This is a genomic window from Marinifilum fragile (genome assembly GCF_963677365.1).
Classification (GTDB): domain Bacteria; phylum Bacteroidota; class Bacteroidia; order Bacteroidales; family Marinifilaceae; genus Marinifilum; species Marinifilum fragile.
Genome location: NZ_OY781962.1, coordinates 1,557,131 through 1,672,473, shown reverse-complemented (window position 1 = coordinate 1,672,473; position 115,343 = coordinate 1,557,131). Strand labels below are relative to the sequence as shown.

Sequence of the window (115,343 nt, the reverse complement as noted above, 5' to 3'; positions counted from 1 at the left end):
TTCTCAGTAATACCATAATTTAAACCCATTCTGATATTCGAAGTAGCATAAATTCCAAAAACATCCTCTAGTCCGTTTTCAATAAGACCAAAACGGTGTTGGATATGTAATTCGAATTCACCAGCAAATGGTGTGGCTACCGTTTGAGTTTCTGCAAGTAAACCAGATTCAAATGTTCCTGTTACTGGTTCATTTGCAAATTCATCGGTTTGCGCATTTACATTTAGTGAGTTTCCTAAAATCAGTAAAATAACAAACAGTCCAGTTATAGATTTGAATATGCTAATGTTTTTAGCTTTTTTGTTAATATATTCTGTACGCATAGTCTGTAGTTTTTAGTCGTTGTTAGCACCTCTGGTTATCCATTCAAGAATCAGCTGTTTTTCATTTGCTGATGCTCTTGTACTATGAGATCCTTCTAACAATTTAGTATATATTTCACTATCAGAAGGGTTTTCAGTATTAATATAACCACCATTTACAAGAGAATTATAAGCATTAGATGCTCTCAAATCTGGATTTACAGCTCCATCATGACATTGAGTACAATTGGATGTAAAAATTGGAACAATGTCATTGCTAAAGGAAACTTCCTGATCCGGTGGAATAACAACTTCGTCAAACTCAACAGTGTCGTACTCACAAGAGACAAAGCAGAGCAGTGTCGCTAAAATCGTTAAAAGATTTACAAATTTGCTCTTTTGCATAGTATTAAGATTTTTAGATTATAAACTTTTTTCAGTTAATTAGGGCTTTTCACTCTCTGCTAAAGGTAAAGATTTGCAAAGTGTGCAGCTATTCTCAGGTGGCGAGATATCTTTCAGGAGAAAAAGGAATTTATCTAATACAAATCGACATTTGTCAATAAAAAACTAGGCTTATAACTGTTATTTTTCTATCTTTAGAAGACATCATATCAACTAGAATTGTTTAATTAGATGTTTGATTTAGAAAAATAAAGTATGTACCCCTTAACCCTCTAACCCTATTATGGCAAAATTTACGAAAACTGACAATTGTAAGAATTGTATTGATTGCAACAAAAAAATTCCCCTATTTCAGCTTCTTTCTAAAGCTGAACTTACAGAGCTTAATACGAGTAGATATGAAGTGAAGTTTAAAGCTGGAGAAACTATTTTTAAGCAGGGAACGTCTGCAACTCATTTGTTAATTCTAACATCTGGATTGGCAAAGTTTTATGTGGAAGGTGTTCAAGAAAAACAATTAATTATTAGGATTATTAAACCTTGGGAAATTGTTGGACAAGCATCATTGTATTTTGACAATAGGCACCATTACTCTATTGCCGCTTTGGATGATTGTACAGCTTGTTTTATTGAAATAGGATCATTTAAGAAAATGATTAGGCAAAATCCAAGTTTTGCTGAGGACTTTATAACTCAATGTACTCAAAAAGGTGTTTTTTCTTATGAAAAAATGGTTAGCCTATCACAAAAACAAATGCATGGCAGAATTGCTGATGGAATTTTATACCTTTCGAAGAAAATATATGAAAGCAATAAGTTTTCACTGCATTTATCACGACAGGATATTGCTGATTTAACTGGAATGTCGAAAGATAGTGCGATTCGAATACTAAAGGAGTTTCATCATGAAGGAATCATAGAATTGGATGGTAAGAACCTGAATGTTTTAAATGTAGAACAACTAGAAAGAATAAGTGAAACAGGATGAAAAAACGAGAGCTTTTGCTCTCGTTTTTTATGCTTTTAGATCTAAAAGATTTTTTTCAATGACAGACTGATTTAAGTCCCTTCCAATAATTACAATTTTTGATTCGCGCTTTTCGTCTTGATTCCAGACTTTCCCAACTGTTGCTTGAATTTGAGTATGAACAGACTGTAGGATAATTCTGTTGTCTACACCTGCTAAATTCAAAATTCCTTTTACACGATAAATTGTGTCATGATTGAATTGAAGAAAAGCATCGAGCCACATGCCTATTTTCATTTGATCTAATGGCTCTTCACATCTAAACAACATGTTTTGTACTCCATGCCTATTTTCATTTGAATTATCTTTCATATTGGTTTCTAAACCCAAGATGTGTTGATAAATCTTTTCTGGTTTGTAGGAGAATTGATCAAGAAGCTGCTGGTTTCCTGATATAGAAAATTCACTTTGAATGATTTTGGCATGCTGATTTTTCTCTTTGATCAGCTTTAAAACTGACTCTATTTCTTGTTCATCAACTAAGTCTAATTTGTTAAGAAGAATGATATCAGCAACAGCGATCTGCTTGGAAAGTACATTTTCTTTTTTCAAATCCGAACTTGCATTTTTTGCATCCACAAGACAAATTACACTGTCGAGTTCGAATTGATTTTTGATAATTGGATCACTTACAAAAGAAGCCAAAATACTTCCAGGATCCGCAATTCCTGTAGTTTCAATCAGCAAATGATTGAAATTATGTTTGGATTGAACCAATTTTTGAAGCACAACAAAAAGTTCCTGGTTTAAATTGCAGCAGATGCAACCGTTGCTTAGCTCAAAAATATCTTCGGATTGAATATTTTCCACGAGAGATGAATCAATATTTTCTTCTCCAAATTCATTTTCAATAATCGCAAACTTTTTATCTGGGTATTCGGCAATTAAATTATTGAGTAAACTTGTTTTACCAGCTCCTAAAAAGCCTGTGATAACGGTTACGGGTATCTTACTCATACTTCTTAAAACTTTTCCCAATGTACAATCTTGTTTAATGATTTACGCTTTTTGGTAGGAATCTTATCATCGCTAGGATAACCTAATGACAAGATTGCAATGGGTTCAATGTGTTCTGGCAATTGAAAGAACTCTCTACATTTTTCCACATAGAAATTACAAATCCAACATGTTCCCAATCCCAACTCGGTAGCTTGTAAAGTCATGTGATCGATAGCAATTGCTGCATCAATATCAGTATGATCTTTATCGTCTTCCTTTCTTTTCCATGCAGTGTTATGATCTCCACAAACTATAATATATACAGGAGCTTCTTTAAACCAATCTCTGTGATAGATTTCAGAAAATTTTGCATGATTATTAGGTTCACGTACCACTATAAAATGCCAAGGTTGATTATTGACAGCTGAAGGAGCAAGCTGACCTGCTTCAAGTATTTTAATCAATTTTTCTTTCTCTACTTCTTTTTGTTGGTATGAGCGAACCGAGTAACGGTTTTCTATAATTGTTCTTAAATCCATGTAATAGTAGGTTTGATTCGAATACAAAATTGAGAATTATTTAAAAAGAAGAAAAGAGAACTTTAAATAATCTATTCTACGTGCCAAGAAATACTCGAATTAACAAGCATTTTAGTAACTTTGCCACTCATTTTTATAGAGAGCTTGGAATGACCAAAGATTTGAAGAAAAATATCATGTACCAGTATTTAATGTTGTTGGTAATTGCCGCAACAGCTGGGCATCAGGGGTGGAGAACTCTGTTTAATAATTTGGCAGTTGATGAAGTTGGAATTAATGGATTTCAAGTTGGTATCATTCAATCGGTAAGGGAAATCCCCGGTTTTTTGGCTTTATTGGTGGTTTACCTTCTTTTGGTAATTAAAGAACATAAACTTTCTGCAATATCAGTTTTATTTGTTGGTGTAGGAGTTGCTTGTACGGGCTTTTTCCCAAGTTTCTGGGGCTTGGTTTTTACTACGCTAATTATGTCGGTAGGATTTCACTATTTTGAGACTACCAACAAATCTTTAACCCTACAATATTTCTCTCTTGAGGATTCTCCTATGGTGTTTGCCAAACAAAAGAGTTGGACAGCAGTGGCAAATGTTAGTATGGGAGCATTCATTTTTGGTATTGCACATGTGATGTCACTTCAAGCGAGTTTTATTTTAATAGGAGCCGTTGTTTTTGCGCTAGGAATTTGGGCCTTTTTTTGGAAACCTGCAGATAAGAATATTGTTCCTCAGAATAAAGGAATGGTATTGCGCAAAAGATATTGGCTGTTTTATGTACTAAATTTTTTAAGCGGTGCGAGAAGGCAGATTTTTGTAGTTTTTGCAGTGTTTATGCTTGTTGAAAAATACAGCTATTCAGTGCAGGATATAGCAGTTTTATTTGTTGTAAATAATATCATTACCTATTTTATTTCGCCCTTTATTGCAAAGGGAATAAATAAATTTGGCGAACGAAAAATGTTATCAGCTGAGTATGTTAGCTTGATATTTGTTTTCCTGGGATATGCATTTATCGATAATGCATGGATTGTTGCCGGGTTATATATCATCGATCATATATTCTTTGGTTTTTCAATGGGAATAAACACTTACTTCCAGAAAACCGGAGATCAAAAAGATATTGCACCATCAATGGCTGTTGGTTTTACCATTAATCACATTTCAGCTGTTGTCATTCCTGTTTTGGGAGGCATGCTTTGGATGATAGATCCACATATTCCATTTCTGGCAGGAGCAGTGTTAAGTGTAATCTCTTTAGGATTTGTTCAATTAATAAAAGTAAAAAAAACAGTATAAATGCAGACGAATAAAGAAATATATCAATCACTTATTGAATCGTATAATAAAGGTATTCAGGAGAAGAATCCTAGTTTAATCAGAGAATTCTTGGCTGATAATTCAGTAGAAAATTTAAAAGACGATGCAGCTTACTATTTGGAAATACTACAATTACGTGCAGGTGCATTTTCTTTGTTTGGAGAGTTGAGTGAGGCTGGGGAGGAATATCGAAAAGGCTATTCGTCATGTTCTAAAACCGGAAAATGGATTTATGGATTGAATTGGGCTTTGCAATTTATGGCTGAGTTTTCTTTTAAAAGAGGCGATGAAAAGATTGTAAATGCCATGAGTGAAGGAGTAAAGGTTCTTGACCAGGCTTTTCAGGATTTACCAGAAGACAAATATCAGGAGTTTTATCATTTGTGTTTGACAAATGTTAAGGCATTTATGCTGCTAACATCAGGAAAGAGGGAAGAGGCATTGGCTATGTTCAATGACTGCAAGTTTACACCAGTTCCAATTCCGGAATATAATGATAAGGAATCTCTACAAATGCTATTTGCCAACTTTACAAAGGGGTTTGCTGTAGCTATAGAACTTAAAAACCTTGATTTGTTGATGAATCTCATGAAAGTAATTTCTATAGATGATCAGGTTCTATATAGTCAAGGAAATTTATTCCGTGTTTTCTACGAAACTTTGGTGTGTGCTTTCGATATGAGGGCTGAATTTATTACAGAGTTCAATGCAATGTTTAAAATTAAGGATGCTCTTAATACATTGACTCCAGAATTTTCAAAATTTTTAGGATTAATTGGCGAACAAGATTTCGATAAACTTGATGAATTCTTCCAAGGATTCGATAAAAAATAGATATGAGTTTACCTTGTTATTGTGGCAAATCAAATTCCTATGAAGAGTGCTGTGGTGCTATTCATTCAGGAAAAAAGAAAGCGGAAACTGCCGAGGAGCTGATGCGAAGTCGTTATTCTGCATTTGTAATTGCTGATATCGATTATATTTTAAACACTTATGCATCGAAAACTCGTCCTGTTAATCAGGCAAAAGAGATTTTAGACTGGGCTAAATCTGTAGAATGGCAACGATTAGAAGTGGTAAATACCAATAAGGGCAATTCAACAGATGATAATGGCCATGTTGAGTTTAAAGCTTATTATAAGGAAGATGGTATCGACCAGTGCTTACACGAAAATTCATTCTTCGAAAAGGAGAATGAGCAATGGGTATATGTTTCAGGGGAGTATCCAAAAGAAATAAAACCAAAGCTGCCTAATCGAAATGATCCATGCTATTGTGGTAGCGGTAAGAAATTTAAGAAATGCTGTTTTGGCAAAATTTAGGGGAATAATTAATTATTCCCCATATTTTTAAGAACTGAAAATGTTTTATCGATATCAGAATCGTGTACAACTAAGGTAAATTCATTGGTTGTAGAAACTACCTCTTCGATGTTAATCCCTGCCCATGCAATATTTTTAAGAATAAAATAATAGAATCCCAATTGCTGAGAATTGGTAGCAGGAAGCTTTAATGTTACCGAAGAGAGCTTTTCACTTTTGGCAACAAGCTCTTCGCCAACAAATGCATCTTCAACCTTTTGTTGTAAGGATCCGGAAACTACTAGGTTCGATTCAAAAACACCTTGTACCATGGTGTAGAAAAATTCCTGATTTGGACCAATGGAACGCAAGAGCTCGGTGTGTTTTTCAATTAAAGTATTTGAGTTTTTATAAGTGAAATCAACCAAATTAGAGCGTACAATAATATCACCCACATTGGTAATTACATCTTTTAATCCTGGATTGATTTTAACCTCGAGGTTTGGTGCCAATCTGTTTAAAGCCATAATTATTGCACCAATTTTTACAGGTTTTTTTACGGTATCTTCAACTTGATTCTGTATTTTGCGTGCTAAAGAAGAAACGTTAATTAATCCTTCGACCAATGCCTCTGCCAAAAAAGGCTGAGTACTCACGATTTTCTCTACAACTTGTGGAATTGTTATCATGTTTCTTGATATTTGTTGAATTTCATTACAAATATGTTGAAATTATCACAAAATGTAGAATTTTTGAATAAATTTTCTAAAAATTTTATTGATTTATTTACTGCATCTATATTTGCACCCGTAAACCACAACCCTACATTAACCAAGTAGGATTTTAATCAAGGAGAATAATGCTGGTAATCTTCTGATTGAAGATTATGATTTTAGATATACGATTTCAGAAGTTTATCGGGATTATTTTTAATGCTCTTTTAACTGTATAAAAGAATAAAAAGTAAAAATGAGAATGAATTGGCAAGGATCAATTGTAGCGATTGTAACACCTTTTAACGAAGATGGAAGTGTTGATTACAGGGCTTTAGATGATTTGATTGAATTTCATATCGAAAATCAATCGGATGGAATCGTAGTTTGTGGAACCACAGGTGAAGCAGCAACATTATCTAAAGAAGAATATTCTGAGGTTATCAAATTCGTTATTGATAAGGTGAATAAACGCATCCCTGTTATAGCAGGGACCGGATCTAATTCTACAATTGCAGCTGTAGATAATTCTCGTATGGCTGAATCTTTGGGTGTTGATGCTGTATTGGTAGTTTCTCCATATTACAACAAGCCTACCAGAAAAGGTCTTAAAGACTATTTTACTCAGGTTGCAAGTGCAGTTTCAATTCCTGTAATCATGTATAATGTTCCGGGAAGAACAGCTTCTAATATACCAGCTGATTTAGTAGTTGAGCTAGCGAATGAGGTTGAGAATATTGCAGGCATAAAAGAAGCATCAGGAAATTTGGAACAAATGGCATGTATTTTACGCGATAAACCCATTGGATTTATGGTGTTTTCAGGAGATGATGCTCTTGCTTTCCCGGCAGTATGTTTGGGTGCAGATGGTGTGATTTCGGTTGTTGCAAATTTATTTCCAAAAGAGTTTCATGACTTAATACAAGCCGCATTGACAGGTGATTTAATCACTGCACGTGAATTGCATTTTAAATATCTAAATATCATTCAACTTTGTTTTATTGAGTCCAATCCAATTCCTGTAAAAACAGGATTAAGCTTGATGGGAAAAGTAAAGGAAGAGTTTCGTTCACCAATGTGTAGAATGGAAGATGAAAATAAAACCAAGATGATGGTTGAGCTGCAAAAACTTTTGGTACAAACAAACACTTATATGACGGAAATAGAAGAATTGTAAGTAATTCATTGATTATATTTCTCCCCCCCTGAAATATACTTAAGAAACCATCTCGTTTGAGGTGGTTTCGATGTTTTCGTACCTTTCTATGATTGCTGCACCTACACTATCTCCCCAAACATTTACTGTAGTTCGGAATCGATCCAATAACCAGTCGATTGTTAGAATGAGTCCAATTCCCTCAATAGGAAGATGAACAGCTTTTAAAACAATCACCATAGTCACTAATCCAGCTTCGGGAATACCCGCAGCACCAATGGCTGCAAGAGTAGCGGTTAAAAAAATGATTATTTGTTGTGCAAAGCTTAAATCAAATCCATACAATTGAGCGATAAATATTGCAGCAACAGCCTCGTAAATGGCAGTTCCATCCATATTTATGGTCGCACCCAAAGGAAGAACAAAATTACTTGTCTTTTTAGATATTTTATTTTGCTGTTGCACGCCTTGTAGTGTAAGTGGGAGGGTGGCAGTGCTTGATGCTGTTGAAAAGGCATTCAGTAATGCTGCAGCGACTCCTTTTGCAAAACTGATAGGATTTCTTTTTCCAATAAATTTAAGGATCAAACACAAAACAAGTAATGCATGGATGGATAATCCTAAAAGTACAGTAAGGCTGAATTTACCAAGCGATATTAATTCAGGTAGAAAGCCTTCATAACCTCCTGCTTTGCCAATACGTGCAGTAATTAATCCAAAAATTCCAAGAGGAGCAATATACATTACCCAATTTACCAATTGCATGATTCCATCGTTTAAAACGGAAAGAAATTGAATGGTTTTCTTCGCCTTTTTGCCAAGAGAAGATAAAGCCGCTCCAAAAAACAAAGAAAAGACGATTAGAGGCAATATGTCCATTTTTGCCATGGCAAGAAATAAGTTGTAGGCTATTAAACCTTGTTGTTCTTGTTCTGAATTTCCAACAATTAGCTGTTTTAAAGTTTCAGATATTGTGGTGCTTTCCGAGATGTACCGATGCGAATCATCAGGCAATTGAATGTTTAATCCATTCCCAGGTTGAATCAAATTGACTAAAATAATTCCCAAACATACAGATATTGCTGTTGTGGAGAGATAATAAATTAGAGTTTTACTGCCGATTTTGCCTAAACTACGAAGGTTATCCAATTTTGAAATACCAACCAACATAGATAAAATCACCATAGGAACGACTAGCATCATTAGAATATTCAAGAAGATTTCACCAAATATTGAGAATTTTAAAGCCATTTCTGGAAATATTCCTCCAACCAGAAAACCCATTAGAATGGCAATCATAATGCTGATCAAAAGAGTATTAGCACTATCTGAATGTGAGGTACTATTTTTATTTTTTAAAAACATTAGATTTAAATGAAACCAAATGAATAATATTTAGTACAATAGGTTTATAGGAAAAAGAAGCCTAGCTTATTTCTAAGCAAAAAATTAACTTGATTGAAGCATTATTTATAACATAAACTATTGAAATAAGAATGTCAATAAATTTTGATTAAAAAATATGTAAACTGTATTGTTTCAATATATTATGCTATTACTTAAGATTACCATATTCAATGAATAAAGATTTACTCTTTGCACTAATACAAAACCCCAATCTAATTCCAGGAATTTACAATTATTGTGATGGATGGTGTGAGCGTTGTAAGTTTAATGCCAATTGTCTTAATTTTAAGATGATGGAGGAAGGTGTGCCTGATCTAAAATCAACGGAACATGATACCGAAGCAGAAGCTTCATTCGCTATGGAGAATTTGGATGAGATGTTTCAATTGAGTATGGAGTTACTGAATCAGGCTGCAAAAGATTTGGGTATGGAGTTGCCCCAGCAATCTGAGAATTTTGATGCGGAAGAGGAGGAAGAAAAGGATGAGTTGATTTTTAAAGGTCAATTGATGCTTCAAGCGGATAAATATTCAGAATTAGTGGATGCTTGGTTCTCAGATTTCGAGTCACTTTTATACGTGGGGTCTCACTCTTTAAAAGAGATTTTTGATTTTAAGGAAGAAGAGGAGATGAATGATGTGGAATTGCTAGTTTTCGACAAATCAGAAATTATTCGTTGGTTTCAGTTTATAATTCCAAGTAAATTATTCAGAGCACTCCGGAGTAAAGCGAATACCGAAGAAACTGGCAACGATTTTTATGCTCACGATAGTATTGCTTCAGCAAAAGTAGCTCTGATTTCAATAGACAATTCAATTGATGCATGGACAAGTTATATGCATCAATTTCCAGGTGCAGAGGATCGAATGCTACCAATACTGCTGCTTCTTTCCGGATTAAGAACTTTAGTTGAGGAGGTTTTTCCAGAAGCAAGAGACTTTGTTCGTCCTGGGTTCGATATTTAAGGAGTGATGGATTAAAAAGAACTGATCTTTTGCTGCTGAAACACTTTAAGGGATTAAATACAAACCTTTCGTTTTTATACTAAAACCTTTAGTGATTTGTCGAAAGCCTTTCATAATTTTTTCAAAGCTTCTAATAAATTTATAAAACGTTTGATGATTTTACCAAAGCCTTTTGTTTTTATACCAAAACCTTTAATGATTTATGCACTAAATCTATCAACCTAATCAACGTATTTTTTTGGAAATAATAATAATGTGTGGTTTATATTCCTTTGAGGTTTAATTTTAGAATCTTATACCAAATTGCCAACCAAACCAAAATTGATTTTTTAAAGTACTAACTGCTTTGTCCAAATAATAGTTTCCAAAATAAGGAGAGTTTTTACTTGATAGACTGTTGTTTGCGACCTTCTTTTGTTCTTTATCCGGACTGCAAAAGTTGTAGGATGGTCCTGTTGTGATAACCATTTGATTCGATATCTTAAAATTAAAGCCAAGTTGAGCACGGTAGATGTCTCCAGCAAACACATCATAGTCAGAATCCATATTGAAAAGGGCAGAGCCTGACAAGTCTAGATTTACTGAAAATTTTCGATCCGGATTAGTGGTATAGCCAATTCCATAGGCAGCATTTAAATATTTGCCAGCACCAACTTTCAAAAAACTATATAGATTTTTACCTCCTGTTTTATAAGTGGTATTGATGTAGAATGTTTCATCGGTTGAGAACTCCCATTTTCGGTATCCATTTCTAATGATATTGACCAAACCAATTGGGAATCCATTTTCAATAGTGTCGGCATGGTTGATTAATCCAACCTGAATTCCTCTTAGCTTATAAGTTCGATTGTAAAGGCCAGATAATTGCAGTCCGTTGGTTGTACCTTTTACGTAATTGATGGCACCAGAGACCTGAATCCCATCAACTGAGTTGGCCTGATTGTAAGCGCCAGCTACCTGTAGGTTGATTCGCTCTCCACCATGTAGGTTAATTCCTCCACTTACCTGACCATTCCAGCCTTTTAAAGATAGGCTGTCGGCTGATTTTACAGCAGCAGTATTTACGGCTCCACTAATTTGTAATCCTTTTATATCGCCTTTCACACGATTAATAGCTCCTGCCACTTGAACACCATTTATGCTTCCTAAGTTAGTGTTTATGGCACCTGCTACCTGCACACCATTTACATCTTCACCTACAACATTTACAGCACCACCAATTTGTATTCCATTCATTTCTTGACGAATGATGTTGGCTACTGCACCAATCTCTACACCATCGATATTGGCAGAATAACCAGCAATGATATTCAATGAGAATTTGTTAGTGACCAATCCGTTTGTTAGCCGGTTCGTTCCCCATGAGGGAATAAAGGAAACCTGAGCAAATCTAACCTCCTGTACATTTAGGTTGTTGGATACATAGAGCGATTTCTCAGGGATCATCAGACTAACCATGCCCAAATCTTTCAGTTCCTTTTCAGTATAGGCCCAGTTGATTGCTTTGTGTCTTGGACGTAAACTTTGTGAAAATGTTGGGTGCTCCTTGAAAATACTTTCGGCTTCCCATGGGTGAAGGACAACATTTAATTTATTTGATTGATCAGCACTAATATAGGCAATGGTATCCTGGTATCCCTTGCAGCTAAAATTGATCCCTAAAGACTGATCTCCTTCCAAGCGCAGAATGTATTTTCCATCAGGATTTGTGATGAAAGATGCTTGTCTGTTGACTTCATACACAATTGCATTCTCTAAAGGGTTGCCATTAGAATCGGTAATAATACCAGATAATATCCACATGGTATTGCTCAGTCCATCCTTGTTTTTTGCCTGAAGAATGACATGTGATCCAATCACCTTGTAGGTATATCTGCCTTGGAACAGCTCATCAAGAATTTCTTCCAGGCTAGCACGTTTGCCTTCAATCGATACCATTTTAGTTGGATCCAAAAGCATGGCATCATAAGAGAAGTTGAAGCCGCCTAATTTTTCCAGAATAAACATGGTTGATTCTGTACTCTGGTTCTTTACTTCAACCAGGATCTCTTTCTCTAAAAAGTTCTGAGCCTGTATCTTCAAATTCAGGAAAATACAGGCGATTAATATAGTGATATATGATATTCTATTCATTGGTTTGTTGGCTAAATATTGTGAATACGCTGTCTTCTTTTGTGTAAGATAGATTGTAGGTGTCTGATATCACCTTGATTACCTCCTCAGCATCATTATCTATGAAGGATGATGTGTAATACATTTTATTGATTTCAGGAATATCTGATATAATTTCAATATCATAGCAGTCTTCCAATACTTTAAAAACTTCCTTTAATGGTTTGTTTCTGAAGGATAGTCTTTTGTCTACCCAGAAGAAGGCTGAAGAGTTGCTGGATACACTTATAATGGTATCCTTCTCATTTGAAATAAGTCCTCCTTCATCCTTCACCAGAATCAAATGAAGTGTATCTGTTTTTGCGTTGTTCGGGCGGAAGAGTTCCACCTTGCCTGAGTTGACATCAACAGCAATGTCGCCATTATTCTTTCGTTTCACTTGGAAACTTGTTCCCAGTACTTTTACACCACCAATTCCTGCATTAACAATGAATGGGCGTAGGGTATCTCTTTTGACCTTGAAGAAAGCTTCTCCTTCAAGATTTACAATTCTTTGATTATCAATCGTAGTTTCATAAGTGATTTTTGAAGATCTATTCAAATAGAGCTTTGATCCATCTGGTAGTAATTCCTGAAGTGTCTCACTTGTTTTGTTAGCAAGTAAGAATTTTTCATTTTGAACAGATTCATTAGTATACCAGTTGAAAATTCCAATTAGAGCAAGAATTGATGCTGCTATGGAAGTATAAATTATGATCTTAAACCTTGAATGTTTTTGAATAGAAAGAGAGAGGCCTGCGTCGTGCACATCCATTCGTTTGGATAGGATAGACCAAGCCAGTTTTGTATTGACAGGTATTGGGCGCGGTTTTAGTTTTCCACTTTCCAGCCAAACTGTTTCCAGTTGGTCAAGATGTTTGTGGTTTTCTTCCTTTTCATCGAGCCAATCTATAATAAGCTTTTGTTCCTTCTTGTTGGTTTCACCCAAAAGAAACTTAGTTAATAGGGTATCATTTATATGTTGGTCGTCACTTTTCATGTACAATTAATTTCTGTTGGTGTATATAGCATAAGTATAAATGGTATCATTTGTTTCTCACAAGTAAGACAATTGGCAAGGGATTTAACCCTATTCACCATTGAAAAAATGATTGAAAAACAATACGATTAATGGGAGATATTCTGCAAGCTCTTCCCGAAGAAACTTTAGGGCTTTTCCCATTTGATTTTCTACCGTCTTAACTGATATTCCAAGATGTTCTGCTATTTCTCTGTATTTTAATTGTTCATATCTGCTCAATATAAAGATCTTTTTTCTCTGTTCGGGAAGTAGGTCGATGCTGGCTCTGATCTTCAGTTCCAGTTCGGAAGCATTTAAAGGATCTCTATCAATTTGTTCATCATACTCTATCTCTTCCTGATTGTACTCTTTATACTTTTCCCGAATGTTGATGTGCTTAATAAGGTTGAGGCTTGCATTTCGAACAGCACGATAAAGATATGATTCCATGGAACTTTCGATGACAATATCCTTTCTTTTGATCCACAATTTGAAGAATACTTCCTGCACGATTTCCTCCGATGCGTCCTGTTCCTTAAGGAAGTTATAGGCATAGGCACACAAACGACTGTAGTGGTCGTTGAACAGGCTTTCGAAATCTTCTCTGCTAATGCAATCCGTATGTATGGTTTGCTCTGTGGTCAATGTTAAGCTAGTTAGTAGAAGCAAAGGTATATGATTTTTTAAGTTTGATAAAGTTAATATTTTTAAATGCAGAATCCACACAGGAAGAAGTGTACTATCATCCTTGTGTGGTTCAGGTCTTGTTTATGATTGAGCTTGTTATTTCATAGTATTCTAGAAATATAAAATGTAATACAAACTTGGCAATAGGGACAATTGCTCACCATTTTCTATTTCCCGGGTAGCCTTATTATATCGCTCCAAAATCTTCGCCTGATTATTGGTTGCATTTTTCAAGTCCAATTTGAATTCATGACGGGTTTTCTTTCGGTTTATTTTATAGTTAAAGGTTAGATTCAAGATGAAAAGATCATCTCCCTGCTTTGAGAATTCACTGTTTTCCTTGTATATGGTTTCTCCAGCTTCTCGACTCTTAGTCAAATCAACAGGAGTATAATATTGACCACCACGATAAGTTGCTTTCGCATTCCAGCCAATTCTGTTTAGCCCTTTCTTTCCTACCTTGTATTCCTTTCCAATTAAAAGGTTGGCTGTATAATTTCCGTTGTATCTCGAATTTCGTTCAATGCCATCCAATGCTGTAAATTTTGATTGGTACAACGATCCGGTAAACAGATAATAGAAATTGTTGAAGAAAAATCGTTCCAGCGAAAGTTCAACACCATAGTTTTTACCAGTTCCTTTGTTCACAAAGTCATAATCAGCCAGGCCTTCTTTTATATCTAGAAGTACGATTTTACTTTTAGGATCATTCTCAACAGCCAAATTGTATAAATCCTGATAGTAAGCTTCTACCTTAAAATGTAAGTTGCGATTCAATTGGTTGTTATATCCAATGACATAGTGTTTGGCTTTACTCATTTTCAAATCTTTGTTGGGCTTATATGGAATATTGTTTTCATTATTCTGTTGAATGAAATAAGTAGAGAGACTTTCTAACTTGCTGTGAACACCGAATCCGAATGATATAGATTGGTTGGAAAGAAATTTGTACTTTAAGCCTGCGCGAGGTTCAATGCTGTAATCATCATTCAGAGCAAAATAACTGGCATGTACACCGGTTACCAGGCTCAATTGGGATGTGATTCGATATTTCCAATTTACAAAGGATTGAATGAAATGAGAATTTCCGTCTGAATCAACATCAGTAATAAATGAACCTGAATTTTTAAAATCATTCTTGCTATTGATATCAAAACCCATACGAGTGAACTGTAATCCTACTTTCAAGCTGTTTTTGGCATTTAACTTCGTATTGAACGTAGAATTAAATTTTAGATAATCATGTTGATATTTTTCCTGTAAAGCGGAGAACATCATATTGTCATCACCTAATATTTCAGATTGATACTTACTGTTTGTTGCTGACCATGCAAGTGTATTTTTAAGGTAAGATTTCTTGCCTAGTGACAATAGATTTGTAACTCCAACTATATTTAAATTGGATTCGATTTTATTTTTACCCAACGTAATAGTCTCTTCATCATTTTCTTCTTTATTGATCATGTTACTTTTTCCAAACAAGCCAAAGAAGGTAAATTTACCAGCTTTTTTTGTGGGCAATACCAACTTAAATGAACCATCTTGGTATTTAGGAATACCATCAAAATCAATAACGCCAGCATTGTTCAAAAGCTCAAGAGAAGAGTAACGATAATTGGCTAAATAAGAACCGGAATAACCTTTTTTTAATGGCCCTTCAAGAGTGAAATCAATGCCCATAGTGCTAAACCCAAATGTCTGTTCGTGCTTGGCATTATTTCCCGATCGTAAATTGATATCGAAGATACCGGAGTAGGCATTGCCATATTCTGCAGTAAATGCCCCAGTAAAGAAATCAGAATTGCGAAGTAAATTGCTATTCAATGCATTTACAGCTCCTCCAGTTGAGCCTTCATCAGCGAAGTGATTAGGATTGGGAATTTCTACTCCTTCCAATCTCCATTGAATTCCCTTGGGAGAGTTCCCTCTTACGATAATTTCATTGGAACCTTCCCCATCTGAAGAGACCCCTGCATAGGCTGAGACCATTCTTGCTGGGTCGTTTAGCGCTCCGGAATATCTGCTTGTTTCCTCCACAGTAAAAGCTTGTCCACTCACGCTTGCCATTTTATTCAGTGTTTCATGTTTGGCTGTTTTGGGATAAACTTTAACCTCTTGTATGTTTGTTACCGATTCCACCAACTCAATTTCCAAAATTATTTGTTTGGCTGAACCAACTTCTATATTGGATATAGTCTTGGCCTCGTATCCCATACAACTAATGAAAAGAGAAACTCTGCCAATTTTCACCTTCTCTAAAATAAAATTACCATCAATATCACTGGCTGTTCCCTTAAATGGCTCTGAGTTTAAGATAACAATATTAGCACCTATAAGAGCTTGCTTGGTTTCGTGGTCAATCACTTTTCCTCTAATTGTCTGGTAATATTGAGTGTTAATACTTAATGCATTAGTTGGAATATTTCCCAGCAATAATAGTAGGTATATAACAATGCAATGTTTTGTTTTCATGAATCATTAATCAAGTGAATATTATAAAGATCATGAGGAAGACAATTGAAATAGGAAATACCCCCACTTTAGGAATAATTTTTTGACCCGAAAATGAAAATGTATATATTCGCATTGGATTGAGCATTGAAACATGGTGATATTCCATGCTATGGAAGACTTCGAATATCGCCAGAGCTCATCACAGATCTCCTCTGTGTACCATAGCTTCATTATAAATTCTATGATTTATGAAGCTATTGTTGTACAAAAAAATCAAATATATAGTAATGCTTATCTACAAGGCCTTACTTTCGAAATTTGTAATTCGCTCTCACTTTCTTTGAGGTCAAGTTTTTTTGTCTGTATTTGAACTAACTGTTTATAAACTTGATTATTATCTTATGAATTTAAAAACGAAATCGATCTTACTCTTATTATTGGGGACCATTTTTTGGGGAATGACCTTTGTTTTTATCAAGGATGCAATCTCATTGATGAGTGTATCTGGTTTTCTGGGCTATCGTTTTTTACTGGCCGGAATAGTGCTTGGCCTTATTTTTATAAAACGCTTAAAGACGATAGATTGGAATACCATAAAATACGGAGCTATCATGTCGTTGCCTCTCTTGTTTAGTTTTCTCGCTCAAACAATAGGATTGCAATATACGAGTGCATCCAAAGGTGGATTCATCACTGGCTTGTCGGTGGTTTTTGTACCTCTTATTTTGTCTGTAATGCAAAGAAAATTACCAGCGATGAATATTTTTATTGCTGTTGTTTTGGCTACATCAGGTCTTGCTTTGCTCACATTGGGTAGTAGTTTAAGTCTTAATATTGGTGATAGCTGGGTGTTTCTGTCGGCCATTCTATTTGCTATCTATATCATTATGGTCGGAAATATTAGTAAAAAGTGTGATGGAATATTGCTGTCGGTTACTCAGTTTTTTATTGTAGGAGTATTGTGTACAGCTTATGCTGGAATTAAAGGTGATTTGTATATCCCAACGCAATATAAATTGTGGCAGGCAATATTGTTTACGGCCTTGTTTGCTACCGCCTATATGTATACAGCTCAGAATTACTATCAAAAGTACATTTCGGAAATTACAACCTCTATTATTTTTTCATTTGAGCCTTTGTTTGCTGCCATAACAGCCTTTTTCTATCTGAATGAACAACTTACTGAACAAACCATAATTGGAGGATTGCTCATTTTCATTGGAATTCTTTTTGCAGAATTAAAATGGAGTGATGTAAAAGTCTTTATTTATAGGAAATAGGATAAACAAAAAAGTCGGGAACCACCCCGACTTTTCTATATTCACTTTATAACCCTATAACTCTATGAAAAAACCACTTTTCTGTTTTGTTATAGTACAAATTTAAGTTCAAAAATGGTTAAGCACTGCCAAAAAGTGTTAAAGAAGTTTAAAACTTTAATTATCTTGCTTTTTTAGATTCAATCAGAATAAAAATAGATGCTATGAAACTTTTTAAATATGGACTATTTATTGCCATGGGGATGTTATTATCATGCCGATTTAACCCAAGCAATGAAAACAAAATAAAAATGGGATACAATGCTGAATTAGCAACTAAATTAAAGGCTGACCAGTATGGTATGTGTAAGTATGTTATGGCATTTTTAAAGCGAGGGCCAGTTCGTAATCAGGATTCTATTACGGCTGTTAATCTACAAAAAGCTCATCTGGAAAATATAGAAAGACTGGCTGAAAAAGGTAAATTGGTTTTGGCAGGTCCATTTTTTGATGATGGGGAGATCAGAGGGATTTATATTTTCGATGTTGAAACCATTGAGGAAGCTCAAACTTTAACGCAAACAGATCCTGCAATAAAAGCAGGTAGGTTGGTAATGGAATTACATCCTTGGTATGGTTCTGCGGCTCTAAAGCAAATAAATGAGCTTCACAAGACCCTACAAAAGCAAAATGTAAGTGAACAATAGAACTCAGGTTAATAATTTGTATAAGGAATAGTTTATTACATTTGCTACATAAAAAAAAATAAAGTTGGATATTTCTCTGGTTACTGAATACTCATTGTGGTGGATATTGCCGATATTTTTGCTTTCGACAGCAATTGTATATCGCTTGTATTTTTATAAACAAAGCTTAATAAAAGAAATAACTATCCGGAAAATTGCAATACTTGCCAGTTTACGTTTTTTAGTTGTTTTTTTCTTGTTGTTCTTATTAATAGGTCCAAGAATCAGGTATCAAAAGAGAATTGAAAATAAACCGGTTTTAATTATCGCGCATGACAATTCATTGTCCATAAAAATGGGACAGGACTCATCTTATTATTTGAATCAATATCCTTCTGATTTTAATGAATTGATCGCTTCCTTACAAGATGATTATGATATTAGGTCTTTAAGTTTTGGTAAAAAAGTGTCGGCTTTATCGAAACTGGATTTTAATGCACCTTTAACTGATTTTTCTTCCTTGTTTCAGTTTGTAAAAGACAACTTTGGAAATTTGGAAAATGTTCAGATGCTGTTAGCCAGCGATGGATTGTACAATTCTGGTGCGAATCCTCGTTACTTAAGTTCAGATATGGGGATGCCAATTCACACTATTCAATTGGGGGATACAGCAGAAATTAAAGATGTATCGATTTACTTTTTAAAATCGAATAGAATTGGTTTTACAAATACCAAATTGCCAGTAAAGGTTGGAATTAAGGCTCTAAATTTTAGAGACAAAAAACTACTTGTTGAGGTAAGAAATAAGGCTAAGATCTTATTACAAGATGAAATAAATATAGCAGGCGATAACTTTTACCTGGAAAAAGATTATTTGTTAGATGCTAAACAAAAAGGATTGCAAAGGTATAATGTAAAAGTTAGTTCTGCTTTTGATGAATATACTTTAAAAAATAATACAGCTGATTTTGTTGTGGATATTTTGGATTCAAAAAGAAAAATTGTTGTTGCTTTCGATCAATACCATCCAGATATTGCAGCTATCAAATCAGCAATTTTGGAGAACTCTAATTTGCATTGTGAATTGGTTAATCTAAATCAGAAGCAAATAAACTTTGAAGAAACCAATTTGATAATATTGTACCAAATACCATCCAAGAATAAGAATTATCAAGATTTATTCAAACAAATTGAATTGGTTAAGACTCCAGCATTAATTTTTGTGGGAGCAAATTCAGATTTGAATGTATTGAATTCTTTAAACCTGGGAGTTCGTTTAAATAATGAAAATGAATATTATCAGGATGCTGTTTATTTGGAGAATCAGAATTTCTCCTTATTTAATTTACAATCGAGAGAGAAGAATATATTTGAGAAGTTACCTCCGGTTTTAACTCCTTTTGGTGATATTAATTTGAACAATGAATCTCAAATATTAGCTTATCAGAAAATAAAAGGAGTAAATACGAAATATCCATTAATTGCATTGGTATCTGTACAAGATCGCAAAGTGGGGTGGATATTTGGAGAAGGAATATGGCGTTGGAAATTGAGTGAATTTCAATTGTTTGACTCGAATATATATTTTAATGATTTCGTCAATAGAATTATCCAATATTTGGCCTTAAAAGAGAGGAAAGATCAGTTAATTATTAGACATGATAAAGATTTTTCAGAAGGAAGTCAAGTGGAAATTCAAGCGGAATTGTATAATAAGAGTTATCAATTGATAAACAATGTAGATCTTCAATTTGTATTAACTAATGAAAATGGCAATACATATAATTATCAGTTTTCTAGAAATGAGAATGATTATGGATTAACCATTAATAATTTGAAAAATGGAATATACAACTATAAAGTTCAAACAGCTGGATTAATTGAGAATTTGGAGCGTTCAGGTGAATTTATAGTTCGCTTAAATAATGTTGAATCGAAACATCTGCAAGCGGATCCAATGGTACTAAAACAAATAGCAGAGAGTACTGATGGAATCTACTTTAATAGTTTTGATTCAAACAAGATTAAAACTCATTTTCAGAATAATTTATATAAAAAATCAACAATTTCTTATGAAACGAACTATGGTAATGCTGTAAGTTTAATATATTTATTAAGTTTTATTATCATATTAATGATTTTGGAATGGTTTTTGAGAAAATATTGGCTGGGAAATTAATCCTGACCACATGAAATTTTGCACTAATGACAAAACAGATATCTTTTGCAAAACCTAAATTTCGAAAATTCCTTTTATTAGGTGTTTTACCAATTCTTTTTGCAGGTTGTCAAACCATGGCTTTGTATAATTTTGAGGGCTTAAAAGCTCCCCAGGTAATTATTCCTCCTGATGTTAAAACCATTGGATTTGTAGATCGAAACTTGAGTTTTGATTCGGATACATTGTCCGATTATTATAAGTTAAATTTAATAACTTATAAAGATACAGCTAGCTATGATGAAATTCGTGCTTTAAATTGTCACTTGGGCTTTAGTGAAAATATATCCGAATATTTTTCATTGGATAGTGTATCATATATTCGCTTGCCAGAGCAACACATTTCAGGGGAGAGAAAATACGATCCAGTTTCATGGGAACAAATTGATAGCATTTGTAATGAGACCGGTTCTGATATTCTTGTATGTTTGGAAGATTTACAAATTTTCAATGAATTTGAGACCATTCTTGGAGAGGAATCTTGGGGGATTACTGATGTGAAGTATTTTGTGGTTTGGAGAATTTACGATCCGCTACTTAAGAAATACCATGATACCAGAATAATTGCGGATAGTCTTTACACTGAGGTAAGTGCGTACTCTTACGATAGGTTGATGAAGGAAAAAATGCCATCTCGTCAGAAAATAAATGCAGATGTTTCCTATGAAATAGGAAGAAATTATGCAGATTTAATTTCTCCCCAATGGGTTTCCTTTACAAGGAAATACTTTATTGCCGGGCATCAGGATTTTTCGCTTGCTAGTTACTATTTGAATAATGATAGCATTGACCAAGCAATGGAAGTTTGGAAAAAACATGTAGAATCAGACGATAAAAAATTGGCAGGTAGAGCGAGTTACAATTTGGCTTTGGCCTACGAATTAAAGGAAGAATTTCAAGAGGCAAGTCATTGGGCGAGAAGAGCAATTAAAAAGTATCAAGAGCTAGAAAAAGAACCTAAGGAATTTAAGTTTATAAAAGAGTATTATAAAGAATTAATCAGTAGAATGCAAAATGATTATTTATTAGACAAGTTCTTTGGAAAAGAGAAAACAGAATAAAAAAGATCCCCTGAAAGTGTATAATTTCAGGGGTTTTTTAATTTTGTTTGGCAAATAAAAAATTGAGAAATGAATGCAACAACAATTTTATACATCATACTTATCATTTTGAGTTTTGATTTTATTCTTGAACGTATATTGGATATTCTGAATCTAAGAAATTGGTCGCCAATACTTCCTAAAGTGTTAGAAGGTATCTATGAGAAAGAGAATTATCTAAAGTCTCAGGAATATCAGAAAGAGAAATACAAGCTTAGTTTTATCTCATCTGTAATAAGTTTTTTAACAAGTTTTCTAATGATTGCTCTGGGCGGATTTGCTTGGGTAGATCAGTTGGTAAGAGAATATACCACCAATCCCATTTGGTTGGCTCTACTATTTTTTGGAGTCATTATGCTGGCATCGAGTATCATCAGTTTGCCATTCTCGTATTATTCAACCTTTGTGATAGAAGAGAAGTATGGATTTAACAGAATGACACTAAAAACTTTTATACTAGATTTGATCAAAGGAGGATTACTGGGCATGCTAATTGGTGGAGGATTGTTAGCCTTATTAATTTGGATATACCTCCAGACTACCGATAACTTCTGGTGGATGGCTTGGGCTGTTTTAGCCGCATTCATGATATTCATGACCATGTTCTATTCCTCATTAATTGTTCCATTGTTTAACAAACAGACTCCATTGAAAGAAGGTGTGTTGAAAGATGAGATTCAAAAGTTTGCCGACAAGACAGGTTTTAAACTTGATAATGTATATGTGATGGATGGTTCAAAAAGATCGTCGAAGGGAAATGCATACTTCAGTGGATTGGGAGCCAAGAAACGAATTGTTCTGTTTGATACACTGATCAGTGAATTATCAACTAAAGAAATTGTTGCGGTTTTGGCTCATGAAATTGGTCATTACAAGAAAAAGCATACCCGAAGCGGGATCATTTTGTCATTGCTGCAAACTGGATTGATGTTTTATATTTTTTCTTTATTTATTGGCAATGAAAACTTATCGGCTGCTCTCGGATCTGGACAGCATGGTTTCCATTTAGGATTGATTGCTTTTGGAATACTCTACTCTCCAATTTCAAGCATATTAGGATTAGGTATGAATTTATTATCAAGAGCTAATGAATATCAGGCAGATGAATATGCAAAACAAAACTACGATGGACAATCGCTGGGGGATGCTTTAATAAAACTATCGGTAAGTACATTAAGTAATCTTACACCACATAAGGCGTATGTGTTTTTCTATTATTCGCATCCAACATTATTACAAAGGTTGAAAGCAATTAATTTTACCAGAAACAAAGACTAATTTAAAAAAAGGAATGCAAGCAGAAATTATTACCATTGGAGATGAAATATTGATTGGGCAGATTGTGGACACAAATTCTGCCTGGATGGCTAAGGAGCTAAACAAATATGGAATAAGTGTATCAAAAATCACAAGTATATCGGATGAGGCGAATGATATTGTAACAACAGTTGAAGCAGCCTTGAAAAGATCTCCTCTTGTATTAATGACGGGTGGTTTAGGTCCTACAAATGATGATATCACGAAGAAGACTTTGAGTGATTATTTTGGAATGAAGCTTATTCAGGATGATAATTTATATCAGAAAGTTCAGGATAGATTGGCAAAGTATGGTATACCAATGAATCGATTCAATCGGGAACAGGCTCTTATTCCTGAAGGAGCCAGAATCATTCCTAACAATTTTGGCTCTGCGCCTTGTATGTGGTTCGAGAGAAGCAATCGGGTTTTGATATCTATGCCTGGTGTTCCGTTCGAAATGAAAGGAATCATGCAGAACGGTTTAATTTCAGCAATTATCGAACATTTTGAAACTCCTGCAATTGTGCATAAAACCATTATGACTGAAGGAATAGGAGAGTCGGTTCTGGCTGATATGTTGAGTGATTGGGAGGAAAAACTGCCAAGACAAATGAAGTTGGCTTACTTGCCTTCACCAGGAAAAGTAAGGTTGCGATTAAGTATTACTGGAGAGGATAAACCTACACTTGAAAGGATTGTTGACAAGGAAGTTGAAAAATTGAAAAAGATACTTCCTAATAATATTTTTGCCTACGATGATATAGATATTGAGCAATGTATAGCCAAACTTTTACTATCGAAAGGGAAAACACTGGGAACTGCAGAAAGTTGTACTGGTGGTTATATTGCTCACTTGATTACTTCACAAGCGGGAAGTTCTGCTTATTTTAAAGGAAGCGTTGTTTCTTACTCCAATGAAATCAAAGAAAATGTATTGGGAGTAAATTCTAAAGATTTAGAGGAGTTTGGAGCTGTAAGTCAAGAGGTGGTAGAACAAATGGCTGTGGGAGCAAGGAAGGTACTAAATACTGATTATGCAGTAGCAACTTCTGGTATTGCAGGTCCTGACGGGGGAACCGATGAAAAACCTGTTGGTACGGTTTGGATTGCACTCGCTGGAGATTTTGGTGTGCGATCAGAAAAACTCGACTTATATAAAGTAAGGGAAAGAAATATAAAGGTCTCAGCTTTTAAAGTCTTGAACTTACTTCGAAAAGAATTGGAAAAATAGAATGAGATGGGATAATCTGAAAGGCTTGCTTTATGGCAAGCCTTTTTTTGTAATTACATGTACAGTCTATTTAAAATATGAGATCAGATTTTAATCAGATAGATAATATTATATAAAGTATTTATTGGTTTTTATTTCATAATTTCCTAAATTTCAATAGCTAATCTTAATTTATGCTTTAATCAACAAATTTAAATAAAACTACAAGTATCTAGATGTTTGCATATGTAGATTAAAGTATATACATTTGAACCGAAATCAATAAACAATCAATAAATAAACATGCGAAACATTATTTACCTATTGACTTTTGTTCTGACATTTGCAAATATCTCTAAGGTATTTTCTCAGGAAGCAGAACTAAAATTAAGTTTGAAAGATGCTTTGCTAAAAGCAGCTCAAAATAACAGGCAAATCAACAAAGCAAAAGAACAGGGGAAGGCTGCAAAAGCAGAATTTCGTCAAACCAATTCGGTTTTTCTTCCCAATTTAAATTTGTCTCATACTGCCATAACTACAAATGATCCTTTGGCAGCTTTTGGTTTTAAACTGAAGCAGGAAATTACTACACAAGCCGATTTTAATCCAGTCTTGCTAAATGATCCGGATCGAATTGAGAACTACAATACCAAAATTGAAGTTCAACAACCCATTCTTAATTTTGATGGTTTGTACGAACGAAAAGCAGCAAATGCTAAGATGGAAGCGGTAGATTTTACAACCGAGCGAACCATTAAATTTACCAAGTTTGAGGTAAAGAAGGCCTACTACCAACTAGAATTGGCACAGGAAGCTGTTAATGTAATTGAAAAATCATTGGAAACGGCGAAATCTGCTCTACAACTTACCCAAGACAATTTGGAGCAAGGATATGTAAAAGAGGCTGATTTGCTATCTGCCAAAGTTCGAGTATTGGAATTGAATAATCAACTGGCTGATGCTAAGAACAATCAAAAGCAGGCCGGTGAATTTTTGGCATATATTCTAGGTTTGGACATTCAAACTGTAATAGTGACTACCGAGAAATTAGATCACAAGCCTTCTCTTTTACAAGCTATAAATAAGGATCAGGATGAAGGAATGCGTTCCGATATTATGGCTTATAAGAAAAGCCTGGAGGCACGTGAGAATATGTTAAAATCTGAAAAAATGAGGTTCTTACCTCGTTTGAATGCTTTTGGAACTTATGAATGGAATGATTCTCAACTTCTTGGTACATCGGCTAATAATTACATGATAGGTGCAAGTTTATCCTGGGATATTTTCAGTGGTTATAAAAATGTTGGAAAAGTACAGAAAGCCAAAGCAGAATTGAAGATTGCTAAACTGGATCTTGCGGACTATCAATCCAAATCGAGTATGGAAATACAAGGTGCTAAAAGAAACCTGAAAGTTGCCTTCGACAGAATTGAAATGAGTAAAATGGCCAAGAATCAGGCAGAAGAGGCTTTTAGAATCAGAACCAACAGGTACAAGCAAGGTTTGGAAAAAACAATTGATGTATTACAGTCGGAGTCGATGGCGATGATGAAAAATCTGGATTATATCAACTCATTGTATCAATATCATGTAGCAGTTTTCCAACTGGAATTATTGCTTGAAAAGGAATTACAATAAACAAAACAAATCTCAAAAAATAATAAATATGAACTCTAAGACAATATTATTGATCGTAATAACTGCCACACTTACTTGGGGATTCCAATCGTGCGGTAGTGAATCAACTGGAAAGGAAAATCACAAAGCTGATGTTACGGTAAGCGTACAAACCGTTAAAATGCTAAACCAACCTGAACTATTGAACTTTTCAGGTAAGATCGAGGCAGAAACTCATTCAAATCTTAGTACCCGAATTATGGGTCAAATTGAAAGAATATATGTGGAGCCAGGTCAAAAAGTAAGCAAAGGCCAGTTGTTGGTTCAGATTAAAGATCAGGATATTCAAGCCAAAAAAGCACAGGTTAAAGCCAATATGATTAAAGCGGAAGCTGCCTTTGAAAATGCAGAGAAGGATTACAAGAGATTTACGGTTCTGTTCGAACAAAAAAGTGCTTCGCAAAAAGAAATGGATGATGTGACGACACATTATAATATGGCTAAAGCCGAATTGGAAGCAGTGAAACAAATGGAAGCTGAAGTAAATGAAATGCTGCGCTACTCGGCAATAAAAGCACCTTACCATGGTATTATAGCCAGAAAATATATGAATGTGGGAGATTTGGCTTCTCCGGGTATGCCATTGGTGGCCATTGAAAAACCAGGAGAGTATAAGGTGATGGCTAGAATTCCGGAAACAGAGATTTCTAAGATTCAAAAGAATGATGCGGTAAAGGTGAAAATTACAGCCTTGAACGAAATTGTGAATGGCAAAATCACGGAAGTAAATCCTTCTGCCTTATATACCGGGAACCAATTCGAAGCTAAGATTGTTTTGGAACCCACCAAAGAGCAAAAGGCAAAACTATATAGTGGCATGTATGCACAGGTGAGCATTGAAAAAGGAGGGATGCCAGGTATTTTTATTCCAAATGATGTGTTGGTAAGAAAAGGACAACTAATAGGTGTTTATACGGTTAGTCAAATGGGAACAGCCATGTTACGCTGGGTAAGAGTTGGCAAAACCAAAGATAATATGACAGAGGTATTATCAGGATTAAGCGATGGAGAACAGTATATCGTTTCTTACCAAGGTAAAATTTGGGATGGTGCAAAATTAAGCATCAAGTAGTACGATCGTGAAAAGAAAATTTGAGTTCAAAAATCAAATGTCTTAAAAGATGAAAACAGGATTTGCAGGCGGTATCGCCAACTTATTTATAAATTCAAAATTGACTCCTCTGTTAATGGTTGCATTCATGATTATTGGAATGTACAGTGCTTATTTAACACCTAGAGAGGAAGAGCCACAAATAGATGTTCCCATAGCTGATATCTTTTTAATGTATCCGGGAGCAAGCCCATCGGAAATTGAATCTCGCGTAATGCAGCCACTTGAGAAAGTAGTTGCGAATATTCCGGGTGTGGAGTATGTTTATTCGACATCTATGCCGGGACAGGCAATGTTAATCGTTCAGTTTTATGTAGGGGAAGATGTTGAAAGATCTCTTGTTAAAATGTACAACGAGATTATGAAACACATGGATCAGATGCCGAAAGGAACGTCCATGCCTTTGATTAAAACACGTGCAATTGATGATGTACCTGTTTTGGGACTGACTTTCTGGAGTGAAACTTATGATGATTTTCAACTAAAGAGAATCGCACAGGAGGTAAACAATGAAATAGAAAAGGTTAACGAAGTATCGGAAACCAAAGTAATTGGTGGACGTTCACGTCAGGTTCGAGTAGTGTTGAATCGTGAACAAATGGCTGGTTACAATATTGATGCATTAAGTATCTCTCAGCAGATTCAGATATCCAATCAGCAAATTGGTTCAGGAGCCTTCAACAGTAACGATCAGGAATACCTTGTTGAAACGGGTAAGTTTCTGGAGAATGCCGACGATGTATCCAATCTGGTAGTAGGCGTTTACAAAGGGAGTCCAATTTACCTAAAGCAGGTTGCACAAGTGATTGATGGACCTGAAATTGCATCGCAATATGTGAATTTTGGATATGGTAAAATCAATGATGCCAAAGTACAGTTTAAGGGTGAATACCCTGCGGTTACTATATCGGTAGCGAAACGTCGTGGTGCTGATGCCATGCACGTATCTGAACAAATTCTAACTAAGATAGAATCACTTCGTAAAGATTTGATCCCCTCAGATGTGCATGTTGATGTCACCAGGAATTATGGCGAAACCGCTTCAGATAAGGTAGCTGAATTGCTTCTACATCTTCTTGGAGCCATTGTAGCTGTAACATTTGTGGTGATGCTAGCTATGGGGTGGCGTGGAGGATTAGTTGTATTCCTTTCGGTACCAATTACTTTTGCATTAACCATGTTCAGTTACTATTTTCTGGATTACACATTAAATCGAATTACATTATTTGCATTGGTATTTGTAACAGGGATTGTGGTTGATGATTCAATTATTATTGCTGAGAATATGCACAGGCATTTTAAGATGAGGAGATTACCGCTGATTCAGGCTGCTCTGCGCTCAATCGATGAGGTTGGAAATCCGACCATTTTGGCAACTTTTACGGTAATTGCCGCTGTTTTGCCAATGGTTTTCGTTTCCGGATTAATGGGACCTTATATGAGTCCAATGCCAATTGGAGCTTCCATTGCCATGATTTTCTCATTATTGGTGGCACTGACTATTACCCCTTACTTGGCATACAGATTACTTCATCATGAGGACAAGAAAGGAAAAGAAGAAAAAGTATTTAAGCTTGAAGATACGCGAATCTACAAGCTATATGCAGCCACTATTCGACCAATGTTGGAATCAGGATTAAAGCGTTGGGGATTTATTGGAATTGTGAGTGTATTACTACTGGCTTCAACAACACTGATTTATTTCAAAATGGTTGCCGTAAAAATGTTACCATTCGATAATAAGAATGAATTTCAGGTGGTGATTGATATGCCTGAAGGGACAACATTAGAACGTACAGCAGTGGTGGCAAAGGAGTTGGCAGCTTACATTGCTCAGCAGGATAATGTGGTGGATTATCAGTCTTATATTGGGACTGCTGCACCAATTAACTTTAATGGTTTGGTTCGTCATTACGATTTGCGAAGAGGATCAAATGTTGCAGATATCCAAGTGAACCTTACACACAAAGGTGAAAGGGATTTGCAAAGTCATGATATTGCCAAGGCAATGAGACCAGGCTTACAGGAAATAGGCAAGAAATTTAATGCAAATGTAAAAGTCGTTGAAGTTCCTCCAGGACCACCTGTAATGTCAACCTTGGTGGCTGAAATTTACGGACCAGATACTGAAGGTCAGATCGATGTGGCTAAGCAGTTGAAAGCAATTTTTGGAAAAACCCAGGATGTGGTTGATGTAGACTGGTTGGTTGAAGATGATCAGACAGAATTTCAGTTTAATGTAGATAAAGAAAAAGCTATGTTGGCAGGGGTTTCAACTCAGCAGGTGGTTCATACTTTGAACATGGGATTGAGTGGACAAGAGATTTCTCAATTGTATCAGGAACATGAACATGAGCAGGTTGGAATTGATCTGAGACTTCAGGAAGAGGATCGAAGCAGCTTAACGGATCTGAAGAAAATAAATATTCTGACTCAATCAGGAAATCTGATTCCTTTGGGTGATATTGTTGATATTCAGAAAAAAATAAAGGAGAAGAGCATCTATAGGAAAAATCAGAAAAGAGTGGTGTATGTAACAGCTGATGTTGCTGGAAAATTGGAAAGCCCAGTTTATGGTATCATGGAAATCTCCGATCATTTAAGTGATGTGAAGGTACCGGAAGGATATGAACTATTGGAAGAGTATACACAACAGCCATTTTTCGAAGACAATTACAGCTTGAAGTGGGATGGAGAATGGCAAATTACCTACGAAGTTTTCCGTGATTTGGGTGCTGCATTTGCGGTTGTGTTATTGGTGATTTATATGTTGATTATTGGATGGTTCCAGAATTTTAAAGTTCCGTTTGTGATGATGGTTTCAATACCACTTTCCCTTGTAGGGATTTTAATTGGTCATTGGTTAATGGGTGCATTCTTTACTGCAACTTCAATGATTGGAATGATTGCCCTGGCAGGAATCATGGTTCGTAACGCCATTCTGTTGATTGATTTTATCAACTTGAGACTGGCCGAAGGAGTACCATTGAAAGAAGCTGTGATTGAGGCTGGTGCAGTTCGAACAACACCAATTTTATTAACCGCAGGAACCGTGGTTATTGGAGCGGTAGTTATCTTGTTTGATCCTATCTTCCAAGGACTTGCGATTTCATTAATGGGAGGTTCGATTGCTTCTACATTTCTTACTTTGGTAATTGTTCCATTGATTTATTATATGACTGAGAAGAAGAAGTATCCTGAAGTAAAAGAAGAATTAGAAGTTTCAAATGAATAATCACATAATACGGAAAATATGAAACGATCATGAATTTTAGCATTCTAAATTACAGACATTAGAATGATTAAATTCATCGAGAGTTCCATCTAGCCAATAAATAAAATTTAAACAGATGAAAGTTGTTATCATTTTTTGTGTGAAAGCATTTTATGAAGAGTTAAAACTGATTTATAATAAAGCAGCTATTGATGCTTATAGTGAGTTTGATGTGAAAGGTTATACTAATAAACGTAATGAGCAATGTGAGGCTCCAAACTGGTTTGCCTCCAGTAAAGACTATTACGATTCTATCGCTACTTTTTCTTTTTTAGATCAGGGAAAAGGTGATGAATTGATGAAGCAAATCGAAGAATTCAATGAAGGAATTGATTGTTGTAGTCCAATTCATGCATACATGTTAGATGTTGAAAAATTTATATAATAAGTAAAACAATGAGAGAGAGAATTATAAGAGCAATTGCCGGGACCTTGATATTGGTTAGTATATTGCTGGCAGTCTATGTAAACATTTACTGGTTATTATTAACAGCCTTTGTAGGTTTAAATCTCTTACAATCTTCAATCACAAAATGGTGTTTGATGGACGATATTCTTAGAAAAGTTTTTAAAGTGGATAGTTAATCCGTAGTTTGAGTTTTTATTGATTGGAATCCCGAATCTATTTATAGTTTCGGGATTTTTTAAATATTCAAATGTAGATTTATTTGCACGGGTTACACTTTGGTGAAAAATACTAAAGGTAAGATTGATTTTACTGAAATTGCTCTGGTTTGATAGTGGAATTGAAACACAAATCAAAAACTTAGTATACTAAGTCTCCAACCAGAAGCATACTAAGTTTCCGACAAGAAGCATACTAAGTCTTCAACCAGAAGTATACTCAAATTTTAAATCGTCTATCACCTTTTTATATAAAAGTGATGTTGTAGGCCTAAAAGTAGTAGGATTCATATAGATTATATGTTTTATTAAACATTCATAATAGATTCTTTTTGTCAGATTATCAGAAACTAATGATGTGTTTTGGGCCTTTTTAATGTACTGAGAATTTAATGAAATATTATGCATGAATGATTGAGCATAAATTTTAAGCTCTAATTGGACAATTATGGGAATGTAGCCATCAAGAAAAATTAGTCTGATTGATAAAGATGATAAGCTAATATCATGCATTTGTAATTGTAGAAGTTGATGGTTAAATTTAGTAGGTTAATAGAACTCTGCCTAAATGAAATATATATTCCTATTAATATTAATTGTTTTTTTACTTGGATGTCAAAAGGAGGATGCAGCTGGCTTTCTAAATGAGGATGAGCAAAAATGGCTTTTAGAAAATGGTGATTCAATTAGGGTTGTTCAAGATCCTTTGTTTGCGCCACTTGATTTTCTAAACTCTAAAAATGAGGTGGTTGGTATTTCGAATGATTATTTAAATTTAATTGAAAAAAAATTGAATATTAAATTCATTCGAACGCATAGAAATAACCTGGAAGAAAACTTAAATTTAATTAAAGATAAAAAAGTTGAAATTGCTACTTCTATAGCAAAAACTCCTCAACGTAGCGAATATTTACTTTTTACAGAACCCTATTATCAATCGCCTGCAGTAATTATTAGCAGTAAAAATAAAAAGTTGTCTATAAGTGACCTACAGGGAAAAAAAGTTAGTGTAAGTAATTTATTTGCTGTACATGAATATGTGGTAAAAAATTATCCTGAATTAGATTTAGATTTAGTACCAGATGATTTAACAGGACTTAAAAAATTAGTTTTCAATGAAACAGATGCAATGATTGTGGATTTAGCATCGGCTTCATTTCATCTAGAGAATTTGGGTATTGTGAAGCTTCATGTGGCAGGTGATGTCGATTTTACCTATAGAATTGCGATGGGAGTACGGGACGATATGTCAATTTTAAGGGATATTCTAAATAAAACAATTCGTTCAATTAATAGAAGTGAAAAAAACAAAATACGTAAAGACTGGGTTTTTCTTTCAACTCGTGAATTTTGGGAACGAAAGAACTTCTGGTATTGGTCTAGTAGTATCATTCTGGTTTTGTTAATCGTATTTTCAGTTATTTTGGTTTTTAACCGAAGATTGCAAAATTTGGTAAAGAGACGTACTTCAGAACTAAATACAGAACTTCAACAAAGGCTTATTGCGGAAAACTCTTTACGAGAAAGTGAAGAAAAATATAGGATTGTTGCAGAGCAGAGAGGGCAGATTGTATATGATTATAATATATTAAATGATTCTGTTCTTTGGTCTGGGGATTTGAAGAATACTTTAGGAGTTAGTCCAAAGGAGTATGAATCAATTACCATAAAGGATTGGGAGAAATTTGTTCATCCAGATGATGTGATTCAGGCCACGGAATTGCTAGAAAAATCAATTGCCAATGGAGAAAACTATGATGTAATATATAGATATCAAAGAAAAGATGGTTCATATGTTCCTATAAATGACAAGGGTACCTTCCTTAAAGATAAAGACAATAAGGCCTATCGAATGCTCGGAATAATGAGTGACATATCAATGCAAATTGAAAGAGAAGAGCAGCTAAAAGAGGCAACATTAATTGCTAAAAATGCAGATCGTTTAAAAACGCAGTTTCTTGCTAATATGTCACATGAAATAAGAACACCTATGAATAGTATAGTTGGTTTTTCTTCACTATTAGCTACACCAAATTTATCTAAAGATAAGCAGCTTAAATATTGTAATTTTATTCAGAAAAGTTCCGACTATTTGCAAAAGATAATTGATGATATTATCGATATTTCCATGATTGAGAGCGAACAAATTAAATTGTACATTGAAGAGGTTAGTATTAAAAATATAATAGATAACGTAAAGGATACTTTTGCAAATCATGATAAAATAAAAAATTATAGCATTGAGCTGAAGGTACAAATTGATTTGGCTGAAATGCATGATCGTTTATATACCGATGAGGTAAGATTAAAGCAAATACTGATTAATTTAGTGGGAAATGCATGTAAATTTACTAGTAAGGGAATAGTATTAATTCATTGCTCGAAAAGGGATAGTGCTTCTTTATTGTTTAAGATTAAAGATACTGGTGTGGGAATTCCTGAAGATCAATTTGAGAATATATTCGATCGATTTTTGCAAGTTAAAAATCAAGGAATGGAGAACAATAGTGGAACAGGTCTTGGTTTATCTATTTCGAAAGGCCTGGTTGAACTGTTGGGAGGAGAAATTTGGTGTGAATCTACAATTGGGGTTGGTACAACTTTTTATTTTACTTTACCAATAAGAGTTTAAGATACAAAAAATTTGAATAAAAAATAAGCTAATATATAATAGAGCAATAGATATTTGAATGGTGCTTTTTTTACGCATAAATAAGGCCTTCAGTTATAATTATTGTAGAAATACAATTCCGCAATAAGAGGTTGTATTAATACATAAGTAAAGATATGATTAAGTGTCTTAATGCGTTAAAAAATTTAAACTCTGAAAACTATTAAATATTACCTAGAAACTATATTTTGTAGTGTAATTCATAAGACTCCTTTTTTTGACAAAACCTGATGTTTAATTTAATAATACACGTAGAATTAGATAAATGTTAAATTGTGTTAAAGAATTGTTAATGTTGAAATATATTTTAAGTACATGTTGATGAGCATGTTTAAGAAATGATAGTAGTAATTTAATTTTAACAATTCGGTTTTTATAGAAAATTATGATGCTAAACATAGTTTTTAAGTCTGATATACAGTCTTTTGCGGCTTAAAAATTTTGCATCAAAACCTTTGTATTTTTCACGGAACTCTTATTTTTGCCATCCAAACAATAGATATTCTATATGATTCGAAAGATAAGATACCTGTTTGCTCTTACCTCAAAGAAACGATTCCATCGCTACCTGAAAAAAAAAGGTGTTATAATGGGAAAGAATATTCACTTTAAAAATAGGAAGACAATTGATCTTGACTTAACAAGACCATGGTTAATCGAAATTGGCGACAATGTATATTTTAATAAGAATTTTACACTTTTAACTCATGATGCTGTCTCAAGATTGTATAAAATTAAATACAATGATTTCTTGCCTCTTCATTCTACTGGGAAAGTTAAAATAGGGAATAATGTTGCGTTTGCAAGAGAGGTAACAGTTCTAAAGGGAGTGACTATTGGTGATAATGTATTTATAGGTCATGGCTCATTAGTGTCTAAGGATATCCCTTCAAATTGTATTGCTGTAGGCAGACCGGCGAAAGCCGTTTGTACAATCGATGAATACTACGAGAAATCTAAGAAAAAATATGCCGAAGAAGTAAAGGATAATTACCTTCGAATAAAGAATGAGCTTAGACGCGAACCTACCATTGAAGACTTTAAAGATGAGTATTCGCTGTTTGTAAATGGTAATAAAATAGATGATTTTTTGGATTCATTGGATGAGAAAGCTCAAAAGAAAATGAGAAAACAGATGGGAGATTCATATGAAAATTATAAAAAGAATCACCAGTCAATGTTTGATGGATTTGATCATATGGTTGCTAATTTTTAGAGCTTACTACCAAGAATACTTTTTATCGAAAGCAACGAAAGAAAAAGATAATTAATAAAAAGAGCCATTGATATTTCAATGGCTCTTCTTGAATTAAATAACAGAAATAAAATCTTTAGGCAAGATATATTTTCAATTGTTTACTTTTTCTTATCGTAAACATACCAGTAAGCTGTTCCAACAAATAGTGCTCCACCCACGATATTTCCCAAAGTGGCCGGGATTAGATTTTTTATTACAAAATCCATCCAAGTAATATCAGCACCATGAAAAATAGCCACAGGAATAAAAAACATATTGGCAACACAGTGTTCAAAACCCATTGCAACAAAAGCCATAACCGGGAACCAAATCCCTAAAATTTTACTCGCAATATCTTTTGATGCGTAGGCCAACCACATTGCCAATGCAACCATCCAGTTACAAGCTATTCCTTTTAGGAAAGTTTTGTAAAATGGATTTGATGTTTTTGCAATGGCAATATTAATGGCGGAATCCACCGATGGAGAATGCATAATTGCCTGAGTTAGATAAACCAGAAAGTAGGCGACAATGATAGATCCAATAAAATTACCGAAATAAACAATGGCCCAATTCTTTAATGGTACCTTAACAGACATTCTCTTCGAGAGTACCGAAGGAATAAAATAAGCTGTATTTCCAGTAAATAATTCAGCTCCAGCAACAGCACAAAGAATTAGTCCTAATGGGAAAACAGCTCCGAAAAAGAATTTCTGTAATCCCGGGTTGCTTGCTGCTAAGCCTGGCATCGCACCACCAACAACCAAGGCTAATAAGCTACCCATAGCAATATATCCTCCTGCTAAAATGGCCAATACAAAGGTTTTCTTGGCAGGCATTACTTTCTTTGCCTCAGCTGTGTGGTTAACTTCTTCAACGGTTTCTTTTGGAGAATAAAATCCTGTTGAAACCTGCGGCGTTACTACAGCTGTAGCAGATTTTGGTTTTACCACCTCAATGACTTCTGTTGTTTCTTGAAATGACATATTTTTATATTTAGTAGTTCAGCTTATAGTAAAGTGTTTATCAAATTTTTTACTTCTTCTTGATGTTTTTTCCTTACTATCTACTCAGTACTAGGTTCTATTTACTAATTAATAATTACTTCTTTAAAATACTGGCTAAGAATATCTTTTGCAGTTTTTAACTGCTCAGCTGTATTTTCAGGAACCCCTTCAAGTTTATATTCCCACTTTAGGTGTTCGTATTTGTGAACCCCAAGTTTGTGATAGGGCTGAATTTCTAGTTTTTCAATATTTCCATATTCCTGAAAATGCTTACCCATTTCATGTAAATATTCTGGTTGATCAGAATATCCTGGAACCAAAACGTAACGCATCCAAGTACGAATATTTTCATCACGCAGATGTTTGGCAAATTTTAGGGTAGTATCGTTTCGCTTACCTGTAAGCTTTACATGCCAGTCTGGATTAATATGTTTAATATCAAGTAAAACCAAATCGGTACTAGAGATTAATTCTTTCACATCATCGTTAAGAACATTACCATTGGTATCGATACATGTATTAAAATCTTCCTCTTTTAGCTGTTTGAATAACTTTTTCAATTCAGCAGCTTGCCATAATGGTTCTCCTCCTGAGATGGTTACACCACCCAACTTGCCAAAGAATGGACGTTGGTTGCGTGCTTTTCTCATGATCTCCTCAAGTGGAGTAGGAGTCCCTCCTTTAAAAGTTATTGTGTCTGGGTTGGCGCAATACAGGCATTTAAATGCGCACCCTTGAAGGAATACAACAAGACGAATACCCGGACCATCGTAAGTGCCAAGGGATTCGAATGAATGAACGTTTAACATAGTTGAGTGCTAGTTGTTTAGTTAATGAATCCATCTATTTTGACTTAGATTCATATCTTAAATAAAAAACGAGTCCGGAAAGCACAAAGTACTCCCGGATCTCGGTATATAAGTAGAAAAACGTTCTTACATTTTTTCGAAGAAGCTACGAGAGATTACCTCAAGCTGCTGCTCGCGAGTCAAACGTACAAAGTTTACAGCATATCCTGATACACGGATAGTTAGCTGTGGATACTCTTCTGGACGCTCCATTGCATCTTCCAACATCTCACGGTTCAATACATTCACGTTCAAATGGTGAGCTCCTTTGATGAAATAAGCATCCATCATAGTTACCAAGTTATCCTGACGGATATCAGCAGTTGCACCTAACGATTTAGGAACGATTGAGAAAGTATTTGAGATACCATCCAATGAATCTTCGTAGTTGATTTTTGCTACAGAATTCAAAGAAGCAATTGCACCGTTAGTATCACGTCCGTGCATTGGGTTTGCACCTGGCGCAAATGGTACACCAGCAGCTCTACCATCAGGAGTAGCACCTGTTTTCAAACCATAAACTACGTTAGAAGTAATGGTTAGAATAGACATGGTTGGCTCTGCATTCTTGTATGTGTGAAGTTCTTTCAATAATCCGTTAAAGATCTTAGGAATCTCAACAGCGAAACAGTCTACACGGTCATCATCGTTACCGTAGTATGGGAAATCACCTTCAATTTTAAAGTCACAAGTTAATCCTTCTTCATTACGAACTGCAGTTACTTTTGCGTTCTTAATAGCAGAAAGAGAGTCAGCTACGATTGAAAGACCAGCAATACCATAAGCAAGGTTGATTGCAGGATTTGTATCTACCAATGACATTTGTGCCTTTTCGTAGTAGTACTTATCGTGCATGTAGTGAATGATATTCATAGAATCGTTGTAAACACGAGCCATTTCTCTCATTGCGATAGTGTAGTTAGCCATCACTTCTTCGTAATCTAACTCATCACTCTTCAATGCAGGAATACCATTGATCAACTGAGTACCTGTTTTTTCGCAACGCCCACCGTTCAAGGCAAGCAATAAGGTTTTAGCCAAGTTACAACGAGCACCGAAGAATTGGATTTGCTTACCAATTTCCTGATATGATACACAACAAGCAATACCATAGTCGTCAGACTTACGAGTATCACACATCAACTGGTCATTCTCGTATTGGATTGATGAAGTATCGATAGAAACCTGAGCACAGAATTTCTTGAATCCTTCTGGTAATTGATCAGACCAAAGAACTGTCATGTTTGGCTCTGGTGATGGACCTAATGTGTAAAGTGTATTCAAGAAACGGAAAGAAGTTTTGGTAACTTTTGATCTTCCGTCCAAAGTTCTACCACCAATTGATTCAGTTACCCACGTTGGGTCACCTGCGAAAATCTCATCGTAAGCATTCATACGTAGGTGACGAACCATACGCAATTTCATTACGAATTGGTCGATCATTTCCTGAGCAAATTCTTCAGTAATTGTTCCTTCTTCAAGATCTCTTTGGATGTAGATATCAAGGAAAGTAGAAACGTTACCTAGTGACATTGCAGCACCATCTTGCTCTTTTACAGCAGCAAGGTATCCCATGTAAACCCATTGGATAGCTTCCTGTGCAGTTTCAGCAGGACGACCTAATTCCAAGTCATACTTAGCACCTAATTCTTTGATTTGTCCTAAAGCTTTGATTTGCTCAGCAACTTCTTCACGCAAACGGATAGTTTGGTCGGTCATTGGACCATTTAAGCCTTCCAAATCTTCTTTTTTTGCTTCGATCAAACGATCGATACCATATAGAGCTACACGACGGTAGTCACCAATGATACGACCACGAGCATAGTTATCTGGTAAACCAGTAAGGAATCCTAATGAACGGAACTTACGGATTTCAGCTGTATAAGCATCAAAAACTCCATCGTTGTGAGTTTTTGCGTAGTTACGGAAAATATCTTTAACACGATCTGAAACTTCAAGACCTTGTTCTGTACAAGCTTTTTCAACCACGGCGATACCACCATATGGTTTCATTGCTCTGCGAAGCAATTCATCTGCCTGTAGTCCTACGATAACCTCTAAAGATTTGTCAATATATCCAGCACCGTGAGAAGCGATAGTTGAAACAGTTTCAGTATCGATAGAGCGAACACCATTGTTTGCACGTTCTTCTTTTACAGCATCAAGACATATTTGCCACAATTGCTTAGTACGTTCTGTAGCTCCTGTTAAGAATGATGCATCCCCAGTGTATGAGGTTAAATTGTTACTAACGAAATCTCTAACGTTAATTGTCTTTTGCCATTCGCCGGCTTTAAATTGCGTTTTTACCATTGCAGTTAATAGTTTTCTTTGATTGAATTTCTTCAATCATGATTAATTCAAATCCTTAATGTTGAATTTGAACTCGAAATGGTTGTGTTTAAAATTATATTTTGTGTTTGATTATCAAAATTGACAATCTAGCCATAGAAAATAAACAAGATAAACATGTCCGTTTTCCTTTCAGAGCGCAAAGGAACAGACTATTTTTTTGTTGCGCAATACCAAGATGTAATGATGTTGCTAATGCAAAGCTTTTCAGAAGGCCAAAGTTTCTGGTATTCTTGGAGTTTTGCAATGTAGAGATTACAATGTGAAAATAGTCAATTTAGAATCAATCTAGTTGAAAAGAGTTCTGTTTTTATAATAATTGGATAATTCTGCGAAAAACATTATTTAACACTTATGTGTTAAGTAGAAGTGTTGTTGAAAAATGAACAGGCTATACTAAAAAAACTCTTAGAGAAATTGGAATTGATATTAGAAGAGAACTGTATAAAATAAACAGCCTCGTTTGTAGAAAAACGAGGCTGTGGCAAATAGGCTTAATTTTTTAAGTTGATTTTATTCAAATGTAATCCATCAGATTGAACTCCTCGGGCATATTTTACACCCGCTTTTCCAAATATCATGGTGTAACCTACAGAATGATCCTGTGGGATTCCAATCAGATCTCGTAGCGAAGGATCAATTTCTTCAATAACCCAAGTAATCATTCCATTCCAAAGCGTAGCAACATTATTCGCATTGGCTGCAAATTCAAAATAAGTTAAGGTAATTATTGAATCTATTTTTGGAGATGCATCTTTAGCTGGAGCAGTTGCAATGAGCATGTGAGGAGCATTTCTAAAAATGATATCAACGCCAGCTTTTTCCCATAGTTTTTGGAATGAAGCAAGCATGGCATATTTTTTAGGAAGATTCCCTTCGACAGATGCTTTTTTGATGGCCTTATAAACTGCATCTCGGAAAATCAGGATGTCTTCCTTATTGTCTATTAATGAAAATAATACGGCATTGTCATTGTGTCCAGTTGGCGCATGAGATGCTGTTTCTATCAATTCCTGTATCAATTCCTGATCCAAATTTTCATCTTTAAATTTGCGAACTGATCTTCTGGTTCTAATGTGATTATTCATGGCCTGAGCTGATGGCATTTCAGCTTTATAAGAAACCGAATCTTCAGGCTTTTTTCCTAATATAGAAATTGCAGCAGTTGGGCAAATGGCCAAACAATGCTGACATTTCATACAGTTCTTTTCTTTTTCTTTAGCAATGGAAGCCTTGGGAGTAAGGTTGATAATTCCTACCGGACAATCCTCTTTACATAGGCCACATTCAATACACTTGTCTTCTGCAACTTTAAAGTCGATCATTTCTTTTGATTTTCAATTCTTGTATCTTCCAAATGGAAATTCGCGACAAAAATAGAATACTTATTTTATATGGAAACAATCTTTTTATAATTAAAATGCTGATCGAATTGCATAAAAAAAACCTGCCCAAATGGACAGGTTTAATATTTTAATGTTGCAAAATTTTAGAAAGCAACAGATACTCCTAGCTGGAATACTGAGTTTTGAACTTTTGCATCATCTTCATCAATAATATTCGATAATCCTAAATTGTATCTCAAACCTACTGCAACTTTTTCAGTTATATCATACTCAAAACCAAGTGCTAGCCCGAAATCTAACCCTTTCATTTGATCATCTGCATCGCCACTAATAGTTGCATCACCCGAGTCAACTTCAGCTTCAGAACTTAAATGAAAGCCAATTTGTGGTCCCGCAACAGCATGGAATTTGTCAGCTAATTCAGCACGAAGTAACAATGGAATGTTCAGATAATTTGATTTCCATGTGATATCACCACCATCTCCATCTATCTTGAATCCTTGGCGAGAGTATACCATTTCTGGTTGGAATGCAAGTTTTTCATCAATAGCAAATCTTGCGAAAGCACCTATGAAGATATCTGTTTTCACATCAGTATCTTCAATATCGTCTCCTTTAAAATTTGCAAAGTTTAATCCACCTTTTAAACCGAATTGTACATCTTGCGCAAACAAACTTGTACCAGCAAATAGTACAACAACTAGTAGTAAAAATTTTTTCATGTGATTTGATATTTTAAATTAACATAGCTAACATACGAAATAAACTTGTTTTGGATTATAATGTACAATATAAATATCCAATTAGTTGATGAATAAATGATAATTCTTTGTCAAGATAAATATTCTTAATGTTAATTTGTGAGATGTAATTAATCCTTAGATTGTAGTAAAATTATCAATTGCTATTTCCGATATCGACTTCTTTTTACCTCATGTTTTCTTGAAGAATTTAAACTGGTTTCATTTTCCTCTGTTGTTTCAGGATCATCGCTAAGGTAAATGGCTTCTTCACCTGTTGCGGTAATTTCGAGAACCTGTCCATACTTTTCAGGAAGGCCTAATTCTTTGGCCTCCTTCCATTCTCCATGACCGTATACGGCAATCTCTTCATCTTTTTCCAAAATTCCCTCTTTGCACCTAAGGGTTTTGTTAAAGCCAAACAAACCAGTAGTATCAATTCCTTTGCTGCTTAAGAAAGATTCCATATTCTCGGTAGGATCATTCAAAAAGCCTGATTTGTACTTGGCATCCTCAACAATGTAAGATTTCAATAGACTATCGTTAATGTAAGCATATTTGCTGCCATCTTTAATCAAGTATTTGCTGTGTCTTTCTTCATCAACAAGAGTATCCCATGTTGAGCTTTTTCCTGTTGATCTTTCTTGTTCAATCAGCACATGATAATGGGAGCACTTTCGTCCTGAAAGAGGAGCAATTAAAGGAGAATCAACAAATTCTACTTTTCCTACTATTTTAGCTGTTTCTCCACTTCTGAAACTAGAAAGCCTCTTAAGTTCAGAAGTCTTTAGTTTACGCTTGATAATTGCTTTTTTGCTAAAATAAAATACTAACCCAAACACAATGGCAGTTATTACTACAAAGGCGATGATGATGATTTCTCCTTGCATTCTAGTTTGTTTATTTTTAATGTTTACTTAACTATACAACACTTTACAATTCCTTTTTCCTCGGATGCCAAATAAAGATTTTCTTTGCTATCAACAATCATTGGTATGTAAGTACAACCCTTTACCAACTCTTCAATACCCTCAATTTGTTTTGCACCTTTATTGCTGTATACTTTTATTCTAGTGGGGTCTTTTTCAACCGTAACAATGGCACCACTCGAAAGGGTAGCAACACTAACAGGGTTACAGCATCCGTGAAAATCCAGCACTTCTTTCCCGCGCTTACCAAATGCCATTAAACTGTTTCCATTGTAATCGAAACCTTGAACTCTGAATGCTCCTAGATTGGCAACAATAATCTCCTTTTTTTGGTTTACAGAGAAGTCAAGAATACCACAGCAGGCACGCATATCGTCTATTTCCTTTAAAAATTCGCCTGATGTTCTATCATGAATCTGAATCTTTTTTAGTTTGCAATCTGATACGATCAGGTGTTGATCTACAACACGACTGCCCGATGCAATATGAACACCAGATAACTTGTACTTGTTAATTGCTTCACCTTCTTTTGAGAAAATTTGACATTCTACGCCAACAGGCAATTCTTTAGATACCATTCTACCACGAATCTTCTTCTTTACAAGTTTCATTTCGCTCGAGAATACATAGATATTGTCTTCGATATCCACAGAAATAGCTGTAGGTTTCCCTGAAATGGTAGGTTTAAAACGTTTTGTAACTTTTCCAACTTCATCTAAAATAATGATGGTTCCATCTTTTTTAAGCGCACATAGTTCGTTATTCTTAAAGCTTGCCAGGTAAATTACATCTAGAACACGTTTTCCTTTGTATTCTTTATCTACCTGATACGAAACCGGATCCACTCCATCCATGATCTTGTCCAGACCTATTTCGAGTCTACGCATGTTTTCAACTTTGCTGATTACCTTGGCTACATAAGGTTGTTTCTTTAAATCAGGATGCAAATCTTTCACCAATTCGTATAGTTGCTCATAGGATCTGAAAATGGTTGCTCTTTCAAATAAGTAGCTTGAGTAAAGTGCATTGGGATTCTTCTGCATAAAATCTTTCTCGTATTGCTTAATTGCAGCATTAAGCTCCTTTTTATGTTTGGCATATTTTGCCTGTAATGCCTTCTTATCCTCATCACTTGCATTGGGATTGTACTTAGGAAAGCTCTGTTTTATTCTTTCGTATTTTAAGCGAATTTGTTTTTTGCCTTCTTTGCAGCGTTCGTAATCGTCGTGAATAACAGAACCGGTAATTTTGGCATTTTCAAAATCATTAACCGATCCATTAAAATTCATTTTCACATTCTCAAGCATTATCTGTTTCTTTAGAACCACCTCTTCGCCATTACATTTTAGTTTCAATCGCAATGTTCCCATAATTAGTTTTGGATAGTACCCCTTAAATTGAAAATTTCCATTTACAATTTCACTGGTGTCTGTTTGATAGCCTTTTTCTGCAAATGTTAACAATACAATCTCTCCTTTACTTATGCCACTTATATGACCATTGAGGATAAAAGGATTATTGTTTTCGATGGATTTTCCAGCTATAAATAAAGCCATCAGTACTGATAAAATTAGTAGGGTATTTTTCATGTTTTGGGTGTTTTGGTTTGTGATTTGATTATGAGACTATGTATTATTCTAGTAGGTGTTTGGTCTCATGTAATTATAATTTTAAAATAAGAGTTTCAATATTTTTATTACTAGGTCTTGGTGCATTTTGATTTACTACATTACCCGATTTATCTATTAATAGAAAATGAGGTATTCCTTTGATGTTGTATCTTTTACTGAGTGTAAAGTAATCCTCATCGGTGAGCAGTACATTTATTCCATTGATATCTTTATTTGCAATTGCAGTTTCCCATTGGGCTTTATTGGATCTACAACCCAAATAAACAAACTGAACCGGTTTGCCATTTAGTTTCTTTTTCAATTTTTGGGAAGGTTTCATTTCCATCATACAAGGAGCACACCACGGTGCCCAAAAATCAACATATAATACCTGGCCTTTATTCACTTCAATAATAGAATCAAGTACTGTATTTTCAGTCGGTTTGGATTTTATGGTGTTATTGTTTTTAAGTGTAAGTTTATTGTATTCTTCGGTTAAGTGATTGGCGATGTACGAATCTTGAACTAAATCTTTAACGGCGGAGTATGCTATTAATGAGTTTTGTGGTGTTTTCTTGAAATTTTGTATGGCAAATAAATACAAAAGCATATCTCTCGTTATCCCAGATGAGCTCTTGTTTATGTAGTTTGCTTGCTCGGGAAAGTAGGAGTTAGGGACATTTGCATATTCTTTGTTATCACGAATGTCAAGAAATATTTCTCTTAGCTCTTTATTTTGGAATTGATATAGATTCAGTAATTCTTGAATGAAATCAGATTGATGTAAAACAAAGAAATTGCGATTGTTCATATTGTAGTTTTCCAGAAAGGAGAAATAATTATTTGGCAATTTAATGTCTTCTGTTTTAACATTATTCATCATAGGATTTGACCACCAATAGCGCATTAAATTATCTAAGTTTCTGAATTTGTTTTCTGTATTAAGTATGTCGTAATACAATGGTCCTGCACCAAATTCTTTTCCAAATTTATCAATTATACTTTTAGAATTACTTTCTATTGTAGATATGAAATTCTTAAACTCCTCAGGTGATTTTGTCTTTGTTGCTTCATCAATAGATTGTCTAAGTGATCTTGTGTATAAAGAGTCACTTGCCCATTCTTGAAATTTTCGGATATTGTTATAGTCTTCTTTTGTTGTACCACTTATTTGGATATAATCCCCTTTTGTTACCGCTTTTCTTGATTTGTCATTCCAAATATTAGCATCGATAGTGAAATGTAAACTATCACCTGGACTAATTACGAATGGAAACGATTTATTATAAATTCCCCAACAAAGTGAGGGACTTATAAGCTTGGCTTCATATTTAAATTTACCAGTTAAATCTATTTTAATCTGTTTGAAGGGAGCTGATTGAGCAAAAATATCAGGATGTAAAACTTCGATCCATGTTTTATTTTTGTGTTGAGATAAATTGATTATTTCTCCGGTGATAATTGCTTTGTTTGCTTGTAAAGGTTTTGATTCATTGCAAGAAGGTAAGTTAAGAATTGCTGCTATAAAGAAAATGTAAAGAAGGTAATGTCTCATAAATTAAATCTGAATTAAGGTGATATTTTTCTTTTTACTGCTATGACCATGGTGCTGAATTCCCATTCCTCGTTATAGAGTATGGTTGAGAGAGAAAATGGTCTGCAATTCTATCATTTATTTCGCATCAAGTTGTTAAATGTACATAACATTTAATCTTTAAGCAAGAAATCATAAAAATTAAAACGAAACTTTTAGTAATATCAATTCATTCAAAATAATATTAACAAAATTAATGTTAAAATATTTGCTAGTTTGTTACAATAATTATAACTTCATTATCGTTTTAAAAAAGAATATGTTGGATAGAGGGAAGGGTAAATTAATTAATTAATTTATCAAGCTGCAGTAAATTAAATTTGGGAATCAATAAAATCTAATCGTAAAGTTTGAATATACAGGCCGATAAATTGTATAAAACGACAGGGGAATAAAAATGCAAATTGATTTGCAATTTTAATTAGGGCTTGTGATTTTGTTTGAGGATAATTTTGAGTGTAAAATATGTTTGCAATTTGGTTTAAGAGGTATGAGTGTATTATATAGGGGATATATGTTCTTGTTAGAAGTTATTTTCATAATTAAAAATGGGTGTAAAATTTCTTCTAGGAAGTGTATGTGTAGGCTGAAATACACATAACAAATAGTGAACCAATGGGAATGGAAACCCAAAGGTCCACTAATGTCGAAAAACAAATGTGCTCTGTTGATTGTTTTTAAAAAACCTATGGTAAATGTCAGTAAACCAAAAAATGCAATGCATAGAAACACAACAAAGCCATTTGCTTTGTAAATCTAATAAATAAAGTTAAATCGTCGAAGAATCAAACAATAGAAAACTTACAGATTAATTTAAAATATATGACCTGTACAAGATATCTGCTAGCAATTGTGAATACCATTGACATTTATCTTGTTCTTCAATTTCGTAAAATAATCTGTTTTAAAATATAATTCATAGATAAAAACATTACCCTTAACTGATTATAAGAGAAATGAATTTACAATTGATACGATACAGCATGTCGGAAAGCTCTACATTGGGCATGTTGTTTATTGATGGGCATTTTTCCTGTTATACACTCGAAGATGCAATGAGAGAAGAGAAAATACCAGGGGAGACATGTATACCGGCAGGGATTTATGGGATTACCCTCAGAACAGAAGGTGGACAAAATCATCGGTACAGTCAGAAGTTTCCCAATATGCACAGGGGAATGCTGCACTTGTTGAATGTGCCTAATTTCAAATATGTCTATATTCATTTTGGCAATACAAAGGAAGATACTGAAGGATGTATATTGGTGGGAGATGGTGCCAATAACAACCAAATAGAGGAAGGGTTTGTTAGTAGTAGTGTAAAGGCATATCAGGGAATCTATAAGATTATTTTAGATGCAATTGAGGATGGAGAAGGAGTTTGGATTGAGATTGTTGATGGTATTCCTGCTCAGAAAAATCAACCCCAATTGACTAATGCAGTTGTGGCTGCCAATAGGCTTAATTTGCGAAAGTCGCCAAGTGGAGAAGTGGAAGGAGTTCTAAACCAAAAAACACGAACCAAAGTTCTTGAATCGCATGATGGCTGGAGCAAGGTATTGATAGAAGGTTGGGTGGATGAGGAATATTTGGAAGAGGCGTAGAGTATCTTTATAGTAATAAAGTAGAATAGTTTATTACCTTAAAATAAAATAACCCAGTGAATGTTTTTCGATTTGACTGGGTTATTTTATACTTGTTCCATTATTGATTGAAATCCTAAAAAAAATACTGCAAAGCTACTTTCACTGATTCAGCAATTGGAGTTGTTGGTCTTCCTAAAATAGAAGAAAGTGTGCGTGAATCATCGAATAAAGCACCCTTAGAAGCACTCACATCCCAACTTGCCAATCCTATAGCTAATCCCTCTGGAAGACCAATATTTTTAAGAATATTGGCATATTCTTCTTCCTGCAAATTGTTGTAAGGGATATTTTTCCCTGTTTGTTTCGATATGATAGCAGCCAAATCGGTTAAGGTGTAAAAATCATCACCAGCTAATTCATAAACTTTACCCTTATGTGATTCATCTGCAATTACAATTGCAGCAGCTTCGGCATAATCAGCTCTTGCCGCGGATGAAATTTTTCCTTCCTCAGCGCTTCCTAAAAATGCGCCTCCGCCAATTGCTCCAGGAACCGATGCAGTATAGTTTTCACTGTACCAACCATTTCTTAGGATGGCAAATTCAAGACCTGAATTTGCTAGAATTTGTTCTGTTTCTAGGTGCTCAGCAGCAAGATTTAAATGCGAAGTGTCGGCATGAAGAACACTTGTATAGACGATCCATTTTACCCCAGCCTCTTTAGCTGCATTAATTACATTTTTGTGTTGTGCACTTCTTTGCCCAAATTCCGTACCCGAAATCAATAATAGGCGATCAATACCATTAAGTGCCTTCGAAAGATGATCTGGTTTACTGTAATCAAATTCACGGATTTCTACTCCTAAATTTGCAGCCTTTTCAGTATCTCTTACCAAGGCTACAATATTTTCATTTGAAACTCTGCTTTTAAGTTGTTCAACAACTTGACTACCTAGTTGACCAGTAGCCCCTGTAACTGCTATTTTCATATCCTATACTTTAATTGATATTTGTTTGTTAATCTTATACTGCAAATGTATAGGAGCAAGAAGGCATGTGAAAGGTAAAAAAGTTCACTTGAATGGTAAAATCAGAATTTACTGTTTTAATGTTGTTTTTTGATATTCAGAAGGAAGCATGTTTACTCTTGATTTAAAGTACTTGGTAAAGTTGGTAGGATCTTCGAAACCAATTTTGTATGCTATTTCTTTTATGGAAAGGGCAGTATAGCCCAATAAACGTTTAATTTCCAGTACCAATCTATCTTCTATAAATTGCTTGGTATTAGTGCTTACATATAATTTAATGGCAGCATTTAGTTGCTTTGGAGTAACTTTTAGTTCATCGCAAATGTCACTTACTCGCAGTTTATAGGATACTTTTTCTTCAACAATTTTTTTGAACTTTATATATATGGCAAAAGAGTCATTACATATAATATCTACTCTTTCGCGCTTGTTTCTTTCGATTTGAATTAAGAAATTTTTAAGAAGATTGCGTTGATATTCAGCTGTGTCAAATTGTAAATCTTTGCTTTGCTCTGCAATCATTTCATCTAAGAGCGCATATACTTCCTTATTGGCAAAATTGCTGATGGGTTTTAATGAATGGGTAAAAATGGTGTAGTCGTAAAGATACTGATAATCGGCTCCTCCTTTGATGATGAAATCAGGAGTAAACACCACAGCAAATCCTTCGGTTTGTTCGTTGGCAGAGAAACGCTGGACTTGTCCCATTGCAATTGGAATCACTGTGTTTTCGGAATAAGCAATCTCCTCAAAATCTACTTCATGTGCCCCCCTTCCTTTGGTAAAGACTAATATCTGATAGAAGTTTAGTCGATGTGCTTTGTGATTATTCTTTTGGGAATGTTCTAATATTCTTTGCAAAGGAATTATTTCTAAGCCCAATTTGGTACTTCTATTGTTGAAATTATATCTGGGTATATTGGCTTCACTCATTAGGATTCCTGTTTTGATTTGAATCCTAAAAATAACAAAAGAGTCAATTTAACGGACTCTTTTGTTATTGGATTTTTCTAATCTTGCTTTTTCCCCTTTTCCATAACCAGACCCATTTTACTCATTACATGATCATAGCCATTCTTTGAGTGCGGCAAGGTGCATTCGCTACAGTTTTTAATGCCATTATCGGTATAGGTAAAGTTTCCACCACATTTGTCACCCAACATGTACAATGGGCAAAAGCAGAATAAGCAGTTAAAATCTGCTTCGTTTTTAACTTTATGGCATGGGAAATATTCACATTTTGTATTCTGAACGAACTTGTAATTTTCTGACATAATATGTTGTGTTATTTTACTGTTGACAATATTAAGATTTTTGTTTTAGAGTTTTACTTTATTAGATAAGTTTAATAGCATATCTAAAATGTATATAGGGCTTTTATAGCAAAGACATATTTATAAAGCCCAAAATATTATTACATCCGGCTAAATGCATTGCTTATCGGAGAATATCTTCAATGATCTAAAATTTATAAGATTGCATGTTATCCAGACATAAAATCAGGTAATATCGCCATATATTTGCCTTAATGGGAAAAAATTAACTATTAATAACTTTTAAAAAATGAACACTAAACTAAGGAGTATAGGAAGAATTTTTACTTTAGCTCTTCTTATTTCATGTACTGTGTGGCAAGCTACAGCACAGGTAAATTATAAAACGCGAGAAGAAATTCCAGCGAAATACAAATGGAATTTCTCTGATATCTACGAAAATTGGGAAGCTTGGGAAGCCGATTTTAAAGCTATTTCCGTGGATATGGAAAAAATTCAAGGCTTTAAGGGCAAGCTGGGAGAAAGTTCTGAAAACCTAGCAGAAATGCTGAAGATTCAGGAAGATTTAATGAAGAAGGCTTACAAAGTGTACCAATTCGTTTCTTTCCAAAGTACAGTTGATCAAAGAAATATGGAGCTAATGGCTAAGCTTCAGCAGGTTCAATTGCTATTCGCTCAATTTGGAGTGGCTACTGCTTGGATTTCTCCTGAAATGATCCAAATTCCAGAAGTAACAATGAAAGAGTGGGTTGCTTCTAATCCTGCTTTGAAAGATCATAAATTCGATTTAATGGACATGTATCGCTTACAAAAGCATGTTCTTAGCGAAGAAATGGAGCAATTGCTATCATATTACTCACAGGTAACTGGTACTGCTGGTAGTGTATTTAAAGCGATTTCTACGGCTGATATCGAATTCCAGGAAGTGGAATTGTCTGATGGTAAAAAGGTAAAAGTTACTCCAGGTGTTTACTCACAAATTGTTACCAACAACCTAAACCAGGAAGATCGTAAAAAAGCTTACGAAGCATTGTACGATGTGTATTACAAAAACAAGAATACATATGCTGCTATTTATAATGGTATCGTACAGGCAAACTGGGCAGGTGCTCGTGCTAAAAAATATGAATCATGCTTAGATGCAAGATTGGAAGGAAATAACATTCCTAAGGATGTTTACTTGAACCTGATAAAGACAGTGAAGGAAAACACTGCTCCAATGCGCAAGTATATCGAATTGAGAAAGAAAGTTCTTGGTCTTGAAAAATATTATGGTTTTGATGGTTCTATTAGCTTGACAGATTATAGTAAGAATTATCCTTATGAAGATGCGGTTAAAGTGGTAACAGAATCAGTGCTTCCTTTGGGTAAAGAGTATCAGGCTAAACTGAAAAAAGCCACTGAAAGTGGTTGGTTGGATGTTTATGAGAATCCTGGAAAGCGTTCTGGTGCTTTTTCAGCAGGAGTATACGGTGTTCACCCATACATGCTATTGAATTACGATGGAACCTTGGATTATGTGTTTACTTTAGCACATGAACTGGGACATACAATGCATACAACTCTTTCTAACGAAAATCAGCCATTTGCTACTCATGGTTATACAATTTTTGTAGCAGAGGTTGCATCTACTTTTAACGAGCGTTTGTTGTTGGATCACATGATGCAAAATACCAAAGATCCAAACGAAAGAATTGCTTTGTTAACTCAGGCTATTGAAGGTATTATTGGTACTTTCTATGCACAAACCATGTTTGCTGATTACGAATATCAGGTTCACTCAATGGTTGAGCAAGGAAAACCAGTAAATGCTGATGTGTTGACTAATGTTTGGGGAGGTATTGCCAATGAGTATTATGGTGATGCAACTGAAAAAACAAAGTATTCAAACTACCCTTGGACAAGAATTCCTCACTTCTACAATTCACCATTCTATGTATACCAGTATGCAACTTGTTTTGCTTCATCGGCTAAATTGTACAAGGATGTAATGGAAGGTAACAAGAAGGATAGACAAGCTGCTTTGGAAAGATATATTACCCTATTGAAATCAGGAGGTAATGATTTCCCAATGGAGCAATTGAAAAAAGCTGGTGTTGATTTGTCGAAACCAGAAACTATTATGGCAGTTATTAATCAATTAGATGAATTGGTTGATCAATTGGCTGCAGAGCTTGAAAAAGTGAAGAAAAGCTAATTAATTGTCATCTAGAATAAAGAAAGCAGCTCATATGAGCTGCTTTTTTTGTGCCTGGTTATTTATGAGAAAAGCAAGCGAGTGGGCTAAGCTTTGTTGTTTGATTATTTAGATGTCATAATCGGTATAGCTTACCGTAAAACTATCATTACCACTCTAGTTTTCCTTTTATTGTTTTATTTGTTCCCTACCACCTGTAAGTCCTTACTGACCACTCGGCAATATCACATTCCTGTCCGGGAAGTCTTACCCCAATGTCCGGGAAGCCAAACATCCTGTCCGGGAAAGCATTTCTCTGTGTCCGGGAACGGGTTCGACTTCGACTTGGTAGGGAAGCACTTCCTCCTGTCCGGTAAGAGTTGCCGCTTGTCCGGAACGTTATAAATCAAATGATTAAAGTGCAAAGAAAATCGATCTATTACAGTATGCGACCTAAAATCTTGTCCATTACCCAGGCAGTATGACTGGCTGATTTTCCTGTAGATGGATGATTAAGCTTTCCAAGCAAGTGTTCTCTCATGTTTTGAACATGATATAGTTGTATGTTTTCAGGATTCTCGATGAATTCTTCTCGAATACCGTTTTCATTTTCTAGTTGGATAGATAGTTCATCGAAAACTGAAAATGTCATTTTTCCTTTACTTCCATATATTTCCACCTTATCTTCTCGGGTGTTACATCCAAAATTCCAGCTTCCGGTTCCGGTTATTCCATTCTGGTGTATCCAACAAGCTGCGACGGCATCTTTGGCAGGGTAGAGTTCTTGTTGATTTGTTGCGATTCCAGATGCGTTTTCAATATCACCAAGCAAGAAAGTGAACAGATCTAAGCCATGACTAGCCAAGTCGTCGAAATATCCTCCGGGAGCAATTTGCTTATCGGTGCGCCAATTGTATTCTCCTGATAAATCCAATGGGTTTGGTGCTTTACTCAAATGCCAGCTAATGTGTCTTATTTCACCAATAGAATTGTTGTTGATCAGTTGTTTTACTTTATTAAATCGTGGAAGAGAACGTCGGTAATAAGCTACAAAAAGAGGTAAATTCTTTTCTTCGAAAGCACTTGTAATTTCAATACAGTCGGAGTAGGATGGAGCCATTGGTTTTTCGATGCAGCAAATTTTTCCGGCTTCAGCAACCTTTAAAGCATATTCTTTGTGAGAGTCGGGAGGAGTGGCAATATAAATTGCATCAATATCACTGTCATGAATTATTTCGTCGACATTTGTGTTGTATTTTGAGATGTTATGTCTTTGTGCATAACTGCGCAATAAGTTTTCATCACGACGCATTACGGCTAAAAGTTCAAATCCTGGAGTTTTCTGATAAGCTGGTCCGCTTTTGATTTCAGTTACTTTTCCACAACCAATAATTCCCCAACGTATGATTTTATCTGACATATCTTGCTTTTTTATGTCACGAAGATAAATGTTTTTTGGATTTTAAAAGTTGAAGACCTTATAATAAAACAGCATCAATTCAAAATGAACCGATGCTGTAATTGATATGCTAAATGAAAGGTAAAATACGATAAAAGTGTGACCAGATCATTTTGATTGAAGAACCACCAACAATCTTTATACCCACTATTGATCTGGTCACTTCATCCCACTTTATTTTTGTTTCCAGCCTCCGCCTAAAGCTTTATAAAGCTCAACCACGGAGTTTAACTGGTTGAATTTTGAATTGATCATGTTAATCTCAGAAGAAAGAGCATTGCTTCGTGCTGTTAATACTTCCAGATAAGTTGTATTGGCATATCCGCTGTTTAGGAGTTCCTCAGAGTAACTCACCGCATCGGTTAAAGCTTGCAATTCCTGCTTTCTGATTTCATATCTTTCCTGTTCTGTTTGGTAGCTGTACAAGGCATCCGATACCTCTTTGCTGGCAGTTAATAAAGCTTTCTTGAAGTTGTATTTTGCCTCGGCTTGTTTTGCCTTTGCCACCTCATACTGGGTTCTGATATTTCTTTTGTTGAAAAGCGGTTGAGTCAAGTTTCCAATTACATTACTGAAAATGGAAGAAGAACTGAACCAGTCTTCAAATTTTAAACTTTCAAATCCGGCTGAAGCGCTCACGCTAATGCTTGGGTAAAAATTGCTTTTCGCAACATTGGTTAATTCAAAAGCATTTTTTAAACCAAATTCTGCAGCCATTACATCCGGACGGTTGCTAAGCAATTGAACCGGGAAGCCAGTTTCCAGCTGGATGTTGATTTCCTGTTCTGCCAGCTTACCTCTATCGATATCACCTACAGTTCTTCCCAGAAGAATGGAGATGGTATTTTCCAATAGCGATACGTTTTGTTTCAGATCTAGCAATAAAATTTGAGTACTGTACAATTGTGCCTCGGTTTGCTTTACAGCAGCTTCGGTAACCTGTCCGGCCTCTTTCAGGCTCATCATGGTTTCCAGACTCTCTTTGCGGTTGGTAACCGTTTTGGTAGCTACTTCAACTTGTGCATCAAGTGCTACCAGTTGATAGTAAGCGGAAGCCATGTTGGCAACCAATGCACTTTCAACAGCTCTTCTTGAAGCCTCAGACTGCAAGTAAGCCGCCTGAGATGCTCTTTTGTTGCTTCTGATCTTTCCCCAGATGTCTGCTTCCCATGAAATGGTACCGTTTAGCTGGTAGTTTTCATAGCTGGGACCATTGCCTCCAGCTGAAACGCCAGACATGCTATTGTCTGACATTTCGTATTTTCCACCATTAGCACCCAAGTTCAAGGATGGGAGATAGCCCATTTTCCCTTGCTTGTAATAGGCTTCAGCAGCATTAACTCTCTCCACTGCCATCAGAAGATCAAGATTGGAATTTAGTGCCTCACGAACCAAGTTGTTGAGCTTGGCATCTGTAAATAATTCCTCCCAGGGCATGTTGGCTAATGTGGCCGAATCAGTTGTTGATACATTTCTGTATTGATCCTGAATTTCGATATCAGGTTGTTGGTATTTTCTAGCTACAAAGCAAGATTGGAGGCTTGTTGTAGCAAAAGCTAAAAATACCATTCCATATATAATTTTCTTTGTTCTCATTGATCGTACTCTAATTATTGAACCTTAGCCAGTTCTTCAACTTTAATCTCTTCTGTTTCCTCAACTTTTGGAGTTCCGCTAATTTTCTCTTGAATAATTTGGAAAATCACAAAGAAGGCAGGAATTACAAATACTCCAAATACAGTTCCTATCAACATACCACCAACGGCTCCTGTACCAATGGAACGGTTCCCCACTGCTCCGGCACCACTTGCAAGCATCAATGGCATCAAACCAAGAATAAAGGCAAAGGATGTCATCAGGATCGGACGCAAACGTGCTTTTGCACCTTCCGCAGCAGCTTGCAATAGTTCCATTCCATGTCTGCGACGCTGAAGAGCAAACTCTACAATCAGAATGGCATTCTTCGCTAGCAGACCAATCAACATGATTAAGGCAACCTGGAAATAAATGTTGTTCTCCAAACCAATAAGCTTTACAAAGAATATGGCTCCAAAAATCCCGATAGGGAGTGACAATAGAATTGAGAATGGAAGAATATAACTTTCGTACTGCGCAGCAAGAAGGAAATAGACAAAAATCAAACTCAATATAAAAACAACTACTGCCTGGTTACCTGCTTTTTCTTCCTCGCGGGTCATTCCTGAGAATTCATATCCATACGTTGAAGGAAGAGTTTGTTCAGCCACCTCGCGAATGGCTTGAATTGCATCACCAGTACTATAGCCTGGGTTTACATTACCATTAATGGTTGCTGAGTTAAACAAATTGAATCGGTTAACTACATCAGGACCATTTACCTTTTTCATATTCACGAATTGGCTTACCGATACCAGTTCATTATTCGTATTACGAACAAATACGTGGTTCATCGATTCAATGGTTTCTCTATCTTCAGGCGAAGCTTGAATCATCACACGATATTGCTTACCAAAGCGGTTAAAATCGGCTGCATACCAGCTTCCGTAATATCCCTGAAGGGTTGAAAACAGTCCGTTAAGAGAAATACCAGCTTCTTTTACTTTCTCAACATTTACTTCCATTTCGTACTGAGGGAAACCAGTGTTGAAAGAAGTAATGGCATATTTAATTTCTGGTCGTTGATTTAATGCGCCCAGAAATTGTCCGCTTTTTGCCATTAAGTCGTCAAATGAGCCATTCGATTTATCTTGCAGCCTCATTTCGAAACCATCAGAGTTACCAAAACCACGAACGGTAGGAGGAGCGAAGAACAAAATTCTAGCCTCATTGATTCCTGCAGTACGACCAAACAATTGTCCGATAATGGCATTTACTTTTTGGTGATCTTCTTTTCGCTCGTGCCAATCTTTAAGCTTGATAACAGCAAATGCTTTCGATCCACCTTTTGAACCACTCATCAAACTAAATCCAATCACGAACATACGTTCCTGCACAACATCAATTTCCTCAATGATGCTTTCCACCTTTCCTGCTACTTCAGCAGTTCTGTCAAGAGTACTTCCCGGAGGCAAAGTAATATCACAAAAGATGATCCCCTGGTCTTCATTTGGAATAAAGCCTGTAGGAGTGGTTTTAAAAAACCATCCTGCCAATAAAGTAAAGGCAATCAGTATTGCTCCAGCTAACCATTTTCTATTGATAAGAAACTTCACTGACTTGGTATACCTTTCGGTGATTGCATCAAATCCTGTATTGAAAGATGTATAGAATCTATTCATCAATCCTTTTTTGTGATCTTCACTTGGATTATGAGGTTTCAATAGCAAGGCACAAAGGGCAGGACTCAATGTTAATGCGTTGATTGCTGAAATGACAATGGCTACCGCTAAGGTGATTGCAAACTGTTGATAGAATGCACCTGTTGGTCCTTTCAAGAAGGAAACCGGAATAAACACTGCAGACATCACAAGGGTGATTGAGATAATCGCACCAGTGATTTCACTCATGGCAGATACCGTAGCATTCTTGGCACTTTTTGCTCCATTGTCCAATTTGGCATGAACCGCTTCCACAACCACAATGGCATCATCAACCACAATACCAATGGCCAATACCAGGGCAAATAAAGTCAACATGTTAATCGAGAATCCAAACAGATTCAGGAAAAAGAAGGTACCGACAATCGCCACAGGAACAGCAATTGCTGGAATCAATGTTGATCTAAAGTCCTGTAGGAAAAGGAATACCACTAGGAAAACCAAAAGGAATGCTTCAATTAATGTTGAAATTACCTTTGAAATAGAAGCCTCAAGAAAGTCGTTGGTGTTAAAAGGAATCACATAACCGATTCCCTTAGGAAAATCGACACTTGCTTTTTCCAAGGTACGTTCTACTTCCTTGATAATTTCCTGAGCATTGGAGCCTGAGGTTTGATATACTGCAATGGCAACAGATGGATTTCCATTCGTAATGTTCTTTGTTGCATAGCTAAATGCACCAAGTTCAATTTTTGCAACATCTTTTAGCCTTAGAAAGTCACTGTTCCCTTCAGAGCGAAGAATAATGTTTTCATACTCTTCTTGAGTAGAAAGTTTCCCCTTATAGCGAATTACATATTCAAATGATTGGCTTGAGTTTTCTCCAAATTTACCGGGAGCAGCTTCCAGATTTTGCTCGTTTAAAGCAGCTACTACATCCTGAGGTGTTAAGCCAAAGGCAGCCATTTTTTCAGGTTTCAACCAGATTCTCATGGAGTAATCTCGTGAACCAAAAACATTGGCATCACCAACTCCATTAATCCTTTTAACCATTGGGATTAGGTTGATACGAGCATAGTTTTCAATAAAGGTGGCATCAAAATCATCATTCTCTGAGTACAGAGACATGAACATCAACACACTAGTTTGAACCTTTTTGGTGGTTACCCCGGATTGAATCACCTGCTGAGGCAGTTTACTGGTTACAGTTGCTACACGATTTTGGACGTTTACAGCTGCAATGTCAGGGTTGGTTCCCAATTCAAAGTATACACTAATGGTTGCTGTTCCGTCATTACTTGAGGTGGAAGACATGTAGGTCATGTTCTCAACACCATTCACTGCTTCTTCAATAGGTACAACAACACTTTTTAGCAATGTTTCCGCATTTGCTCCAGGGTAGGTTGCAGAGATTTGCACTGTAGGAGGTGCAATTTCCGGGAACTGTTCCCTTGGCAGAGATGTAAGTCCCAATACCCCTAAAATTAGGATAAGTATGGATATTACGGTCGATAAAACCGGCCGTTCAATAAATCTTCTTAGCATGATTTTTGTTTAATTTTTAAAACTGAAAGAACTGCTTACTTTTGAGAAAAGGCAACATTACCATCTGCTTGCGATTGTCCCTTTTGAGGGATGATCTGCATACCATCACGAAGTTTTATCAAGCCATCAATAACATATTGCTCACCAGGGTTTACTCCAGCTTTCACAACAAAATGATTGTCAATAGTATTGGCTATTATTACCTCCTTTGATTCTACTTTGTTTTCTTTCCCTACCAGGTAAACGAATTTTTTTCCTTGTAATTCGTAAGTTGCTTTTTGAGGAAGCAAAACAATGTCATTCATGTTGGATGGCATTTTCACTTTTCCACTAATACCACTTCTAAGAAGATTATTAGGGTTAGGGAAGATGGCTCTGTAGCTGATACTTCCTGTTCTAGGATTTACCATTCCGTTAATTGTTTCAATTTTCCCTTTGAAATCGTACAATGAACCATCGGCTAATACAAGCTCAACTTCTGGCATTTTCTTGATTTTTTCATTTGCAGTATTACCATTTAATTGGCGATTAAATTGTAATAATTGTTTTTCATTCAGTGTGAAATAGGCATATACATTTTTAATGTTTGAAACTGTAGTCAAAGGTTTAGCTTCGGTACGTCCAACCAAACTTCCAACTTTGTATGGCAAGCTTCCAATAATGCCATCAACTGGACTTTTGATCATTGTATAATCCAGATTTTCTTTGGCATTTTGATACTGAGCTTTTGCAGCAGCTAGCTGTGCCTTTGCAGCATTCAAATTGCTTTTTGCAGTTTTAAGCTGAATGGAACTGATAATGTTTTTTTCAACCAGCGGTGTAATTTTGTCAACTTCCACCTGTGCCGAAAAGACTTGAGCTTCGGCCACTTTAATATTTGCCTTTGCAGCTTTAACCTGTTGGCTTAAGGTTTCTGCGCTAAGTTTAAAAAGTAATTGCCCTTTTGTTACCTGATCACCTTCGTCAATATAAATTTCATCAATGAATCCATCTACTTTTGGTCTGATTTCGATGTTTTGTATCCCCTCAATATTGGCTGCATATTCATTATATGTAGTGACATTGGACTTTTCAACAGTTTGAACAGGAAAAGGCATCGGGCCATGTCCGGCTTGAGCTTGATTTCCTTTTTTGCATGATGTAAATCCTAGTAGGAGGATTATTATACCAGCGAATAAATAGTTTTTTCTCATGTGATATTCTTTTAGTTCTAAAAGTTCGGACTGAAACGAACTTTAGGGATGTTGATTTTTAATATTTTTTGGTAAATCTGAATGTTTAACTAATATTTAGTTCTGTAGGTTCGGATACAGACGAACTGTAAGGATGAAAAGTTTTATGAATTTATAATGTCAAAATTTATTTAGAAAAATGATCGAAAAGTGAACATTTGGCTTCAATGTTTTTGTGAAGTTGTTCCAAAAGGCTGATTGTGTTTGTTAAAAAATCTAAATAAGGCATATCATGATCGATGGTGTACTTTTTATCATTTGACACCTCATTTGCCAGTTTCTTGTACTCTCTAACTTGAATTAATAATTTCTGTTCGGTTCTATACATTTTAATGCTCTCATTAATTCTGGTCAAGAAACCAACAGGGTTTAAGGTGAAATATTTTTTTCTATCACCAGGCTTTGTGTGATAGGTGATAATTTCATTTTTCTGAAGTGTTTTCAAATTTGTAGAAACTGTACTTTTACTAGCTCCAATGAAATTGACCAATTCGTCAAAAGTAGAACCGTTTTCCTTGTTTATAAGGAGTGTCGCAAAGATTCGTGCTGCTATAGGAGCCATTTTTTCTTGCTTTTCCATAAACAGTCCGTAGCTTTCTACTAATATTTTCTTCCTTTTTTCTAAATCGACTTGGTTCTTCATCCTTGTTAATTTTTAAGACAGTGCAAATGTAGCATTAGTTCGGAACAATCCGAACTAAAAAATGTTAATTAATGCAAAAATGATAAAAATCAGGTAGCATTCCCATTGTTCTAAAATATCAGAGTTTATATTTGTGCTTGAATAACAATAGATTAAGAAAAGAGGAATGAATCCACGATTTGTGGAGCTTTTCTACAGCTTTGAAAATCAGCCTATTTGTAAATAGACTGATTAAGAACTCTTAAACTTTTGTAACATTCAGATATTGTGTTCGTTAAAAATGGTGTTGAGTAATGAATGTATGTGTGTCATTTTTTTGGCACAGAAATCTCTAAATGAATCGTGAAGTTGAATAACGTCTAATAAAATACAAATGACAAAAATAAAGAAGAGGGAATTATCATTTATTGAATTCTTTAAAACTTGTTTCCCAAACAAAAAGATACCCGAAAAAAGAAGCAACAATAATGGTGCTTATCAATCTCAAATTGATTTGTTTTTTAACATTCCACACATTTGGGCAAAATCTAAACCAGCATAAATAATTTGGTACAATACAACAAAATTTATGCTCTAATCAATAGGATATTGGAGCTAATATTTTTGAATTGTGATCTAAACTAATCGTTTGGAAAAGGATTGTATTGTGAAAAATTTAAATAAAAAAATAAACTATCTTAATAACAATTTTCATGAGAGTAGAGAGAAAAGTGATTGCGATTATAATGATATTGAGTATGTGGTGTTCTTTTGCAAGTTGTGATGACGAGTTTGTAGAAGATCAAAATCCAACAGAGGAGGTTGATACAAATGAAGATGTGAATAATGGCGATGATAGTACTGGAGATAATACCAGTGAAGAAGGTAACACCGAAGAAGGTAATAGTAGTGATGATACTTCAAAAGATGGTAACAGAACTACAATTGAAAATAAAGTGTTTAATGAAACTTTGATTATAGATGGTCATGAAAATGATAGTTTGCTAATAAAGAACTGTACCTTCGAAAATATTGATGATATTGCACTTGTTATTAAAACTGTGGATGAGCTTATAATACGTGATTGTATCTTCAGAAATTTAAATTCACATGCCATATTCCTGCAAGCAGGTCAAAATTCAAATAATATTACGATTGAAGGAAATGAAATTTACGATGTTGCAGGTATAGGAATATTTGCCGGTGAAGGTCATACTAATACAAAGTGTATCAATAATAAAATACACGATGTTGCTTTTGTAGATGTAGAAGGACATACTCCCCATGGAATATATTTATGTGGTAAAAATTTCCTTATAGAAGATAATACAATATATAATTGTGGGTCATTAGATGGTAAAGGGTTAGGTATCAGTGTGCGATCGTATGGTACAATCTCAAAAAATAAAATATATAATGGACGAGCTAGTGGTATAGCTTTCTCTAGCGATCATCCTGCATTTAATGGTACCTTACTAATAGAGAACAATGTAATATTTGATAATTATGAGAATGCAATTACTCTTTATTTATCGAATGAAGATTCTCCCTTAGGTAATATAACGGTTCGTTTTAATACTATGTTATCAGATAATAAACCTGTTGTTTATGCAAACTCATGGAAATCGCTATCTAGTGAATTGGTATCTTACGGAAATATCCTAATTAGAACAGATGGGGATGATACTTATATTGACTCTTCCAGTTCTAATCCATTTTCAGAAATGCAAAACTTATATAGTAGTAAAGACATCGGTTTTATTGATTTTGATGCGAGAAATTTTCATTTGAAATCAAATGCTGAGGCATTGAATTTTGCGACAGGAATTAATGAATTTCCGGAATTTGATAAGGAAAACAACAGAAGGAATTCATCAGGTTTAGATGCTGGTGCTTACGAATACAAATAAGAAAATCTGAAAATATAATAAAGAGGCTATTTCAGTATTGATATAGCCTCTTTTTTTCTACATTACTTTCATTTGTTAATAAGTAGCACTTTCAAATTGATATTTGCTTTATAAAGAATTTGTTCTGAACTTGTATAGAGGTAATACTTGTAATTGTAATGATAAACCAACTTACATATCGGTTGCCTTGATTAATTCTCCTTGTGGTGATGTGATATTATTATAAACAGGTTCTCTTATGAAGGAAAAAATTCTTCTCATTTCTAAAGATACACTAAGAACAGCAGCTTTAGGTTGTTATGGCGGCCAAATATGGAAAACCAGCAATATTGATGAGTTAGCAGAAAAGGGAACCGTTTTCCGAAGACACTATACTGCAGCAGCCACTTCTGCAATGTCCTATTCTTCAATGTTTACAGGTAAATATTGCCACGATATGGACCGTAAAAAATTTACTGAAGTAGAACATTATAAAGGAGACTCCTTGTTTAGAATATTAGAAGATCGTGGATATGCTTGTCATATTTTTTGGGGAGAAAGTTGGTCTCGGAATGTAATTCCCTACACTAAAATTTATGGAGATAAAACCTGCTTTCATAATTTGGATATAGAACAAAGAGTTGGAGCAGAACCTATTAAAAAAGTAAGTAAAAAAGATAAAACTGTTAAAGATACTGTTAATCGAATTGTAGAGGAGGTTCTAAAAGTAAAAGAGGAGAAAGCCTTTTTGTGGATTCATTTTCCTCATGTTTTATTTGGTGCATCATGTTATGATTCTGATATTGATATGTTTGATTTTTTTGTTGGTGAAATGCGTAAATATTATAATGATGATTCTATTTACATTACATCAGATCATGGGCATATGAACATGTCTAAAGGCGTACCGGTTTACGGATTTCATCTGTATGAAGAGGGAGTACATATACCTTTAATAACGCCCAGAATTGATGGTATGAATACCATAGATTTTCCAACAGGTCATACTCAATTAATGGAAATTATTCTGGATAATAAGATTTCAAAGCAAGAATGTATATTTATTGATACTCAATATTATTTGCAAGAAAACCGAAAGTTGGCTGTAATTAAAAACAACTTTAAGTATATCTACAACAAAAGAACAAAGTCAGAAGAGCTTTATGATTTGGAATTTGATATCCAGGAAAATGTTAACCTTCTTCAAAAGCAAGTTGAAGAAAAAGGCCGCGGTAAAATATACTGGCTGGATGAAATCTATTTTTACAATAAATGGAGTATTATTCCAAGTATCTATAAGGAATTAAGAGCAAAGAAAGATGAAATTTGGAAAGAAGGTAGTTTTTTCGAAGAGTTATTATATAAGATCAACTTTAAAAGAAAATACTTCATTAATAAAATCAAGAATAAAAAAATTCTATCCAAACTAAAAGGAATTTCAAACTCAAATCCACATATTTCAAAATACCAAAGATAAATAGAACATCGATTTCTCTGGAAAAACTTGTATTTGTTTAAGTTTTCTTATGGAGCTATATGTGTATTTTATGTAGCTAATCTGATGATTTATAAAAGTTTCTTCTAAAAAAATGAAATATAATAACTCAATCTTGACTTTTATTTAAAATGGTAGGAAATTGTATTACTTATGAAATTCAGAACGCAAGAAAATCTGGATCACTGAGTATTGAAATTGAGATTTTCATTCCTCAAAAATTAGAATTATTACTTTACCATGAATGTTAATAACAATTTCAATAATACTATTTTAAGTTTCTTTCTAGAAAGAAGCAAATTCATCCTATTTTACAATTAAATGGGACTGAGGAAACGAAGTATTGCCCAAATTTTCCTCAAATAGAGAAAACCCTTTCATCTCCCTTAAAACTTCCTGAAATTTAATCTTTAGTTCACCAATCTGTGATATGGTGTTGCAATACTGTGCTCAAAATTTTACAAATATAGATACAGATGAAAAGACAAATTCTGATGGTTGACCTGAAAGGGCAGTACGACAGATTACGAAATGAGATTGATCCTGCGATAAATAGTGTACTGCAATCTGGGAAGTTTATAAATGGCCTGGACGTTGAAAGTTTTGCAGAAGAATTGGCTACCTGGATTGGAGTTAAGCATGTGATTCCTTGTGCAAATGGGACTGATGCATTGCAATTGGCCATTATGGCTCTTGAATTACCAGCAGATTCCGAGATAATTGTTCCATCATTTACCTATGCAGCAACAGTTGAAGTAATTTCCCTACTTGGGTTTAAACCTGTATTTGTGGATGTAAACCCACACACTTTTACTATTGATTTGCATGATCTGCGAAGACAAATAAATCCCAAAACAAAATTAATTATTCCTGTACATTTATTTGGACAATGCGCCGAAATGGAAGAGATCCTCCTAATTGCCAATAGATACAACTTAAGAATAGTGGAAGATACTGCTCAGGCAATTGGTGCTGACTATTTTTTCTCTGACAAAAGATCAGTTAAGGCAGGAACGATAGGAGATATTGGAACCACCTCATTTTTTCCATCCAAAAACCTGGGGTGTTATGGAGATGGGGGAGCCTTATTCACGAACGATGATGAATTGGCTGCTCGCATTAAAATGATGGCTAATCATGGCCAGAAACAAAAATATTATCATGATATAATAGGTTGTAATTCAAGATTGGATAATATACAGGCGGCTATTTTAAGAGTTAAGCTACAACACTTGAATGAATTCACCGAGAAAAGAAAAGCGGTGGCCCAATTTTATCGTCATAAACTGAAGGGTGTAAGAGGAATATCAACTCCAATTTGTTCGAGAAATTCGACACATGTTTACAATCAGTTTACCTTAAAAATAGATTTAAGTGACAGGTTCAATATTAACAATGTAAGAAATTGCTTGCAGTTGGAATTGAAAAACCGAGGAATTCCTACCATGATATATTATCCTGTTCCTAATCACCTTCAGAAAGCATATTATTCTGATCAATATCCTAAAGGCAGTATACCAATGTCAGAGAAATTGAGTGAAAGGGTATTGTCTCTTCCTATTCATACTGAAATGAATAGAATTGAGTTGAAATATATTACAGACTCAATTGAGGAAATTATGGATAAAATGTTGTCTATGGTTACTGCTACAAAAAGAGATTCACGATGGAAACAGACTATTTTGCGCACGAATCAGCTGTAATAGATGATAACTGCAGCATTGGTGTGGGAACAAAAATCTGGCACTTTTGTCATATCATGAGTGGATGTACAATTGGTGCAAATTGTAATCTTGGACAAAATGTGTTGGTTTCAACAGGTGTTGTTTTAGGGAGAAATGTAAAAGTCCAAAACAATGTGTCAATTTATACCGGTGTGATTTGTGAAGATGATGTTTTTCTTGGTCCTTCAATGGTTTTCACCAACGTAATCAACCCCAGATCAGCAGTGATACGAAAAGACGAATATAAAGAAACTATGGTTCGAAAAGGGGCAAGCATTGGTGCAAATGCTACCATATTATGTGGAAATGAAATTGGTAAATATGCTTTTGTTGGAGCTGGTGCTGTTGTTACAAAACCAGTAAAAGATTATGCCTTGGTTGTTGGAAATCCATCGAAGCAAATTGGATGGGTAAGTGAATTTGGGCACAGGTTATATTTTAATGACAGTGGCGTTGCAATTTGTAAAGAAACGGGTGATGAATATCTAATTCAAAACCAGGCAGTTTGTAAGAAGAATGGTGCGGTTGATTAAAGATCTATGATGATGGAAACAAAGAGAAAGATTAAGTTTGGGATTGTTGGTTTGGGGCATATAGGAAAACGACATCTGGAAATGATTCGGTGTAACAGAGATGCTGAAATAGTTGCTTGTTGTGACTTATTGCCTTTGGAAGAGCTGGAACTATTTATCCCCGGAATTCCATTTTATCGGGATTATGGAAAAATGCTGCGTCAACATAAAGAGATGGATGTGCTAAATATTTGTGTTCCTAATGGATTGCATGCAGAAATTACGATTGAAGCACTAAATATGGGATTTCATGTAGTTTGTGAAAAACCTATGGCTTTAAGTAAGTCCGAAGCTGAGAAAATGCTATACAAATCACTTGAAGTTTCAAGACATATTTTTGTTGTGAAACAAAATCGTTATTCTCCTCCCGCAATGTGGCTAAAAGAAATCATTAATCGAGAACTGTTAGGGAAAATCCATATGGTTCAAATGTCATGTTTTTGGAACAGAGATGAAAGATATTATCAACCCAATTCATGGAGAGGAACACAGCATGAGGATGGAGGTACTTTGTTTACTCAGTTCTCTCACTTTATAGATATCATGTATTGGTTATTCGGTGATATCAAAAATGTAAAGGGAATATTTAAAGATTTTAAGCATGAAGAATTAACGGATTTTGAGGATTCAGGAGTAGTGAGTTTTGAATTTGTGAATGGAGGAATTGGCTGCTTAAATTATTCCACTGCCGTGTATAATAAAAATTTGGAAAGTTCGATAATTATAATCGGCGATAAAGGAACTGTAAAGGTGGCAGGTCAATATATGAATGAAGTAGTTTATTGTGATATTGAAAGTTATGAAATGCCAGAATTAAAACCATCTAATCCACCAATTGATTATGGAGCTTACAAAGGATCTGCTCAAAACCACCATTATGTAATCGCAAATGTTGTTAACAAGCTTCAAAATAAAGCAGTGATTGCAACTAATGCACTCGAAGGCCTTAAGGTTGTTGATATTATTGAACGAATTTATCAGTTGCGCGATTTGACAAGTATTAAACGTAAAAATGGTTGGGTTAAGCAATTTAATGCGGAAGAAATTAAACGCAAGATATCTTGACCTTATTAATTAATTCTGCCTTTAACTCTAAATATTTGGGAAATGAAGAATGTTAAAATTGCTATTATAGGACTTGGGTATGTTGGTTTGCCCTTAGCTGTTGAATTTGGAAAGAAATTTCCAACACTTGGTTTCGATATTAATAAGAAAAGGGTAAACGAGTTGAAATCGGGAAAAGATTGGAGAAAAGATCTGGTTAATGAGAACTTAAAATCATCAGTTCATTTGCAATTTTCTAGTGATCCTGATCAGTTAAAAGGACACAATGTATTTATTGTTGCAGTGCCAACTCCTTTAAATAAAAACAAACATCCTGATTTAAGTCCTTTGTATGAAGCCTCAAAGTATATCGGTAAGGTGCTTAAAAAGAACGATGTAGTGATTTATGAATCAACCGTATACCCTGGAGCTACTGAGGAGGATTGTGTTCCGGTATTAGAGAAATATAGCAGATTAATCTATAACAAAGATTTTTTTTGCGGTTATTCACCAGAAAGAATCAATCCCGGTGATAAGGTTCATACACTTACTACAATTTGTAAAATTATTTCTGGTTCAACACCTAAAATCACGGATTTCATCGATCAATTGTATAAATCAATTATAACAGCCGGAACTTATAAAGCATCATCAATTAAGGTTGCCGAAGCAGCCAAAGTAATTGAAAATGCACAACGTGATATCAACATAGCATTTGTAAACGAGTTAGCAGTTATTTTTAACAAGTTGGGCATTGATACAAATGAGGTTTTGGAAGCTGCTTCTACAAAATGGAACTTTTTACCTTTTAAACCAGGCTTGGTAGGTGGTCATTGCATTGGGGTTGATCCTTATTATTTGGCACATAAATCATTAGAGGTTGGGTATAATCCTCAAATATTGTTGGCAGGCAGAAGGCTGAATGATGAAATGGGATCTTTTATAGCTTTTAATGTGATTAAAGAGATGGTGAAAAAAGGATTTAGGATTCCAGGTTCAGATGTTTTGGTAATGGGTATAACCTTTAAAGAAAACTGTCCTGATATCAGAAATTCCAAAGTAATTGGATTGATAAAAGAATTGGAGGATTTTGGTTGCAAGGTTGATGTTTACGATCCTTGGGCAGACCCATTGGAAGTAAGGGAAAAATACAATTTGAAAATCATACCTTATTTAAATGGCAACAAATATGATGCTGTGGTTGCAGCAGTAGCTCACGATGAAATTAAAAATGTAAATATAAAGAAACTAAAGAATGGACATGATGCTGTGATTTATGATGTTAAAGCAATTTATCCGCGTGATTTGGTTGATGGCAGACTTTGAAACCAAACTAATGCTAACCATATAAATGCTATTTTTTGAACGGGGAAAAATTCAAAATATACAGGAAGATTTTAGCGGGAAGTGGAATTCTATTTTCATCAAATGCGATAGCTTCCTTTCTTGGTTTTATTGTATTGGTTGTAATTGCCAAAAAAATCAGTATAGAAGAGTTTGGAGTTATTGGAATTATTCAATCTTACACATTAACGGTTGGAACTTTACTAAATTTTCAAACTTGGCAAACGATTATTAAATATTACCCTCGGATCAAGAACAATTCTGAGTTGGTACAATCCTTGCTAAAGTATTCTTTTCGTCTCGATTTTATAACAGCCATTATCGCTTTTGTTTTTGGGATTGGACTTCTGGAATTAGTCTACCAAACCATAAATTTACCGGAGATTTATAAGCATTGTGCACAAATTCATTTGCTTAGTATTTTAACGAAACTAAATGGAACTGCTACAGGATACTTGAGGGTTCTCGATAAATATCACTTATTCTTTAAATCACAAGTTATTGCAGGATTTGTAAAGTTATCTTTGGTCATGCTAGTTCTTTGGATGAATCTTGAATTTGTCTATATAATTGTTGCTTTCGTTTTTGCAGAAGTAACTTATGATATCGTATTAAATATCAGTTTTTATAATGTATTAAAAGAGGATTCTCTGCATCGCTTTTTAAACAAGAAAATCAGTCTGATTAAAGAGAAATACAAAGATATTTTTGATTTCTCGTTATATACCAATTTTATTTCATCATTTGACACCATTATTTTCCAAGCAGATGTCTTAATAGTATCTGGCTTTTTTGGTGTTAGTTATGCAGGATGTTTTAAAATGATAAAAGTGATTGTTGGTTTAATAAATAGGCTTTCCGGTCCATTGTCTATAACCATATCACCAATAGTTAGCGAATTTATTGCTGAAAATAAACTCAAGGAACTTCGATCTAACCTATTAAAGTCATTTCTTTTTCTAAGCATTTTGTTAGGAATGGGGTTTGGCGTGTTCTTGTTATTAGATGAACTAATTGTAGAATTGGTTTTTAGCAAAGAATATCTGCAATATATCTACTATCTCGATTTTGCCATCTTTAACTTATTTGTAGGTATTGTATTTATGGGAATTCATCCAGTAACCAATTTTCTGGGATACCACAGGCAGGTTCTCTACATAATTATAGTCTTGTCATTACTTTATTTATCCTTGATATACCTGTTTAGCAGTAGTGTTGGATTTGAGATTGTTTTTATCGCTCAATTAGTTCAAATATCAATGGTAATACTTTCAAAACTTTACCTAAGTAATAAAAAATTAGATTTGATTACTATACCAAAATTAAGTACAAGTTGAATGATTTTAAGCATGCATTTCAATATTTAAACATTCAGATATTTTGAATATGAAAAAGGTAGTTAGCGTAATTTATTCTCTAAGTGTAGCTGGAGCTGAGAATGTTTGTCTAAATATTAGTTCCAACATAAATAAAGAGAAATTTGAAGCTTATATCATCACAATTTTTGATGAGGCTCCTTTGCTTAATCAGTTGCAGAATCAAGAGAATGTTAAAGTTATATCCTTAGGAGTGCAATCAAGATATTGGATTTTTTCACCAAAGGTATTTCGTAAGTTTAGAAAAATAGTAAAGAGCATCAATCCCTATACCATTCACTCTCATTTATGGGGAGTTGGAACATATATGCTGCTGACAATTATTGGTTTAGGTATTAAAAACAGAATTGCAACGATTCATACTTCTGGTGGACATTATAAATCGTCTTATTGGTTTTCAAGAATTGATAGGAATGTGGAGAAATGGACTTATAAGCTTTTAAAATTTAAGTTGGTTTGTGTGAGTGAAGAAGTTCGGAAAATGATTCTGCAAAAACTAAAGATTTTGAATCCGATAAAAATTAACAATGGTGTCGATTTGAATTATTTTAATCCGATTGGGAACAAGCAAGGTATTGGTTCACATTACCCCGTAATTGTTCATGTTGGTCGCTTTTTAAAAGCCAAAAACCATTGGGATATGGTTCGTTCGTTGCCAGCTTTAAAAGAGAAATATCCAAATTTTAAAATGTGTTTCATAGGTGCAGGGGTCGAAGAAAATTTGAAAGAATATTGTGAAGAAAACCAGATTCTTGATAATGTCAGGTTTTTGGGTGTAACCAACAATGTTGTAAAATATTTAAATCAGGCTGACATTGGTCTTTTTCAATCAACCTACGAGGGGCTGGCGCTAGCATTATTGGAAATGATGAGTTGTGAATTACCAGTTGTTATTTCTGATATACCAGTTTTTAAAGAAATTACAGAAAAAGGAAATTGTGCAAAAATTACAAGTTTGCATAGAATTGAGGAAATATCAGAAAGTATTATTGAACTGGCAGGTGATAAAAAGCAAATGAAAGAATTAGGTAAGGAGGGAAGAAGGATAATTGCAGAGTATTTTTCACAAGAGAAAATGGTTTCGGCTTACGAAGAATTGTATGAAAAAACATTTTAAAATTCCCATTAATTTTTTCCAATGAAAAAGAAATTGTTACTTATTTCTCCTGGGCAATTTGGGTACCTTACCGATTATTACTATTACTGTAAATATTTAACACAGGATTTTTCGATTACATTTCTTTGTTTTGATGAGGGATTAAAAAAGAAAGTTCTTCCCGGTGTTCGAATAAAGTATGTGCCTCTTAAGGGAAATCGATTTTTGAGATATTTTAGATGGCTGAAGTATGTTATAAAAGAAGTAATTCATTCTGATTATCATATCATTTTCACTTATAGTTTTAAGTTTTGCTTCCTGGTTAAATTGTTGTCAGGAAATAAAACTGTGATTTTAGATTTCAGAACTGGATCTGTTAAGGAAAACCCACTAGTTAACTGGTTTCAAAATTGGCAGCTTCGATTTGAGTCTTATTTCTTTGATCACATTACGATTATATCTAGAGGATTGATTAAACATCTTGCTATTAATCCTTCAAAATGTCATTACTTGCCTTTAGGGGCAGAAATATTACAGGATAGTAATTCTGGATACGACTCTATAAAACTATTGTATGTGGGTACGTTAAATCACAGGAAGTTGCATGAAACAGTTATTGGCTTTTCTAAATTTTATAGGAAATACAACGCTAAGATCGAATGTTTTTACAATATATTTGGATTTGGATCAATTCAAGAAGAAGAGTTGCTTCGCAAAACAATTCAAAACTTAAATCTTTCTGAGATTGTAAAATTTCATGGTCGTAAAAACTTCGATGAAATTCTGGACTATTACAGGGAGTCAAATATAGGTGTATGTTATATCCCAATTACACCATATTTTAATTTTCAGCCACCAACAAAAACTTTTGAATATATTCTGGCCGGAATGGTTTGCATTGGCACAGCTACTTACGAAAATTCCAATTTAATAAATGAAGATAATGGTATTTTATGCCAGGATACATCCGATTCATTCTGTGATGCTCTGGAAAAATATTATCAGAATAGATCAAACTATAATCATGATTCAATTGTAAATTCATTAGACAATTACACCTGGAATAAAATCGTGAATAAAAATTTAAAACCCTATTTAAACGCACTTGTATCCGATGTTTAGGCTCTATATTCATTATTTATACTGGATTTTAATATTTGGTACTGGTATAGTACAACTCTTAGGGTTGGATTCTGGAATATACAAATTGGGAATTCCATTTCTTGTGGTATTATTATTGGTATACAGTTTTATTACTAAAGGAAATGAACTGAAATATCCTTTCGTATGGTGGTATGTTGGATTTATGGGAATATCGCTAATCAGTTCTTTAATTAACGGTATTGATTACTTTTCATTGTTGTATTTTCTAGTTTATACAAGTTTATCTTATTTCTATTTTCTCATATTATATAACGAGACCAATTTTCTCATCATAAAAAAGGTAATTACCTTTATTAAAATACTTGTCTTAATTCAAATACCAGCAATACTTATAAAATATGTATTAATTGGACAAACGGAACATGGTGGAATAGGTACTTTATCAATTAACGCAGGCAGTGTTTCAACTATATTTCCTTTGTTTGTTATCACGATATTATTCAGCCTGTATTTATTTAAAAATAAGAGCAAATACCTGATTTACATCTTCCTTTTTAGTCTTATGGGAATTGTAGGAAACAAAAGAGCTATTCTCTTTTTTGTTCCTATAATCTTGTTACTAATCACTATTTTGTTTGTGAAGCTTGAAAAGGCCAGACAGATTTCGAATTTATGGAGTAAGATTAGTTTAGCTTGTACAATTGGAGTAGCAGTTTTTTATATTACTGCCAGAACCAATAAAACTCTAAATCCAGAGCATAGTAACTGGGGAAGTTTCGATCTAAATTATATTATCACTTACGTGGATAATTATACCAGCTCCAAATCAAATGACAAATACCAAATGAGAAGAAAAGATGGATTGGTTTATTTTATCAATTACACTTTAGAATCTCAACCACAACAAATGTTATTGGGTGATGGTGCAGGTAAATTAATTGAATCAAAATATAACATGCGTATTGGATCCATAAAGAATGAGTATGGTGTTAGATATGGAGGAAGAATGGGTTTTGTGTGGTTGCTGCTGCAAATAGGATTATTGGGTACCATCGTTTATCTGCTTTTTTATATACGATTGTTCACTATGGTTTTAAACAAATACAGAAGTAATCCAATTTATCTGGCTTTTTTAGCACTTACAATTGTCTTTTTTATGGATACCATTATTTATTCAAACGTATTTTTAAGATATGAGTATCTAAAAGGCTTGTACTTTATTATTCTTGCTTTGATACTGCTCGATCAGAAATACAAAACAAACTACTTTTCGAAAATGATAATTTTCTGAAGAGTGAAAAACCAATGGTAAAATAATCATCCTATGAAAGTGTTAATAATAAGTTCTTTACCTCTTGATTTGGATTCCGTTAAAGGAGGTGTTGATGCTGTGATTATTAATTTAATAAGAGGATTTAAACAATTTCCTGAGGTCAATTTTTTAATTCTATCAGTGGGAAAAACAGAAAGTAGAAAAAGTGTAAAACTAGAAGATCATATTACCATTGAATACATACCCAAAAAGCAGTTTATTCGAGGAGATTTGTACTATTATTTGTTTCATGTGCAAAAAAGTGTTCGTGAAGTAATCCAAAATTATAATCCTGATATTATACATCTACATGGAAGTTCGCCAATACTATTTTGCTTGAGAGGATTAAACAAAAAGAATGTGATTATTACTCAGCATGGTATTATGGCTGAGGAATTAAATTATCAGAATACAATTGCTAGAAAGATTAAGTTTTGGATCAAAAAAGTGATCGAACACTATTATTTTCCAAGATTTATGAATTATATATTCATCTCAAACTATAACCAGAAGTTTTTGCTTGGTTTAAAAAAGAATAATTATACTGGTAAATTAATTTACAATCCTGTTAATCCAATTTTTTTTGACTTGGAACCTCGTAAAGATTTTGGAAAAAGAATCATGTACGTTGGAGTTATCAATTATCGTAAAAATCTCATCTGTTTGTTGAAAGCACTTGCTAAAGTGAAAAATGAAATTGCTGGAGTTCATCTCGATGTAGTTGGTGATTTTGTAAACGAGGATTATAAAAATATTATAATGCAGTTTGTTGAGGAGAACAATCTATTAATGAATGTTGATTTCTTAGGTTGGAAAAGTCAGAATGAAATACTTGAATTGTACAAAACAGCTGACCTTATGGTTTTGCCTTCCCTTCAGGAATCTTTACCAGTAAGTATTGCGGAAGCCATGGCGGCAGGTAGGCCCGTTATTGCAACAAATGTTGGTGGAATTGCAGAAATGATAAGTGATAAATCTGGGTTTATATTTCAACCAAATGATGTGGAGCAACTCGAAAAGTATTTAATATGCTTTTGTAATGGAGATGTATCGTATTCTGATTTTTCTCAAAAAGCCAAAGAAGAGGCAATTAAAAAGTTTCATCCTACAGTTGTTGCTGCACAAACAATAGATTTTTATAAAAAAACAGCTAAGCTGGTTACATGATTTGATTATTGCCTATGAAAGAAGTGACCAAACCTAAAATCGGGGTGATTGGCTTAAAAGGTCTTCCGGCATACGGAGGAGCTGCTGCCGTTGGAGAAAATATAATCAATCATCTTTCGGATGAGTTTGATTTTACAATTTACTCCGTTAGTTCACATACCAATTTAAAATCCGGATACTGGAAAAGTTGTTTTCAAATTGTATTTAAGAAATTACCCTTTAAGAAAATAAATGCAGTTATATATTATCTCCGATCAGCATTGAATGCATTACTATTTAAGAAATTTGATTTGATTCATTTGCATCATCGGGATGCCACTTTTGTAATTCCATTACTAAAATTACGATATCCAATCGTTGTTACAACTCACGGAATGGTTCTTACCTCTAAATGGATACGTTATAAGTTCTTTTTTGAATTTGAGGACCGATATTTTTTGAAACACGCCAATTTTATTACTACAGTTTCTTTAAAAGATAAACGTTTGGTGAAAGAACTCATATCCGAGGAAAAAATAATGTATATCCCAAATGGAGTTGATGCTGATATAAAAATAGAATCGAAAAAAGAAAATTATATATCCTTTGCTGCTGGACGAATGCTACCTGATAAAGGCTGCCACACATTTCTTGAAGCACTTTTTTTACTTAAAGTAAAAGAAAAGGCCATTATAATGGGAGATTTAAAGCAGAATCTGGATTATAAGAAAGAGTTGTTGCAATGGCAGGAAAAAATTGGAGGGATAAAATTTACTGGATTAATTAAAGATAAAAAAAGGCTCTTTGAATTAATTGCAGGTAGTAAATTTTTTGTCTTTCCTTCCGAAAATGAATCTATGTCGATGATGTTATTGGAAGTTGCAGTTTTAAAGGTCCCCATTATTTGTTCTGATATTCCTGAAAACAGAGATGTTTTCAATGATAAAGAGGTTCTTTTCTTTAAGGTAAAAGATGCAAAAGATCTTTCTGAAAAAATTGAATTTGCTTCAAAAAATCCTGATAAAATGAAGGAATATGCGATGAATGCATATGACTGCTTAAATAAAAAATACTTGTGGTCGCAAATAGCTCGAGAGTATAAAAATGTATTTAATAGGTTTATATAAATGGCAATTAATACCACGATACATAAAAGCCTTACAAGTAGTCCCAAGTTTAAAGTAATTAATGATGCAAGCTTGGTAAACCATAAATTCTGGAGTGAATTTGTTCGTAATCATCCTCAGGGAAATGTTTTTCAAACGCCGCAAATGTACGCTGTGTTTGAAGAAACTGAAGGTTTTGTGCCAATTCTAATAGTGGTAATGGATGATGAGTTAATAAAGGGAATACAACTGGCGGTTATTCAGCAAGAAACCAAAAGAAATTTGGGCATATTTTCGAGACGTGCTGTTATAAGAGGAGGTCCACTTATAGACGAAAATGATAAGGAGGTCTTGAAATTAATCTTGGATGAATATAACGACTTAATTAAAGATAAGGTACTCTATACTCAAATTCGGAATTGGGTTGATACTTCACCCAATAAATCAGTTTTTCTTAAATGTAATTACAAGTATCTGGACCATCTCAATATTTTGCTGGATTTGAATCAGGACGAGGAAGAAATTTGGTCAAATATAAAGAATAGTAAAAGACATAGCATTCGAAAAGCAATACGCGAAGGGGTGGCTGTTAAAATGGAAACATCGGAAAGTAATCTGGGAAACACTTATGAGATATTATTGCAAGTATATAATCGGATAAAATTACCTTGTCCGAATATGGATTTCTTTAAAAATTGTAAAGCTCATTTTCAGAATGATCCCCGCTTTCTTGTTTTTACGGCCAATTGGGAAGACAAAACCATTGCTTTTCGCTATGTCTTAGCTTATAAGAAAGTGTTATATATTACTTATGCAGGAGGTCTGGAGGAATATTATTCTAAAAATGCAAATGATCTCTTAAACTGGGAATTGTTTTTATGGGGAAAAGAAAATGGTTATACAGTTTATGATTTTGCAGGGGCAGGAAGTCCAAATGCAGATTATGGAGTTAGGACCAATAAATTACGATTTGGAGGAAAGTTGTACAATCCAGGTAGATATCAAAAAATACATCAACCTCTGCTTTTTTACTTTGTTAAAGTAGCATTTTTTTTAAGGCGAAAGCTTCTACTAAAAAAAACATGATTGTATTTAGGATTAATAACTATCATTTTGTTCTTAAGATTAGAGCTTTTTAATTGTAAATGATTATTTGCTTTGCAATTCGACTTTACTATAGATACATACCTGAAACTACTTGCGAAATTTGAGGAAAAAGGTTATCAGTTTCAATCATTCTCTGATTATTTAAAAAGTCCTCAACAAAAAGTAGTAATTCTGCGGAATGATGTAGATAAATTGCCTGAAAATTCATTGAGATTTGCTCGTATTCAATCTAATCTGGGAATAAAAGGGAGCTATTATTTTAGATCGGTTAGGGAGAGTTGGGATGAAGGAATAATAAAGGAAATTTCGAATCTAGGACACGAAATAGGTTATCATTATGAGAATCTGGCCGTTGCTGCTAAACTTGCTCTATCGCATAATCATAAAAATAATTCGAGCGATATTCTGGATCTTGCATTATTAGATTTTAAAAAACAGTTGAACAGGTTAAGAGGTGTTGTTCCTGTAGAAACAATATGTATGCATGGAAGTCCAACCTCAATATACGACAGTAAAGACTTGTGGAAAAAATTTAATTATTCTGCTTTTGGAATTATAGGAGAACCATATTTTGATATTGACTTTAGTAGAGTATTTTATCTAACGGATACCGGTAGGTGTTGGAATGGATTCAATGTAAGTGTTAGAGATAAAATAAAAAAATATCAGAAAATATGGAATGCGAATGGAATGGTTTATAAATCCTCTTTTAGTATCATTAAAGCGCTCGATAATAACGAATTGCCAAATCAAATCATGATGACTTTCCACCCCCAAAGATGGAATGACTTAAACTATGCTTGGTGCAAGGAACTCATTTTTCAAACTCTTAAAAATCCTTTAAAGAAAGGGTTGATTCGTTTTCGAAAAATCTAAGATGTCCTTTTACAATAGCAAACATATTGCACTAATTGAATACTGTTTGTTTAATACTGGAATAGTGACTTTACCGTAAGTTTCAATTTCTAATTGACTCTAAATCCCGATTGTTATGAATGAAGAGTATAATATAGTAGATAAGTTTATTAAGACTGAAAGATATTTACAATCGAATAGAACATCTCGCAAGTTCACAATCTATCGTAATAACTATAGTGATCTTGCTAAGGAAATTGGAGACAATGGATTCAATTTTATTAGTAAATATTTTAATCGCTATAACTCAAGGCACATTATAATAAGTTCGAGGAATTTTGAAGATATAAGTAAGTTAACTGGGAAAAATTATAAATTATTGGCTAGCATAGAGCCAATTAATAACATGATAAGTATCAATGAGTTTTTTGGATCTATAAATTCTAAGCTAGAAGATGGAGGTATCTTTATTTGCCGTTTTAAGGATCAAGAGAAAGTAGAAGAAAAGATATTAAACTCATCTCCATTTCCTGTTAATCTGATTAGATATACTATCTATTTTATTTATAGAAGGGTTTTTCCAAAATTATCCATTACTCGCAAACTATATTTCTTTCTAACAAAAGGAAAAAACAGGTCGTTGCGTAGGTTAGAGATAATTGGACGCTTATTTGCCAGTGGATATGAACTGGAATCAGAATATAAATGCGGTGATTATACCTACTTACTTGCAAAAAAACGTAAGATGCCTGTTTTCGATAAATATTCGTCCTATGGTCTGTTGTTTAAAATGAGGCGCATAGGAAAAGGTGGAAAAGAAATATTTGTATACAAACTAAGAACAATGGTACCATTTTCAGAATATTTACAGGATTATTTTATCAAAAAGAATAGCTTGGCCAAGGGAGGGAAGATTTGTAATGATATCCGAGTTACTCCTCTTGGTAAAATTCTTCGAAAATTCTGGATTGATGAAATTCCTAACTTCATAAACCTTTTAAAAGGTGAAATGAAATTAGTAGGAGTTCGGCCTATTAGCAAGCAGTATTTATCTTTATACGATGAGGAACTTAGGAACCTTAGAAAATTAGTCCGCCCAGGAATTATTCCTCCTTTTTATGCAGATATGCCAGAAACAATTGATGAGATCCAACAATCCGAAAAGAGGTACATTAAAGAATATCTAAAGAAACCTTTATCTACCGACTTAAGATATCTGTATATGGCAATAAAGAATATTACAACCAAAAGAGTGCTCAGTAAATAAAATAGAGATTTTTTGAATAAAACTCCGTAAATTAAATAGTTAGATTGATATACCTCCTGTTATAAATAGAGTATTAACTAATAATAAAAATCATGTCGGACTCAGATAATTTTATAGAAAAAATGGTATTTGAGGAAAAGAATCGAATAATGGCATTTCGAAATGAACTTTTGTCAAAGTGGTATTGGTTTGCAATCTTTGTTATTCTAGGTGTGGTTATAGCTTATACTTATAGTTATTATTCGCCATCTAAGTTTGAAGCCCAGAGCACCATATTGGTACAAAATGAATCAAATAACCTGCATGGAAAAGATTTTTTTAATAGTGAAAGAAACTTCACTCTCAATAATATTCAGGATCATATTGGAGTCTTGAAATCAAAATTGTTAACTAATAGGGTAATACAAAATTTAAATTGGAGAAGTTCCTGGTCTCAAAAAATGTTGTTTTATGAAGTTGACCTTTATGGTAACGAGCCATTTACAGTAACTGAAAGATTAAACTCACTTAATCCCAAAGGTATTCCTATTTGTATTACAATGCTTTCCGAAGAAGAATTTCTCGTTAGGATAGATGAGAGTGAAACAAAAGATGCTATTCTGCAAAAAGGTAGGTTCGGAGAACCATTCGAAAATGAATATTTTGCGTTTACTCTTGACCTTAAGCCAAATTTGATTGTACCCAAAGGGGTGGAGTATTGTCTTGTTTTTAATGACTTAGAAAGCATTAGCTTGAAGCTGTTATCTTCTCTGGATGTATCACTACAAGATTTATCAGGTAATCTTATTGCAATAAAAATGAGGGGAGTCCATCCTGCAAGAGTCGTTGATTTTGTAAATGAATTAAGTAAAGTATATATCGAATATGAATTGACTGAAAAAAATAGAATCTCAAGCAACACAATAAGGTTTATTGATACACAATTACAAGATGTAACTGATTCATTAAACCAAACCGGACATCAGTTTAGTGATTTTCAATCGCAAAATAAGAGCCTGAATTTGGAACAGGAGTCTAAATTAATTAGTTCCGACTTGAAGAAGCTTGAGAATGAATATTCAATTGCAGAGAGGAAATTAAATTATTATAAAAGCTTAAATAAATATTTAAATAATAGTTCTCATTTTGAGAAAGTGGAACGCAACTTGCAAAATGAATTTGAAGGTGACAATGGAATTAAAACAATGATAGTGCCCTCGGTAGTTGATATAACCGATCCGATTTTAAATAATCTTGTCTTGAAATTAGCAGATTTAACTAGCAAAAGAGAAGTGTTATCTTATAGTGCAAAAGAAAACGAACCAAATATGCTGGTTTTGGAAAAGGAAATTAGGCATACGAAGCAAAGTTTGAAAGAAAACCTGGCAAATCTACTGATTAACTCTGAGAGAGATTTAAAAAGTATTGAAAAGCGCTTAAGTGATCAGAAAAAACTAATTGCGGGTTTACCCAAAATCGAAAAAAAGTTTATAAATATTAAAAGAAGGTATGATTTAAATAACGATTTATATAATTTTTTACTTAAAGCAAGAGCAGAAGCGGAGTTAACTATTGCATCTAACGTTTCTAATTCTCAAATTATAGATCAGGCTTCTTTATTATCAGTAAAAAAAGTAGGGCCAAACATACTTTTAAATATGCTGATCGGCTTGGTTCTTGGTGTATCATTACCATTCTTATTTTTCAAAACTTCCTATTTTTTTAATAATACTATAAGTAGTATTTACGAACTTGAAAAAGTAACAAAACTGCCAGTTTTAGGCTTTATAACCCACAATAAGCACAAAAAAGAAGTTTTGGTTGCAAAACGACCTCTTGCCGAAATAACAGAATCATTTAGAAGTCTGAGAACTGATATGGAAAATTTATTAGCTGATCATACACAAAAGATAATCTCAGTTCAATCTGTAATCTCAGGAGAAGGTAAGTCGTTTGTTAGTGTAAATCTTGCAGCAATCCTGGCTATGAATCACCGCAATGTAATACTTGTTGAAACGGATATGCGTAAACCTAAATTGAGCAAAATTTTTGGTGTTTGTGGTTCATCTGGAATGAGTAGTTATCTAGAAGATATGGAGAACTTTAAAGATATTATATACCCAACTCAAATTGATAATCTAAGTTTTATTCCTGCTGGTCCATTGCCAATTAATCCAGCCGAACTTATGACTAATGGTAGGTTTAGTAAATTTATAGAAACACTTAAAAGTCGTTACAATTACATTGTCTTGGATAATGCGCCGGTATCGGCCGTAACCGATGGATTACTTTCTGGTAAATATGCGGATATTAACCTATTTGTTTTAAGACATAGATACAGTAGAAAAGATCAGGTAGAATTTATAGATAAGCTGGTAGAAAAAGGCACTGTAAATAATGCAAAACTGCTGTTAAATGATTTTAAGTATACCAAATTTTCATTTGGCAGAAAATCATATGGTAAAGGTTATTATAGTGATGATATTCATATGCTTAAAAGGGTGATGTGATTGTGAGAAAATGAAAAATTAGGGGAATATTATTGCATGCATGTTTATAAAATCATATTTGGTTGACCGAAGTTATTGTAGTGGATACTTCAGTTTCGTCACCTTTCTTTATTGGGAAAGGTGTTTTTTTTTGTATTCCTTAGTGGTATTGATTTAATTTTCTGTTCAAATAATTAATTTTACTCAACGAATAACTACTAACCAATTTTTAATGTCAGAAAATAAAATAATACCTCCCAAATATTTTATTTGGGAAACTCATGGGATTCATGCAGGTACGGGAAACGATCATGTGAAACATGGTGTGGACGAGTTGGAGAAAATTACCGAAATGGCAATTGAGAAGGCTCACCCCAACATTTCATTTATTATTCATACCCCAAGGTTAACACGATTTCGATATGCCGCAGAGGAGCGTTTGGGCGTAAAATTTATACGAGGAGATAATGCTTATTTTCATTATCCTGAGAAAATAGACGCGCTTAAAGCAAAATATGGCAATCAAATTTCAATTCGGTATGGGATCGAATTGGAATGGTTGGGACCAAATTTAGGGATGCAGTGGAATCGATCCAAAATTTTTCAAGCACAGAATGCTGATTTTGTAATTGGCTCATTACACTTTTCCAAAGAAGGGATACCTTATGACGGATCACAGGAAGAGACAGATAAGCTCATAGAGATAAGAGGCGGAGTTGAGAATTATTGGTTGGGATATATTGAGGAGTTGATTGAGATGATAGATACAAGTTGGGAGATGATTCAAATCGTAGGTCATCTTGATTTGCCTAAGCTGTATGCGCCTATTCCAGAACCATTATTGGAGTTGGAAACTTCCGATCATATTCTCGCAAGAAGAATGCGTTTCCTTTTGGAGATGATTAGTGAATACAATTTGGCTCTTGATGTGAATCTGGCTGGTATCAATAAAGGTTGTGGAATTTATCCTGATATGTCCGTTCTAAAAAGGGCTAAACAATTGGATATTCCAATTGCATTGGGTACTGATACTCATACTACACAAAATTTGGGTAATCATTATCAAACTGGAATTGAATATGCATACAAGGCAGGGTACAAACATTACGTGAGTTTTTCCAAATCCATACCCGAGAAAAGACCATTGCGAAACTCAGGCTTTAAAGAGGAAAAATACAAGGTGATGAACCTGGGAATTGAGATGCTAAATTTAAGATTTGAAGATCGTAAACAAAGACGAATTCCTAAATTCTCTTTTGGTGGAGAATACCGAACTTTTCTCGAACATCATAAGAATGCCACCTCTTTGGGAGAGTTTGATGCTATTCGCATAAGAAAAGGTGAAAAATCGATTACAATTAGCAATTCCAGACCAGAAAATGGAAAGCAGAAAATAAACGGATTATTTTCTCATCATAAGGATAAGCCTGGTGTTCTTTCGATGATTTTTAATGCTTTGGCTTCTGAAGAAATCAATGTTGAAACTGCTTATCTAAATTCGAATAATGATGGAACTGCGACTGCATTTCTAACTTTATCAGGAAAGGAAAAATCAATTAATGAAGCAGTAGAATTTGTGAAAGGAACAGGAGGTGATGACTTTTTTGAAATTCATGTATGCGATAAGTTTGATATTCCGGAACTTCAAATAGAGAAGAATTACCTGCTTGAAGTGGATGGAGTTAATTTACCAATTGCTATCAGTAAACAGATGATCTTATCGATTCACAATAACTCTTCTGGTATTTTATTAATTTTATTATCGGCATTAGCATCTCGAAATATAAATGTGAAAGATTTAAAATTGGGACAAAGAGGTAATAAGGGATATGCAATTTTGGGAATAGATGGAAATTCTCAATTTGTGTCTGAAGTGCTGAAGAAATTAGGACCTCAGTTTTTTGAAACTACACATTTACAATTAACAAGCGAAGGAATTTAAGTATCATATTTTGGAAACAATAAGCGAGAAAAGAAATCAAATCTTACAAGAAATTATAGAATTCTATAAAATTCAACCAGGGGTAACTACTGAACTTCTTGAGAAACTTGAAGAGTATTTACTTTTGATGAACTCAATAACTATTGAGGCCTTAAATGATTTGAAAGAATTGTCATGTTACCAAGTAAATCTCACAGATGCAATTGATGTTTTAAATACCTTCATAAATTCTGTTGTAGAGGAAAGCGATAAAATATTTCCCAATGAAGATTTAGAAATATTACCATTGGATTATGCTGACGAGATTTCGCTTAATGAATTACAGATTCTGGAGTATCTTAACAATTTGAATCAATCAGATTTGAATCGGTTCAAATTACAGAATGCTTTGCAAGAGGTGGATGAAAAGTTGTATGAAGATGAGTTCCCAGAAATGATTATGAATATTATCGAAAAACTTATTCTGGCAATTAACTCAGATAGGATTGTTAAGGTAGAAGATTTAATGTAATTGTTTGATGTATTTAGATAAAGCTTGTTTGTTAAGTAGCTTTATGGTAAGTGGTTCATTTACTTCAAGCTCTTTGATCATTTCAAAGGATTGAGATTCGAGAAATTCAGTCACGTCATTCATGCTTCTCCACTCCGATAGAACTATTAATTCATTTTTCTTTCGTGACGTTTGATAAATCTTGCAAGACAATTCTCCACCGATTTTCCGATACTCCAAAAAACGATCGAAGGATTCTCTCCAGGAGTTAATATCTTTTGTTGGTTGTTTTAGTAGCAGATATACCATTACTTTTGTGACTAATTGCCTTAAAATTAGTTAAAATAATAAAGTGCCTAATAATAAATTGATTATAGTCATAAAAAATAGGATAATCTTATCTTTTTTTAGTTTGAAAGTAAAATTCAATTAAACTTTTAAGCTATTGATTGGCTCTTGGTATTTAAATGAATACTCTAACTGGTTAAGTTTATCTCAATTAATAATTCTAGAATTTTATTAATCTGTCAGGTATGCAATCTACAGTGTTACTCCGAGTTTGGATGAATGGAAACAATAAATATCTCTTTTCTATAATAATTTTAATTTTTCAAATGGTAGGAGTGGACTCTTTAATATGTTTTCCATTTTTCATGAAATTTTCAGTCAGAAGCAAAGTCAATCATCCGTATCCTAATTGCTTTATCTGTATTTTTGGAACGTTTTATTCATGTAAAATGATCTAAAAATATCGTTGCTTTTAATTAAATTTATTTTGAATGATTAAATATATTGGCAATGGTAAGATTATGAAAGAAACTTGAATTATTTTAGTATTAAAGATATTAAAATCCTTTTAGAGGTTTTATTGTTTTCATAATAATTAAAGTGGTCAATATCTATTCTATGTACTTACTGAAATTAGGAGGTTTTTTGAATAATTACCTTTATATTTGAATCGGCTTGTTACTTCTGCTTTGAAGGGGTTGTAACAAATTAGCAAACAAATTCCGTTTTTATGTCATTACAAATTCGAGAAAATCTACAAAAATTATTTGTTCTAGGAATTAGCTATAGAAAAACGGCTCTGGATGTTAGGGGGATGTTTTCTTTATCTTCAGAAGATCAGGAAAACTTGTTGAAAGAGGCGAAAGAGCAACAAATTGAAGGTATGGTAATCATATCTACTTGTAATCGTACCGAAATTTATGCGCACTCTTCAGAGGTCCAAATCATCACAGATCTGTTTTTAAAATACTGCAAAGGGAATAGAAATGATTTAAATTACAACGGATACACTCTATATGGAAATGAATGTATTCGTCATTTATATAAGGTAACAGCGGGTTTAGATTCGCAAATTATAGGCGATTTTCAGATTGTTGGACAGGTTAAAAATGCCTATCAGCAGTCAGAACAAATGGGAATGGTGAATTCATTTATGAATCGATTGTTTTCATTCGTATTTCAGGCAAGCAAGAAAATTAAGAACGAAACAGATATTAGCAAAGGTGCAGCTTCTGTTTCTCATGCAGCAGTTCAGTATATTAAAGATAAAGTTTCGACACTTGAAACTTGTAATTTCCTTCTTTACGGAACTGGTGATATTGGAAAAGATACTTGTGGGAACCTGTTGAAGCATATGAACAATCGTTCACTAACTTTGGTAAACAGAACCATTGAAAAAGCAGAGGCATTAGCTAATAGATATGATATTCAGCATCAACCAATCGAAAAATTAACTCAGGAAGTTGAAAAAGCAGAAGTCATAATTGTTGCAACTGGTGCTACAAAGCCAACTTTAACACTTGATCATTTTAAAGGGATAGAATCATGTAAGTTGGTTCTGGATCTTTCAGTGCCACGTAATGTTGATACAGCAATTGATAATTTGGAAAATGTTTTGGTTATAACTGTTGATGAGTTATCAAAACATATTTCAGAAGCCATTGATCAGCGTAAAGCATGCATTCCTGATGCAGAGAAAATCATTCAAGCTTCAATAGGCGAATTTTATGGTTGGTTAGAGGTAAAGTACCTTTCTCCAGTAATTGTAGCTTTGAAGGAAAATCTGCAAAATGTACAAAGAAAGGAACTCGATTACCATAAAAACAAACTGTCTGAAGATGAGTTGAAAAAGGTAGAACACATTACCAATAACATTGTGAATAAGATTGCCAGAGCATGTATCAATCACTTGAAAGATCATCACAAAAAGCAATCGAGTCCAATGGAAACACTAAATATGATTTTTAAAGATATGGATTCGTAAAGCTTTTATGAGCTTTCGATAAAAAGCTGTATAAACAAGTTTTATATGGCTTTTTTATTTCCAAATAACCTAAGAAATACAATCCTAAATGTCAGCTAAGAAGAAAATAAGAGTTGCAACTCGCCCAAGTTTGCTTGCTTATACTCAAACAATGCAAACTGTTGAATTGTTGCAGAAAGCCAATCCTGATGTTGAATTTGAAGTGATTAAGTTTAGCACACAAGGCGATAGAGTTTTGAATCGATCATTAACAGAATTTGGAAGTACAGGTCTGTTTGTAAAAGAATTGGAACATGCACTTCTTGAAGGTGAGGCTGATATTGCCGTGCATAGTTTGAAAGATGTTCCAAGCTTTCATCCTGATGGATTAAAATTGGTGGCTTTTCCTGAACGTGAAGATGTTCGAGATGTATTCCTAAGTAGAGATGGAAGCACAATTGACCAGATGCCAGAAGGATTTGTTTTGGGAACGGGAAGTCCCCGAAGAAGAGTTCAGTTGGCAGATTTAAGACCTGATACCAACTTTAAAGAGATTAGGGGGAATATCGATACCCGAATGCAAAAGTTAATAGATGGTGAGTATGACGCCATTATTCTTGCTGCTGCAGGTATGAATCGAATGGGTAAAGAATTCCAGGAGAAATTACTTTTAGATGTTGATCAGTGCATTCCAGCAATTGGCCAAGGTGCAATTACCATTGAATGTAGAGACAATGATGAGGAAACCATTGCTTTAGTGAAGAAGGTAAATCATGAACCTACCATGCATGCAGTTCTGGCTGAACGTGCTTTTATGGCAGAAATTGAAGGAGGTTGCAAGTTTCCATTGGCAGCACATGCTGTGGTAAGCGATGAAAACTTGACCATGATTGCTGTTGTTGGCGATTTAAAGACCAATCAATTTATTGTTGAGCAAATAGAAGTTGCTGTGGAAGATTCTGTTGAGGAGTCGACAAAATTGGCACAACAAATGAAAGATACCTGTAAGACAAAAGGAATAAATTTTTATCTTTAGGAGTCTTACAGTTAAACAAAAAATAATTTCAATAAATAAAAATTACAAAATACATACACTATGAGTTTACGTCCACTTTTTCCTGATACACGAATGAGAAGATTGCGTTACAGCAAAGTTGTTCGTGATATGGTTGCAGAAACTTCGCTTTCTGTTGATGATTTAATCATGCCTCTTTTTGTTTGTCCGGGAGAGAAGGTTAAGAATCCGATAAAAAGTATGCCAGGTAACGACCAGTTATCAGTGGATTTATTGGTTGAAAAATGTGGAGAATTATTGGAATCAGGTGTTAAATCTGTATTGTTGTTCGGTATTCCGGAAACGAAAGATGCGGATGGAACAGTAGCAACTCACGATCATGGTATTGTGCAGCAAGCCACCCGAGCAATCAAAGCAAAATATCCTGAAATGTACATCATTGCTGATATCTGTAATTGTGAATATACAACACATGGTCATTGTGGAACCATTGTAGATGGTGATGTAGACAATGATCAGACTTTAGTTACTCTAGCAGCTCAAGCTGTTTCATTGGCCGAAGCTGGTGTTGATATGGTAGCGCCAAGTGATATGATGGATGGTCGCATTGGATACATGAGAAAAGCTTTGGATGAAAATTGCTTCGAGAAAATTCCAATTATGGCTTACTCTGCAAAATATGCTTCAGGATTTTACGGACCATTTAGAGATGCTGCGGAAAGTGCTCCTCAATTTGGTGATCGTTCAACTTACCAAATGGACCCTAGAAACAGTGATGAAGCAATCCGCGAAGTTGAAATGGACATTGCAGAGGGAGCCGATATTGTAATGGTAAAACCAGCCTTAAGTTATTTGGACGTGATTTATCGTACAAAGCATGAATTTAATGTGCCAGTTGCAGCTTACAATGTAAGTGGAGAGTTTTCGATGGTAAAAGCAGCAGAAGCTAACGATTGGATTGATGGAAAACGTGTAATGATGGAAATCATGATGTCAATCAAAAGAGCTGGTGCAGATATTATTATTACTTACCACGCGCAGGACGTAGCGAATGTTTTAAATGGGAAAGCATAAGTTACCACAAGCTAGTTATGAATCACTAACGACTAATTTCACATGAGCCTATTTTTAGATACAATTAACGGAGTTAAAAGAGAAAGACCACCTATGTGGTTTATGCGTCAGGCGGGAAGAGTATTGCCATCGTACATGAAACTAAGAGAAACCTATGGTTTTAAAGAGATGATGGAAACTCCGAATTTGGCTGCTGATGTTACCATGTTGCCAATTCATGATTTGGGAGTTGATGCTGCAATTCTATTCTCCGACATTCTTGTGATTCCCGAAGCTTTGGGAATGGAGTTAAGTTTTGAAGGGAAAGGTCCAAGCTTTGCAAAGGCGTTAAAAGATGTTGCTGATCCTTTGAATTTCTTAACTGAAAAACCAGAAAAGCTTGATCATATTTATGCAGCAATTGACAGAATTCTTGAAATTAAGCCTAAGGATATTCCATTGATTGGTTTTTGTGGTGGTCCTTTAACTACGCTTTGTTACATGTATCAGGGGTTTAGTAGAAATCAAAATTTCCCTGATTTTGTTCCAGCGATTTATCGCGATAAAGAATTAATGAAGAAAGTGGTGGCAAAAATCACTGAAATGAGTATTCATTATGCATTAAAGCAGGTTGAACACGGTGTTCAGGCATTTCAATTGTTCGAAACTCACGCAGGCTTAATTCCTGTTGAGTTGTACAAAGAAGTATTCTTGCCATCGGTTAAAGCGATTCTGGGAGCAGTTCGTGAAAAAGGAGTGAAGACCATTTACTTGCCGAAAGGATTGGGAACAGGTATTAATATGGTGAATTACGACTTGTGTGATTGTGTTAGCGTTGATTGGCAAATGCCATTGCACGAAGTAAGAAGAATTGTGGGAGAGGAGATGATTCTACAAGGAAATTTCGATCCTAGAATACTGGAATCAACACCAGAAGCTATCGATCGTGAATTTGAGTATTACTTGAACTATGGAAGAAAAGATCACAAGTGGATTTTCAACCTTGGCCATGGTTTACTTCCATCAATTCCTGTTGAAAATGTGGAGTACTTGGTTAAGAAAGTAAAAGAATCTGATTGGATGAGATAAGCCAATTGAATTGAGGTGGTATTTATACTGCCCTACAAAGATAAGCAAAGGAGAAAGTTAGTAAGCTTTCTCCTTTTTGTATATCTTACCGGTTAGGCAAGGTAAAATAAAAGTTGGAACCTTTACCTACTTTCGATTTTAGCCATATTTTTCCACCAAGCAGTTCAACAAATGCTTTTGATATAGAAAGGCCTAAGCCTATACCACCATACAATTCGCTAATGGTTTCGTTGTTTTTTGTAAATCGATTAAAGATCTCATCTTGCATGTCTTCCGATATTCCAATTCCACTATCTTTTACGTAGAATTCATACACATCATTTTTAAGATTAACTCCAAATTCTATCGATCCTTTTTCGGTGAATTTGTATGCATTATTTAGCAGGTTTGTAATAATTTGATTCAGCTTGGTTTTATCTGTATAGATTTTGTGTTCACGAAGATTTTCTGGGATATGCTTGATTAAATTAATAGCATTGTCTTGGTACCTCTGTTTGTAGATATCCTCAAGATCTTGTAGGATAGTATCAAGGCAGGTGTATTCAATTTTAATTTGATGTTGTTCTGTTTCTATCTCTGAAACAGTTAAGATATCTGACACTATTGATAGCAATTGATCTGAGTTTTTTAGAATAACCGAAGAAAAATAATCTCTTTTCTCTTTCGTTAAATCAGGCATTGATAATAGTTCTGAAAATCCAACAACTGCATTCAAAGGAGTTCTAATTTCATGAGAAATATTTTGTAGGAAGGCCGATTTTAAACGATTGCCTTCTTCAGCCTTTTCTTTGGCTTTTTGCAAAGCGATGTTTTGTTTTCTTAGTTGATCTTGTTGTTCTTTTATGGTTTGAATCATTTGTGAGGATTTTATCTCAAATGAAGTTACCATAGCCAAGTCTAGTTCAATTACATCTTTAAATTGCTTTAGAGTTTTTTCATGAACAGAAGAAAAATAGTTTTCCTTGTTATCCAGAATGCAAATTGTGCCAAATGGTGATTTATCAGGATATAAAATCGGGTAACCAAGGTAGGCAATCATTCTCAATTCAATGTCAGGATTCTGATCCCAGTCTTTATCTTTTAATGCATTTGCAACCAATAATTTTTCATTCGACTTGATTACTGTTTCACAATACAAACCATGCCAGTCTTCTTTATCACCAGCTTTGTATGGATTGTTCTTCGAACAACTGGTAATAAACACTTCCATTTGCTGATTTTCAGCTTTCATGATTAAAGCAGCAGGTATAGAGAGAATTTCTGCCAACAAGTCGGCGATTCCTTGCCATTTGTCAAGCATCCATTTAGGCATTTCTTCTAACGCTTTCATCTTACTTTACTTTTATTTTATGCTCAATAAATTTAAGGAAATAATCTGTATGGTAAAAAGATTGTAAGAATCAATGTAAAACTTTTTCACATTGCATGTGTTTCTCAAATATCTATTGGTAGATTCCCATAAACAGTGTGTATAAGTTTTGTGATCATTCCATTGTTATTGATTTCTCCCACAACAGCATGTAAGTTGTTTTGATCTGAACCAACATTAATAGAAATCGTGTTGCCTATTTTTTCATACCACTTTCCTGTTATACTTGGAGATTCGTGAACATGGCCGTGCAGACTTAAGTCAGGCATTAGTTCTTGTATTTTGTTTCGTATGGCCTTGCTCCCAATATGTTTGTTTGCATAGCACAAATCCAGGTATTCACTAAAAGGAGGTGAATGTGTAATCAAAATCTTGCATTGCGCATGGATGTGCTGCAAGTCTTCCTCAATACTCTTTTTATTGTCGAAATAATTAGTTTTAATATACTTTCGTGTGCCTATTTTATTGGTGACATATGAATCAGGAATGGGAGTTTGCTTATCAGTTTTCAAATCCCGTAATTCGAAATCCTTTCTATGTAGGGGGCCAGGAGGAACAAAAGGGTATCCAGCAAGTATCATGTTATTTTCTAGAGGTATTCCATTGGAATGAATCTCGCGAATGCCATATTCATTCGGCAGTTTATTGATGGTATGAATGGCGCCTGGCCAATCGATATTACCGGGAATAAAAAGGGTTTTAATGGATATCTCTTTCAGAAAATCTTTTAGGTAAGAGTCAATAAAATTGATCTGATCCTTGAGCTGTCCCGTATGCGCAAACAGATCCCCACCAAGAAACAGGTAGTCAATATCTCCACTGCTATCAATTAACATCTTAAGTTCTTGATAAAGTGATGTATTGCCATGCAGATCAGATGTAAAAATAAACTTCATGATTTCTTGTTTTACGATTTAAAGGTATTGTATTTTGATCTTGAAGTCAATACACACATGGAGCGAACTTTCCCATACATCAGGCAAAGCAAGCACACTGTCAGGGAGGTTTTCCATAGCAGCAGTGAGTTCTTCCCAACTACTCGGCATTATCCCCCAACCAATCTTTGGTATCATATCCCCATAGTAATTACCTTGCGAATTACTAAAAAGCTTGTGCGAATCAGTATAGAGAGTATGCGAATCAATAAAATGACTATGCAAATCAGAATTATAGGTATAAAGATCGGTAGAGAGCTAGTGAAGATCATAAATAAATGCATAAAGATCGGATCTTGATACATATTTAAGTGATCCACATGTGGATTATAGTGATTCGCATAATCATATTGCTGATCTTTATAGTCCGATTACCGATTCGTACGACTGTATTTATGATCTTTGCTATCTTTTTGCTGATTCGCATGCTAAAGTTCATGTCTGGAAAACAGTTCCTTACGATTGGGAAGTTGTGAATCCTGTCTTGGAAACAGTCCCTCGAGGTTGGGACAAAGTTTCGCTCGTCTGGGAGATGCTACTCATGGGTTTGAACAGTCTTCCTTCTGGCATGCAGATTCTTTTTATTTAAATATTCGCTTTTGTAGCCTTTTAGGCGTTCAGGATCATTTCGAAAAGTATATTTGCCACCTTCCTTTAACTGGTTCATCAAGAGTTTAAGATAGGTATAGGCCTGATCGCGATAGTGCTTGGTTTCCCTTCCATCTATCTTAAAGTTATTCAATTGAGCTAATATGTCCGATGACTCCTCGCTAAGTTGTTGTGCTTGTTTCAGCTTGTTCATATCAAAACCAATTGCCTGCAGCAGATTTGAATTGAATTCTCCCAACATGGCCAATTTTCCTGTATCCATAACCAAATCGACTTGCTTTTTATTCCTGGCCATTTTATTTACTTTACTCAGCAGTTCAGGATGATTTCGAAAAGCAAACCGATAGGATGCGATCAGATCTTGTTTTAGACTTTCCGTTGCTATTGCAATTTTGTTCCACTGATCCTGAATGGCAGGCATCGATTTTTTGTCTTCAACCCAAGAGGTTTGAGCCTCGCGCAAAGCCGATATTCTTTCCTGTAGGTTATCCAGCTGGGCTTGTGTAATCCCAATCTTAGCCAGTTTTTCCAAATCTTTCACCATCCATCGCGCCAAATCTTCAGCTTCCTGCAAATACACATCTACCGGAATGGAAATGTGCAGAATCTCTTCTTTCTTGATATTGGAGATTTGTTCAGAAATATTCGGCTGGATGGAAATTGTATTCATGACATCTGGTGCTTTTAAATTAATAGGCTAGTATGTAATTGTCTTGTAAATTGATTGCTCCCATAAACTGTTTACCCTTTGAATATCCGTAGAAAGGACCTATTCTGTATTTGTGATATTCATCCTGCTGTTGATAACTCATCCAAATAAAATGATCTTTAAAATCCTTCAGAAAATCCTGATTGTAAGCTCCTAACTGAACGGTATATTTATAAGGGTATATTTGAGATTGAAGTTTGTTTTTTGTTCTTTTAGTTGTTTCGCGAACAATTGTGGTAGTAGGCAAGTCCATTTTGCCTATTATTTCACAAAACTTCAAAGCTTTTTCCTTTGATTTAAATTGTGCCAAAGGATGATTGTTTTCGTTTAGAAAAAACACTGTGAAATATAGAGTTGATGTTGCTACTTTTGGCTCCTTCTTTTTTACTGTGATTTTTGTAGCAGCCTGAACAGTTTGCTGTTTATTCAGCGAAAACTGTTTCTGTTCTTCATCCTGAAATCGAATATTGTAGTAAAATATCGAGAAGCCAATAAGTCCGGTAGCAAGTGCAATTCGATAAAAGTTAATAATTCTACTCTTAACTTTAAGATGTTTTGTTAATCTTGTAAACTCTTTATCTATTGCATCTTTCCTGAGGATTTCTTTCTCTTCTTCTGTAATGAAATCATTGTTGCTTAACTTCATTTGCTTATAGCGTATTGGTTGTAAAGATAGAATTGCAAGTTAAATGTTTTTATTGATAGACAAAATATAGGAGATGTTTTTTAAGTTAATCTTGTACAACTGACAGAATAAACAGGTCCTTATCTTAATGTCGTTAATAATTTTTTGGCCCTCGAGCAAAATCCTGCTGTTCCTTGTTCCATTTGTTCTTCCAAAATAAGGGCAAGTTCGTTTTTAATATCAGGTTCTCTGCTAGAGAAGTTGTAAAGAATCTGCATGGCATGAACTTTAACCGCAACTGCAGTTGTAACATTAATTAGTAGATCGAAACATCGGTTGATAAACTCACCCGAAATGTTCTTGGGAAGCGGTTCGTAACTAATTAATTTTAGGTACTGTCTCTGTTTACTTTCATCTTCCAGTTTAGGAATCAAAGCAATCATTTTGGGAATGTATGGACGAACCAAGTTGGGATCAATACCATAAACCTTATCCATTAACCACGTGGCACGCCAGGAATGCTTTTCATTACTGATACACCATTCCCACAATTGCCGAACATGTTTTGGATCTTTCGCAATACTTTGTGCCGCCAATTCAGCCTCCTTTTTTATGGGAAAAGGATCTAGCAATTTCTTTAGGTCCATGAATGATTATTCTTAAAAAGGCAATTTATCGAGCTGAACATTTCCACCCGAAATGATGATGCCGATTTTCTGATTTTGGTACTTTTCTTTCTCTTTGATTAGCGCAGCAAGAGCGACGGCACTAGATGGTTCTACAACAATCTTCATTCGCTCCCAAATCAATCTCATAGCCGAAACAATTTCCTCTTCTTCCACTCTTACAATATCTTTAACATGCTCTTTGATGATAGGGAAAGTTTTGTCGCCAAGAGAAGTCAATAAACCATCGGCAATAGTATTGGGATTGGTTTGAGGAACAATTTCCCCTTTTTGCAATGATTGCCAGGCATCATCAGCCCCCATAGGTTCACCGGCGATTACTTTTGTATTTGGCGAAAAATGATGAGCTGCCAAAGCCGTTCCTGCCAATAAACCACCACCTCCAACAGGAGCAAAAATACTATCCAAATCAGGGTAATCTTCAATTAGCTCCATTGCTGCAGTTCCTTGCCCTTGAATTACATGATAATCATTGTAAGGATGAAGAAAAATGGCTCCAGTTTTGTTTACCACATCGTTTAAAGTACTTTCTCTGGCTTGTAAATTGGCTTCACATTCTATGATTTCACCACCATAACCTCGGACTGCTGCTTTCTTAATTTTGGGTGCGTTTGATGGCATTACAACATAAGCTTTAATGCCATGTAATTTGGCTGCCAGTGCCAAGGCTTGCGCGAAATTACCGGATGAGTGGGTAGCTACACCAAATTCTTTTTCGGTTTTTGATAGTTGGAGAATGGCATTGCTGGCACCGCGCATTTTAAAAGCACCCATCTTCTGAAAGTTTTCACACTTAATGAAAAGTTCAGCTCCTACTATTTCGTTTATTAGTTGTGAGCTTAGAATAGGGGTTCGGTGTATGTAATCTTTTATTCTCTTGTGAGTTTCGAGTAGGTTCTGTTTGGTGATCATCATTTTGCCGGGGTGTTTGGTTAGTGAGTTTCTTCTTTGGATACTTTGTCTAGATTGAGATATCCATAAAGAATATGATTTATTGAGAGTCTCACTTCTTGTGAGGCTCTCAAATTGTTTTTATTTCATGGCTTCTAAAGACTCTTTAGCTGCCTGAATTGTTTTGTCTAACATTTCGTAAGTAAGAGAATTTGATAAGAAATAACTCTCGAATGATGAAGGAGGAAGGTAAATACCTCTTTTCAACATTTCGTGGAAGAACTGAGGGAATTTCTCATTGTTAGCGGTTGCTGCCGTATCGAAATCAACTACCTCAACATCGGTAAAGAAAACGCTAATCATCGATCCGCAACGGTTAATCTTGTAATCGAATCCCGATTCTGCAAATACTTTTTCCAAGCCTTTGTGCAGGTATTCAGTTTTTTCTTCCAGTTCAGTAAAATATTGTGGATTCTCGTTCAACTCTTTAAGAAGAGTGTAACCAGCAATCATGGCAATTGGATTACCTGATAGAGTTCCGGCTTGGTATACAGGTCCAAGAGGAGAAACAACTTTCATGATTTCATCAGGACCAGCATAAGCACCAACAGGCATACCACCACCAATTACTTTACCGAAAGTTACCAAATCAGCTTTAATACCTAGATACTCTTGAGCACCACCTTTTGCCAAACGGAAACCATTCATTACCTCGTCGAAGATCAATAGAATTCCTTCCTGATCACAAAGCTCACGCAAATCTTCCAAAAATCCTTTTTTAGGAAGAACACAACCCATGTTACCTGCAATTGGTTCAATAATAATAGCTGCAATTTCATCTTTATTTTCAGCAACCAATTGTCTTACATTTTCGATGTCGTTGTATTTTGCAGTCAGCGTGTCGTTGGCAGTTCCCGGAGTAACCCCTGGAGAGTTTGGTACACCAAATGTACTTGCACCACTACCTGCTTTAATCAGAAAAGAATCGGCATGACCGTGATAACATCCTTCGAACTTGATGAATTTGTTACGACCAGTATAACCTCTGGCAACACGAATGGCACTCATACATGCCTCAGTTCCCGAGTTTACCATTCTAACTTTATCGATGTTTGGAACCATTTCCACAATTAGTTTGGCAATATCAATTTCCAATTCAGTTGGAGCACCAAATGAGGTTGAATCCTCAACTTTCGCTTTAATTGCTTCAATCACCTTTGGGTAGGCATGACCTAAGATCATTGGTCCCCATGATGAGATATAATCGATATACTCATTTCCATCAGCATCAGTTAAAATGCTGCCTTTTGCCTTTTCGATAAAAACAGGAGTTCCTCCAACCGATTTAAAAGCCCTCACCGGAGAATTTACACCTCCAGGAATGTATTTGTTCGCTTCATCGAATAGTTCGGAACTTCTTTTGTATTGATACATAGTGTATGGTTTTAAGAATTTAAATATTCATTACAAATTTCAAGCATTGAATAGATGTTAGTTTTTTCCGACATGGCTACATTTTCGGTGTAATCTAACAGTTTAACAGCAGTGGTATTTCCAATGGCAATACATGGGATGTCTTCACTGAGTTGATATTTTGAGAAGAAACTCACAGCTGCACTTGGACTGCAAAAACAAACCGCATCAAACTGATCAAGTTTTAATTCCGGTTGAATCAAATGCGTAATATAACATTCAATTTCCTGATACTTGATTTCGTTTTCATTAAAAAAGTTGGTGATGGTTTTCCTGCGCATATTTCCGGAGAAATAGAAATATGAGATCCCCGAAGGTTCTTGCTCTAGTCTGTCTAACAAAGAAAGCGCATTGTGATGTTCGGGAACAATTACTTCAAAATTGTGTTCTAGGAGTTCTTCGGCAGTTTTTTCACCGACAGCGAAACATTTTCGACTTGAATAATTCGAAATATCAGGAATAGATTTTAGCAAACTCTTTACGGAATTTTTACTGGTAAATATCCAGGATGCATTCTCGTGTGTTTTTAGGTTTTCGATTGTTTCACTAGTTAAATCGCTTAACTCAATGTCAATGAAAGGATGATCTTCTAATGATAATCCCAGTTTTTTTCCGAACTCATAATGATTATCGGTAAGTTTTCGAGTGAAGAGTATGTGCTTTAATTTTCCAGTGTCCATTAGCTGTTTATTCATATGCTGAGCTAACAAATTTAAGAAATCCGAGCAGTTTTTTATACTCAATGAGCAATAAATTAACAACGAATTGATAATGAGTTGAGACCTGCCATTTCATTATTTTTTCGTAAATTCTTTAAGCATTTAAATACGTTAAAAAGTATTAATCTTCTTGTCTGTTTTTAATAGCTTTTATACTTTTATTGAGCTTTAAAAAAGCGATAGAAATAAAAATTTCATAAAATTATAGAAGCAGGACTTAAAAACATTTTTCGTTACGTGCCGATATGTGAAAATCTCTTGATTAAGTGAGACAATTATGACAGAATTAAATAGGGAAGAAGAAGAAAGAAGGCAAATATTATTAAGATACAAACGCTTACTTAAGACCTGTAAAAACATCGTTACCAGAGCGGATATCAAGCTGGTAAGAAAAGCATTTGATTTAAGTTTACAAGATCACGAAGGTGAGAGAAGAAGTAATGGCGATCCGGCTATATACCGATCATTGTCAGTAGCCCAAATAGTAGTTGAAGAGCTTGGGCTTGGACGTACATCTGTTATCTGTGCATTGCTATATGATCTTGTTCAAAAAGAACAAGTTGATATTGATGAGATAAAAGAGCTATTTGGAGAAAAGGTAACTCATATTATTACAGGACTGGTTAAGGTGACAAATATCTACAGTCAAAACCTGACTCAACATACCGAGAATTTTAGAAAACTGTTGCTTAGCTTTGCTGATGATGTTCGAGTAGTTCTAATCATTTTGGCGGATCGATTGTTCCATTTGCGAAATATGGAGCACAAATCAAAGGAAGAACAAACTTCCCTGGCAAAAGAGATTGAATTCTTATACATTCCATTGGCTCACCGTTTAGGCATGTACAATGTGAAGTCGGATATGGAAGATTTGGCTTTGCGTTATCTTCAGCCTGATATTTATTTCGAAATTGTTCAAAAACTAAAGGATTCGGAAGAGGAACGAGAAAAGTTTATTAACGATTTTGTGGATCCGATAAAAAAAGAACTTGATCAGTTAGGTGTAAAATATAAGGTAAAAGCCAGAACCAAGACCATTGCTTCCATTCTGCATAAGATGAAAAAGAAGCAGGTGGAGTTCGAAGAAGTATATGATATTTTTGCCATTCGTATTATTCTAAAAGCTTCTCCTAAGAAAGAAAAATCGGAATGTTGGAAAGTGTACTCGGCGGTTAGTGATTTGTACAGACCAAATCCTGAGCGTTTGCGAGATTGGATTACCATTCCAAAATCGAATGGTTATGAATCTTTACATACAACTGTATTAGGTCCTGATAAACGTTGGGTTGAAGTTCAGATTCGTACCAAACGAATGAATAAAATTGCTGAGCAAGGTTTCGCTGCTCACTGGAAATACAAAGGAGATAAAGGCGATGGTGGATTAGACAATTGGTTGCAGGATATTCGTGAGGTTTTGGAGAGTCAAGAAAGTGATTCAATTGACTTGATTGACAAATTTAAAGCCGACTTATACAACAAGGAGATATATGTATTTACGCCGAAAGGGGATTTAAAGCAATTGCCACTTGGAGCCACATTATTGGATTTTGCTTATTCCATTCACTCTGATTTAGGTGGAAAATGTATTGGGGGAACTGTAAACCAAAAAAATGTTTCCATTCGTCATGAGTTGAAAAATGGAGATCAGGTTGCCATTACAACTTCCAATACTCAAAAACCAAAGTCTGATTGGTTGAATTTTGTTATTACCACAAAGGCAAAGAACAAGATTCGCCAGTCGATGAAAGAGGAAATGCTCAAGGAGGCAGATTTGGGCAAGGAAACCTTGAAGCGTAGGATGAAGAATTGGAAGATTGAGTTCTGTGATGAGAATATCCGCAAACTGATGACAAAATATAAATATAAGCTTGCTGTAGATTTGTATTATGGTATTGCTACCGAGCTTCATGATTTGTCAGAAATAAAAGATATTCTAACCAGAGAGGAAATTGTACCAGAAAAGACTCCGGAAGAATTGCCTGATTACAAATCCAGAACCACTCAAACTTCGGGAGAGGATATTTTAATTGTAGATCAGAATATTGCAAATGTAGATTATACGCTTTCAAAATGTTGTAATCCAATTTTTGGGGATGATATTTTTGGCTTCATTACTATTGGAAAAGGCATTCGTATTCATAGGGTTGGCTGCTCTAATGCTAAAGAGATGATGAGCAGGTATCCTTATCGTGTGGTTAAAGCCAATTGGACAGAGAAAGGTGCGGCTTCATACCAAGCAGTTCTTCATATTACTGGTGATGATGAATTGGGTATGGTAACCAATATTTCAGAGGTGATTACGAAAGATTTGCGAGTTCAGATGCGATCCATTTCGGTTGAAACCAATGCAGGAAGCTTCGAAGGAAACCTTACTGTTGTTGTATCGAATATTGAACATTTGAATACTTTAATGGTAAAACTTCGTAGAATAAAGGGCGTACATCGAGTTTCGCGCTACGATACGGTGGCATAAGTAGAGAATATGCTTAAGATTAAAGAAAAAAAATCTATAAAGACTTCTAGTTTTAGAAGTCTTTTTTATTGAAGATAGAATCTAATTTATTGTGTTATCGAGGATAACAAAAAGTTCCCCCAAAAAGCTTAAAAAATCTTCTTCAATAAGTGATGTTTTATTGATATTGATTCTGTATATTTGAAATTCGAAAAAGAAAATCGACCATTTATTGGTCCTATTATATATATGGAAAATTTTATTGTTTCAGCTCGAAAATATCGTCCTTCAACCTTCTCAACTGTTGTGGGTCAGGAGTCTATTACCGTTACCTTAAAAAATGCGATCAAAAACAATCATTTGGCACATGCCTATTTGTTTTGCGGTCCAAGAGGAGTAGGTAAAACCTCTTGTGCGCGTATTTTTGCTAAAACCATAAATTGTTCAAATATCTCTTCTGATTTTGAAGCTTGTAACGTGTGTGAATCTTGTAAGGCCTTTAATGAGAACCGTTCATACAATATTCATGAATTGGATGCTGCTTCGAATAACTCAGTGGATGATATTCGTACCTTAATTGATCAGGTAAGAATACCTCCGCAAATCGGAAGTTATAGCATATATATTATTGATGAGGTTCACATGTTGTCGGCATCTGCATTTAATGCTTTCTTGAAAACATTGGAAGAACCACCGGCTCATGCAATTTTTGTATTGGCAACCACCGAAAAGCATAAGATCTTACCAACCATTTTATCGCGTTGTCAGATTTTCGATTTTAATCGTATTAAAGTGGAAGATGCAGTGAAGCATCTTAAGAATATTGCAGAGAAAGAATCTGTTAGTATTGACGAAGAAGCTTTAAATGTAATTGGTCAGAAAGCTGATGGAGCAATGCGTGACGCTCTTTCTATTTTCGATCAGATTGTAAGTTTTTCTGGCAAAGAAATCACTTTCGAAAATGTGATTCAGAATTTAAATGTACTGGATTACGATTATTATTTCCGTATTGTTGATGCAGCATTGGAAGGAAAGATTACTGATGTTTTGGTAATGCTTAATGAGATTTTTGAGAAAGGTTTCGATGGACATCATTTCATTGGAGGGCTAAGTGCTCACATTCGTGATGTGTTGGTTGGAAAAGATGAAGCTACCATACAATTATTAGAAGTGAGTGAGAGTGTGAAGCAGAAGTATGTCGATCAGTCAAAGAAATGCCCAGTCGATTTCTTGTATGAGGCTCTCATGATACTTAACCAATGCGATGTTGGATATAAATCCAGTCAGAATCCACGCTTATTAATCGAGCTTAGTTTAATTCAATTGTCCCAGATAATTGAATCAAAAAAAAAAGGAGCTAGTTTAAAAAAGAATTCCAGGAAATTATTGAGGATTGCTATTGATGGAAGAACTCTTACTGCTACACAAACTGTACAGAAAAGTGGGAGTAAGGTGTCAACCACTATACAGAACCATGGTAATCCTGTTAAAGCAGATTATAAGACAAGTGTTGATACCGGTGTAGCTAGAAATACATATACTTCTACGGTATCAATTAAGCAAGCACTAAGATCTGGTATTCAAAGACCTCAAACTGTAAGCAAACCTAAAGAGAACGGAGCGGAAGTCTCTGATGCAAAGGGTGCTTATATGAATGCCGAGTATAGTAATACTGGAGTTTTTGCGCAACTTAAGGAGTTTGCCAGAATCAAAAATAAGAGTGAAAGGATAAGGTTAGCATTAACTGTGAATCAACCTGAACTTGCTGATAATAAGATTGTTTTGAAGGTGAGTAATCCGCTTCAGGAAGACGATATCAATAGTGTATTGTTAGAATTACAAAATTATTTCAGAAGAATATATAACAACGATTCAATATCGGTGGAGACAATAAAGTCTACAACAACAAAAACCAAAAGGATGTTTACAGATACCGACAGATATAATTATTTGTGCAAGAAAAATCCCGCTTTGGCAGTGTTAAAACAAAAATTCTCCCTCGATTTTGAATAGAAAAGCATAAATAGGTTATATAGCATATGACATTTAGACTAAATAAGGCTCGTGAACTCATTCATGGGCCTTATTTATAGCTACTTATAATTAAAGAAATAAATCGTTAAAAATTAAGCTCTTTTAAATTGGGAATTAAAAAAAATATCTATGTTTACCACAAGTTTGAATTGTGCTTAATTCTTACATAAAAGAGTTAAACAGACTATTTTTAATTTAAAACACACAAAACAACAACCAACATGGCACAGACAGCAAAGATAATCTATACCAAGATTGATGAAGCTCCAGCCTTGGCAACATATTCATTGTTGCCTATTATCAAAGCCTTTACTAAAACTTCAGGCATTGAAATTGAAACTAAAGACATTTCTTTAGCAGGTAGAATTATTGCTAATTTTCCTGAAAATTTAACTGAAGATCAGAGAATTCCTGATTATTTGGCTGAATTGGGAGAGTTGTCATTAACTCCAGAGGCTAACATTATTAAGTTGCCAAACATCAGTGCTTCAATTCCTCAGTTGCAAGCTGCAATTGCTGAATTACAGGAAAAAGGATATAACATTCCTAACTATCCTGAGGAAGCAAAAACTGCTGAAGAGAAAGAACTTCAAGCACGATTCGCGAAAGTATTGGGTAGTGCAGTAAACCCTGTGTTACGTGAAGGTAACTCAGATCGTCGTTCTGCTGCTTCTGTTAAGAAGTTTGCTCAGAAGAATCCACACAGAATGGGAGCATGGTCTGCAGATTCTAAATCTCATGTAGCTCACATGACTGAAAAGGATTTTTATGGTTCTGAAAAGTCAGTAACTATTGAGAAAGATACCAATGTACGTATCGAGTTTGTTGACAATGCAGGTAATGTAACAGTATTAAAAGAAAAGCAAGAATTGTTAGCTGGTGAAGTTATCGATACAGCTACAATGAATGTGAAAGCATTGCGTGCATTCTACAAAAAGGAAATTGAAGCTGCTAAAGAAGAAGGACTACTTTGGTCTTTACACCTTAAAGCAACTATGATGAAGATTTCTGATCCTGAAATGTTTAAGCATGCTGTAGAGGTATTCTACGAAGAAGCTATCGCTAAGCACGCTGATACAATTAAGGAATTAGGAGTGAACTTCAACAATGGTTTGGGTGATCTTTATGCTAAGATTGAAAAATTACCAGCAGACAAGAAAGCAGAAATCGAAGCTGATATAATGGAAGTGTACAAGTCACGTCCAGATATGGCTATGGTTGATTCAGATAAAGGAATTACCAACTTACACGTTCCAAACAACGTAATTATCGATGCATCGATGCCAGTTGTAGTTCGTGATGGTGGAAAAATGTGGAACCCTGCAGGTGAACTTCAGGATACCAAAGCATTAATTCCAGACAGATGTTATGCTACTATGTATCAGGTTTGCTTCGACGATTGCAAGAAAAACGGAGCTTACGATGTAGCTACTATGGGATCGGTATCAAACGTTGGTTTGATGGCTAAAAAAGCTGAAGAATACGGATCACATGATAAAACTTTCTATGCACAAGGTGAAGGTACAATTCGCGTTATAGATTTTGACGGAACAGTTTATATGGAACAAGCTGTTGAAACTGGCGATATCTTCAGAATGTGTCAGGTGAAAGATGCTCCAATTAAGGATTGGGTTAAATTGGCTGTAAATAGAGCTAAAGCAACTGGTTCTCCAGCAATTTTCTGGTTAGATGAAAACCGCGCTCACGATGCTCAGTTAATCGCTAAAGTAAACAAGTACTTAAAAGATCATGATACTGAAGGCTTAGATATTCGTATCCTTACTCCAGTTGATGCAATTACTGTATCATTGGAAAGAATCCGTAAAGGTGAAGATACAATTTCGGTAACAGGTAACGTATTGCGTGACTACTTAACTGATTTGTTCCCAATTCTTGAACTTGGTACTTCTTCTAAGATGTTATCTATCGTTCCATTGATGAATGGTGGTGGTTTATTCGAAACTGGTGCAGGTGGATCAGCTCCTAAGCACGTACAGCAGTTCGAAAAAGAAGGTCACTTGCGTTGGGATTCTCTTGGTGAGTTCTTGGCATTAGGTGTATCTTTTGAGCACATCGCTAACAACTTCAACAACGAGCAAGCTCAGCTATTTGCTGATACTTTGGATGCTGGTGTAACCAAATTCTTGGATGAAAGAAAATCACCATCACGTAAAGTAAATGAATTGGATACTCGTGGTTCTCACTTCTACTTAGCTATGTATTGGGCTGAAGCATTAGCTGCTCAAGATAAAGATGTTGAGTTGAAAGAGAAATTCGGGAAGGTTGCTGCTGAAATGCAAGCTAACGAAGAGAAAATCGTTAAGGAATTGAATGATGCTCAAGGTTCTGCAATGAACATTGGTGGTTATTTTATGCCAAACGAAGAAATGGCTTTCAAAGCAATGCGTCCATCAGCTATATTAAATGCAATTGTAGACGCTATCTAATCATATTAGATAAATCATATAGAAAGGCCTTCCATTTGGAAGGCCTTTTCTTTTGCTAAAAATCATAACATATAGGGATTTTATCTGCGATTTGCTTCAAGTAATTTTGTACTGCAAGAAAGTATGATTTACTTAATAAATAGAAATGATTATTCTTATAAAGTCATACTAATTTGCACAAAATCAAATTAACAAATAAAATGTAAATGGTGTCCTTTACAAAGAATAGTAAAATGGCAGAGATAATCCTAAAAAATTATCAGTTGCTACCCATTATTTCACGGTTTGGTATTAAGTTGGGATTTGGGAATAAAACGGTTGATGAGGTATGTGCAGACAAAAATGTGAATGCCACCTTTTTTTTGGAAATTTTAAATTCTTATCACAATTCGAATTATTTTCCCAATAATCACTTAAGCGATTTTGATGTCGATGTAATGGTAGATTATCTTACAAATACGCATACTTACTATTTGACGTCAAAAGTGCCACATATCGAACTTTTTATTGATAAAATGGAAAGGGAAGCTCAAGATGAAAATAGCAGAAACATAAATTTGTTAAAACATTTTTTTAATGAGTATAAAATTGACATTGAAAATCATTTTAAAGAGGAGGAAAAACGCATATTCCCATATGTAATTGATTTAGAAAGGTCGTTGAGTATAAATACTTGTACCAAAGAGCTTCTAGAAAAAATAAAACACGAACCTATAGAAGTTTATGAGCGAAACCACGATAGTCTTGAAATTAAGTTAGCAGACTTGAAGAGCCTGATTATACGTTTCTTACCACCTTTAAACTGTGAAGATGATTGCGAACATCTTTTGACAGAGCTATTTCAATTCGAGTATGATATTGAAGAGCATACAAGAATGGAAGAAAAAGTATTGATTCCGAAAGTAAAGATGTTAGAGCAAAAAGTATTGGAATATTATGGAGTTTGAGGAGAGAAAATTACATACGGTTATCGCCTCGGAACAATATTTGGTACGGCTGGGAGTTAAAACACTTTTAAATGTAATTGGCATAGAATCAGAGTTGCATGAGGTGGGGACTTTCGATGAATTGGAATATTTTCTTCAAAAAGATGAGAATATGGATTATTTAATTCTAAGTGAAGATATTCTGCAAAAACAAAGAAAAGTAGACTGTCTTGAATATGTGAAAAACTCATTTGGATTAAACACTACCATTTTAATAGGCAAACAGCAATTTTCTTCTTGTGTGTGTGATCATTTTATTTCTTATTCATGTAGCAGAAAAGAGGTAGTAGATAAATTGCAGCAGTTCTTTTATGCTCCTAAAGCAAATGAACAGCAAGAGGAAGATTCTCTTACCTTAAGTGATAGGGAAAGAGATGTTTTAAAAGCTGTTGCACTAGGTTTTTCAAATAAAGAGATTGCTGATCAACTCTTTATATCAATTAATACAGTAATAACGCATCGTAAAAACATTACCAGTAAATTAGGTATTAAAACCATTTCAGGATTAACTGTGTATGCATTGATGCATCATATTATAAAAGCGGAAGAAGCCATGTAAGCTTGGTTAATAGTCTCATAAAGCACATAAATGGCTATTACTGACTAATAATAGGTGCAAAATACGTTTTAGATTGCTTCGTGTATAAGTTGTTAATTTGGATTTTGTTAGTTGAATGGCCTTATCGGAGTTACTTCGGTGAGGTTTTTTGTTTCTCATTAATTCTCATGATTCAATTGTTGTTAATATCCTCATAAATGATGATTGTACAATTTAATTATCATACATAGATTTGATAATGAAATTTTTATGACAGTTTCAATACTTGTACATTGAGTTGTTATATGGAATCTCAGAGTGACAAAAACAGAACTTGATAATAATCATTTTAATTTTAACCCTATGTCAGTAAAATATTCAGTTAGTGCAAAAGGAAATCCAAGTAAACCTACCGAACCTAAAAAATGGTATGCAAATGCCAAGGCCAGTGGTGAAGTCACTTTTAAAGATCTAAGCAAAGAGATCTCGCAAGGCTCAACTACGGTAAGCGATACCGATGTTATGGCAGTTTTGAACGATCTTACCAAACTTCTTTCTCGACATCTTGCATCTGGCGAAATCGTTCGTTTTGGCGATTTTGGTTCTTTTCAGGTTTCAGTGAAGAGCGAAGGAGCGGAAACAGAAGAGAAATTTCATGCTTCTTTAATTAAAAAAGCCAAAATTAACTTTCGCCCGGGTAGCGACTTAAAAGATATGCTACTTACCCTAAAATATACCAAAGCAGAATAGCGAATCGTATTGGTTTCCCAGATGTTTTTTTATTCGTCTAAGCATCTTATAAAAATCGTTTATACGTTTTAGTCAAAACCTTTAAACGTTTTTATAAAAAGATATAGACGTTTTGTAAACCTTGTGGAATATGGAGTTTAAAAAGCCCAATTCAACTCGATCATTTGATTTCTATTTATTAATACAGCTGCTTTTATGTGGCTGTATTTTTTACTTATTTTAAGTTGAAACTATGAGAATATTCTAATATTTGTTTGTGCTATCGGCATTCGTTATGAGTATTAAAATGTCTCGAAGAAGATTATTCCTAATATGAGGTTTATGTGGAACCTTTAGGTTAAAATATATGTTGGTTGACAATTAAATACGATATGCTAATTAAAATGTATTTAGTTAATAAAGTAAGTCTTGCCAAATTATTTGAGTAAGGCTTTTGCTTTCTCACTACATCTTGTGGTTTCATCAGAATTTTATCATCATAAATGAGGATTGTGCAGACTTATAATCCAATATACTTTTGTTGGACTTATTAAGAGTTAGTCTTAATAAAATTTAAGTACCCACCATATATGGGCTAACAAATTGACAAAACTGTTGGATTAACATGAAACTAAGTTCTCTTATATTATTGTTTGTGTTTGGTATTGCAATGATACCATCGCAAGCTATTTCTCAAACTCATCAAAGTGTAAAGGGTAGGGTTCTGTCAAAAGAATCGGGTAAAGCCATTGCTTTTGCAACGGTTGTACTCAACGAATCGCAAAAATGGTCGACTACCAACTTAAAGGGAGAGTTTAGTATTGATAATGTACAAAATGGAGAATACACCATTATTGTTTCGTGCTTGGGTTACAAAAAAATACAAGATACCATTTCCCTTACTGAACTAAGAAATCCATTCACATTGCATATGAGTGTGGAATCGCAAGATTTATCAGAAGTAACTGTTATTGCTGAGGAATCACGAGAAAATGGAACATCTTCAGTCATTAAAAAAGACGCGCTTAATCATCTGCAGCCATCCAGTTTTGCAGATATTCTTGAGTTATTGCCAGGAGGTGTATCTTCCAACAGAAGTTTAACCTCAATGAACCTAATTTCTCTTCGAGCACCCGTTGAGACCGCGAAAATATCCAATAGAGAAAATACATATAATTCATCATTGGGTACTGCCTTTGTGGTTGATGGTACGCCTTTGTCAAATGATGCACAGTTGCAAACCGTTAGTGGTGCAGTTACCTATACTAATACATCAGATGACTATCTGGTGTATAGAAACACCACTGGTAAAGGTATTGATATGAGAATGATTCCAACGGACGATATTGAGAGTGTTGAAATTGTTAGAGGGATTCCTTCTGTTGCTTATGGCTCATTATCGAGTGGTCTGGTGAACATACAACGTAGCTATAAAAAGAAACCTTTGGAACTTCGTGCCAAAGCCAATTCAGGAATGAAATTGTTTGCTTTGGGTAAAGGTTTCGAGTTTGGTAACAAGACATTGAATGTTAATCTTGACTATATAAATTATAAATCCGATCCTCGTAATGTAATGACCAATTACAGTAGAATGACTGCTTCGTTAAGATTTAAGGATGTTTGGAATACCAACTCGGGTATGTTAAAGTTAAAAACAAACATAAACTACACCGGATCTTTTGATGAAAGCAAGCGCGATGAAGAGAATGATACTAAAGATGAATTCTATAAAAATGATTACAACAAGTATCGATTGGCATCAAACCTGAATTACTATTTTGATAGAGGTATTGTAAAGAATATTAATTTTTCTGTTTCAGGTTCATATACATTCGAAAATAAAAAGATTAGAAGGTATAGAACCGGAAGAATGAGTCCAATACTGATTGAAAAAGAGGAAGGAGAGTATTATGGAGAATTCTTACCAGCTTCATATTTGGCAAATCTAAAAATAGAGGGAAAACCAGTTTTCCTTTTTGCAAATCTAAATTCCAAATTAGATTTTGATGTGTTGGGAACCAATCACAATTTAATTGTTGGTGCTGATTGGAGGTACAATAAGAACTTTGGTAGAGGGGAGGTTTTTGATGTAACACGCCCACTTTATGCAGGTAATGGTCGTCCAAGACCAGCAAAAGACATTCCTGCTATGGAAGAATTGGCCATTTATGCTGAAGAGAACCTTTTGGTTCCTATTGGTCTAAACCGATTAAAGATACGAGTAGGTGTACGAGCTGCTTCTTTGCTAAATGTTTCTGATAAGTACTGCATTAGCAATAAGTTCTACTTAGATCCTCGATTCAATTTAAGCTGGCAATTTCCGTCGTTTATGATATTCGACAAATTAAGTAAGCTTAGTGTAAGAACAGGTTTTGGGTGGCATACTAAATTCCCAACCTTATCGCATTTGTATCCTAATAAGGTGTATTACGATGCAGTTCAGCTTAATTTTTATTCTCAGAACGATCAGTTGAGACAAATGCATTACAAAACCAAGATTATTGATCCTACCAACTTTGCCTTAAAGCCGAACAGAAATCAAAAAATGGAAGTTGGTTTGGAATTTAAATCAGGTAAAATCAAGTTTGACATTACTGCTTATAAAGAAGAAATGAGCGAGGGATTAAGACGAATGAGTAATTATGACCTATTCAGTTTTAAAAAATATATCATTGAATCCGGACCAGATCCATCAACATTAAATGCACCACCCACTATTGATATGTTCGATTATAAGCAATACAAAAGATTTGTGAGCTATGGTCAGTCTAAAAATGGTTCCAGAGAAGAAAAGAAAGGAATAGAATATCAGCTCGATTTAGGGCGTATTGAGGCTATTAAATCTCGTGTTTCGATTAATGGAGCCTGGATGTATATGAAGTATGGAAGTGATGCACCAAGATATAAAACCTCTTCGGTAGTAATAGGAGGGGATGATTACCCTTACATGGGATATTACGAATGGGATACATCTCGAGAGTATGAACAGTTCAATACCAATTTCCGATTCGATACTCAAATTGATGAATTGGGCTTAATCTTCTCGTCAACTTTCCAAGTGTTATGGTATACCAGTTGGAAGTATTCGCCACATAATGGAATGCCAAGTTATTATATAGATATGAACGACAATAAATTTGAGTATACAGAGGCAGATACTCAGGATCCAATCCTAAAACACTTGTATGAAAAGCCAAGTGATAATGCCTTCGATACCGAGCGAGTTCCCATTACAATTGATTACAATTTGAAGGTTACAAAATTAATAAATCAGAATATGCGTTTGGCCTTTTATGTAAATAGAATACTGTATTACTATCCTGATTATAATAGAAAAGACGGATTTCGAGTGAAAAGATCAGCATCTCCCTACTTTGGGATGGAGTTAAATATTAATATCTAAATCAATATAATATGAAAATAAAAAGTTTATTTTTTGTTCTGCTAACTTTAGCAGTATTTACAGCTTGTGATGATGATAATACCATTAACAAAACACTATTGAGTGTTAATGTAAACATGCCTGATGATATCAAAGAGAAAAATCCTCAGATAACAGAAGCAGAATTTAATTTAACCAATGTAAATACTGGTGAAGTAATTACTAAAAAAGTGGATTATTTTCCGGTAAGTTACTTCGAAGTTGAAGATGGTTTGTACAATGTTGATGTGAATGCAACCATTCAATACGAATCAGCAAATCAAGAAGGCGAAGTGATTGCAAGCAATTCGGTGAAGGCTCGTGCAGTAAAAGACAATGTAGAAGTAAAGAATGGAAATTTAGATTTACCATTGAATTTCTTTATCCAAAGTACAAGTAATTCTTTTGTGATCTCTGAAATTTTCTTTTCGGGAACAAGTACACCAGAAGGAAAATCATATAGATACGATAAGTTTTTTGAGATTTACAACAACACCAACGAAACTTTATATGCTGATGGTTTGTGTATTGGAGAAGGTGCTTTCAATACTGTTCTTACTTACTCTCAACTAAGCCCTGAAACTGCAAAAACAAGTAAAGCGGTTCTTCATGCCATTTACAGAATACCAGGATCAGGAAAAGAATATCCCATCGAACCAGGTAAAACTCTCGTATTGGCTGATATTGCAAAGGATCATACTGAAGATAATGAGAACAGTTTCGATTTATCAAATTCTAATTTTGAATGGTTTGATGATTACAAAAATTTAGATGTAGATGTACCAGAAGTTGCGAACCTTGAAAAAGTGGTAAGCTATTCTCGTTCAATTTGGACTCCTCATAGTAGAGGATACAATGCATATGTAATTTTCAAACTTCCTAACTCAATAACAGCGGAGACATTTGCAACGGAAAACGCATTTGATTATTCATATGTAGTTCACACACCAACAAAAGATATAACAATGAATCGTCAGGCTTGGGCGATTGATACTGATGATGTTATTGATGCAGTTGAATGTAGTGCTCCTTCTAAATTTAAAGGACTTGCTTACTCTCCAAAATTGGATGTTGGCTATACTTTCGTAGGCGAAACAGCAGATAAAAAGTATGGTCACTCTGTAAAAAGAAGAGTTGAAAAAACGACAGAAGATGGCAGAATTGTATTAATGGATAACAACGATTCATCGATAGACTTCTTAGCAGGTGCAGAAAATCCTTCTCCAGGTGTAGTCGGTGATGCTGAGTAATTAATTATTTCAAAGCATTGATAATTAAAATAAATTATAAAAGATGAAACGAGCTTGATTAAAACAATTATTAAACACATACGATAATGATTGTTTTAATCTTGCGGTTTCTATCCGACAAATACAAGAAAATTATAAACGGATGAAAATTAGAAATATAATAATAGCTGCAGCACTTTTAATTTCTGCTGCATCTTGTGATGATAATGATGCCATTAACAAATCATTTGTTGATGTAAAAGTAAGCATGCCATCGCATTTGGAAGGCAAAAGTGCAGAACTTGAGAATGCGGTATTTACATTGGAGAATGTGAATACAGGCGAAAAGTTGGTTCGTGAAACCTCATATATACCTCAGGTTTACTTTGATTTGGAAGATGGATTATACAATATAAGTGTGGAAGGTACGATTACTTATTCTAACTTGTCATTGGATAATAAGTCAATTCAAAAAGAAACTGGTGTACGAGCTAAACAGGAGAATATTAAAGTAGTTGGTGGAGACCTCGATTTAAATTTGGAATTTGTAACATTTAATCCAAGTCAAGGTTTCTTAATTTCAGAGATCTTCTTTGCAGACACCAGAACACCAGAGGGGAAGCAATATGCCGCAGGCGATCAGTATATAGAAATTTATAACAATAGCGATAAAGTATTGTATGCCGATGGATTGTGTATTGCCGAAACTGAATTGATGTCCGTAGAGGCACTAAATGAATATACTCCAGATATCAGAAACGAAGCAGTACCTGTAAGTTCAGTATATATGATTCCGGGAAGTGGTAATGAATATCCAGTGCAACCCGGAGAAACATTGTTGATTTCTGACATTGCAATCAATCATAAAGAAGCTAATAAAAACTCTTTCGATTTGTCGAAATCGAATTTTGAATGGTTTGATGGTGAAGATATTGATACAGATGTTCCAGAAGTGAAGAATATGATTAAAATGGTCTCTACATCTAAATCAGTATGGCATTTACATAGTAGAGGTTTCAAATCCTATATTTTATTCAAGTTCGATAAAGAGGTTCTTCCTGAAGAGTATGTAAAAGATTACGCATACCATTACGAATATTTGTTTGTATTTAATGATATGGAATTTCCTATGGACTATGATGCATGGAAAGTTCCAAATGAATTTATTATTGATGCAGTACAATGTAGTACGCCATCGGAGTACCAATGGATGGTAATGTCATCTTCTCTTGATGCAAGTTATACACATAGTGGAGATGGTGATGCTTCCCGATATGGAAGAAGTATAAAGAGAAAAGTACTTCATGTTGAAGGAGATAGAAGCATATTGCAAGATACAAATGACTCGGCTTCCGATTTTATTCCTACTGCCGAGCCTTCACCAGGAATAATTGAAACTTTAAATTAATTGAATACAAAAAGGATCATCTGAACATTCAGATGATCCTTACCAGTCGATTTACATCATTTTGCTTATACAATGAATAAAATAATTCTTTCTGCCATACTTGCTTTGATATGCACAATGGGTAATGCACAGAATAACAGGACTAACTATGAGTTCCAAAAAGATCAAATTGGTTTATTTTCTAGTTGGTGGAATAATCCTGCAATGCGTTTTCATTATCCGTTAGAGGAACTAACAGAAGTTTCATTGTCTCAATCGGCATATGACAATAATGTTTACAATGTGCAAAAAGGAGATAAAGGAAATAATTTTGAATTTTTAGCCAACTCATTTACCAAAAAGCAAAACAAACTATTTTATGGTGGTGCCTCTTATAATAATGGAGTGCAGAAAAATGTAAATTGGAATACATTAACCGATATCGATAGGCTGTATCCATATATTGTTGCAGATACAATTCCTGATAAAATGCGTAAAGAGCAATACTATTTTTCGGGAGGCTATGCTCAAAAGATGAATGAATCGGTATTGGGAATATTTGCTTCTTATACAGCTTCAACTTCCTACGACAGAAGAGATCCCCGTCCTTACAATAAGGTATTTGACTTACAATTAGCTACTGGTATTAGCCGCAAGCTCCTTCCTGATTACAATATTGGAGTCAGTGTATTTTTTGACAAGTATCAACAAGATCAAAAATTATCCCTTTTCAAAGACAATGGCTCAGCAAGTGTATTTTACTTGCGCGGTTTAGGAGTTGCTGATGCAACTTATTCTACTGTGATTACAAAAACTAATGGAGGTGCTGATAATACGTACAAACAGAACTGCTATGGTATAAATCTTAGTATGTTACCTCTGAATCAAAAACGCTTATATCTTTCCTTATCTGCCTCAACAAATAACTTAGAACTAACATCGGGAAACAACCAAACGGTAAGCGAGTACGATAAAAAACTAGGCAAACTAGAGTTTGCTTATAAAATAAGTAAAGGATACAATATCAAATTGCTTGGAGAATTAAGCAAAGGAGATGGAACGGAATTTAATTACGACATATCGAAAAAGCATCTTTTGAATAAAGCAAAGAAATTTACAAACATTACCCAATTTCTTCAATTGGCCTTTGCAGGTGAAATGAATTTAGGTTCGAAAACCAAAACGAACTTTATACTTAGTTCAGATTACCACGGTCTGGAGGAAAAATATTTAAAAATAGGCAATGCTTCAATCAATAATAAGAATATCAAAAACTTATCTTTTAGTTTTTTAGCAAATGTGCTAAAACAATATGAGCAGTCTAGCTTGCTATTCAAGTTAGAAACTAATTATAGAAACAATTTAAGTAAGGAATTAAATGCTGGAAGATTAGCTGCAGATAAAGCCATTGAGCAATTGGTGATGCCCAATTATACATTCCAATCTTCCAATCGTTTATTTACCAATTTACTGATTAGATACGATTATTTTATCAATGAAAAGTACGCACTCTATCTAAAGGGAAATTTTGCATATAGTAAATTCAATCAGATAGATACGGGTGAGAATGATAATAGGGCGTACAGCATAGCAATTGGCTTGTCATTCTAAATAGTAAAAGATAACATCTAAATAGAACTTATTAAGAACTAACATTATAAAATAACACTTATGCAACAAGCGATTGTTGAATGCAAAAATTTAACTCATTACTACGGCAAACGTTGTATTTATGAGAATTTAAATTTTGAAATTCCTCAGGGAAGAATTCTGGGACTGTTAGGGAAAAACGGAACCGGAAAAACCACAACCATTAACATTTTAAATGGTTATTTAAAACCTCGAAGTGGAGAATGCCTGATGTTTGGCGAGAGCTCAGCAAATCTATCTTCAGAAACCAAAAGAAAGGTAGGTTTACTGATTGAAGGTCATGTGCAGTATTCATTCATGAACATTTCGGAGATTGAGAAGTTCTACTCGGCTTTCTATCCCAAATGGAGAAAGGATGCCTACTACGAGTTGATGAAACTGTTGAAAATTGATCCAAAGCAAAAGATTTCGCGCATGTCGTGCGGACAGAGATCACAGGTGGCTTTGGGATTGATTTTGGCGCAGGATCCTGAATTGTTGATTCTTGATGACTTTTCGATGGGATTAGATCCTGGTTACAGAATGCTTTTTGTTGACTATTTAAGTGAGTATGCAAAGGCCGAGAACAAAACGGTGTTTGTCACCTCTCATATCATACAGGACATGGAACGCTTAATAGACGATTGCTTAATTATGGATTATGGCAGAATTGTGATGCAAAAGCCGGTAAATGAGCTTTTAGAATCCTTTAAGCGATTCAAGTTTAATTGTCAAAACCCTGAGGCTATTAATGAAATTAGCGACATCTACAATCCGGTAACCATAAAAGGGAACACCGAAGTGTATTCACTATTGGCCAAAGAGGATTTAGAGAGTTTAATGAGAAAAAACAATGTGATGACAAACGAAATTCAGGAAGAAAGTTTGAGTTTGGAAGAAGCATTTATTGGATTAACAGGAAAATATTAGAGAAATGACAAGTGCATTATTATTTAAAGAATGGAAAAAGACCAAGTGGTTTGCAATTGGAGCTTTTGCAGTTGGTCTGGCTCTTTTAACTTACATATTTTTAAAATTAGGACGATCGTTTAGAATGGTCGGATTGGAACATTTGTGGGATGTAATTGTAAATCGTGATCAGTTTTTGTTTCGCGATGTAAAATATTTTCCATTGGCAACAGGCTTCTGTCTGGCTTTGGCACAATTTGTTCCTGAAATGATTCAGAAAAGAATTAAGCTGAGTTTGCACCTTCCTCTTTCCAACAGGAAAATTGTATTCTCAATGCTAGGATTTGGATTACTTGCTCTGTTAAGCATTTTTGTTTTACACCTAATCGTAATTCTTACATTCTCGGTGTTTTACTTTCCAATGGAGATTATTGAAAGTATGGTGTATACCTTGTTGCCATGGTATGTTGCAGGATTAACAGCATATGCATTTATGTCGTGGATTTGTCTGGAACCAACATGGAAACGAAGAGTTTTTAATGCATTGCTTATGTTGGCAAGCTTACAACTGTGTTTCCTTTCCGACTTTCCAGGTGCTTATAGCCTGGTTGTTTTGGCAATTCTTCTAATTCCTTTCTATGTATTGCCTTTTGGCTATTTCTCTGTTCAACGTTTTAAAGTTGGAATTCAGGATTAACTTATTCGCTTAATTAAAAATGAAAAATATAAAATATTTAATTATTGTTTTGGGAACCATGATACTAGGATGGTTGTTGCCCAAATCGTATCATTTGGTAACAGATAAAGCTTCACCAAATATATTTACCTATTACAGTTCAGTTGACAAAGCTTTTTGTGCCATCGAGTTTGATGATGTTAAGGGGCATTTGATTCGAAAAAACGTAAAAACCAATAAAGAATATAGCGAAGCAGAGTTTGATAGCATTTTGCCAATGTTTTACTCAATGCAACTTTTTTCGGATGGTAGAATGCCTAAAAGCATAAATGGCAAAGATATCAATCCAAGAGTGGTTAACTCAAAGAAATTCTTTTTCCGTGTTAAACCAGCTGATAAAAACAAACCACACATCCCATTGTACACTTTGTTTGAATCCATGTCGGGACGTGTTAGAATTGAAATGCCAGGCGATATGTTTCGTTTGACTGATAGAATTGAGTTTATCAATCCTGAAACCAACGAAATTAATGAAGAAAAAAGTGAGCTTTTTAGCAAACAATTTGTTAAGAAAGGTTTTCAATTTCCTGCGAAAATGGCAGCTGGTAATCCATCTACGCGAAAAGCCTACGAAGAAGGTTACTTTATTGTAGACAATAAGGATGAGATTTTTCATCTGAAAATGGTGAACGCAAAGCCCTTTTTGAAGAAAGTACCTTTACCTGATGGAGTAGTACCTACCTATTTGCAGACCATGGAGCCTGATGATAGAAGTTTTTATGCTTTTGTTTTTGATGCGAATAAGAAACTGCACAT

Annotated in this window: 92 protein-coding genes (2 of these 92 running past the window's edge); 57 read left to right on the top strand and 35 right to left on the bottom strand. The window is 34.6% G+C overall.

Translation table 11 applies throughout. The features are described from left to right. Positions 1 to 323: the beginning of a DUF5777 family beta-barrel protein gene (locus ACKPCA_RS06545; protein WP_054721285.1), read on the bottom strand. The gene continues 586 nt to the left of window position 1, outside the view; only the first 323 of its 909 coding nucleotides appear in the window; its start codon is at positions 321 to 323; its stop codon lies off the left edge, out of view. Positions 324 to 335: 12 nt separating this feature from the next. Further along, entirely contained in the window at positions 336 to 707 is a 372-nt protein-coding gene (locus ACKPCA_RS06540; RefSeq protein ID WP_054721287.1) for a hypothetical protein, read from the bottom strand. Between the two features lie 283 nt (positions 708 to 990). Here ACKPCA_RS06540 and ACKPCA_RS06535 point away from each other — a divergent pair, with 283 nt between their 5' ends. Continuing rightward, positions 991 to 1,695: a Crp/Fnr family transcriptional regulator gene (locus ACKPCA_RS06535; RefSeq protein WP_054721289.1), complete on the top strand. Its 705-nt coding sequence runs from the start codon at positions 991 to 993 to the stop codon at positions 1,693 to 1,695. 27 nt (positions 1,696 to 1,722) lie between these two features. Here ACKPCA_RS06535 and ACKPCA_RS06530 read toward each other — a convergent pair whose 3' ends face one another. After that, on the bottom strand, positions 1,723 to 2,691 hold the full coding sequence (locus ACKPCA_RS06530; RefSeq protein WP_321282032.1) for a CobW family GTP-binding protein: 969 nt from the start codon (positions 2,689 to 2,691) through the stop codon (positions 1,723 to 1,725). A 5-nt stretch (positions 2,692 to 2,696) separates the two neighbouring features. Continuing rightward, positions 2,697 to 3,212 carry a nitroreductase family protein gene (locus tag ACKPCA_RS06525; protein ID WP_321282031.1) on the bottom strand — a complete coding sequence of 172 codons (516 nt, stop codon included), beginning with the start codon at positions 3,210 to 3,212 and terminating at the stop codon, positions 2,697 to 2,699. Positions 3,213 to 3,292: 80 nt separating this feature from the next. Here ACKPCA_RS06525 and ACKPCA_RS06520 point away from each other — a divergent pair, with 80 nt between their 5' ends. Genes ACKPCA_RS06520 through ACKPCA_RS06510 form a run of 3 tightly spaced genes read left to right on the top strand, consistent with a single transcriptional unit; the run spans position 3,293 to position 5,847 of the window. Further along, positions 3,293 to 4,504 carry an MFS transporter gene (locus ACKPCA_RS06520; protein WP_321282030.1) on the top strand — a complete coding sequence of 404 codons (1,212 nt, stop codon included), beginning with the start codon at positions 3,293 to 3,295 and terminating at the stop codon, positions 4,502 to 4,504. After that, complete coding sequence (locus ACKPCA_RS06515) at positions 4,505 to 5,359, top strand: hypothetical protein (protein WP_321282028.1); 855 nt, start codon at positions 4,505 to 4,507, stop codon at positions 5,357 to 5,359. A 2-nt stretch (positions 5,360 to 5,361) separates the two neighbouring features. After that, a complete protein-coding gene (locus ACKPCA_RS06510; protein WP_321282026.1) occupies positions 5,362 to 5,847 on the top strand; it encodes a YchJ family protein in 486 nt (161 codons plus the stop codon). A gap of 8 nt (positions 5,848 to 5,855) precedes the next feature. Here the strand turns inward: ACKPCA_RS06510 and ACKPCA_RS06505 are convergent, their stop codons facing one another. Beyond that, complete coding sequence (locus ACKPCA_RS06505; protein ID WP_054721297.1) at positions 5,856 to 6,515, bottom strand: hypothetical protein; 660 nt, start codon at positions 6,513 to 6,515, stop codon at positions 5,856 to 5,858. Between the two features lie 280 nt (positions 6,516 to 6,795). Here ACKPCA_RS06505 and dapA point away from each other — a divergent pair, with 280 nt between their 5' ends. Further along, on the top strand, positions 6,796 to 7,716 hold the full coding sequence (dapA, locus tag ACKPCA_RS06500; protein WP_054721299.1) for a 4-hydroxy-tetrahydrodipicolinate synthase: 921 nt from the start codon (positions 6,796 to 6,798) through the stop codon (positions 7,714 to 7,716). A gap of 39 nt (positions 7,717 to 7,755) precedes the next feature. On the opposite strand, the gene ACKPCA_RS06495 is transcribed toward dapA, so the two are convergent. Then, entirely contained in the window at positions 7,756 to 9,060 is a 1,305-nt protein-coding gene (locus ACKPCA_RS06495; protein ID WP_321282024.1) for a dicarboxylate/amino acid:cation symporter, read from the bottom strand. 212 nt (positions 9,061 to 9,272) lie between these two features. On the opposite strand from ACKPCA_RS06495, the gene ACKPCA_RS06490 reads away from it, so the two are divergent. Beyond that, complete coding sequence (locus ACKPCA_RS06490; protein ID WP_321282022.1) at positions 9,273 to 10,067, top strand: hypothetical protein; 795 nt, start codon at positions 9,273 to 9,275, stop codon at positions 10,065 to 10,067. A gap of 285 nt (positions 10,068 to 10,352) precedes the next feature. Here the strand turns inward: ACKPCA_RS06490 and ACKPCA_RS06485 are convergent, their stop codons facing one another. The 4 genes from ACKPCA_RS06485 to ACKPCA_RS06470 all read right to left on the bottom strand — a co-directional run bounded on the left by ACKPCA_RS06485 (position 10,353) and on the right by ACKPCA_RS06470 (position 16,398). Next, positions 10,353 to 12,200 (bottom strand): hypothetical protein, encoded by a 1,848-nt coding sequence (locus tag ACKPCA_RS06485; RefSeq protein ID WP_321282020.1) that lies wholly within the window; start codon positions 12,198 to 12,200, stop codon positions 10,353 to 10,355. Further along, positions 12,193 to 13,218 (bottom strand): FecR family protein, encoded by a 1,026-nt coding sequence (locus ACKPCA_RS06480; RefSeq protein ID WP_321282019.1) that lies wholly within the window; start codon positions 13,216 to 13,218, stop codon positions 12,193 to 12,195. The genes ACKPCA_RS06485 and ACKPCA_RS06480 overlap by 8 nt, the downstream gene beginning before the upstream one ends. Before the next feature lie 90 nt (positions 13,219 to 13,308). Continuing rightward, positions 13,309 to 13,908, bottom strand: coding sequence for an RNA polymerase sigma-70 factor (locus ACKPCA_RS06475; RefSeq protein ID WP_321282017.1), 600 nt, complete (start codon positions 13,906 to 13,908; stop codon positions 13,309 to 13,311). Between the two features lie 129 nt (positions 13,909 to 14,037). Next, on the bottom strand, positions 14,038 to 16,398 hold the full coding sequence (locus ACKPCA_RS06470; protein WP_321282016.1) for a TonB-dependent receptor: 2,361 nt from the start codon (positions 16,396 to 16,398) through the stop codon (positions 14,038 to 14,040). Between the two features lie 383 nt (positions 16,399 to 16,781). On the opposite strand from ACKPCA_RS06470, the gene ACKPCA_RS06465 reads away from it, so the two are divergent. The 13 genes from ACKPCA_RS06465 to ACKPCA_RS06405 all read left to right on the top strand — a co-directional run bounded on the left by ACKPCA_RS06465 (position 16,782) and on the right by ACKPCA_RS06405 (position 34,725). After that, a complete protein-coding gene (locus ACKPCA_RS06465) occupies positions 16,782 to 17,660 on the top strand; it encodes a DMT family transporter (protein WP_321282014.1) in 879 nt (292 codons plus the stop codon). A 203-nt stretch (positions 17,661 to 17,863) separates the two neighbouring features. Continuing rightward, positions 17,864 to 18,346: a YciI family protein gene (locus ACKPCA_RS06460; RefSeq protein ID WP_321282012.1), complete on the top strand. Its 483-nt coding sequence runs from the start codon at positions 17,864 to 17,866 to the stop codon at positions 18,344 to 18,346. Between the two features lie 334 nt (positions 18,347 to 18,680). After that, positions 18,681 to 20,504 (top strand): hypothetical protein, encoded by a 1,824-nt coding sequence (locus ACKPCA_RS06455; RefSeq protein WP_321282010.1) that lies wholly within the window; start codon positions 18,681 to 18,683, stop codon positions 20,502 to 20,504. Positions 20,505 to 20,530: 26 nt separating this feature from the next. Then, the gene (locus tag ACKPCA_RS06450; protein ID WP_321282008.1) at positions 20,531 to 21,604 is read left to right on the top strand and encodes a DUF6340 family protein; all 1,074 of its coding nucleotides are present in this window, start codon (positions 20,531 to 20,533) and stop codon (positions 21,602 to 21,604) included. Between the two features lie 69 nt (positions 21,605 to 21,673). After that, positions 21,674 to 22,921 (top strand): M48 family metallopeptidase, encoded by a 1,248-nt coding sequence (locus ACKPCA_RS06445; protein ID WP_321282006.1) that lies wholly within the window; start codon positions 21,674 to 21,676, stop codon positions 22,919 to 22,921. 13 nt (positions 22,922 to 22,934) lie between these two features. Next, positions 22,935 to 24,173, top strand: coding sequence for a competence/damage-inducible protein A (locus ACKPCA_RS06440; protein ID WP_321282005.1), 1,239 nt, complete (start codon positions 22,935 to 22,937; stop codon positions 24,171 to 24,173). A 282-nt stretch (positions 24,174 to 24,455) separates the two neighbouring features. Further along, complete coding sequence (locus ACKPCA_RS06435; RefSeq protein WP_321282004.1) at positions 24,456 to 25,790, top strand: TolC family protein; 1,335 nt, start codon at positions 24,456 to 24,458, stop codon at positions 25,788 to 25,790. A gap of 28 nt (positions 25,791 to 25,818) precedes the next feature. After that, on the top strand, positions 25,819 to 26,901 hold the full coding sequence (locus ACKPCA_RS06430) for an efflux RND transporter periplasmic adaptor subunit (RefSeq protein WP_321282003.1): 1,083 nt from the start codon (positions 25,819 to 25,821) through the stop codon (positions 26,899 to 26,901). Between the two features lie 49 nt (positions 26,902 to 26,950). Next, positions 26,951 to 30,175 carry an efflux RND transporter permease subunit gene (locus ACKPCA_RS06425; RefSeq protein WP_321282002.1) on the top strand — a complete coding sequence of 1,075 codons (3,225 nt, stop codon included), beginning with the start codon at positions 26,951 to 26,953 and terminating at the stop codon, positions 30,173 to 30,175. A 115-nt stretch (positions 30,176 to 30,290) separates the two neighbouring features. After that, positions 30,291 to 30,599 (top strand): hypothetical protein, encoded by a 309-nt coding sequence (locus ACKPCA_RS06420; RefSeq protein WP_054721328.1) that lies wholly within the window; start codon positions 30,291 to 30,293, stop codon positions 30,597 to 30,599. Positions 30,600 to 30,610: 11 nt separating this feature from the next. Further along, positions 30,611 to 30,799 (top strand): YgaP family membrane protein, encoded by a 189-nt coding sequence (locus tag ACKPCA_RS06415; RefSeq protein WP_407660172.1) that lies wholly within the window; start codon positions 30,611 to 30,613, stop codon positions 30,797 to 30,799. 607 nt (positions 30,800 to 31,406) lie between these two features. Further along, the gene (locus ACKPCA_RS06410; RefSeq protein WP_321282001.1) at positions 31,407 to 33,470 is read left to right on the top strand and encodes an ATP-binding protein; all 2,064 of its coding nucleotides are present in this window, start codon (positions 31,407 to 31,409) and stop codon (positions 33,468 to 33,470) included. 547 nt (positions 33,471 to 34,017) lie between these two features. Beyond that, positions 34,018 to 34,725 (top strand): acyltransferase, encoded by a 708-nt coding sequence (locus tag ACKPCA_RS06405; RefSeq protein WP_054721330.1) that lies wholly within the window; start codon positions 34,018 to 34,020, stop codon positions 34,723 to 34,725. Between the two features lie 140 nt (positions 34,726 to 34,865). Here ACKPCA_RS06405 and ACKPCA_RS06400 read toward each other — a convergent pair whose 3' ends face one another. The 8 genes from ACKPCA_RS06400 to ACKPCA_RS06365 form a co-directional block, all read right to left on the bottom strand. Next, positions 34,866 to 35,732, bottom strand: coding sequence for a formate/nitrite transporter family protein (locus ACKPCA_RS06400; RefSeq protein WP_321281999.1), 867 nt, complete (start codon positions 35,730 to 35,732; stop codon positions 34,866 to 34,868). Between the two features lie 104 nt (positions 35,733 to 35,836). After that, entirely contained in the window at positions 35,837 to 36,562 is a 726-nt protein-coding gene (pflA, locus tag ACKPCA_RS06395) for a pyruvate formate-lyase-activating protein (protein ID WP_321281997.1), read from the bottom strand. 126 nt (positions 36,563 to 36,688) lie between these two features. After that, positions 36,689 to 38,950 (bottom strand): formate C-acetyltransferase, encoded by a 2,262-nt coding sequence (pflB, locus tag ACKPCA_RS06390; protein WP_407660171.1) that lies wholly within the window; start codon positions 38,948 to 38,950, stop codon positions 36,689 to 36,691. A gap of 497 nt (positions 38,951 to 39,447) precedes the next feature. Then, entirely contained in the window at positions 39,448 to 40,278 is an 831-nt protein-coding gene (locus tag ACKPCA_RS06385) for a nitroreductase family protein (protein WP_321281996.1), read from the bottom strand. Between the two features lie 164 nt (positions 40,279 to 40,442). Then, positions 40,443 to 41,021 carry a porin family protein gene (locus ACKPCA_RS06380; RefSeq protein ID WP_321281994.1) on the bottom strand — a complete coding sequence of 193 codons (579 nt, stop codon included), beginning with the start codon at positions 41,019 to 41,021 and terminating at the stop codon, positions 40,443 to 40,445. Between the two features lie 182 nt (positions 41,022 to 41,203). Further along, positions 41,204 to 41,929 carry a hypothetical protein gene (locus ACKPCA_RS06375; protein WP_321281993.1) on the bottom strand — a complete coding sequence of 242 codons (726 nt, stop codon included), beginning with the start codon at positions 41,927 to 41,929 and terminating at the stop codon, positions 41,204 to 41,206. A 23-nt stretch (positions 41,930 to 41,952) separates the two neighbouring features. Next, positions 41,953 to 43,557, bottom strand: a complete 1,605-nt coding sequence (locus tag ACKPCA_RS06370) for a DUF4369 domain-containing protein (RefSeq protein ID WP_321281992.1) — start codon at positions 43,555 to 43,557, stop codon at positions 41,953 to 41,955. Between the two features lie 73 nt (positions 43,558 to 43,630). Continuing rightward, the gene (locus ACKPCA_RS06365; protein ID WP_321281991.1) at positions 43,631 to 45,133 is read right to left on the bottom strand and encodes a TlpA family protein disulfide reductase; all 1,503 of its coding nucleotides are present in this window, start codon (positions 45,131 to 45,133) and stop codon (positions 43,631 to 43,633) included. Between the two features lie 995 nt (positions 45,134 to 46,128). Here ACKPCA_RS06365 and ACKPCA_RS06360 point away from each other — a divergent pair. Then, positions 46,129 to 46,776 carry a DUF5675 family protein gene (locus ACKPCA_RS06360; protein ID WP_321281989.1) on the top strand — a complete coding sequence of 216 codons (648 nt, stop codon included), beginning with the start codon at positions 46,129 to 46,131 and terminating at the stop codon, positions 46,774 to 46,776. Between the two features lie 115 nt (positions 46,777 to 46,891). On the opposite strand, the gene ACKPCA_RS06355 is transcribed toward ACKPCA_RS06360, so the two are convergent. From ACKPCA_RS06355 to ACKPCA_RS06345, 3 genes are all read right to left on the bottom strand, one after another. Next, on the bottom strand, positions 46,892 to 47,746 hold the full coding sequence (locus tag ACKPCA_RS06355) for an SDR family oxidoreductase (protein WP_321281987.1): 855 nt from the start codon (positions 47,744 to 47,746) through the stop codon (positions 46,892 to 46,894). Positions 47,747 to 47,854: 108 nt separating this feature from the next. Then, positions 47,855 to 48,718, bottom strand: coding sequence for a helix-turn-helix domain-containing protein (locus ACKPCA_RS06350; RefSeq protein WP_321281986.1), 864 nt, complete (start codon positions 48,716 to 48,718; stop codon positions 47,855 to 47,857). A 77-nt stretch (positions 48,719 to 48,795) separates the two neighbouring features. Then, positions 48,796 to 49,059 carry a cysteine-rich small domain-containing protein gene (locus ACKPCA_RS06345; RefSeq protein WP_054721345.1) on the bottom strand — a complete coding sequence of 88 codons (264 nt, stop codon included), beginning with the start codon at positions 49,057 to 49,059 and terminating at the stop codon, positions 48,796 to 48,798. Between the two features lie 289 nt (positions 49,060 to 49,348). Here ACKPCA_RS06345 and pepF point away from each other — a divergent pair, with 289 nt between their 5' ends. Then, positions 49,349 to 51,256, top strand: a complete 1,908-nt coding sequence (gene pepF, locus ACKPCA_RS06340) for an oligoendopeptidase F (RefSeq protein WP_321281985.1) — start codon at positions 49,349 to 49,351, stop codon at positions 51,254 to 51,256. Between the two features lie 418 nt (positions 51,257 to 51,674). Here pepF and ACKPCA_RS06335 read toward each other — a convergent pair whose 3' ends face one another. From ACKPCA_RS06335 to ACKPCA_RS06315, 5 genes are all read right to left on the bottom strand, one after another. Beyond that, complete coding sequence (locus ACKPCA_RS06335; protein ID WP_321281983.1) at positions 51,675 to 52,655, bottom strand: Gfo/Idh/MocA family protein; 981 nt, start codon at positions 52,653 to 52,655, stop codon at positions 51,675 to 51,677. Between the two features lie 213 nt (positions 52,656 to 52,868). After that, positions 52,869 to 54,290, bottom strand: coding sequence for a TolC family protein (locus ACKPCA_RS06330; protein ID WP_321281981.1), 1,422 nt, complete (start codon positions 54,288 to 54,290; stop codon positions 52,869 to 52,871). 14 nt (positions 54,291 to 54,304) lie between these two features. After that, complete coding sequence (locus ACKPCA_RS06325) at positions 54,305 to 57,475, bottom strand: efflux RND transporter permease subunit (RefSeq protein ID WP_321281979.1); 3,171 nt, start codon at positions 57,473 to 57,475, stop codon at positions 54,305 to 54,307. Between the two features lie 35 nt (positions 57,476 to 57,510). Continuing rightward, positions 57,511 to 58,668, bottom strand: coding sequence for an efflux RND transporter periplasmic adaptor subunit (locus ACKPCA_RS06320; RefSeq protein ID WP_321281977.1), 1,158 nt, complete (start codon positions 58,666 to 58,668; stop codon positions 57,511 to 57,513). A gap of 166 nt (positions 58,669 to 58,834) precedes the next feature. After that, complete coding sequence (locus ACKPCA_RS06315; RefSeq protein ID WP_054721354.1) at positions 58,835 to 59,350, bottom strand: GbsR/MarR family transcriptional regulator; 516 nt, start codon at positions 59,348 to 59,350, stop codon at positions 58,835 to 58,837. Between the two features lie 373 nt (positions 59,351 to 59,723). Here ACKPCA_RS06315 and ACKPCA_RS06310 point away from each other — a divergent pair, with 373 nt between their 5' ends. The 19 genes from ACKPCA_RS06310 to ACKPCA_RS06220 all read left to right on the top strand — a co-directional run bounded on the left by ACKPCA_RS06310 (position 59,724) and on the right by ACKPCA_RS06220 (position 82,687). After that, positions 59,724 to 59,891, top strand: a complete 168-nt coding sequence (locus ACKPCA_RS06310; protein WP_321281975.1) for a hypothetical protein — start codon at positions 59,724 to 59,726, stop codon at positions 59,889 to 59,891. Positions 59,892 to 60,042: 151 nt separating this feature from the next. Next, the gene (locus ACKPCA_RS06305) at positions 60,043 to 61,239 is read left to right on the top strand and encodes a right-handed parallel beta-helix repeat-containing protein (RefSeq protein ID WP_321281973.1); all 1,197 of its coding nucleotides are present in this window, start codon (positions 60,043 to 60,045) and stop codon (positions 61,237 to 61,239) included. A 238-nt stretch (positions 61,240 to 61,477) separates the two neighbouring features. Then, entirely contained in the window at positions 61,478 to 62,695 is a 1,218-nt protein-coding gene (locus tag ACKPCA_RS06300; RefSeq protein WP_321281971.1) for a sulfatase-like hydrolase/transferase, read from the top strand. Positions 62,696 to 63,189: 494 nt separating this feature from the next. Next, entirely contained in the window at positions 63,190 to 64,416 is a 1,227-nt protein-coding gene (locus ACKPCA_RS06295) for a DegT/DnrJ/EryC1/StrS family aminotransferase (RefSeq protein WP_321281969.1), read from the top strand. Beyond that, positions 64,380 to 64,970 carry an acyltransferase gene (locus tag ACKPCA_RS06290; protein ID WP_321281967.1) on the top strand — a complete coding sequence of 197 codons (591 nt, stop codon included), beginning with the start codon at positions 64,380 to 64,382 and terminating at the stop codon, positions 64,968 to 64,970. Before ACKPCA_RS06295 ends, ACKPCA_RS06290 begins: the two co-directional genes overlap by 37 nt. 12 nt (positions 64,971 to 64,982) lie before the next feature. Then, positions 64,983 to 66,074 carry a Gfo/Idh/MocA family protein gene (locus ACKPCA_RS06285; RefSeq protein WP_321281966.1) on the top strand — a complete coding sequence of 364 codons (1,092 nt, stop codon included), beginning with the start codon at positions 64,983 to 64,985 and terminating at the stop codon, positions 66,072 to 66,074. Positions 66,075 to 66,116: 42 nt separating this feature from the next. Beyond that, positions 66,117 to 67,379, top strand: coding sequence for a nucleotide sugar dehydrogenase (locus ACKPCA_RS06280; protein ID WP_321281964.1), 1,263 nt, complete (start codon positions 66,117 to 66,119; stop codon positions 67,377 to 67,379). Positions 67,380 to 67,414: 35 nt separating this feature from the next. Then, on the top strand, positions 67,415 to 68,734 hold the full coding sequence (locus ACKPCA_RS06275; RefSeq protein WP_321281962.1) for a lipopolysaccharide biosynthesis protein: 1,320 nt from the start codon (positions 67,415 to 67,417) through the stop codon (positions 68,732 to 68,734). A gap of 49 nt (positions 68,735 to 68,783) precedes the next feature. Then, positions 68,784 to 69,890, top strand: coding sequence for a glycosyltransferase family 4 protein (locus ACKPCA_RS06270; RefSeq protein ID WP_321281960.1), 1,107 nt, complete (start codon positions 68,784 to 68,786; stop codon positions 69,888 to 69,890). A 21-nt stretch (positions 69,891 to 69,911) separates the two neighbouring features. Beyond that, positions 69,912 to 70,991, top strand: a complete 1,080-nt coding sequence (locus ACKPCA_RS06265; protein ID WP_321281959.1) for a glycosyltransferase family 4 protein — start codon at positions 69,912 to 69,914, stop codon at positions 70,989 to 70,991. A gap of 64 nt (positions 70,992 to 71,055) precedes the next feature. Beyond that, positions 71,056 to 72,264: a hypothetical protein gene (locus ACKPCA_RS06260; RefSeq protein WP_321281958.1), complete on the top strand. Its 1,209-nt coding sequence runs from the start codon at positions 71,056 to 71,058 to the stop codon at positions 72,262 to 72,264. A 33-nt stretch (positions 72,265 to 72,297) separates the two neighbouring features. Beyond that, entirely contained in the window at positions 72,298 to 73,452 is a 1,155-nt protein-coding gene (locus ACKPCA_RS06255) for a glycosyltransferase family 4 protein (RefSeq protein ID WP_321281956.1), read from the top strand. A 14-nt stretch (positions 73,453 to 73,466) separates the two neighbouring features. After that, on the top strand, positions 73,467 to 74,558 hold the full coding sequence (locus ACKPCA_RS06250) for a glycosyltransferase family 4 protein (protein ID WP_054722028.1): 1,092 nt from the start codon (positions 73,467 to 73,469) through the stop codon (positions 74,556 to 74,558). Continuing rightward, the gene (locus tag ACKPCA_RS06245; protein ID WP_321281954.1) at positions 74,559 to 75,623 is read left to right on the top strand and encodes a lipid II:glycine glycyltransferase FemX; all 1,065 of its coding nucleotides are present in this window, start codon (positions 74,559 to 74,561) and stop codon (positions 75,621 to 75,623) included. Positions 75,624 to 75,695: 72 nt separating this feature from the next. Continuing rightward, the gene (locus ACKPCA_RS06240; RefSeq protein ID WP_321281952.1) at positions 75,696 to 76,520 is read left to right on the top strand and encodes a hypothetical protein; all 825 of its coding nucleotides are present in this window, start codon (positions 75,696 to 75,698) and stop codon (positions 76,518 to 76,520) included. Between the two features lie 115 nt (positions 76,521 to 76,635). Continuing rightward, complete coding sequence (locus ACKPCA_RS06235; RefSeq protein ID WP_321281950.1) at positions 76,636 to 77,766, top strand: sugar transferase; 1,131 nt, start codon at positions 76,636 to 76,638, stop codon at positions 77,764 to 77,766. A gap of 92 nt (positions 77,767 to 77,858) precedes the next feature. Beyond that, positions 77,859 to 80,255 (top strand): GumC family protein, encoded by a 2,397-nt coding sequence (locus ACKPCA_RS06230; protein ID WP_321281949.1) that lies wholly within the window; start codon positions 77,859 to 77,861, stop codon positions 80,253 to 80,255. Between the two features lie 211 nt (positions 80,256 to 80,466). After that, positions 80,467 to 82,176, top strand: coding sequence for a histidinol-phosphatase HisJ family protein (locus ACKPCA_RS06225; protein ID WP_321281948.1), 1,710 nt, complete (start codon positions 80,467 to 80,469; stop codon positions 82,174 to 82,176). Positions 82,177 to 82,186: 10 nt separating this feature from the next. Then, entirely contained in the window at positions 82,187 to 82,687 is a 501-nt protein-coding gene (locus ACKPCA_RS06220; protein ID WP_321281946.1) for a hypothetical protein, read from the top strand. Here the strand turns inward: ACKPCA_RS06220 and ACKPCA_RS06215 are convergent. After that, entirely contained in the window at positions 82,679 to 82,975 is a 297-nt protein-coding gene (locus ACKPCA_RS06215) for a hypothetical protein (RefSeq protein WP_054722051.1), read from the bottom strand. The two genes, ACKPCA_RS06220 and ACKPCA_RS06215, sit on opposite strands and share 9 nt — an antisense overlap. A 709-nt stretch (positions 82,976 to 83,684) precedes the next feature. On the opposite strand from ACKPCA_RS06215, the gene hemA reads away from it, so the two are divergent. The 4 genes from hemA to hemE all read left to right on the top strand — a co-directional run bounded on the left by hemA (position 83,685) and on the right by hemE (position 88,074). Beyond that, entirely contained in the window at positions 83,685 to 84,938 is a 1,254-nt protein-coding gene (gene hemA, locus ACKPCA_RS06210; RefSeq protein WP_321281945.1) for a glutamyl-tRNA reductase, read from the top strand. 88 nt (positions 84,939 to 85,026) lie between these two features. Next, positions 85,027 to 85,953 carry a hydroxymethylbilane synthase gene (hemC, locus tag ACKPCA_RS06205; RefSeq protein ID WP_321281944.1) on the top strand — a complete coding sequence of 309 codons (927 nt, stop codon included), beginning with the start codon at positions 85,027 to 85,029 and terminating at the stop codon, positions 85,951 to 85,953. A gap of 60 nt (positions 85,954 to 86,013) precedes the next feature. Beyond that, positions 86,014 to 87,006, top strand: a complete 993-nt coding sequence (gene hemB / locus ACKPCA_RS06200) for a porphobilinogen synthase (protein WP_321281942.1) — start codon at positions 86,014 to 86,016, stop codon at positions 87,004 to 87,006. 42 nt (positions 87,007 to 87,048) lie between these two features. Continuing rightward, on the top strand, positions 87,049 to 88,074 hold the full coding sequence (gene hemE, locus ACKPCA_RS06195) for a uroporphyrinogen decarboxylase (protein WP_321281941.1): 1,026 nt from the start codon (positions 87,049 to 87,051) through the stop codon (positions 88,072 to 88,074). A gap of 85 nt (positions 88,075 to 88,159) precedes the next feature. On the opposite strand, the gene ACKPCA_RS06190 is transcribed toward hemE, so the two are convergent. The 8 genes from ACKPCA_RS06190 to ACKPCA_RS06155 form a co-directional block, all read right to left on the bottom strand. Then, positions 88,160 to 89,404: a GAF domain-containing sensor histidine kinase gene (locus ACKPCA_RS06190; protein ID WP_321281939.1), complete on the bottom strand. Its 1,245-nt coding sequence runs from the start codon at positions 89,402 to 89,404 to the stop codon at positions 88,160 to 88,162. A gap of 104 nt (positions 89,405 to 89,508) precedes the next feature. Further along, positions 89,509 to 90,339, bottom strand: coding sequence for a metallophosphoesterase family protein (locus ACKPCA_RS06185; protein WP_321281938.1), 831 nt, complete (start codon positions 90,337 to 90,339; stop codon positions 89,509 to 89,511). 574 nt (positions 90,340 to 90,913) lie between these two features. Beyond that, positions 90,914 to 91,657 carry a hypothetical protein gene (locus ACKPCA_RS06180; protein WP_321281936.1) on the bottom strand — a complete coding sequence of 248 codons (744 nt, stop codon included), beginning with the start codon at positions 91,655 to 91,657 and terminating at the stop codon, positions 90,914 to 90,916. Positions 91,658 to 91,676: 19 nt separating this feature from the next. Then, positions 91,677 to 92,342, bottom strand: a complete 666-nt coding sequence (locus tag ACKPCA_RS06175; RefSeq protein ID WP_321281935.1) for a hypothetical protein — start codon at positions 92,340 to 92,342, stop codon at positions 91,677 to 91,679. Between the two features lie 119 nt (positions 92,343 to 92,461). Continuing rightward, entirely contained in the window at positions 92,462 to 92,968 is a 507-nt protein-coding gene (locus ACKPCA_RS06170) for a hypothetical protein (RefSeq protein ID WP_321281934.1), read from the bottom strand. A gap of 12 nt (positions 92,969 to 92,980) precedes the next feature. Further along, the gene (locus tag ACKPCA_RS06165; RefSeq protein WP_321281933.1) at positions 92,981 to 93,922 is read right to left on the bottom strand and encodes a pyridoxal-phosphate dependent enzyme; all 942 of its coding nucleotides are present in this window, start codon (positions 93,920 to 93,922) and stop codon (positions 92,981 to 92,983) included. A gap of 117 nt (positions 93,923 to 94,039) precedes the next feature. After that, positions 94,040 to 95,332, bottom strand: a complete 1,293-nt coding sequence (hemL, locus tag ACKPCA_RS06160) for a glutamate-1-semialdehyde 2,1-aminomutase (protein WP_321281931.1) — start codon at positions 95,330 to 95,332, stop codon at positions 94,040 to 94,042. 11 nt (positions 95,333 to 95,343) lie between these two features. After that, on the bottom strand, positions 95,344 to 96,066 hold the full coding sequence (locus ACKPCA_RS06155) for a uroporphyrinogen-III synthase (protein ID WP_321281930.1): 723 nt from the start codon (positions 96,064 to 96,066) through the stop codon (positions 95,344 to 95,346). Positions 96,067 to 96,367: 301 nt separating this feature from the next. Between ACKPCA_RS06155 and ACKPCA_RS06150 the strand changes: the two genes are divergently transcribed. The 13 genes from ACKPCA_RS06150 to ACKPCA_RS06090 form a co-directional block, all read left to right on the top strand. Then, entirely contained in the window at positions 96,368 to 98,563 is a 2,196-nt protein-coding gene (locus ACKPCA_RS06150) for a RelA/SpoT family protein (protein ID WP_321281928.1), read from the top strand. A 180-nt stretch (positions 98,564 to 98,743) separates the two neighbouring features. Continuing rightward, positions 98,744 to 100,555: a DNA polymerase III subunit gamma/tau gene (locus ACKPCA_RS06145; protein ID WP_321281927.1), complete on the top strand. Its 1,812-nt coding sequence runs from the start codon at positions 98,744 to 98,746 to the stop codon at positions 100,553 to 100,555. Positions 100,556 to 100,797: 242 nt separating this feature from the next. After that, on the top strand, positions 100,798 to 103,023 hold the full coding sequence (locus ACKPCA_RS06140; protein WP_321281926.1) for an NADP-dependent isocitrate dehydrogenase: 2,226 nt from the start codon (positions 100,798 to 100,800) through the stop codon (positions 103,021 to 103,023). A gap of 233 nt (positions 103,024 to 103,256) precedes the next feature. Continuing rightward, positions 103,257 to 103,970: a hemerythrin domain-containing protein gene (locus tag ACKPCA_RS06135; protein WP_321281925.1), complete on the top strand. Its 714-nt coding sequence runs from the start codon at positions 103,257 to 103,259 to the stop codon at positions 103,968 to 103,970. Continuing rightward, entirely contained in the window at positions 103,960 to 104,568 is a 609-nt protein-coding gene (locus ACKPCA_RS06130) for a response regulator transcription factor (protein WP_321281924.1), read from the top strand. Before ACKPCA_RS06135 ends, ACKPCA_RS06130 begins: the two co-directional genes overlap by 11 nt. A gap of 342 nt (positions 104,569 to 104,910) precedes the next feature. Then, positions 104,911 to 105,297: an HU family DNA-binding protein gene (locus ACKPCA_RS06125; RefSeq protein WP_321281923.1), complete on the top strand. Its 387-nt coding sequence runs from the start codon at positions 104,911 to 104,913 to the stop codon at positions 105,295 to 105,297. 604 nt (positions 105,298 to 105,901) lie between these two features. Further along, positions 105,902 to 108,679 (top strand): TonB-dependent receptor, encoded by a 2,778-nt coding sequence (locus tag ACKPCA_RS06120; protein WP_321281922.1) that lies wholly within the window; start codon positions 105,902 to 105,904, stop codon positions 108,677 to 108,679. An 11-nt stretch (positions 108,680 to 108,690) separates the two neighbouring features. After that, on the top strand, positions 108,691 to 109,947 hold the full coding sequence (locus ACKPCA_RS06115; protein ID WP_321281921.1) for a DUF4876 domain-containing protein: 1,257 nt from the start codon (positions 108,691 to 108,693) through the stop codon (positions 109,945 to 109,947). A 142-nt stretch (positions 109,948 to 110,089) separates the two neighbouring features. Next, on the top strand, positions 110,090 to 111,334 hold the full coding sequence (locus ACKPCA_RS06110; protein WP_321281920.1) for a DUF4876 domain-containing protein: 1,245 nt from the start codon (positions 110,090 to 110,092) through the stop codon (positions 111,332 to 111,334). Between the two features lie 72 nt (positions 111,335 to 111,406). Continuing rightward, positions 111,407 to 112,924, top strand: coding sequence for a DUF6850 family outer membrane beta-barrel protein (locus tag ACKPCA_RS06105; protein ID WP_321281919.1), 1,518 nt, complete (start codon positions 111,407 to 111,409; stop codon positions 112,922 to 112,924). Positions 112,925 to 112,984: 60 nt separating this feature from the next. Then, a complete protein-coding gene (locus ACKPCA_RS06100; RefSeq protein ID WP_282013939.1) occupies positions 112,985 to 113,872 on the top strand; it encodes an ABC transporter ATP-binding protein in 888 nt (295 codons plus the stop codon). 4 nt (positions 113,873 to 113,876) lie between these two features. Further along, positions 113,877 to 114,548 carry a hypothetical protein gene (locus ACKPCA_RS06095; RefSeq protein ID WP_282125081.1) on the top strand — a complete coding sequence of 224 codons (672 nt, stop codon included), beginning with the start codon at positions 113,877 to 113,879 and terminating at the stop codon, positions 114,546 to 114,548. Positions 114,549 to 114,567: 19 nt separating this feature from the next. Next, positions 114,568 to 115,343, top strand: partial view of a DUF4857 domain-containing protein gene (locus ACKPCA_RS06090; protein WP_321281918.1) — the 5' portion only. The gene runs 439 nt beyond the window's last position; the window shows 776 of its 1,215 coding nt (coding positions 1-776); its start codon is at positions 114,568 to 114,570; the stop codon falls past the right edge of the window.

What these genes read in the sequence shown, in the direction of transcription:
- ACKPCA_RS06540 (WP_054721287.1), bottom strand. Translation starts at nt 707, where the DNA reads ATGCAAAAGAGCAAATTTGTAAATCTTTTAACGATTTTAGCGACACTG.
- ACKPCA_RS06535 (WP_054721289.1), top strand. Translation starts at nt 991, where the DNA reads ATGGCAAAATTTACGAAAACTGACAATTGTAAGAATTGTATTGATTGC.
- ACKPCA_RS06530 (WP_321282032.1), bottom strand. Translation starts at nt 2,691, where the DNA reads ATGAGTAAGATACCCGTAACCGTTATCACAGGCTTTTTAGGAGCTGGT.
- ACKPCA_RS06525 (WP_321282031.1), bottom strand. Translation starts at nt 3,212, where the DNA reads ATGGATTTAAGAACAATTATAGAAAACCGTTACTCGGTTCGCTCATAC.
- ACKPCA_RS06515 (WP_321282028.1), top strand. Translation starts at nt 4,505, where the DNA reads ATGCAGACGAATAAAGAAATATATCAATCACTTATTGAATCGTATAAT.
- ACKPCA_RS06510 (WP_321282026.1), top strand. Translation starts at nt 5,362, where the DNA reads ATGAGTTTACCTTGTTATTGTGGCAAATCAAATTCCTATGAAGAGTGC.
- ACKPCA_RS06505 (WP_054721297.1), bottom strand. Translation starts at nt 6,515, where the DNA reads ATGATAACAATTCCACAAGTTGTAGAGAAAATCGTGAGTACTCAGCCT.
- dapA (WP_054721299.1), top strand. Translation starts at nt 6,796, where the DNA reads ATGAGAATGAATTGGCAAGGATCAATTGTAGCGATTGTAACACCTTTT.
- ACKPCA_RS06495 (WP_321282024.1), bottom strand. Translation starts at nt 9,060, where the DNA reads ATGTTTTTAAAAAATAAAAATAGTACCTCACATTCAGATAGTGCTAAT.
- ACKPCA_RS06490 (WP_321282022.1), top strand. Translation starts at nt 9,273, where the DNA reads ATGAATAAAGATTTACTCTTTGCACTAATACAAAACCCCAATCTAATT.
- ACKPCA_RS06485 (WP_321282020.1), bottom strand. Translation starts at nt 12,200, where the DNA reads ATGAATAGAATATCATATATCACTATATTAATCGCCTGTATTTTCCTG.
- ACKPCA_RS06480 (WP_321282019.1), bottom strand. Translation starts at nt 13,218, where the DNA reads ATGAAAAGTGACGACCAACATATAAATGATACCCTATTAACTAAGTTT.
- ACKPCA_RS06470 (WP_321282016.1), bottom strand. Translation starts at nt 16,398, where the DNA reads ATGAAAACAAAACATTGCATTGTTATATACCTACTATTATTGCTGGGA.
- ACKPCA_RS06465 (WP_321282014.1), top strand. Translation starts at nt 16,782, where the DNA reads ATGAATTTAAAAACGAAATCGATCTTACTCTTATTATTGGGGACCATT.
- ACKPCA_RS06460 (WP_321282012.1), top strand. Translation starts at nt 17,864, where the DNA reads ATGAAACTTTTTAAATATGGACTATTTATTGCCATGGGGATGTTATTA.
- ACKPCA_RS06455 (WP_321282010.1), top strand. Translation starts at nt 18,681, where the DNA reads ATGGGACAGGACTCATCTTATTATTTGAATCAATATCCTTCTGATTTT.
- ACKPCA_RS06450 (WP_321282008.1), top strand. Translation starts at nt 20,531, where the DNA reads ATGACAAAACAGATATCTTTTGCAAAACCTAAATTTCGAAAATTCCTT.
- ACKPCA_RS06445 (WP_321282006.1), top strand. Translation starts at nt 21,674, where the DNA reads ATGAATGCAACAACAATTTTATACATCATACTTATCATTTTGAGTTTT.
- ACKPCA_RS06440 (WP_321282005.1), top strand. Translation starts at nt 22,935, where the DNA reads ATGCAAGCAGAAATTATTACCATTGGAGATGAAATATTGATTGGGCAG.
- ACKPCA_RS06435 (WP_321282004.1), top strand. Translation starts at nt 24,456, where the DNA reads ATGCGAAACATTATTTACCTATTGACTTTTGTTCTGACATTTGCAAAT.
- ACKPCA_RS06430 (WP_321282003.1), top strand. Translation starts at nt 25,819, where the DNA reads ATGAACTCTAAGACAATATTATTGATCGTAATAACTGCCACACTTACT.
- ACKPCA_RS06425 (WP_321282002.1), top strand. Translation starts at nt 26,951, where the DNA reads ATGAAAACAGGATTTGCAGGCGGTATCGCCAACTTATTTATAAATTCA.
- ACKPCA_RS06420 (WP_054721328.1), top strand. Translation starts at nt 30,291, where the DNA reads ATGAAAGTTGTTATCATTTTTTGTGTGAAAGCATTTTATGAAGAGTTA.
- ACKPCA_RS06415 (WP_407660172.1), top strand. Translation starts at nt 30,611, where the DNA reads ATGAGAGAGAGAATTATAAGAGCAATTGCCGGGACCTTGATATTGGTT.
- ACKPCA_RS06410 (WP_321282001.1), top strand. Translation starts at nt 31,407, where the DNA reads ATGAAATATATATTCCTATTAATATTAATTGTTTTTTTACTTGGATGT.
- ACKPCA_RS06405 (WP_054721330.1), top strand. Translation starts at nt 34,018, where the DNA reads ATGATTCGAAAGATAAGATACCTGTTTGCTCTTACCTCAAAGAAACGA.
- ACKPCA_RS06400 (WP_321281999.1), bottom strand. Translation starts at nt 35,732, where the DNA reads ATGTCATTTCAAGAAACAACAGAAGTCATTGAGGTGGTAAAACCAAAA.
- pflA (WP_321281997.1), bottom strand. Translation starts at nt 36,562, where the DNA reads ATGTTAAACGTTCATTCATTCGAATCCCTTGGCACTTACGATGGTCCG.
- ACKPCA_RS06385 (WP_321281996.1), bottom strand. Translation starts at nt 40,278, where the DNA reads ATGATCGACTTTAAAGTTGCAGAAGACAAGTGTATTGAATGTGGCCTA.
- ACKPCA_RS06380 (WP_321281994.1), bottom strand. Translation starts at nt 41,021, where the DNA reads ATGAAAAAATTTTTACTACTAGTTGTTGTACTATTTGCTGGTACAAGT.
- ACKPCA_RS06375 (WP_321281993.1), bottom strand. Translation starts at nt 41,929, where the DNA reads ATGCAAGGAGAAATCATCATCATCGCCTTTGTAGTAATAACTGCCATT.
- ACKPCA_RS06370 (WP_321281992.1), bottom strand. Translation starts at nt 43,557, where the DNA reads ATGAAAAATACCCTACTAATTTTATCAGTACTGATGGCTTTATTTATA.
- ACKPCA_RS06365 (WP_321281991.1), bottom strand. Translation starts at nt 45,133, where the DNA reads ATGAGACATTACCTTCTTTACATTTTCTTTATAGCAGCAATTCTTAAC.
- ACKPCA_RS06360 (WP_321281989.1), top strand. Translation starts at nt 46,129, where the DNA reads ATGAATTTACAATTGATACGATACAGCATGTCGGAAAGCTCTACATTG.
- ACKPCA_RS06355 (WP_321281987.1), bottom strand. Translation starts at nt 47,746, where the DNA reads ATGAAAATAGCAGTTACAGGGGCTACTGGTCAACTAGGTAGTCAAGTT.
- ACKPCA_RS06350 (WP_321281986.1), bottom strand. Translation starts at nt 48,718, where the DNA reads ATGAGTGAAGCCAATATACCCAGATATAATTTCAACAATAGAAGTACC.
- ACKPCA_RS06345 (WP_054721345.1), bottom strand. Translation starts at nt 49,059, where the DNA reads ATGTCAGAAAATTACAAGTTCGTTCAGAATACAAAATGTGAATATTTC.
- pepF (WP_321281985.1), top strand. Translation starts at nt 49,349, where the DNA reads ATGAACACTAAACTAAGGAGTATAGGAAGAATTTTTACTTTAGCTCTT.
- ACKPCA_RS06335 (WP_321281983.1), bottom strand. Translation starts at nt 52,655, where the DNA reads ATGTCAGATAAAATCATACGTTGGGGAATTATTGGTTGTGGAAAAGTA.
- ACKPCA_RS06330 (WP_321281981.1), bottom strand. Translation starts at nt 54,290, where the DNA reads ATGAGAACAAAGAAAATTATATATGGAATGGTATTTTTAGCTTTTGCT.
- ACKPCA_RS06325 (WP_321281979.1), bottom strand. Translation starts at nt 57,475, where the DNA reads ATGCTAAGAAGATTTATTGAACGGCCGGTTTTATCGACCGTAATATCC.
- ACKPCA_RS06320 (WP_321281977.1), bottom strand. Translation starts at nt 58,668, where the DNA reads ATGAGAAAAAACTATTTATTCGCTGGTATAATAATCCTCCTACTAGGA.
- ACKPCA_RS06315 (WP_054721354.1), bottom strand. Translation starts at nt 59,350, where the DNA reads ATGAAGAACCAAGTCGATTTAGAAAAAAGGAAGAAAATATTAGTAGAA.
- ACKPCA_RS06310 (WP_321281975.1), top strand. Translation starts at nt 59,724, where the DNA reads ATGACAAAAATAAAGAAGAGGGAATTATCATTTATTGAATTCTTTAAA.
- ACKPCA_RS06305 (WP_321281973.1), top strand. Translation starts at nt 60,043, where the DNA reads ATGAGAGTAGAGAGAAAAGTGATTGCGATTATAATGATATTGAGTATG.
- ACKPCA_RS06300 (WP_321281971.1), top strand. Translation starts at nt 61,478, where the DNA reads ATGAAGGAAAAAATTCTTCTCATTTCTAAAGATACACTAAGAACAGCA.
- ACKPCA_RS06295 (WP_321281969.1), top strand. Translation starts at nt 63,190, where the DNA reads ATGAAAAGACAAATTCTGATGGTTGACCTGAAAGGGCAGTACGACAGA.
- ACKPCA_RS06290 (WP_321281967.1), top strand. Translation starts at nt 64,380, where the DNA reads ATGGAAACAGACTATTTTGCGCACGAATCAGCTGTAATAGATGATAAC.
- ACKPCA_RS06285 (WP_321281966.1), top strand. Translation starts at nt 64,983, where the DNA reads ATGGAAACAAAGAGAAAGATTAAGTTTGGGATTGTTGGTTTGGGGCAT.
- ACKPCA_RS06280 (WP_321281964.1), top strand. Translation starts at nt 66,117, where the DNA reads ATGAAGAATGTTAAAATTGCTATTATAGGACTTGGGTATGTTGGTTTG.
- ACKPCA_RS06270 (WP_321281960.1), top strand. Translation starts at nt 68,784, where the DNA reads ATGAAAAAGGTAGTTAGCGTAATTTATTCTCTAAGTGTAGCTGGAGCT.
- ACKPCA_RS06265 (WP_321281959.1), top strand. Translation starts at nt 69,912, where the DNA reads ATGAAAAAGAAATTGTTACTTATTTCTCCTGGGCAATTTGGGTACCTT.
- ACKPCA_RS06255 (WP_321281956.1), top strand. Translation starts at nt 72,298, where the DNA reads ATGAAAGTGTTAATAATAAGTTCTTTACCTCTTGATTTGGATTCCGTT.
- ACKPCA_RS06250 (WP_054722028.1), top strand. Translation starts at nt 73,467, where the DNA reads ATGAAAGAAGTGACCAAACCTAAAATCGGGGTGATTGGCTTAAAAGGT.
- ACKPCA_RS06245 (WP_321281954.1), top strand. Translation starts at nt 74,559, where the DNA reads ATGGCAATTAATACCACGATACATAAAAGCCTTACAAGTAGTCCCAAG.
- ACKPCA_RS06235 (WP_321281950.1), top strand. Translation starts at nt 76,636, where the DNA reads ATGAATGAAGAGTATAATATAGTAGATAAGTTTATTAAGACTGAAAGA.
- ACKPCA_RS06230 (WP_321281949.1), top strand. Translation starts at nt 77,859, where the DNA reads ATGTCGGACTCAGATAATTTTATAGAAAAAATGGTATTTGAGGAAAAG.
- ACKPCA_RS06225 (WP_321281948.1), top strand. Translation starts at nt 80,467, where the DNA reads ATGTCAGAAAATAAAATAATACCTCCCAAATATTTTATTTGGGAAACT.
- ACKPCA_RS06215 (WP_054722051.1), bottom strand. Translation starts at nt 82,975, where the DNA reads ATGGTATATCTGCTACTAAAACAACCAACAAAAGATATTAACTCCTGG.
- hemA (WP_321281945.1), top strand. Translation starts at nt 83,685, where the DNA reads ATGTCATTACAAATTCGAGAAAATCTACAAAAATTATTTGTTCTAGGA.
- hemC (WP_321281944.1), top strand. Translation starts at nt 85,027, where the DNA reads ATGTCAGCTAAGAAGAAAATAAGAGTTGCAACTCGCCCAAGTTTGCTT.
- hemB (WP_321281942.1), top strand. Translation starts at nt 86,014, where the DNA reads ATGAGTTTACGTCCACTTTTTCCTGATACACGAATGAGAAGATTGCGT.
- hemE (WP_321281941.1), top strand. Translation starts at nt 87,049, where the DNA reads ATGAGCCTATTTTTAGATACAATTAACGGAGTTAAAAGAGAAAGACCA.
- ACKPCA_RS06190 (WP_321281939.1), bottom strand. Translation starts at nt 89,404, where the DNA reads ATGAAAGCGTTAGAAGAAATGCCTAAATGGATGCTTGACAAATGGCAA.
- ACKPCA_RS06185 (WP_321281938.1), bottom strand. Translation starts at nt 90,339, where the DNA reads ATGAAGTTTATTTTTACATCTGATCTGCATGGCAATACATCACTTTAT.
- ACKPCA_RS06180 (WP_321281936.1), bottom strand. Translation starts at nt 91,657, where the DNA reads ATGAATACAATTTCCATCCAGCCGAATATTTCTGAACAAATCTCCAAT.
- ACKPCA_RS06175 (WP_321281935.1), bottom strand. Translation starts at nt 92,342, where the DNA reads ATGAAGTTAAGCAACAATGATTTCATTACAGAAGAAGAGAAAGAAATC.
- ACKPCA_RS06170 (WP_321281934.1), bottom strand. Translation starts at nt 92,968, where the DNA reads ATGGACCTAAAGAAATTGCTAGATCCTTTTCCCATAAAAAAGGAGGCT.
- ACKPCA_RS06165 (WP_321281933.1), bottom strand. Translation starts at nt 93,922, where the DNA reads ATGATGATCACCAAACAGAACCTACTCGAAACTCACAAGAGAATAAAA.
- hemL (WP_321281931.1), bottom strand. Translation starts at nt 95,332, where the DNA reads ATGTATCAATACAAAAGAAGTTCCGAACTATTCGATGAAGCGAACAAA.
- ACKPCA_RS06155 (WP_321281930.1), bottom strand. Translation starts at nt 96,066, where the DNA reads ATGAATAAACAGCTAATGGACACTGGAAAATTAAAGCACATACTCTTC.
- ACKPCA_RS06150 (WP_321281928.1), top strand. Translation starts at nt 96,368, where the DNA reads ATGACAGAATTAAATAGGGAAGAAGAAGAAAGAAGGCAAATATTATTA.
- ACKPCA_RS06140 (WP_321281926.1), top strand. Translation starts at nt 100,798, where the DNA reads ATGGCACAGACAGCAAAGATAATCTATACCAAGATTGATGAAGCTCCA.
- ACKPCA_RS06135 (WP_321281925.1), top strand. Translation starts at nt 103,257, where the DNA reads ATGGCAGAGATAATCCTAAAAAATTATCAGTTGCTACCCATTATTTCA.
- ACKPCA_RS06130 (WP_321281924.1), top strand. Translation starts at nt 103,960, where the DNA reads ATGGAGTTTGAGGAGAGAAAATTACATACGGTTATCGCCTCGGAACAA.
- ACKPCA_RS06125 (WP_321281923.1), top strand. Translation starts at nt 104,911, where the DNA reads ATGTCAGTAAAATATTCAGTTAGTGCAAAAGGAAATCCAAGTAAACCT.
- ACKPCA_RS06120 (WP_321281922.1), top strand. Translation starts at nt 105,902, where the DNA reads ATGAAACTAAGTTCTCTTATATTATTGTTTGTGTTTGGTATTGCAATG.
- ACKPCA_RS06115 (WP_321281921.1), top strand. Translation starts at nt 108,691, where the DNA reads ATGAAAATAAAAAGTTTATTTTTTGTTCTGCTAACTTTAGCAGTATTT.
- ACKPCA_RS06110 (WP_321281920.1), top strand. Translation starts at nt 110,090, where the DNA reads ATGAAAATTAGAAATATAATAATAGCTGCAGCACTTTTAATTTCTGCT.
- ACKPCA_RS06105 (WP_321281919.1), top strand. Translation starts at nt 111,407, where the DNA reads ATGAATAAAATAATTCTTTCTGCCATACTTGCTTTGATATGCACAATG.
- ACKPCA_RS06100 (WP_282013939.1), top strand. Translation starts at nt 112,985, where the DNA reads ATGCAACAAGCGATTGTTGAATGCAAAAATTTAACTCATTACTACGGC.
- ACKPCA_RS06095 (WP_282125081.1), top strand. Translation starts at nt 113,877, where the DNA reads ATGACAAGTGCATTATTATTTAAAGAATGGAAAAAGACCAAGTGGTTT.